Origin of the sequence: Leucobacter sp. 7(1), from assembly GCF_900163635.1 — a bacterium.
In the GTDB taxonomy this organism is placed as follows: domain Bacteria; phylum Actinomycetota; class Actinomycetes; order Actinomycetales; family Microbacteriaceae; genus Leucobacter.
Genome location: NZ_FUID01000022.1, coordinates 1 through 82,184 on the forward strand (window position 1 = coordinate 1; position 82,184 = coordinate 82,184).

Annotated in this window: 66 protein-coding genes, 1 tRNA gene and 1 pseudogene; 23 read left to right on the forward strand and 45 right to left on the reverse strand. The window is 66.6% G+C overall.

Features of this window, described 5'->3' with window-relative positions; all coding sequences use genetic code 11:
* Window positions 1-420: 420 nt before the first annotated feature.
* Complete coding sequence (locus FM113_RS18395) at window positions 421-654, reverse strand: metal-sensitive transcriptional regulator (protein ID WP_254908871.1); 234 nt, start codon at window positions 652-654, stop codon at window positions 421-423.
* A 305-nt stretch (window positions 655-959) separates the two neighbouring features.
* Here FM113_RS18395 and FM113_RS18400 point away from each other — a divergent pair, with 305 nt between their 5' ends.
* From FM113_RS18400 to FM113_RS18405, 4 genes and pseudogenes are all read left to right on the forward strand, one after another.
* Window positions 960-1,148: a hypothetical protein gene (locus tag FM113_RS18400; RefSeq protein ID WP_087011988.1), complete on the forward strand. Its 189-nt coding sequence runs from the start codon at window positions 960-962 to the stop codon at window positions 1,146-1,148.
* A gap of 85 nt (window positions 1,149-1,233) precedes the next feature.
* On the forward strand, window positions 1,234-1,608 hold the full coding sequence (gene trxA, locus FM113_RS04630; protein WP_087011990.1) for a thioredoxin: 375 nt from the start codon (window positions 1,234-1,236) through the stop codon (window positions 1,606-1,608).
* Between the two features lie 584 nt (window positions 1,609-2,192).
* Window positions 2,193-3,605: pseudogene (locus FM113_RS04635) on the forward strand (rhodanese-like domain-containing protein); the annotation flags it as partial.
* 45 nt (window positions 3,606-3,650) lie between these two features.
* Entirely contained in the window at window positions 3,651-3,944 is a 294-nt protein-coding gene (locus tag FM113_RS18405; RefSeq protein WP_254908872.1) for a rhodanese-like domain-containing protein, read from the forward strand.
* A gap of 125 nt (window positions 3,945-4,069) precedes the next feature.
* Here the strand turns inward: FM113_RS18405 and FM113_RS04640 are convergent, their stop codons facing one another.
* Genes FM113_RS04640 through FM113_RS04650 form a run of 3 tightly spaced genes read right to left on the reverse strand, consistent with a single transcriptional unit; the run spans window position 4,070 to window position 7,767 of the window.
* Complete coding sequence (locus FM113_RS04640) at window positions 4,070-5,041, reverse strand: diacylglycerol kinase family protein (protein ID WP_087011992.1); 972 nt, start codon at window positions 5,039-5,041, stop codon at window positions 4,070-4,072.
* A 58-nt stretch (window positions 5,042-5,099) separates the two neighbouring features.
* Complete coding sequence (locus tag FM113_RS04645; RefSeq protein ID WP_176387080.1) at window positions 5,100-5,999, reverse strand: SDR family NAD(P)-dependent oxidoreductase; 900 nt, start codon at window positions 5,997-5,999, stop codon at window positions 5,100-5,102.
* A gap of 4 nt (window positions 6,000-6,003) precedes the next feature.
* Window positions 6,004-7,767, reverse strand: coding sequence for an FAD-binding oxidoreductase (locus tag FM113_RS04650; protein ID WP_087011994.1), 1,764 nt, complete (start codon window positions 7,765-7,767; stop codon window positions 6,004-6,006).
* A 17-nt stretch (window positions 7,768-7,784) separates the two neighbouring features.
* Between FM113_RS04650 and FM113_RS04655 the strand changes: the two genes are divergently transcribed.
* The 3 genes from FM113_RS04655 (at window position 7,785) to FM113_RS04665 (ending at window position 11,231) form a co-directional block, all read left to right on the forward strand.
* Window positions 7,785-8,417 (forward strand): TetR/AcrR family transcriptional regulator, encoded by a 633-nt coding sequence (locus FM113_RS04655; RefSeq protein WP_087011997.1) that lies wholly within the window; start codon window positions 7,785-7,787, stop codon window positions 8,415-8,417.
* Window positions 8,418-8,517: 100 nt separating this feature from the next.
* A complete protein-coding gene (locus tag FM113_RS04660) occupies window positions 8,518-10,152 on the forward strand; it encodes a glycerol-3-phosphate dehydrogenase/oxidase (protein WP_087011998.1) in 1,635 nt (544 codons plus the stop codon).
* A 92-nt stretch (window positions 10,153-10,244) separates the two neighbouring features.
* Window positions 10,245-11,231, forward strand: a complete 987-nt coding sequence (locus tag FM113_RS04665) for a diacylglycerol kinase family protein (protein WP_176387081.1) — start codon at window positions 10,245-10,247, stop codon at window positions 11,229-11,231.
* Here the strand turns inward: FM113_RS04665 and FM113_RS04670 are convergent.
* From FM113_RS04670 to FM113_RS04680, 3 genes are read right to left on the reverse strand one after another with little or no spacing between them, the layout of a single operon-like run.
* Entirely contained in the window at window positions 11,228-12,988 is a 1,761-nt protein-coding gene (locus FM113_RS04670) for an ABC transporter ATP-binding protein (RefSeq protein ID WP_087012002.1), read from the reverse strand. The two genes, FM113_RS04665 and FM113_RS04670, sit on opposite strands and share 4 nt — an antisense overlap.
* Window positions 12,985-15,714, reverse strand: a complete 2,730-nt coding sequence (locus FM113_RS04675; protein ID WP_087012004.1) for an ABC transporter ATP-binding protein/permease — start codon at window positions 15,712-15,714, stop codon at window positions 12,985-12,987. Before FM113_RS04675 ends, FM113_RS04670 begins: the two co-directional genes overlap by 4 nt.
* Window positions 15,714-16,400, reverse strand: coding sequence for a TetR family transcriptional regulator (locus FM113_RS04680; RefSeq protein ID WP_087012006.1), 687 nt, complete (start codon window positions 16,398-16,400; stop codon window positions 15,714-15,716). The genes FM113_RS04675 and FM113_RS04680 overlap by 1 nt, the downstream gene beginning before the upstream one ends.
* Window positions 16,401-16,560: 160 nt before the next feature.
* Between FM113_RS04680 and chrA the strand changes: the two genes are divergently transcribed.
* The gene (gene chrA / locus FM113_RS04685; protein WP_087012008.1) at window positions 16,561-17,790 is read left to right on the forward strand and encodes a chromate efflux transporter; all 1,230 of its coding nucleotides are present in this window, start codon (window positions 16,561-16,563) and stop codon (window positions 17,788-17,790) included.
* Window positions 17,791-17,799: 9 nt separating this feature from the next.
* Here chrA and FM113_RS04690 read toward each other — a convergent pair whose 3' ends face one another.
* Together FM113_RS04690 and FM113_RS04695 are read right to left on the reverse strand one after the other, a co-directional pair.
* Entirely contained in the window at window positions 17,800-18,753 is a 954-nt protein-coding gene (locus FM113_RS04690; protein WP_087012010.1) for an alpha/beta fold hydrolase, read from the reverse strand.
* 216 nt (window positions 18,754-18,969) lie between these two features.
* Window positions 18,970-20,064 carry an Abi family protein gene (locus FM113_RS04695; protein WP_087012012.1) on the reverse strand — a complete coding sequence of 365 codons (1,095 nt, stop codon included), beginning with the start codon at window positions 20,062-20,064 and terminating at the stop codon, window positions 18,970-18,972.
* A gap of 203 nt (window positions 20,065-20,267) precedes the next feature.
* On the opposite strand from FM113_RS04695, the gene FM113_RS04700 reads away from it, so the two are divergent.
* Window positions 20,268-20,813, forward strand: coding sequence for a ClbS/DfsB family four-helix bundle protein (locus tag FM113_RS04700; protein ID WP_087012013.1), 546 nt, complete (start codon window positions 20,268-20,270; stop codon window positions 20,811-20,813).
* Window positions 20,814-20,862: 49 nt separating this feature from the next.
* On the opposite strand, the gene FM113_RS04705 is transcribed toward FM113_RS04700, so the two are convergent.
* The 5 genes from FM113_RS04705 to FM113_RS04725 all read right to left on the reverse strand — a co-directional run bounded on the left by FM113_RS04705 (window position 20,863) and on the right by FM113_RS04725 (window position 25,912).
* A complete protein-coding gene (locus FM113_RS04705; protein ID WP_087012015.1) occupies window positions 20,863-21,288 on the reverse strand; it encodes a hypothetical protein in 426 nt (141 codons plus the stop codon).
* 101 nt (window positions 21,289-21,389) lie between these two features.
* Window positions 21,390-21,464: transfer RNA gene (locus tag FM113_RS04710), tRNA-Gln, on the reverse strand.
* Between the two features lie 129 nt (window positions 21,465-21,593).
* Window positions 21,594-22,544 carry a universal stress protein gene (locus FM113_RS04715; RefSeq protein ID WP_087012017.1) on the reverse strand — a complete coding sequence of 317 codons (951 nt, stop codon included), beginning with the start codon at window positions 22,542-22,544 and terminating at the stop codon, window positions 21,594-21,596.
* Window positions 22,541-24,082 carry an amino acid permease gene (locus FM113_RS04720; protein ID WP_087012019.1) on the reverse strand — a complete coding sequence of 514 codons (1,542 nt, stop codon included), beginning with the start codon at window positions 24,080-24,082 and terminating at the stop codon, window positions 22,541-22,543. Before FM113_RS04720 ends, FM113_RS04715 begins: the two co-directional genes overlap by 4 nt.
* Before the next feature lie 180 nt (window positions 24,083-24,262).
* Complete coding sequence (locus FM113_RS04725; RefSeq protein WP_087012113.1) at window positions 24,263-25,912, reverse strand: aminotransferase class I/II-fold pyridoxal phosphate-dependent enzyme; 1,650 nt, start codon at window positions 25,910-25,912, stop codon at window positions 24,263-24,265.
* Window positions 25,913-26,032: 120 nt separating this feature from the next.
* On the opposite strand from FM113_RS04725, the gene FM113_RS04730 reads away from it, so the two are divergent.
* The gene (locus FM113_RS04730; RefSeq protein WP_087012021.1) at window positions 26,033-26,953 is read left to right on the forward strand and encodes a LysR family transcriptional regulator; all 921 of its coding nucleotides are present in this window, start codon (window positions 26,033-26,035) and stop codon (window positions 26,951-26,953) included.
* 161 nt (window positions 26,954-27,114) lie between these two features.
* Entirely contained in the window at window positions 27,115-27,852 is a 738-nt protein-coding gene (locus FM113_RS04735; RefSeq protein ID WP_087012023.1) for an alpha/beta fold hydrolase, read from the forward strand.
* On the opposite strand, the gene FM113_RS04740 is transcribed toward FM113_RS04735, so the two are convergent.
* The 11 genes from FM113_RS04740 to FM113_RS04790 all read right to left on the reverse strand — a co-directional run bounded on the left by FM113_RS04740 (window position 27,849) and on the right by FM113_RS04790 (window position 40,311).
* Window positions 27,849-28,856, reverse strand: coding sequence for a Ppx/GppA phosphatase family protein (locus FM113_RS04740; RefSeq protein WP_087012025.1), 1,008 nt, complete (start codon window positions 28,854-28,856; stop codon window positions 27,849-27,851). The genes FM113_RS04735 and FM113_RS04740 overlap by 4 nt on opposite strands.
* Before the next feature lie 18 nt (window positions 28,857-28,874).
* Window positions 28,875-29,606 carry a deoxyribose-phosphate aldolase gene (gene deoC / locus FM113_RS04745; protein ID WP_087012027.1) on the reverse strand — a complete coding sequence of 244 codons (732 nt, stop codon included), beginning with the start codon at window positions 29,604-29,606 and terminating at the stop codon, window positions 28,875-28,877.
* Window positions 29,607-29,624: 18 nt separating this feature from the next.
* Window positions 29,625-31,034 carry a glycosyltransferase family 2 protein gene (locus tag FM113_RS04750; RefSeq protein WP_087012029.1) on the reverse strand — a complete coding sequence of 470 codons (1,410 nt, stop codon included), beginning with the start codon at window positions 31,032-31,034 and terminating at the stop codon, window positions 29,625-29,627.
* The gene (gene wecB, locus FM113_RS04755) at window positions 31,031-32,347 is read right to left on the reverse strand and encodes a non-hydrolyzing UDP-N-acetylglucosamine 2-epimerase (RefSeq protein WP_087012031.1); all 1,317 of its coding nucleotides are present in this window, start codon (window positions 32,345-32,347) and stop codon (window positions 31,031-31,033) included. Before wecB ends, FM113_RS04750 begins: the two co-directional genes overlap by 4 nt.
* A gap of 173 nt (window positions 32,348-32,520) precedes the next feature.
* Entirely contained in the window at window positions 32,521-33,414 is an 894-nt protein-coding gene (locus FM113_RS04760) for a DUF3800 domain-containing protein (protein ID WP_087012033.1), read from the reverse strand.
* Window positions 33,415-33,547: 133 nt separating this feature from the next.
* The gene (locus FM113_RS04765) at window positions 33,548-36,154 is read right to left on the reverse strand and encodes an RNA helicase (protein ID WP_087012036.1); all 2,607 of its coding nucleotides are present in this window, start codon (window positions 36,152-36,154) and stop codon (window positions 33,548-33,550) included.
* Complete coding sequence (locus FM113_RS04770) at window positions 36,151-37,584, reverse strand: DUF2130 domain-containing protein (protein ID WP_087012038.1); 1,434 nt, start codon at window positions 37,582-37,584, stop codon at window positions 36,151-36,153. The genes FM113_RS04765 and FM113_RS04770 overlap by 4 nt, the downstream gene beginning before the upstream one ends.
* Window positions 37,585-37,660: 76 nt before the next feature.
* Entirely contained in the window at window positions 37,661-38,665 is a 1,005-nt protein-coding gene (locus FM113_RS04775; RefSeq protein ID WP_087012040.1) for an ABC transporter permease, read from the reverse strand.
* Entirely contained in the window at window positions 38,665-39,633 is a 969-nt protein-coding gene (locus FM113_RS04780) for an ABC transporter ATP-binding protein (RefSeq protein ID WP_087012042.1), read from the reverse strand. The genes FM113_RS04775 and FM113_RS04780 overlap by 1 nt, the downstream gene beginning before the upstream one ends.
* Window positions 39,634-39,679: 46 nt before the next feature.
* Complete coding sequence (locus tag FM113_RS04785) at window positions 39,680-39,892, reverse strand: helix-turn-helix transcriptional regulator (protein WP_087012044.1); 213 nt, start codon at window positions 39,890-39,892, stop codon at window positions 39,680-39,682.
* Between the two features lie 8 nt (window positions 39,893-39,900).
* Window positions 39,901-40,311: a hypothetical protein gene (locus FM113_RS04790; RefSeq protein ID WP_087012046.1), complete on the reverse strand. Its 411-nt coding sequence runs from the start codon at window positions 40,309-40,311 to the stop codon at window positions 39,901-39,903.
* A 250-nt stretch (window positions 40,312-40,561) separates the two neighbouring features.
* Between FM113_RS04790 and FM113_RS04795 the strand changes: the two genes are divergently transcribed.
* From FM113_RS04795 to FM113_RS04805, 3 genes are read left to right on the forward strand one after another with little or no spacing between them, the layout of a single operon-like run.
* Window positions 40,562-41,644 (forward strand): NADH:flavin oxidoreductase/NADH oxidase, encoded by a 1,083-nt coding sequence (locus FM113_RS04795; protein WP_087012048.1) that lies wholly within the window; start codon window positions 40,562-40,564, stop codon window positions 41,642-41,644.
* Window positions 41,645-41,695: 51 nt separating this feature from the next.
* Entirely contained in the window at window positions 41,696-42,967 is a 1,272-nt protein-coding gene (locus FM113_RS04800; protein ID WP_087012050.1) for a winged helix DNA-binding domain-containing protein, read from the forward strand.
* A 12-nt stretch (window positions 42,968-42,979) separates the two neighbouring features.
* Window positions 42,980-44,704 (forward strand): sodium:proton antiporter, encoded by a 1,725-nt coding sequence (locus tag FM113_RS04805; RefSeq protein WP_087012052.1) that lies wholly within the window; start codon window positions 42,980-42,982, stop codon window positions 44,702-44,704.
* A 294-nt stretch (window positions 44,705-44,998) separates the two neighbouring features.
* On the opposite strand, the gene FM113_RS04810 is transcribed toward FM113_RS04805, so the two are convergent.
* Both FM113_RS04810 and FM113_RS04815 read right to left on the reverse strand, forming a co-directional pair.
* Window positions 44,999-45,574, reverse strand: coding sequence for an isochorismatase family protein (locus FM113_RS04810; protein WP_087012054.1), 576 nt, complete (start codon window positions 45,572-45,574; stop codon window positions 44,999-45,001).
* A 41-nt stretch (window positions 45,575-45,615) separates the two neighbouring features.
* Window positions 45,616-46,104 (reverse strand): Lrp/AsnC family transcriptional regulator, encoded by a 489-nt coding sequence (locus tag FM113_RS04815; RefSeq protein ID WP_087012056.1) that lies wholly within the window; start codon window positions 46,102-46,104, stop codon window positions 45,616-45,618.
* Window positions 46,105-46,293: 189 nt separating this feature from the next.
* On the opposite strand from FM113_RS04815, the gene ald reads away from it, so the two are divergent.
* Window positions 46,294-47,421: an alanine dehydrogenase gene (ald, locus tag FM113_RS04820; protein WP_087012058.1), complete on the forward strand. Its 1,128-nt coding sequence runs from the start codon at window positions 46,294-46,296 to the stop codon at window positions 47,419-47,421.
* A 23-nt stretch (window positions 47,422-47,444) separates the two neighbouring features.
* Window positions 47,445-47,900, forward strand: coding sequence for a hypothetical protein (locus tag FM113_RS04825; RefSeq protein WP_087012059.1), 456 nt, complete (start codon window positions 47,445-47,447; stop codon window positions 47,898-47,900).
* A 216-nt stretch (window positions 47,901-48,116) separates the two neighbouring features.
* Here FM113_RS04825 and FM113_RS04830 read toward each other — a convergent pair whose 3' ends face one another.
* Genes FM113_RS04830 through FM113_RS04840 form a run of 3 tightly spaced genes read right to left on the reverse strand, consistent with a single transcriptional unit; the run spans window position 48,117 to window position 54,216 of the window.
* On the reverse strand, window positions 48,117-49,352 hold the full coding sequence (locus FM113_RS04830) for a pyridoxal phosphate-dependent aminotransferase (RefSeq protein WP_087012061.1): 1,236 nt from the start codon (window positions 49,350-49,352) through the stop codon (window positions 48,117-48,119).
* Entirely contained in the window at window positions 49,349-50,548 is a 1,200-nt protein-coding gene (locus tag FM113_RS04835) for a hypothetical protein (RefSeq protein WP_140393285.1), read from the reverse strand. Before FM113_RS04835 ends, FM113_RS04830 begins: the two co-directional genes overlap by 4 nt.
* Window positions 50,545-54,216 carry a bifunctional RecB family nuclease/DEAD/DEAH box helicase gene (locus tag FM113_RS04840; RefSeq protein WP_087012066.1) on the reverse strand — a complete coding sequence of 1,224 codons (3,672 nt, stop codon included), beginning with the start codon at window positions 54,214-54,216 and terminating at the stop codon, window positions 50,545-50,547. Before FM113_RS04840 ends, FM113_RS04835 begins: the two co-directional genes overlap by 4 nt.
* Window positions 54,217-54,536: 320 nt before the next feature.
* Here FM113_RS04840 and FM113_RS04845 point away from each other — a divergent pair, with 320 nt between their 5' ends.
* Window positions 54,537-56,141: a DEAD/DEAH box helicase gene (locus FM113_RS04845; protein WP_087012068.1), complete on the forward strand. Its 1,605-nt coding sequence runs from the start codon at window positions 54,537-54,539 to the stop codon at window positions 56,139-56,141.
* Window positions 56,142-56,240: 99 nt separating this feature from the next.
* Here the strand turns inward: FM113_RS04845 and FM113_RS04850 are convergent, their stop codons facing one another.
* A complete protein-coding gene (locus tag FM113_RS04850; RefSeq protein WP_140393286.1) occupies window positions 56,241-56,492 on the reverse strand; it encodes a hypothetical protein in 252 nt (83 codons plus the stop codon).
* 175 nt (window positions 56,493-56,667) lie between these two features.
* Here FM113_RS04850 and FM113_RS04855 point away from each other — a divergent pair, with 175 nt between their 5' ends.
* Window positions 56,668-57,891, forward strand: coding sequence for an MFS transporter (locus tag FM113_RS04855; RefSeq protein ID WP_087012072.1), 1,224 nt, complete (start codon window positions 56,668-56,670; stop codon window positions 57,889-57,891).
* Window positions 57,892-57,912: 21 nt separating this feature from the next.
* The gene (locus FM113_RS04860) at window positions 57,913-59,061 is read left to right on the forward strand and encodes a DUF4349 domain-containing protein (protein WP_087012074.1); all 1,149 of its coding nucleotides are present in this window, start codon (window positions 57,913-57,915) and stop codon (window positions 59,059-59,061) included.
* A gap of 66 nt (window positions 59,062-59,127) precedes the next feature.
* Here the strand turns inward: FM113_RS04860 and FM113_RS04865 are convergent, their stop codons facing one another.
* Together FM113_RS04865 and FM113_RS04870 are read right to left on the reverse strand one after the other, a co-directional pair.
* A complete protein-coding gene (locus tag FM113_RS04865) occupies window positions 59,128-60,465 on the reverse strand; it encodes an NAD(P)/FAD-dependent oxidoreductase (RefSeq protein ID WP_087012076.1) in 1,338 nt (445 codons plus the stop codon).
* 59 nt (window positions 60,466-60,524) lie between these two features.
* Window positions 60,525-62,045 (reverse strand): APC family permease, encoded by a 1,521-nt coding sequence (locus FM113_RS04870; RefSeq protein WP_087012078.1) that lies wholly within the window; start codon window positions 62,043-62,045, stop codon window positions 60,525-60,527.
* Window positions 62,046-62,456: 411 nt separating this feature from the next.
* Between FM113_RS04870 and FM113_RS04875 the strand changes: the two genes are divergently transcribed.
* Entirely contained in the window at window positions 62,457-63,815 is a 1,359-nt protein-coding gene (locus FM113_RS04875; RefSeq protein WP_087012080.1) for an NAD-dependent succinate-semialdehyde dehydrogenase, read from the forward strand.
* A 56-nt stretch (window positions 63,816-63,871) separates the two neighbouring features.
* Here FM113_RS04875 and FM113_RS04880 read toward each other — a convergent pair whose 3' ends face one another.
* From FM113_RS04880 to FM113_RS04895, 4 genes are all read right to left on the reverse strand, one after another.
* On the reverse strand, window positions 63,872-65,278 hold the full coding sequence (locus tag FM113_RS04880) for a CoA transferase (protein ID WP_217895955.1): 1,407 nt from the start codon (window positions 65,276-65,278) through the stop codon (window positions 63,872-63,874).
* 112 nt (window positions 65,279-65,390) lie between these two features.
* The gene (locus tag FM113_RS04885; protein WP_087012084.1) at window positions 65,391-66,161 is read right to left on the reverse strand and encodes a glucose 1-dehydrogenase; all 771 of its coding nucleotides are present in this window, start codon (window positions 66,159-66,161) and stop codon (window positions 65,391-65,393) included.
* Between the two features lie 42 nt (window positions 66,162-66,203).
* Window positions 66,204-66,770, reverse strand: coding sequence for a TetR/AcrR family transcriptional regulator (locus FM113_RS04890; protein ID WP_087012086.1), 567 nt, complete (start codon window positions 66,768-66,770; stop codon window positions 66,204-66,206).
* Between the two features lie 170 nt (window positions 66,771-66,940).
* Window positions 66,941-68,845 (reverse strand): FAD-dependent monooxygenase, encoded by a 1,905-nt coding sequence (locus tag FM113_RS04895; RefSeq protein ID WP_087012088.1) that lies wholly within the window; start codon window positions 68,843-68,845, stop codon window positions 66,941-66,943.
* A gap of 142 nt (window positions 68,846-68,987) precedes the next feature.
* Here FM113_RS04895 and FM113_RS04900 point away from each other — a divergent pair, with 142 nt between their 5' ends.
* Together FM113_RS04900 and FM113_RS04905 are read left to right on the forward strand one after the other, a co-directional pair.
* Window positions 68,988-69,707, forward strand: coding sequence for an IclR family transcriptional regulator (locus tag FM113_RS04900; protein ID WP_087012090.1), 720 nt, complete (start codon window positions 68,988-68,990; stop codon window positions 69,705-69,707).
* Window positions 69,708-70,037: 330 nt separating this feature from the next.
* Window positions 70,038-71,828, forward strand: coding sequence for a thiamine pyrophosphate-binding protein (locus tag FM113_RS04905; RefSeq protein ID WP_087012092.1), 1,791 nt, complete (start codon window positions 70,038-70,040; stop codon window positions 71,826-71,828).
* Window positions 71,829-71,925: 97 nt separating this feature from the next.
* Here the strand turns inward: FM113_RS04905 and FM113_RS04910 are convergent, their stop codons facing one another.
* From FM113_RS04910 to FM113_RS04945, 8 genes are all read right to left on the reverse strand, one after another.
* Entirely contained in the window at window positions 71,926-72,345 is a 420-nt protein-coding gene (locus tag FM113_RS04910; RefSeq protein ID WP_087012094.1) for a hypothetical protein, read from the reverse strand.
* A 164-nt stretch (window positions 72,346-72,509) separates the two neighbouring features.
* Window positions 72,510-72,971 carry a DUF3237 domain-containing protein gene (locus tag FM113_RS04915; protein WP_087012097.1) on the reverse strand — a complete coding sequence of 154 codons (462 nt, stop codon included), beginning with the start codon at window positions 72,969-72,971 and terminating at the stop codon, window positions 72,510-72,512.
* A complete protein-coding gene (locus tag FM113_RS04920; RefSeq protein WP_087012099.1) occupies window positions 72,968-74,218 on the reverse strand; it encodes a flavin-dependent oxidoreductase in 1,251 nt (416 codons plus the stop codon). Before FM113_RS04920 ends, FM113_RS04915 begins: the two co-directional genes overlap by 4 nt.
* 37 nt (window positions 74,219-74,255) lie before the next feature.
* On the reverse strand, window positions 74,256-75,941 hold the full coding sequence (locus tag FM113_RS04925; RefSeq protein ID WP_087012101.1) for an ABC transporter ATP-binding protein: 1,686 nt from the start codon (window positions 75,939-75,941) through the stop codon (window positions 74,256-74,258).
* A complete protein-coding gene (locus tag FM113_RS04930; protein WP_087012103.1) occupies window positions 75,938-76,804 on the reverse strand; it encodes an ABC transporter permease in 867 nt (288 codons plus the stop codon). The genes FM113_RS04925 and FM113_RS04930 overlap by 4 nt, the downstream gene beginning before the upstream one ends.
* The gene (locus FM113_RS04935) at window positions 76,801-77,757 is read right to left on the reverse strand and encodes an ABC transporter permease (protein ID WP_087012105.1); all 957 of its coding nucleotides are present in this window, start codon (window positions 77,755-77,757) and stop codon (window positions 76,801-76,803) included. The genes FM113_RS04930 and FM113_RS04935 overlap by 4 nt, the downstream gene beginning before the upstream one ends.
* Before the next feature lie 82 nt (window positions 77,758-77,839).
* Window positions 77,840-79,480, reverse strand: coding sequence for an ABC transporter substrate-binding protein (locus FM113_RS04940; RefSeq protein WP_087012107.1), 1,641 nt, complete (start codon window positions 79,478-79,480; stop codon window positions 77,840-77,842).
* Between the two features lie 38 nt (window positions 79,481-79,518).
* The gene (locus tag FM113_RS04945; protein ID WP_087012109.1) at window positions 79,519-81,186 is read right to left on the reverse strand and encodes an amidohydrolase; all 1,668 of its coding nucleotides are present in this window, start codon (window positions 81,184-81,186) and stop codon (window positions 79,519-79,521) included.
* A 164-nt stretch (window positions 81,187-81,350) separates the two neighbouring features.
* Between FM113_RS04945 and FM113_RS04950 the strand changes: the two genes are divergently transcribed.
* The gene (locus FM113_RS04950; protein ID WP_254908870.1) at window positions 81,351-82,058 is read left to right on the forward strand and encodes a TetR/AcrR family transcriptional regulator; all 708 of its coding nucleotides are present in this window, start codon (window positions 81,351-81,353) and stop codon (window positions 82,056-82,058) included.
* The last annotated feature ends 126 nt before the right edge of the window (window positions 82,059-82,184 follow it).

Consider the following 82,184-nt stretch of genomic DNA (forward strand, 5'->3'; position numbering starts at 1 on the left):
ACCGGCCACCAAGCCGGGTGAGGTTCGTACCCGTCATCGAACCACCCGCCGACACTTCCACAGCTCAACCATTGCAAAATGACCCCCCGGACCGAAACCCGATACTCAGCAATTCAGGGCCCGAGGCTCCCATAGGGCCCGGCCGCCCAGAGCTAACGGAAGACTCCGAAACTCACCCATTCTGACAAACACGCAGTGGCCACACTCCGATGAACTCGCTTCCTGAGCGAGTAGCAACGCAGATGGCCAGGGCAGCCGCCGCCCAGCGCACAGACACAAGATGGGCTCCTCTGCCCAGCGCCGATGTCACATCTGTGAACTCTTGCGCGTAGCCAACCACGCACCGACCCGGCCTTTCCGCGCGACCAGATGTGGAACGGCTCAAGACACACTTGGAACCCACGGGAGACCACACACGAGTTACGCCAAAGAAAGGAACAGCTTTTCGAGCTCCTCAGGTTTCGTGGCCCCCTCAGCATCGGGATCCGAGATGCACTCCTGCAACGCCGTCGAAATCACGAGAAAGCCAGCACGGTCAATAGCTTTCGACACCGCCGAGAGCTGCTGCACAACGTCCCGGCAGTGCGCCTCCCCCTCGACCGCCTCGATCACTGCCGCCAACTGGCCATGCGCCCGACGCAGACGATTCGCGATCTTCCGCTTCGCCTCCGGGGATGCACCAAGACCCGGCGCAGCTGATCCCGCGTCAACACCGTCGCTCGCGGAACCAGCAACGGAAGAATCAGTTCCGCCAGCGGACAGAACAATGCGTGATGCAGACATAGGAGTCCTTTCTTCAGGGAGAACTTGACTCACATGATACCCCCTGGGGTATAGTCAAAGCGAACCTCACAAATACCCCCTGGGGTATACGGACAGGTGACATCCCGTTCATCCAACTACGTCCCGGAGTTGCGCGTTACATCAGGGCACCGGGCAATTCGAAGGAGCTCTCCCCCATGTGTCGACCGACAACATGCCGCACCTGTTCCAAGACAACATGGGCCGGCTGCGGTCAGCACGTCGCGATGGTGAAAATGTCAGTGCCGGCCTCGGAATGGTGCAACGGATCACATACCCCGTCAGAGATTGCGGCCGCGAAATCGGCCCGCGGCCCTGGCTTCTTTGCCCGACTCTTCGGCCGCTAGTCACACTGTGCTGGCACTTCACCAGCCGAAAACTGGCACACAAGCCACATCGCCACACTCCAGCTCCCCTCGATAGGACCCCGCAATGGCTACCACCAACCTGACCTTTGAATCCTTCCCCAGCGCAGTTGCCGCGGACGGCATCACTCTTATTGACTTCTGGGCCGCATGGTGTGGGCCGTGCCGCTCCTTTGCTCCAGTGTTCGAACAGGCCTCAGAGCAGCACCCCGATATCACCTTCGGCAAGGTCGACACCGAAGCCGAGCAGCAGCTCGCCGCTGAGTTTCAGATCACCTCGATCCCCACCCTGATGGTGTTCCGTGACGGCATCCTCGTCTACGCGCAGCCGGGGGCGCTCGGTGCCCCGCAGCTTGAGCAGTTGGTACAGGGCGCGCGGGAGCTCGACATGGAGGACGTGCGGAAGCAACTTGATGCCCAACAGGCCGCGCAAGCCGAGTAGCCGGAACTACCCAAGTCCCGATCTGGGCCCACAACTGTCGCCACGCCCAACACGTGCAGCCACTGCTGCAACATCGACCCAAGGTTCAGGCACAGGATCCCTCTGTCAGGCCCGGAGCACGCTCCCAAGCTCACCCCGACCCTGCCCGGCTCACCATCCTACTGATCTCGCTGAGTTCTCCTATCACACCTATCCCACCGATCATCCACTCGAAAGGACCACATCATGTGCGCACGAATCTCCTGTGAAAGCTGCGGCAAGCCGAGCTGGGCTGGCTGCGGCCAGCACGTCGAAGAAGCCCTCGCTGGCGTGGCTATCGCCGACCGCTGCAACTGCGACCGCTAGCCGCATTCGCATTCGCGTTCGCGTTCGCGTATGCACCCAAGCCCCCGTCCCGCGGCTACGCAGCTCGCAGCGGGGCCCCAACCCCAGAGCCCCCTTTGGCCCCGCCACACCACCCGAACTGCACAACCCAATCGCCCATAGCCCCACAGCCCACAGCCCATCACTCACCGCCTCGCCGCTTCACCAATCCGCCTCGCCGCCTCACTAATCCGCCTCACCGCCTCACCACAAGGAGCCCCATGCTGCTCGAACGCATCTACGACGAAGACCTTGCACACGCGAGCTATTTCATCGGCTGCCAGGCGAGGGGCCAGGCGATCGTGGTGGATCCGCGTCGCGACACCGACGTCTACGTCGAGCTCGCTGCCAGGCACAACCTGCGGATCACGGCGGTCGCCGAGACCCACATCCACGCCGACTACCTTTCGGGCACTCGAGAACTCTCCGCGCGCACCGGTGCCACGATGTTCGTGTCGGACGAAGGCGGGCCCGACTGGCGCTACGGCGAGGGCTTTGATTCTGCAGTCCGTATGCGGCACGGACAGCAGATCGCGCTCGGCAACATCACATTGGAGGCGGTGCACACACCGGGGCACACTCCCGAGCATCTCTCGTTCCTCGTGACCGACGGCGCGCAGTCGAGCGAGCCAGGCTTCATGCTGACCGGAGACTTTGTCTTCGTCGGCGATCTTGGCCGGCCCGATCTGCTCGATGAAGCGGCGGGCGGCGTCGACACCCGTTTCGCTGGAGCGGCGGATCTGTTCGCCAGCCTCCGCGATCGCTTCCTCAGCCTTCCCGACTATGTGCAGGTGCTGCCCGCACACGGTGCAGGCTCGGCCTGTGGCAAGGCGCTCGGCTCGATCCCGTCTTCGACAGTTGGCTACGAGCGACACTTCTCCTGGTGGGCAAAGTACCTGCAGGCCAACGATTCTGAGGGCTTCATCGCCGAGCTCCTCAACGGACAACCCGACGCACACGCCTACTTTGGCCGTATGAAAACACAGAACCGCGTCGGCCCGACGGTCCTCGGTGAGTTCCCCATCCTCGCAGAGTTCTCGACGCCGGATCTCGCTGCAGCACTCGAAACAGACTCCGCGATCCTCGTCGATACTCGTCACCACGCTGCGGTCCACTCGGGAACAGTTGCTCGATCGCTCAATATCCCCGGTCCAGACAAGGTCGCGAGCTATGGCGCGTGGGTCGTGAATCCTGAGCAGGAAGCGCGGCCACTTATCTTGCTCGCCGGATCACGCACAGAGGCTGAGGTGTTCCGGGATCACCTTGTGCGTGTCGGAATCGACACCGTGCGCGGCTTTGTCACAACCTTGAAGGGGCTCGACCTTGTCCGCCCGCGCACGGTCACCCTCGAAGAATTCGCCGACACCCGCCGCACTGGAGGTGCCCCCGCTTTCCTGCTCGATGTGCGGAATATGACTGAATACGCGGACGGGCATGTGCCGGGCGCGACTCAGCTCTCCGGAGGACGCCTCCTGTGGCACCTAGACGCGCTGCCTGCTCCCGGCGACGGGACACTCATCACGTACTGCCAGAGTGGCGTTCGGAATAGTGTTGCGGCGAGCGCCCTGCGCCGGGCGGGCTACGATGTCGCCGAGCTGGAAGGCAGCTATCTCGGCTGGGCCGCGGTACCGGGCCATACTCCGGAGCGGGGCCACGAGCCGAACATCACGCAGGGCTCAGTGACAACGCTCGATCCAGCGTCGACAACCGCAATCCTGATCGACGCGCGCACGGCCGAGGAGTACGCGACCGGACACCTCGCCGGATCCCGGCTCCTCGACTTTACGGCCGGAGAATTCCCGATCGCGATCCCACACCTCGACCCACAGGCCGAGATCCTGCTCTACTGCCGCTCCGGCAACCGTTCAGGACAGGCAAGGGAACTCTTGCTCGCTGCAGGCTTCGCGAATGTCACAAACCTGGGATCGCTCGCGGAGGCCGCGGCCGCAACGGGGCTCCCCATTATCGAGTAGGCCGGGGCCAGTCGGCGACAGAACCCACGCGCAGCGGCACTGCACGGCATGGCATGGCATGGCATGGCATGGCATGGCATGGCATGGCATGGCACAGCACAGCACAGCACAGCACAGCACAGCGCCTAGCGAACCCGAAGCGCCTCCGGCTGCACTGTGATCTCGATCCGCGTCACTTCCCCCAGATCGTCGCCGTCGACCTCGAACACACGCGACTCGTCGAGCTCGATCGTGAGTTCGGTGAAACGCGCGTGCGCCGTGCTCGCGCTGCTTTGCGCCGTGTCGCTTCGTGTGAGGAACCGCTTCACTCCGTTATCCCAGACCATGTTGCGCAGGGTATCGGCCCACCCAGCAATTCCGGCCGCACGCAACAGAAGCACATCAAGTTCACCGTCGGCGGGATCTGCATCGGGGAGCAGCGTGATCCCGCCCTGCAACATCCCGCAGTTTCCGACAATCAGTGTGTGCGCTTCCTCAGCCACAGCTTCGCCGCCGTCGCGCGCCACACGCACGCCGATCACCTCGCTCGCCGATACCGCACGTCCCAGCGACTCAACGTATGCGAGCCAGCCCGCGCGGTCTTTGAGGTCGTCGCTGGTCTCAGTGATCATGTGCGCATCGATCCCAAAGCCCGCCATCACGGCGAATGCGTGCCGCTGAGTCTCACCATCGACGAGCACGACCTCGGCCCAGCCAATGTCGAGTGGCTGTGCCACCCCGGTGAGCGCGCGCATGAACGCGGCCGCGGGATCGTTGAGTGGAACGTCGAGGTTTCGTGCCAAGAGGTTCCCCGTGCCAAGTGGAATCACGCCGAGCTCCGCGACGGGCCTCGCCGATGCGGATTTCGCGCTCAGCTCCGCGAGGTGCTCAGCAACCGCGCGCACTGTGCCATCACCGCCCGCAGCACATATCAGGTCGGCTCCCGCGTCGAGGGCGGCCTGGGACGCAGCGCGGCCCGGATCCTCGACGCTGGTCTCATGCCAGGTCACCACGGGCTGAGTACCATCGGCAACACACGCCTCGGCGAGCGCTGCCTCCAGCATCTCTCGTTCGGTCTTCGACGGGTTCCACACGATCCCCACGTGCGCTGCGCTCATTGCGGTGCCTCCCTGTCCCGTGGAGCCCGCGGTGCCGCGACACTCCGTGCCCCGAATCCTATTCCCCGCGCCCCGTGAATTTGTCCATCGAGGAGTACACCCGGAACACGCGCCCGGCCACGATGTCCCAGGCGCGCGTGGGCAGCACGCCGCGGAAGGCCATCGCAAGCTTCACTGTCAAGGGTTTCAGCACCATTGGCGTGCCCGCGAGCATCCCGTTCCAGGCCGCACGCACCGCCTGCGGCGGGGTCATGATCGGGGTCATCAGCGGCCCGCGTGCCCCGGCGAACATCCCGGTCGAGATAAAGCTCGGGCAAAACGTTGTGACGGCGACGTGGCGGTGTCCCTCGCTCTCAAGTTCAAGTCGCAGTGACTCCGCCCACCCGATCATCGCCCACTTCGAGGACGCGTAGACACTCATGCGCGGATTCGCGAGCGTGCCCGCGGCGGACGCGATGTTGAGGATCCGCTTGGGCCGTGACGTGTCCGCGATCATGGCGGGCAGCACCGCGCGCGTGAGCCACATGGGACCGAGGGTGTTGATCCGCATCGTGAGCTCAATGTCACGTTCCGCGTCGTGTTCCCAGAACAGCGCCCCGCGCACAATTCCCGCGTTGTTAATGAGGATGTCCGGATCTCCCAGTTCGCTGCGGGTCTCCGCGACGCCGCGCAGGATCGCCTCGCGGTCGGCCACGTTGACGTCGAAGACGCGAACCCGGGGCGAGGATCCACCCCGCACAGTGGCGGGGGTCTGGGCGAGTTCAGCGGCGAGCACTTCCGCCCGCTCTGTATCAATGTCCCACAGCGCGATCGCGGCGGCCCCCTCACGCGCGGCACGACGCGCGTAGAGTTCGCCCATGCCGCGGGCTGCACCGGTGATCAGCACGGTGGCCCCGCGCATCACGTCCTGCTCGACCCGAGCGGTGCCAGATTGCTGTCGTGTTCGATTGAGCGCCATCGCGTCACGTGTTCCCGTCTCCGAGCAGCTTGCCCGGGTTCATAATGCCTGTGGGGTCTACCTCAGCGCGGGCGGCGCGAAGCACACGAACCCCGACCGATCCAATCTCATCCTCCAGCATCGCTGCGTGTTCCGTGCCGACTGCATGGTGGTGTGTGATCGTGGCGCCCTGCGCGAGGATTGCCGCATTCGCGGCCCGTTTCACGCGGTTGTACTGTGCGATCGGGTCGGTCTCTGCCGCGGCGATGAACGTGAAGTAGAGGGAGGCCCCGTCCCGATACACATGGGACACGTGCCCCTGCACTGCCGCGGGAGACGACGGCGCGGGAGACGACGCCGCCGAGGAAGGCTGTGCAGACCCGGCCTCGCCTCCCCCGACCTCAAGCGCCCCGCGGATCGCCGCCACGACGGCGCGATGCGTCGTGTCAAGCCGGGACCAGGGGGCGGCGGTTTCGAGTGTGTCAACAAATACCCCAACGGTCAGCAACTCGTCCCGCAAGCGCGGTGCCCCGAATCGTCCGTCGTCCCACGCGGCAGCCGGAATCCCCGTTGTGGGGACCCCACCATAGCGTCGCAGGATCTTCGCGGCACGGCCGCGGCGGCCGCGTACCCGCGTGGTCGTCCCTTCCCAGACACCGAGCAACAGCGCCGGGGTGTGGATCCCTCTCATCTCAAGCCAGCGCCGCAACAGCTTCGTGCCGGTGCTCACAGACTGCGCGAGGGTCAGTCCGGTTTCCTCCTCGTCGCTCAACCGGCACACCTCGGGCAGGTCCCCCGGCAAACCAAGCTGTGCGAGTGCGCGCACGGCTTCAGCTCCGGCTGCGAACGACGGGAACGCCCATGACCCGTATGCCTTCTGGGTCGGGCGGGGCCGGACTGCAACTGTGACCTCGGTGATCACGCCGAGTGTGCCCTCGCTTCCGATCACAAGGTGCCGCAGATCGGGGCCGGCGGCCGAAGCTGGGCCGCGGCCACCCAGTGCGAGCGCTCCCGTGGGCGTCTCGATCCGGATCCCGGTGATGAGGTCCGCGATGGCACCGTAGCCGGTGGAGGCCTGACCTGCAGAACGGGTTGCCGCGTAGCCGCCGAGCGTGGCTTGCTGGTGCGACTGCGGCAGATGGCCGAGCGTGAAGCCGCGAGATGCCAGCGCCGCCTCAAGTGCTGGGCCGCGGATACCCGCTTCGAAGGTCGCGGTGCGGTCGGTCTCGTTCAGTCCGCGCAATGCGGCAAGACCTGTGAGGTCGAGAGCGATCACCGCGTGCTGCGACCCCCTGAGCGGAGCAACCCCTCCGACAACACTCGTGCCGCCACCAAAGGGCACGACCGCGACGCGATGGGTGACGCACGCCGCGAGTATCGCGGGGATCACTGCGGTCGACGCGGGTCGCACAACCGCGTCAGGTGCGGCGAGCGGCCGCCCCGCCCGCTGGCGCAGCAGATCTGGAGTGTGTTTGCCCGCCGCGTGGCGGAGTCGATCTTCCGAGCGCTGGGAGACGCTGCCGCCTGATCCCTGGCTGGGGCCTCCGCCCGGGCCATCCGCCCCCGGATTCACGGCAGCGATGAGTGCGGCAAGTGCCTCCGAACTGAGCGTCGGATCTGGCAGTACAGCCTCGGCCGCGGGAACCGGTGCGGTGCCGCCGGGAAGCTCACCCCCGAAACGCTCGCGCAGCACCCGCCGCACCCCCTCAGGCAACCCACCGTCGGGGCCCTGTGGGGCCCACCCCCACCAGGGAGCTTCAGGAACAGTTTCGGTCACATCGGCGGCCATGCGTTACAGTGTGACACATGAACGCACAACGTCACACCCCCTCGGTGACTGAGGTGCGTGATGCCGAGATTCTCGACGCCGTGGCCGATGGGATTCGGCGCTACGGACCCCGGAAACTCACGGCACAGGACGTCGCCGACGCCGCCGGGATGTCTCGCATGACCGTATACCGGGCAATGGGCAGCATGGACAACGCGATCCTCCTCGCGCTCACCCGCGAGTTCACCCGTGCCGTTGCGCGGGTCCAGGCCACGCTCCCAGCTCCGGGCACGACGGTCTCCGGGGCCACCCGACTCGCCCTGTTCCTCGGTGCCGGGGCCCGCGAATTTGTCGCCTCCGAACTCGTCGCGTCGGTGCGCACCCACCAGCCCGAGTTGCTGGAACCCTATCTCAGCGGTCGCCTGGGCCGCAGCCAAGAGGTTGTGCTTGCGGCCATCGCGGAGCTTCGTGACGCGGGGATCGCAGACGGCTCAATCGCCCCGTCGGCGGCGAGTGCCCTAACGCTGCTGTTCCTGCTCCGCGGCGTCGCGCTCGGCGCGCCCCTCCTCCGGGCAGATGGCGCCTTCGAACGCACAAGCACCGAGCTCACTGAACTTGTCGCGGCCGCGCTTGCAAACACAGCTGACGTCCACAGTGCTCAGCTGAACTGAGGGAACTCTTCTGTCTGAGCCCGCCCACAACTGAACACTTCACTCACGCACCACCCACTACGACGGGTCGGCACTGCCGACGGCCCGAGACGGGAGCAGCATGTTTTCCGAACGACCCGGTGACCTCAACGATGCAACACGGGCGGCCGCACTCGCCCACCTTGCCGAGCATGAAGTCGACGTGTTTGTCATCGGCGGTGGCGTCACCGGGGCGGGAGTTGCACTCGATGCCGCCACACGCGGACTCAGCGTGGCACTGTGCGAAGCGCGCGACTTGGCCAGCGGCACAAGCGGCTTCAGTTCAAAGCTTGTGCACGGTGGACTCCGCTACCTCGCCCACGGCGATCTGCCTCTCGCGTGGGAGTCCGCGGTGGAACGGGCGGCGCTGATGCGCAGGATCGCACCCCACCTCGTGCGTCCACGCGCATTCCTCGTGCCCCGCTTCGCCGGTACCGGAGCGGATGAAACCGGTGCACGCACTGCCGGATCCCGCACTGCCGGATCCCGCACTGCCGGATCCCGCACTGCCGATGCCCTCACCGAGACCGGAATACGTCTTGCGGACGTGCTGCGAGCTGCAAGCGGCCTCTCCGCACAGGTGCTCCCCCGGCCGCGCCGCGTGGACGCCCGGGGCGCGCGGCTCCTCGCCCCGACCCTCCGCGAACACGGGCTGCGCGGCGGTCTTGTGTACTGGGACGGAGCGCTCGAGGACGACACCCGGCTCGTCGTAGCCCTCGCCCGCACCGCAGCCCGACACGGCGCCCACATCATCACCGGCTGCCCGGTGCGTCACGCTACCGCCACTGAGGCGTGGCTGGGCTCCGGCGAGCGGGTGCGCGCAAAAGTCGTCATCAACGCGGCAGGTGTGTGGTCCGGGGAGTTCGCGCCCGGTCTTCCACTCACCCCGAGCCGCGGCACACATCTCGTGTTCCGCTCGGCGGTGTTCGGAGATCCCCGGACGGTACTCACGGTACCCGTGCCCGGCCACTTTGGCAGGTACGTGTTTGTGCTCCCCCAATCGAACGGCCTGTGCTATCTGGGCCTCACCGATGACCCTGCCCCGGGTGCCGACGGCTACAACCCCGCCGTCCCGGAAGCCGACATCGACTTCCTCCTCCGCACCGCGAGCGCCGCGCTCGACACCCCACTCACCCGTTCCGATGTGCTGAGCAGTTTCGCAGGCCTTCGGCCGCTGATCGGCGCAGGTGATGACCCCGCCGCGGCCTCGCGCCGGCATCTAGTGCGCGATGAACCGGGCGAACCCATCACCATCACGGGCGGCAAGCTCACTGTGTACCGTCGCATGGCAGAGGATGCCGTCGACGCGGCTGCCCGCCGCCTCGGATTCGGCGCAACACACCGCGCTGCCCGATCCGTCACCGCGCGTGTGCCGCTGCTCGGGGCCCCGGGATCCGGAGACTTCGGCGCGTTCGCCTGGCCGGCACCCGACCCCGGTGGCGCGGTCTCGGCCAGGCTCACCGCTCGCTACGGTGCCGAGCGGTCTCGGATTGCGGCGCTCGCGACGGCGGATCCGCTGCTGGCAGCTGAGGTTGCCCCGGGGTCTGCGGTGACGGGCGCGGAGGTTGTATTCGCGGTGCGGGCCGAGGGTGCGCGGAGCCCGGACGACGTGCTGGAACGGCGCTCGCGCCTCGCGCTCGATCCGGACCTCGCACGCACGGCGCTCCCCGCAGTCACCGCACTCATAGAACGCGTGCGCGCGGCGGGTTTCAGCTGATCGCACCACACCCGCTACGCTGCGAGCACGTCCACACCTCAATGGCCCCAGATCACACCCGCCCCGACCCGCGAAGGAGCACTGAAGCTCACATGACCGAGTCCGCACGTTTTGCTTCCACCCCTCCGGATCCATCGCGCCTTCCCGGGGCGACCTGGATGTCGCGACGGGTACTCCTCCTCGTGAGCCCTGTCTCCGGCGGCGGACGCGGTGAACGTGCCCTCGGTGCCGTGGTCGCGGAGCTTGCCGCGCACGGCATCCGCACCCACGTGCACCGCAGCGAGAGCCTCGCTGACGCTGCCGCGCGAGTGCGGGCGGCGGGCCCCGACGCCCTCGTGCTCGCGCTCGGTGGTGACGGCCTCATCGGAGCGGCCGCGGGTGCCGCTGCGGAGACCGGTGCGCTCCTGCTCCCGCTCGCGGGTGGCCGCGGCAACGACACGGTACGCCGCTTTGGACTCGGCCTGGACCCCGCCGCGACCGTGCGCCGCCTTCCTACGCTTCGGGAACACCGCAGCGATCTTGCGTGGATCACGACCAACGACGGCGTCGCTGCACGCGGCCTCGGCTATCTCGGGGTCTGCGCCACAGGTTTCGACGGCGTCGCAAACGAACTCGGCAACGCCGTGCGGTGGAAGCTCGGGCCGTTCACGTACCTCGTCGGCGGTGTGCGCGCGCTCTTCCAATTCCGCGGCGCACACTACACACTGACTGTCGACGGTCGGGAGCGATCCGGCCGCGGCTGGTTCGTTGCGATCGCCAATCACGGTCAGTACGGCGGCGGGATCCGCATCAGCCCACACTCACGCATCGACGACGGTCAGCTCGACGTTGTGGGCCTGTGGGGCGGATCGGTTGCGCGCGTCGCGGCCGTGCTGCTCTCCGCGTACCGCGGTGTGCACCTCGGCTTCCGCGGCGTCGAGAGTGACTCAGGGCGCGAGTTCCAGCTCTCGGCGGATCAGCCCCTCGGAGTCTACGTCGACGGCGAGCGCGTCGGCACGCTCCCCGCATCGATCACCGTGCGCCCGGCGGTGTTGCGCGTGCTCACAGGGCCGGACGCCCCGGCGGTCGGGCAAGGCTAGAAACCTGGGGGCGGAGAACTCCCGCCGATCTGCCACCCAGCCGACGCGTCCTGCTGCCGCCAGAACTCCGCAAAACGGCCGCCTGCCGCAAGCAGCTCCGCGACTCCGCCATCCTCGACAATTGCACCGTCCTCCACGAACACCACACGATCGGCCTCCCGAATGCTGCTGAGGCGGTGTGCCACGATGACACGGGTGCGCGGGATCGCATCGCCCGTCAGCGCGGCCGTGACCGCGGCCTCGTTTTCGGTGTCGAGGGCGCTTGTCGCCTCGTCAACAAGCAGTATCGGGGCGGGTTTCAGGAGCGCACGGGCGATCGAGACGCGCTGCCGTTCGCCGCCGGAGAGACCGCCGCCGGCCTCACCCACACGCGTCTCCCAGCCATCCGGCAACCGCTCAGCGATCGCGGTGACCCGAGAGAGCTCTCCGGCGGTGCGCAGCGCTTCCGGCTTCGCGTCGGGCTGTCCGACGAGCACGTTCTCACGTACGCTCCCGTCGAATAAGAAGGGGTGCTGAAACACCACACTGACGAGCTCCCGGCGCGCCTCGCGCGTCAGCTCCGAGACGTCTTGACCGTCCACCAGAATCTGGCCGGCGCTCGGCTCATTCACTCCCGCGAGCAGGGCGAGCACTGTGCTCTTGCCCGAGCCCGATGGACCCACGATCGCCGTTGTCGACCCCGGTGCGAGCGTGAGATCAAAGTCGGCGAGCACCGCGGTCGCTGTGCCATAGCCGAAGCTGACGCCGCGGAGCTCGACCTCGGGCGCGGCCTGTGCTGCGGTGCGTGGCAGCGCAGCCGATCCGGCGGGAACTGTGGGTGCCTCGAGCACCTCGCGAATGCGGCGCAGGGCACCGGTCGTGGATTCCACGCCCGGCGAGAGCTCGGCAAGCACCGTGAACGGTTCAAGATAGCGCACGATCACCACGATCACAGCTATCGCCTCGGGGACCGCGAGTCCCCCGCGCATGGTGAGCACAACGACGGTTCCCGCGAGCAGGATCAGCGCGAGCTGGCTCGCAAGCCCAAACACGAGCTGCCCGGGCAACTGCAACAGAAGCAGCCGCACCGTGGCCCCGTGCTGGGCGGCGAGCGCCTCCCCGACGTGGCTCCGCTCAGGCGCGACTCGACGTGCGGACCGCAGTGCGTGCTGCGTGCGTGCGAACTCGATCAGCCGCTCGGTCAGCTCCGCATTGGAGTCCGCGGCCACGCTGTCGGCTTCTCGGCTGAAACGTCCCGACGCCCAGAACGCCAGGAGCAAGATCGGCACCCCCACGAGCGCGGTCACGCCCAGCTGCCAGGCAATGGGCAGGAGGGCCAGCCCGATCGCGAGCGGCAGTAGCACCGCACCGATCAGCGGCGTGACGAGATAGATGATGAGGCCGACAAGATCCGGCCCGGAGGCCGCGACAGCCTGCCGAGCGGTCGCTGTATGACCGCTCGTGAACCAGGTGAGCCGCACATCAGTGAGGTGTTCGGCAACCGTGTCCTGACCGGACTCAAGCACACCGAAGCCCAGATCGAATCCAATTCGCATCGCGGCGGTGTCTACCACCCACCCCGCGATCGTCACGATGGCGAGGCCCGCCAGCCACGGCCAAGCTGTCTTTGGCTCGGCTCCGAACAGGGCCGCGACGAGCGGCACGAGCATGACCACGCCCGCGGCGCGCAGCGCCACGCTCACCACCGTCAGCGTCAGATGGGCAGTAACGCGGCGCCGGCTGCCCGCCGGGAGCAAGGCAATCAGTGTGCGGATCATCGGGTCGCCTCCGGGGTCAGGGGTGCATTGTCTGGGGAGGGGCCGGATCCTGCATCCCACAAGCTGCGGTAGCGGCCCTCCCGCGCGAGCAATTCCAAGTGAGTTCCGGACTCGGCAATGCGGCCGTGATCCAAGACGACGATCTGATCCGCGTGGGTGATTGTGTGGAGTCGGTGGGCGATCACGAGCACAGTGCGGTTCGCGGTGAGCCGCGTGAGCGCCTCCTGCACAAGGTACTCCGATTCAGGATCAGCGAAGGCAGTCGCCTCGTCGAGCACAAGCACAGGAGTGTCTGCAAGCACGGCTCGTGCGATCGTGAGCCGCTGCCGCTCACCCCCGGAGAGCGCAGCATCAGTGCCGAGTATCGTGTCGTAGCCGCGGGGCAGGCGCATGATCCGATCATGAATCTGGGCATCCCGCGCGGCCGCCTCGACCGCTGCGTCGCTCGCACCGGGCCGCGCGAGCGCGATGTTCTCGCGCACCGTGCCACGCACAAGCTGGGTGTCCTGGAACACGAAGCCCACTCGCGCGTACAACTCCTCGGGGGTGAACTCACGCACATCACGGCCGTCGATCCGGATCGCGCCAGTCGTCACGTCATGGAATCGGGCAACAAGCGCGGCGAGCGTCGATTTCCCTGAGCCTGAGGGCCCCACGAGTGCCGTCACCGTGCCTGGGTCTAGCTGCAGCGTGATGTCCTGCAGTACGGGGACCCCGGAACGATAGGCAAAGCCGACGCCGTCGCAGGTCACACCGGCGATGGCTGGAGGAGCGTCCGCGGGTGTGTGTTCGGCATCGCACACCGGGCCCGGTTCGCGAATCACGAGTTCTGTCTCGTCGAGCGTGACCTGGATGCGGCGCGCAGCAAGCAGTCCCTCTCGGAGCCCGGACAGGCCGTAGCCAATGCCCAGCAGGCGAGTACCGAACGTTGTACCCAGCAGAAGGAACGGCAGCAGCGCAATCGGGGACAACCCGCCCGTCGTGACAAGCAGCGTCCCCATCCCGCAGATCAGCAGGAGGAAGGTAGCGGGCCTCGTGACCAGATCAATGAACCCCTTCTGGCCCGAAAGCGGACGCTGCCACCGGTTCAGAAAATCGACGTACTCTCCGAGGCGACCGCGGAAGGTCGAAGCAGCCGCACCCCCAAACACTCGGATCACGGGCTGACCGGCGAGATACGCCCCCGCCTCGACCCCCATCCGCTCCGCCCAGCGACTCGCCTCCGCCACACGCGGCCCCGACTGCACAAGCATGATGGCCATGCCCAAGATGTAGGCACAGACGGGGACCAGCAGCACAAACGCGATCCGCCAGTCCACAACACACAGGTACACAAGCACGCCCACGGGGGCGACCACGGCGTTCACAGCGTCGGGCACCGCGTGAGTGACGAGATAGTGCAAGGCAAGGGTGTCGTCCTGCACTACTCGCTTCACTTGGACCGAGCCCCGGGCATCGAACCAGCCGAGCGGCAGGCGAGACAGCTTCCCGAGGAGCCGCTGCCGCAGCTCCCGAGCAAACCGGGCGTCATTCGCGTGCACCCAGAGGACAAGCGCCGCGGAGAGCAGCACGCCCGCGCCCATCAACGCCACCGCCCAGACCCCCAGCGGCCACAGATCCGCGGGCTGCGCGCCCGTGAGGAGCCGACGTGACAACTCAACGAGCAGCACAAACGGGGCCAGTTGCACAAGCGTGATGAGCGCCTGCGCGGCGCCCGCCGCGATCAGGGTAGGGCGCAGCGGCCGGAGCAGACGGCCCCCAGCTTGAGACCGCCAGACCCCGCGCTGCGGACTCGGTGCGGCGGATGCCGGCTGATCCGGCCTGGCCTGACTCGGCGTTCGCTGATCCGGCAATGATTGATCCGGCGCTGGCTGATCCGGCGCTGGCTGATCCCGCGCTGGCTGATCCGGCGCTGGCTGATCCCGCGCTGGCTGATCCCGCACTGCCCGTCCCGACACGACCGGCTCCCGCGCGGCGGCAGAACGATTCTTCCCGAACGCGCGGCCAAAGTACCAGTAGGCCTGCGCATGGATTTCGGATTTCGGGAAACCAAACTCGTCGCGCAGCCGGACACGCAGATGCTTCAGCGAGCCGGACTCCGGAGCAGTCCAGACGTACCAGTCCGACCAGTCGCGCGCCTCGATGGCCGCCGCGAGTGAGGTATCACCCCGCCGCGGCACCCAACGCACGCGGGCGCGTGGGTGTGCGGCGATCGGGATCAGTCGGTCGTGGGGTGCGTGTTCCTCAAGCACAACTTCGGCCGGGGTTTCGGCGGGGAGCTCCGCCAAGATCGCGTTGATCGCGGGGACCGATGCCGCATCGCCGATGAGCAGATACCCGGCGGGCAGCTCACTCGGGAGGTCGAAGCGCGTAGAGCCGAGGGAGGTCACCTGCACCGTCATCCCGGGTTCGGCACGCTGCGCCCACGCCGACGCCGGGCCGGCGGGCTCGTGCAGCACCATATCGATGGCAAAGGATCCCGAGCGCTCGTCCGGATGCGTCATTGTGTAGCCACGCTGGTGTTCGGTGTCCCCACCGTCGGCATCCGGAAACCAGAACCTGAGGAACGCCGTGGGAGCGATGACCGCGTCCGCGAACAGTGTGGGTGCAACGAGCCAGATCCGGCGAAAGCCGGGCGCGACAAGTTCGGTCGCGGTCACGGTCGCCTCGTGATCCCGCGCCCCATAGGCCCGAGTCATCGCGCCAGTGAATCCTCGCTTGGCCATCAGTGGTCCTCTCCTGCTGCGTGCAGAGCCGCGCGCATCTCGTTCAGCGTCATCCCCGGGGGCGCAGCCGTGACGCACCCGCGGATCGCTGCCCCCAGCCACATGCGCACATATTCCTCGGCATCAATCTCGGGGAGATCCCGGTGGGAGCGTTCCAGTCGCGGGTCCGTGTGGAGCGCTCCGTGCGCCTCGCGCCGGGCATCGTCGAAGCCCTCGTCGCGTGCGCGCTGCGCCTCTTCCGCCGCGGCGAATCCAATCGCCAGCGACGCAACTGCCGCGAACAGCACGACGGCAGCCTCGGGCGCGTAGCCGCGCCGCTCGAGCGCCTCTCCCGCGGCCGCCAACACCCGCCGACCGCCCGCCCCGCGAGGAAACAGCGTCTGCACATACCCCGCAAGCCCGGGATGGGTGAGCAGAAATGCCCGCAGCTGCAGCGTTGACGAGAGCAGGTGCGGGACGACACCCTGCGCGGGGTCATCCTGCAGTTCGAGTTCGCCCAGGATGTCCTCGCCAATGAGTCGTTCGAGACCCCATCGACCGTCCACGTGGCGGTAGAGCGCGGTGGTGGAGACACCAAGCTTCCCGGCAACCGCGCTGAGACTCAGATCCCGCAGCCCGATCTGGCGACCTGCGCGCAATACGTCGCTGAGTTCCACTTGACGTGGCCTGCCGCCGACTCGCTCCACGCGCCACTCCCTGAGTTAGTTATCCCCCAAAACAAAGGGTAGCCTAACCATGATCTGCTGATTGCGCAATCGTGGATTCGCCATCCAGCGCTCGTGCTCGCCCCGTCCGCCCCGTCCGCCCGTTCACCCACAGTTTCCCCGACCCCACTACCGTTGGCACATGCCTCATCAGCCCCCAGCCACACCACCGAACGCCACGTGGGCCGCGGCGTGGGAGGTATTCCGAGTGTTTGGCAAGCTGGGCCTCACCTCATTCGGTGGACCGGTCGCCCACCTTGGGTACTTCCGGACGGAGATCACCGAACGGCGTCGCTGGCTCACGGATGCGCAGCTTGCGAATCTCGTCGCCGTGTGCCAGTTTCTTCCTGGCCCTACGTCCAGTCAGGTGGGTTTCGGCATCGGACTGCACCGAGCCGGGCTCCGGGGAGCACTCGCCGCGTTCCTTGCGTTCACCCTGCCCTCCGCGGTACTCATGTTCACATTTGCGCTCGGTGCGGACCGGTGGCAGAGCCCACTCGGTGCTGGCGTTCTCGCCGGACTCCAGGTGGTGGCGGTGGCGGTCATCGCGCACGCGGTGCTCGGGATGGCCCGCACGCTCACGCCAGACGTGCGCCGCGCGCTCATCGCGATCGCTGCGGGGCTTGCGGCGCTGCTCATCGGCGGCACCCTCGGCCCGGTCGCCGGGATCGCCCTCGGTGCGTTCGGCGGAACAGTCTGGTGCCGCGGCGTGCCCGCCACACGCAGCGCACCACTGCACTTCACAGTGTCACGGCGAACCGGCCTCGCCTGCCTCGCCGTGTTTGCGGTGTTCCTGCTTGGGGGCCCACTCCTGGCACTCGCACTTCCCCACTCAGGGCTTCCGCTGTTCGACACGATGTTCCGCGCCGGGGCGCTCGTTTTTGGCGGCGGACATGTCGTGCTCCCCCTCCTCGAATCGGGGATCGTCGCGACCGGGGATCTGAACGCAGAGACATTTCTCGCCGGCTACGGTGCCGCGCAGGCGGTGCCCGGCCCGCTCTTCACATTCGCGGCCTACCTCGGCGCGCTCTCGGACCTCGGGCCAGGCGGCATTCTTGGTGCCGGCATCGCCCTCTGCGGAATCTTCCTCCCCGGGTTTCTCCTCCTCCTGGGCGTGCTCCCCTTTTGGAAATCATTGCAGGCCCGCGCCTGGGCACCGGCCCTCATGCATGGCGCGAACGCCGGTGTCGTGGGGGTCCTCACGACGGCACTCATCACCCCGGCAATCACGAGCACGATCACTGGGCCGTGGCAGCTCGCCCTCGCACTGGGCTGCTTCGCGCTGCTCACTTGGGCACGGCAGCCGGCCTGGCTGATCGTGTGCGTGGGCGCAGGTGGCGGTCTCCTCGCGGCCCTTTCAGGTCTGGGCTAGCGACAGCGTTTAGCTGCGCGCGGGCAATCCGGCGAGGAACTCGCGCGTGGCCGCTACAACCTCGTCGCTTCGTGTGTGGTGCAGGTAGTGATCTGCGTCAATCTCGCGGGTCACCGCGTAGTCAACAGTCTCAGCCTGCGCCTCGTGCATGGCGTTCCACGTGGGGAAGGATGGGTTATTTGCCTGGTACATCAAAAGGAGGGGAAGATCCCGCGGGAACGTTGTGCCCTTCGCGTTCGCGAAGTTCTCCCCCAGGTGATTCACCTCGTCGAGGTAGGTGGGTGCCATAGTGTTCCGCATCGCCAGCACATCCATGCGCTCACGGTCCTCATCCGAGTATGCGGGATTACCTTCGAGCGGGTTGCCCGACAGCGAGTTCATGGCCCGAAGGAGCCCCAAGCCGCGAAGCGCGGGGGCAACGGAGATAATGCCCGGCACCTGATCCATTCCCGGCTGCTCAGGCACCGAGGTATCGATGCCGACAAATGCGGTCACTTCGTTGGGGTACGTGTTCGCGTACGCGAGCCCGTAGATTCCCGTGATCGAGTGTCCCATCAGAATGTACTCGTCGACGCCGAAGCCCGAGACCGCCTGATGGATCTCGCTCACGATATTCTCCGTGGTGCGCGGCGTATCTGCCTGATCGCTGAACCCATACCCAAACGGCTCAGTCGCGAGAATCCGGTAGTCGTCCTTGAGCCCTTCGATCACCGGCGCAAAGTCCGCGACCGGCGATGCCGTGCCCGCTCCTGGCGTCAGCACGATCGTCTGATCCCCCTCACCAAACACCGCCACATTCATCTGTTTCCCGTCGACCTCAACGAGTTCGCCGTACGGAGTCAGCGCGGCAATCTCGCGCGGAGTCTGCACCGCGTTCACGATCGTGGTGGTCGCGAGCGTTGCGACAAGGAGTCCGGCGACCGTGCCGAGTGCGATGAGGGTGATCTTGAGGGGCTTTTTCACGCGGCGTATGACCTATTCGTTGTGTGGCACGGGGATCTCACCATCGTGGCAGACGTCAGACGAGCGGGCCTGGGAGATGGCCCGGGCCCGCGATACGCGAGCGGCCAGCCGGATACCTCGGTGTCGTGGAGTGCGCCCAAGAGTCTGCACCTTTGCCAGTCTCAGGGAGCCGGAGGCTTCGATGACCGCAACAACATGACCACAGCAGACAAGCTCCTACGCGCCGTAATAATCTTCCGTCGTAGCATGGGTCTGCAGACTATGAAGCGAAACATACCTCTGACTTCTCACGAAGGCCGTCCCTCTTCCACGCCGGATATGAGGAATTGGCGTCGACCGTGAACGATGATCGGGATGATCCGAAGCCGTAAGCAAGAAGACCTGATAGCGCCCTCCATTCCAGCCAAGTTCTTTGGACCGACGAATGATACGCGCGATCTTTCGGTCGTCACGTTCCTCAGATTCTTCAAGCATCTTTGCCGTTGTTTCTGACCATTCCACGTTGTCTCGACGACCTACGATCACAGGGAACTCGGGATGTATCTGTTGGTCTGAGTAAAACGCCATCCGCTTGACCGCTCGAAAACTCCTGCCAGGCTGGCAGATGTAGGCCGAACAATTTCTATATAGCTCCCAGGCCTGCGCAGCTGGCACAACGACAGAATCAATTTCTGAGTGTGGTCGCTGCTCATACACTTGAGTACACCGATCGATGTTTGAAAGCCATTGCCGGAGTTCGGGCGCAATGTATCCGCTGAGTTCCAGAATTCGAGCCTGCTCAAAAGGTACGTCAACGCCGAGCACCGAGTCATGGTGCGCTACTCGATTCCGCAGCTTCCGCACGGCTTCCAATGCCGGACCAATGGTCTTCCTTCGCCCATCACCGTAGGGGAAAGCTTTGTGGAGGCACTCCCGCCAGAGCTCGTCGTAGTCCTTCCCAAACATGCCTGACCAGAAGCCAAAACTCAGGTTCGCAACAATCTGATGCCGGTTGTCCCTACCACTTCCACGGAGCCGATCTCTGATCAACTCAATCTGCTCAGACGCACTGGCGGTCATGGGTGGACGACGCAAGAACCAAGGTATCCCGACACGATCATCGGAAAAATGCGCGCTGAGCGTTCGGTCAACCGCATTCCGAAGCGCAACCTCTAGATGGGAGATCAGCTCAAATAGTGCTGCTGACATTTGCGTGCTCCACGCGTAGAGTTCCAGGGCGTGCACACGGTCATTTCCTGCCTGCGCTAGATACGGAGTGAGTCTTTGCTCAGAGAGTGCCGAATATATCGCGTCGACTCCATGAGCTTCCATGCCGCAATGGTACTATGTGATCAACGCCCCGGCCCCGCCTCTGCTCTAGCAAGCGGACCGGGGCTATGATTTTCGATCTCGCCTTCGACTGTGAGAGCATGCTGGGTTTCTGCGTGCACCGCACTCGGGTGGCAAACTCGGAGGTTTCGCCCCGGTCAGGTGAACGTCACGAACCCGGATACCGCACCTGCTAGCGTGACTTCATGGCGAGACCGACTACCCGCGCGGATCTACTCGATGCCGCGGCCGCAGGATACGCGAAGCTGCGAGCATTGATTGCGGGCATGAGCGCGAGCGAGCAAGCGGCACCCCTCTATTACGGGACGAACTTCACACGGACCGAAGCCCACTGGGCGCGGGATCAGCACCTACGCGATGTGGTCGTCCATCTCATTGAGTGGCACGGACTCCTCACCGAGTGGGTCGCGGCCAACCGCACGGGCTCGGCACAGCCGTTTCTCCCCGCGCCGTACACGTGGCGCACAACGGCCGAGCTGAACGCTGCAATCTGGGAGCGGCATCAACAGACTCCGCTCGACACAGCCCTCCGCATGCTCGATGAGAGCCACCAGAGCGTCATCACTCTCATCTCGGGGTTCACCGACGAGGAACTCTTCACCAAGCAGCACTTCCCGTGGACGGGAACAACGTCCCTGGGTTCCTACTGTGTCTCCGCTACCTCGAGTCACTATGACTGGGCGATCCAGAAGCTCAGACGACACCTTCGGGCCGCTCAGGCGACCGCATAACCCCACCAGGAATCAAGCTCGATTCCCCGGGTGAGACCCCCATGGGAGTTCAAGAACCGCCGTCGGGCGGGGACGTTTGCGGTGGATTGTGCATGAGTTCCACCCGAATACCGGTCTCGTCTTCGATAAACGATGCGTAGTACCGTTCCGAAAACCGCGGGAATGTCTTCGGGTCGCGCACCGAGGTCCACCCCGCCCGCACGGCGATCCCGTGAACCCGTTCGACCGCGGCACGAGATTCCAGCGCAAACGCAAGGTGCTGCCACCCCAGCTGCCCCGAGCGGAGCGGCCCACTCCCAGTGACCGACGCGCGGTACAAAATGATCTCGGTCTCGCCGTCAGCGTTCCACGCAACGCCGCCCTCGAACTCGCGTCCGTCTGAGACGAGCCCGAGCGCTGTGAGTAACGGGTCCCACTGGGCAATAGCGACGTCGAGATCCGCGACGGTCACTCCGATGTGGTCCACAAGTGGCATGACATGATCATTGCAGAGGCGCGGCACCGGCAACAGAGGCGCGGCACAAGCGCAGTGGGAAAACACGAACTCCCCCGGTTCCGAAGAACCGAGGGAGTGATTGGCTGGGATACCAGGACTCGAACCTAGAATGACGGTACCAGAAACCGTTGTGTTGCCAATTACACCATATCCCATGGCTGGAACTTGACTCTTTTCGGAGCCCCGCACCAGGAGTTAACTTTACCCGTTCGGGCCGCGAACACAAAACCGGGCCCCAGCCGAGGGGATCCCGGGCGCGCCTTGCGCCCGGGATCCCCCGGTGGTTATTCCCCCAGTTGCGCGGCAGCCTGCTCCGTATAGCGCTCAGTTGCGCGACGCGGCACCATGACGACCGGCACCGGTGCGTGGCGCAGGATCTTCGTGGCGTGCGAACCCAGCGAGATTCGCGCCAGCGCTCCGAGGCTGCTGGAGCCGACAAGGAGCACTTCGGCGTCTCCCCAGGGGATTGCCCGCAATGCCGAGTGCCAATCCGTGCCGGCGCCAAGCGCGAGCTCCACATTTGCCGGCGGCTGGGCGAACGCGGCGACCTCCGCGAGCAGCCCCTCAGAACGATCGCGAATCACCGCTTCCCACTCCGCAATCACCGCGTCCTCGGCTTGGAAGCCGATCGCCGCACCCAGTAGCCCGCGGGGGCGCGTGTGGAACGAAGCCACCCGGAACGCGGCCCCCGAGTCAGCGGCGATTGCCGCCGCCCCCAGGACAAGCTCACCTGAGGTGTCCGAGCCACTGAACGCCGCGGTCACCCGCGAGAGCCGAGCATCGGGTGCGACGGTGAAGCCGTGCGGCGCAATCGCGACGGGTAGCTCCGCGCTCTGCAGCAGGCCCAGGCTGACGGACCCGAGGGCGATCCCGGGAGCCGCCTCCCGGTCTCGTGCCTCGTCTTCATCACCCGCGGACCCGACAACGAGCCGGACTGCACCGGCATCCTCGCACACGTCGAGCAGACCGCGACGCGCGCTGGCGGCTCGGTGTACGCGGGTGCGCACGGTGATGTCGTCTGGGATCCGTGACTGAGCCTCGACGAGGGAGGCTTCGGCAGCCGCACCCAGGAACCGCTGGTACTCGCCGTCAACCCCACCCGGTCCTCCCGGCCACCCAGCCGAGGTGACGGAGGCGAGCACGAGATCCTGCGCATACGACCGGGCAAGCAGCACGCCGAGTTCGACCGCAGCGCGCGAGCAGTGACTCGGGGCAACCCCGACGACGATACTCATCGGCCGGGCCCAGTGTCGGGGCCGCTGCCGGATCCGCCGCCCGATACGACATCAATCGAACCGGAGTCGTCTGCATCAGCCTCGTCGCTCGCGTAGCGGTAGCGACCCGGGCCTGTCAGCACGATCATCCCCGTCTTGATCTGCTCGCCGAGCACCGAGTTCTTCCGACCGGTGAACCAGTACCAGACGAGCACCAGGGCGGTCCAGATCGCGAACACAATGATCGTGATCGGACGGAGGTCCTTGATGATCCAGAGGCAACCGATGATCGAGAGGATCGGAACGACGGGGTACAGCGGGACGCGGAACTTGCGCTCAAGATCGGGTTCCCGGCGGCGCAGCACCATGACGGCGATCGACACGACAAGGAACGCCGCGAGTGTACCGATCGACGTCATCTCAGCGAGGAAGTTGATCGGGAGGACGCCCGCGAGGATCGCAACGATGATCGACACGATAATTGTGTTTGCGACCGGGGTCATGGTGCGCGGGTTGACCTTCTGGAAGATCTTCGGCGCCATGCCGTCGCGCGACATCGCGAACAGGATTCGGGTCTGGCCGTACAGCACGACGAGGGTCACGCTGAAGATCGAGATCACCGCACCGGCGGCAACAACGGTACCGGGCCAGGTCGCACCAACGATGTTCTGCAGGATCGCGGACAGCCCCGCGCTCTGACCGGCGAACTCACTCTGATCCTGCGCCCCGAGTGCGGTGACCGCGACAAGTACATACACGGCAGTAACAATGATCAGGGCGCTGATGAGCGCGATCGGGAGGTTTCGGCGTGGGTTCTTTGCCTCGTCACCTGCGGTCGCGACGGCGTCGAGACCGACGAATGAGAAGAAGATGATGCCGGCCCCGGTCATGACCCCGGCGAACCCGAAGGGCGCGAAGTTGGCGAAGTGGTCTGCGTTCCAGCCGGTGATACCGACGGCGACGAAGAAGAGCAGCACGGCGATCTTGATGAGCACCATGACCGTGTTTGCGACGACCGACTCGGAGGTGCCGCGGATGAGGAGCAGACAGCAGAGCCCGATCAGGATCACGGCGGGCAGGTTGATGATCCCGCCCTCCTCCGGCGCGTAGAGCAGCGCATGTGGCAGCTCCCAACCGAAGAGGTTCGTGACGAGCTGATTCACATACTGCGACCAACCCACCGCAACCGCCGCGGTCGAGACCCCGTATTCGAGGAGGAGACAGGCCGCAACCCCCATCGCGGGGAGCTCACCCAGGGTGCTGTACGCGTACGAATACGACGATCCGGAGACCGGCACGCTACTCGCAAGCTCTGCGTAACAGAGCACCGAGAGGCCGGCGACGAGGCCCGCGATCACAAATGACCAGAGCACGGCGGGGCCCGCGATCGGCACGGCCTCCGCGAGGATGAAGAAGATGCCCGTACCGATGGTGCCGCCCACACCAATCATGGTGAGTGGGAACAACCCGATGCTTCGTTTCAGCTGCGAGCCGGATTCACCCCCATCTCGGGGTACGGGCTTTACTCGGAACAGCTGCTGACGCAGGGTACTCGGCATGTCAGTCTTTCTCCAGACTTCCTTGTCTCGTGGGCCACACAGGCCCGCTTCTCGGGGATCCCGGCCGGGGCCCGGCCGGGAGATGATCCACAGGGTGTGGATCGCGGCGTGTTCGGTTCCCCCGTCCCCGAACAGCCAGAACGCCCCGGCGCGGATGCGCCGGGGCGAAGATTGATGTGGTTACCCCACGCGGATCACCCGGAAGGTGGATACGTGAGGGTCAAGGGCACCGCGGACGTAGCCCGTCGGGGAACCGGATACGGCCTGCAGAAACTCGACGGCTGCTGCGGTGATCTCTTCCCCGGGCATAATGTTCGGGATCCCGGGCGGGTACGCCGCGAGGGTATCCGCGGACACACGCCCGATCGCCTCGGCGGCGGGCACGATTTCGGTCTCACCGAAGAAGCCATCACGTGGGGTGAGTCGGCGTGCACCGGGCGCGGGCATCGGAGGGAACTCGACGGCACCGGCGGTCGCGGCGCGTTCCGCGTCTGCCGCGGCCGAGGACACCACGTCCTCGAGCGCACGGTGGATCGCGGCGACGTCCGGGGTCTTCCCCGCACCGATGACCGCGACGATCGAGGTGGCCGTGGACATCTCGAAGTACAGGGCGTGATCGGTGATGAGCTGGTTCCGAACCCAGTGCCCACTCAGCCCAGTCGCTGAAACATCAATGGGTACGCGCAGCACGTCGGTGTCGACAATGTCGGGGAACTCGCCAAAGTGATCGCTCACAATATCAAAGCGGGGATCAGCGCGGAGCACCTCACGCAGGTGCTGGGCGGTTTCGACCGAGCGTCCAATGGCGGCCTCTCCGGTGACAAGCGCCGAGCGAGCGATGTCGAGCGAGGCCCGCATGATCGCGCTTGTCGAGGTCGAAGCGGTCATGCCAAACGCGCGTTCGACAAGCGCCTCCAGCCTGTCCGCGAACGGCCCGTGGCCCAGGTGCAACATCGCGGTCTGCGTGAGTGATCCCGCAAGTTTGTGCGTGCTCGAAACCACAAGGTCGGCGCCGAGTCGTGCGGGCGATTCGGGTAGTTCTGGATGGAACCCGAAGTGCGGACCCCAGGCTCCGTCAACAATCAGGGGCGCACCGTGCGCGTGCGCCACATCGGCAAGGCCGCGGACGTCGGATACTGAGCCGAAGTAGCTTGGGGAAATAATGTAGACGGCCGCGGCGGCTCGGCCCTCCTGCTCCGCGAGTGTCAGGGCCGCGTCGAGCGCTTCCGGCGAGACGCCGTGAGCCATACCATTCACTGCGTCGACGGCGGGGAACACGTAGGAGGGCGTGATGCCAGCGAGCAGGACCCCGTCGCTGAAGCTCGAGTGTGCACTGCGCTGCGCGAGGAGGTGTTCGCCCAGGCCGCGCGCCGCGATCGCCGCGGTACGGTTCGCTTGGGATGCGCCGTTAGTGAGGAACCAGGTGCGCTTCGCCCCCCAGGCGTCCGCCGCGAGTTCGAGGGCTTCGTCGAGGGCCGAGTGCGCTTCCAGGTCGATGCCCTCGAGGAGCATGGGCACATCCAGTTGCAGCGCGCGCTCACCCAGGTACTCGGACAGCCGGGCGCTCAGACCCAGGTCGCTGCCACCGTGCCCCGGCACCATGAGCTGGGTCGGGTTACGCGCAATGTAGCGGTCGAGTGCGTCCGCATAGGGGGTGACCGCGTGCCGGCGCAGGCGCTCGTCACCCTGCGCGGTGACATCCTGAACAGTGGCGTCCTGCGCGGTGACATCCTGAACAGTGACGTCCTGCACGGTGGCGTCCTGCACTGTGGTCTGGGGGTCGGTGGCCGCGGGAGCAGCGTCGCGGCGCGCGGAATCGGCAATGAGCATGACACCATCGTGGCGAAGCCGGCGCGGGATCTGAATCCCGTTCTTCCTCAGTATCCACATACAGGGTATGTGGCAAGATGGATAATTCACGCAGCGCATACGATATGGGATAGGTGACGAGTGATTGATCTCCGCCAACTTCAGGCACTCCGGGCCGTGCATCGCACAGGCTCGGTGACCCAGGCGGCCCGCAGTCTTGGCTGGAGCCAGCCGACGGTGGACTACCACCTCCGGAATCTCGACGCGCTCATCGGCGGTGCCCTGCTCGAACGCAGTTCCCGCGGGAGCACGCTCACTCCTGTCGGGCACCTCGTGCTCGACCGCGCACAGGAGATCCTCACGCTCAGCGATCGGGCGCTGCGTGATGCCCGAGAGTTCACACACATGGGCCAAACGCGGCTCCGGTTTGGCACGTTCCCCACCGCTGCCGCGCGGCTCCTCCCCGCCATCGCCGCGCAGCTCAGCGATCTCAGCATCGAGTTAGACGCGGTGCTCGAAGAGGTCGGACCCCTCATCACCCACGTCAATCAGCGCGAGCTCGACGCCGCCCTGCTGTATTCGGTGCCCGGCCACGAACTCACCTTTCGGCCCGACATTGTGACCACCGAGGTGCTGCGGGATCCGCTTCTGCTCGCCCTCCCCGAAGGGCACCCGATCGCGTCACACACCTCGATCAGCCGGGAAACCTTTCTCACCCTGCACAGCGAGCGCTGGCTCCTCGGAACTTCTCTGTACGACCCGATGGACGCCGTCGTTGTCGACACCTTCGCCGCCGCCGGGTACACGCTCGAAGTCGCAATCCGCAGCGATGACTTCCAGGCGATGCTCGGCATGATCGCGGCTCGGATGGTGATCGGCCTGGTGGCGAAGCTCGCGATCGGGTCGGGCCACCCGGGAGTAGTGCTCCGGCCGATCGACGACCCCAACTTCGCCCGGTCGGTGTTGCTCGCGGCACCCACCGAAGGGGCATCCCGGCAACCCTCCGCCGCGGTACGCCAGCTCGCCGTCGCCATCCGAAACGCAGTCGCCGGCCTCGAATAGGCGGACTCGCGCCGCCAGTGCACCCGCCCATTTTTCACGCCAGCAATGACGAGAAATCCGGCTTGTCCTGGTGAACAGCCGGGCCTACGCTTCGGACAGAGGAAGTTCCTCCGCTCCTGACTCCCCAACAACGATGTTCGGGGCACCTGGGAAGGACAACGATGTCACCGACGTATGTACTTATTCACGGTTCCTGGCACACCGGTGCTGACTGGGCCGAGGTTGTCACCGCACTCGCGACCCACGGCATCACGGACGTGCACACCCCCACCGTCGCCGGACACGGCGTTGGTGTGCCGAAAAACGTCACCCACAACGATTGCGTGCAGTCAATCGTCGACTACGTCCTGGAGCACGATCTCCGGGACGTTGTCCTCGTCGGTCACAGCTACGGAGGCACGATCGTGTCGCGACTCTACGAGGAGCTCCCCGACAGGATCCGGCGGCTCGTGTATCTCAACGCGTTTGTGCTCGCCCCCAATGAGTGCCTGAACGACAACACTCCGCCCGTGGACCGAGCCGCGCTCGAATCCTTGGCCCTCGCTTCAGCCGACGACACGATCTCCATGCCGTTTGAGCTGTGGCGGGAGCGCTTCATCGGTGATGCGGATGTTGCGCTCGCCCAGCGCACCCACGCCGGGCTCTCCCCCGAGCCTGCCCAACCCTGGCGAGACAGGCTCCCGCTCGACCGCTTCTATGACACCATCGAGCGGGTCGGACGCAGCTACATCAACTGCACCGAGGACATCTCGATCCCGCAGGGCGAATGGTCTTGGCACCCACGGATGTCCCAGCGCCTGCGGAACCCGCGGCTCGTGCAGTTGCACGGCAGCCACGAGACTCTGTTTACCAATCCCACACTCCTCGCCGCGAAAATCGTCGAGGCCGGACGAGACTAGCGACGGGCCGTCGCACCGTTTCCGTTCGCGGTCAGCGCGCTGCGAAAATCATCCGCGCTGACAGGCTCCGCACCGCGGCCATCGAGCGCATCGATATACCGGAGCACAATCCCCTCACGCAGGGCCCACGGCGAGATCGTGAGCGTCGACACGTCAAACACCTTCATCGCAGTGCGGAGCACGATCGCACCGGCCATGATCTGGTATCCGCGCTCGGGGGTGATCCCCGGCAGGTACTCACGCACGTTCGACGGCATATCTCGAAGCGTGGGCTCCCATTCTCGCAAACCCGCATAGTGCAGGGGCGCGAGGTCACCGTTTTCTGGATCCGGCGGACCACCGATGAGGCGGGCGAGCGAGCGGATCGTTTTTGACGTTCCCACCACACGTTTGGGCTTGGGACGGTCAAGGAACAGCTCCTCGCGGACCCGAGTAAATTCAGTGCGGGCGTGCAGCCGCAAAGCCGAAACCGCTTCCCGCGTGGGCGGATCCTCCGCGAGGTAGTTGATTGTGGTGCGGCCCGCACCGAGCGGCAGCGAGACCTGCACATCCGGGTACTCGTCGGCCCCCTGGGCGATCTCGAACGATCCACCACCGATGTCAAAGAGCAGGACTTCGCCGGCTGACCAGCCGAGCCACCGTCGCACCGCAAGCATCGTGATCCGCGCCTCGTCCTCCCCGGAAAGCACGTGCAGCGAGACCCCGGTCTCCCGTGCGATGCGCGCGAGCACCTCCTCACCGTTCGCGGCTTCGCGGATCGCGCTCGTCGCGGTGCAGATCAGATCGTCCACCCCGATCTCGTGGGCGATCCGCACTGACTCCGCGATTGCGGACGTGATCAGGCGCACGCCTTCCTCAACGATCGCACCGTCGGCGTCGAGGTACCGCATCAGCCGCAGCACGGACCGCTGCGAGTGGTATGGGTTTGGGCTCGCGCCGGGGTGGGCGTCCACCACAAGCAGGTGGACTGTGTTAGATCCGACGTCGATCACTCCGAGGCGCATGGGAACATTCTAGGACTGTCAGTACACCTCTTCAGAACCAGAGCGGGCCGCCCCCGCAGTTCCCCAAGTGTCGAGGATGCCCGCGGTCCCCGAGATTCCAAAACGGGTGGCACCGGCAGCCCACATATCGCGCACCGCAGCCGCGGTCCGGATGCCGCCAGACGCCTTCACTCCGAGCCGTCCCCCAACAGTTTCCGCCATGATCCGTACCGCGTGCACCGTGGCACCGCCGGCCGGATCGAAGCCCGTCGAGGTCTTAACAAAGTCCGCACCGGCGGCCTCCGCCGCCCGGCAGCAAGCAACGATCTGCGCGTCGCTGAGCGCGGCCGTTTCAAGGATGACCTTGAGCACGCGCTCGGGGATCGCCTCACGCACCGCCCGGATCTCAGCTTCAACGCCCCGCCAGTCATCAGAGCGAATCAGCCCCCGGTTCACCACCATGTCAATCTCCCAGGCCCCATCCGCCGCGGCCTGCACAGCCTCGGCGGCTTTCACCTCGGCGGTGTGCACCCCGCTCGGGAACCCCACCACCGTGACGATCCGCACGGGACTACTCCGCAAAGGACCGATCGCGTCCTCCAACAGGGTGGGGCTGATACACACCTGCCCCACACCGAGCGCGCGTGCGGCGATGAGGAATTGCTCAAGTTCCGCTGGTGTTGTGCCCGGGGCCAACAGCGTGTGATCCGCTCGCTCAAGGAAGGCTTCACGCGTGAGCTCGATCGAAGCGTGGGGTGCTGGGGTGTTCATAGACTCTCCGATTCTGGGTCAGGCTGCCGCACCGGACTCCGCCGGGGGCGCGATCGCCTCGCGTTTCGTTTTTGCCCAGCTCTTGCGCCCGAAAACCTGCCGCAAGAGCGCCCGGTACACAACCGGATAAATGAGCCAGGAGTACACAAGATACAGGTGCGCAAGCAGGAGATTCATCAGGAACGGAACGATCCCCCGCCGCCGGCGAGTAAAGAACACCCCGGCGATGCCGGGCCCCGCTGAGAACAGGTAGAACAGCACGATGATAAAAATCGACCACTGTGGACGGTACAACCCGAACCCGAGGAACACCACGCTCAGCACAACCGAGATCCCGACAACCGCCTGCACAATCGGCGTCAACAGGTACCAGAGCTGATCCACCCGTGCAGCGAAGCTGAGGTTCCGGTTGCGGATACTCGGCCAGATGCGATCCAATACCTGCCAGGCCCCCTGCGACCACCGCGTGCGCTGACGGTAGAGCGCTCGAAGCGAGTGCAGACCCTGCTGGTTGATCGCGACCGAGGAGGACTGCGCGCCGCGCCACCCCTCGTGGATCAGGCGAAGCCCGATGTCCTGATCCTCGGTGAGGCGCCCCGCGAGCCAGGGGCCGCTCCGCCCCGCGTCATCCGTCACGGCAACGCTATCAAGCGCTGCGAGCCGATTAAACTGACCGTTCCCGCCCATGTTTGCGGTCCCCCACGCCACACGGCCGAGCTGAAACACGCTGCCAAACACCCCAAACTCGAGATCCTGCGCCCACGTAATAAATCCGTGCCGATTGTAGATCCGGACCTGCGATTGCACGCCACCAACACGATCATCTTCGAAGTGACCCGTGACTTTCCAAGCGTCGCGGTCAAGCCGACCGTCCGCATCAACAATCGTCACAATGACGCGCGTCGGATCCCACCCCGCATAGGTGCCTGCGCCCAGGATCTGCCGGTGCAGGTATCGCCACGCATCGTTTAGCGCCTCAGATTTCCCCTGCTTCGCGTTCGGCGGCGTTCGAGTCAGCACGGTGAGTTCCGGGGCAGACATGCTCGCGAGAATCTCACCAGTGCGGTCGCTCGAACCGTCATTAATGACCAGGATCCGCTTGTGCGCAACCTCAACTTCGAGGAGGCGACCCACGGAATCCGTGATCGTGACCTCCTCGTTGAGCGCCGGAACCATAAACACCCAGAGATACTTGTCCTCGCCGGATTCCGCCCGGGTCCGCTGATCCACCTCGCGGCGCGCGCGACGCACGAGGGCAGCCCGGATGATCAGGGTTGCCAGGGAGATGAAGCTGGCAAGGATGCACACAAGTGCGATCCAGTAGATCGGGATCGACCACACGGGCATCCCGTCGTACAGGTGCACAAGGAAGTACAGAATCTCCCCGAAGCTCGGAAACTCCGCGGCATGGGCGATGCCGCCGGTCACGCCCGGCTTCCCGCGTCAAGCAGCGCAGCGGACCCATCGCCCAGCTCGTCCGGGGCGAGGCCCAGGCGACGGCGAACGGCGTCACGCAGCTCGCAGCCCGTCAGCTCCTCGGGTGTGCCCCCCGCGCGCAGAATGTGGTCGAGCGCCTGCACGATCCGCTCCGAGGCGCGGCCGTCGCCGTAAGGGTTCGGCCGCGCCGCGCGGCGGGCGTGCTCAGCGTCATCTTCAAGCAGGATCGCGGCCTCCGCGACGATACGGTCAGGGTCGGTCCCGACGAGCGTCAACGTGCCCGCGTCCACTCCCTCACTGCGCTCCGTTGTGTCCCGCGCAACAAGCACCGGGGTTCCCAGCGCGGGCGCCTCTTCTTGGACGCCACCGGAATCCGTGATGATGAGTCGGGCCGCACCCATCAGCTGAGCAAATGCGAGATATTCTCTCGGCTCCACGAGCATCACGTTGGGCCGATCCTCAAGCGTGGCGATCAGTGGGCCGCGTGCGACAGGATTGGGGTGCAGAGGCACCACGAATTGCGCGCGCGGATACCGTTCGCTCAAGCGGCGCACTGCGGCCGCGATCCGGTCGAGACCCGCCCCCCAGTTTTCGCGCCGGTGCGCAGTCACGAGCACGATAGGACGATCCGGCGCGACAACCAGATCAGCAAGGCCCGGTCCGAAACCGTTCGCTTCAGCCGCGGCCCACCGCAGCATGTCAATCGACGTGTTTCCCGTGACAAGCACGCGGTCGTAGTCAACACCCTCGCGCACCAGGTTCGCTTTGTTTGCAGAGGTCGGTGCCAGGTGCAACGCGGCGATCCGCGAGATCAGCTGTCGGTTTCCCTCCTCCGGGAACGGGGAGAGCAGGTTCGAGGTGCGCAGACCGGCCTCCACATGGATCACCGGGATCTGCAGGTTAAACGCCGCGAGCGCTGCCGCGGCTGCCGAGCTCGTATCGCCGTGGACGAGGCACGCGACCGCGCCACCCACCTCGCGGCGGCCGTCAGCACGGTACTCGGCCGGAACCGTCTGGCTCGCCCACACACGATCGATGCCGACCATAATCCGAGCAAACATCTCGTTCAGGGTCGGCTTCACGCCGTTCTGGGCGTCCGAGGCACGGAGGTTTGCGTCGAGCCGCAGACCGGAACGGTGGATCAGATCCGCCACAAGCTCCATATGCTGCCCGGTCGCTATCACCACTGGGCGGAACTTCCCCGAGTCCTGCAACGCCCGGATCACCGGGATCATTTTGATCGCCTCCGGCCGTGTGCCGATGACGGTGAGCACGCGCGTGCGCTCTGAGTACGGAATTTCCATGTCTCCCCCTGGCGGCCCCCGACAACACCCTGTTGCCCCGCAAGCCGCCGAGCTGGAGCCCGGGGCTATTCGCTCATTCTAGAGAATGTGGGAGCGTTGGACCAGGATTTGACCTGGACCAGGACTCAGCAGGAGTGGTCCATCCCGTCAGACCATCGATCCGTCACATCACGCTACTTTTGCGACCTCGTCTGTTGGAAGAGTCGTTCCATCTTTCGAGCGGTTTCAGGGTCTGCCACGACCGATCCCGACGCAAGGAGCGGTCGATCCCGCTTGAGCACGTCCCAATTGTGTAGATCGGAGACCGCTCGGCCAGGCAGCAAGTGCAGTTTCGATTCCTTCGTGAAGAGGAGGTTCCGTTGTTCCCACAGAGCTTCCCCCACCCATCGACAGTCGCTATCTGCAAGTAGCTGATATTCGAGCGCCCGGCCAAGAATTGCCGCCACCCAGTCTGCGAATTGAATTGCGGCACTGAGTTGGCTATCGATGTGCATTGGAGGCTCAACTGCCCGGCGCATTTCGGGTTTTCCCACGGCCCGACCGAGGATGTGGGCGTACATGTTTGGCAGACGCCGCGACCGCTGGTCCTCGCTAATCGCATCGATCATGAACATGACGTTCTCATCTTCGCGGTCCGCCGCCCGGCAAATCCGATTGAGCACTTCTTCCATCGCGCGTCGCTCGACAAGGTCCGTGTCGAGACCCACCTGCTTCGGCGTTCCTTTGGGCTTCTCATCCACATAGTAGAACAACCGGCCGCCGAGGCGTGTGAGCTGACGACAGAGATAGCTAAACACACGAATGTTTTGCGGCGCATAACTGGGAGTCTTGGAACGAAATACGCTCGCACCTTTGACCTCCCAGGCTCCGGGATTCTTTGCCCCCTCATACTGTGCAGCGAACAGTCTGCGCTTCTCTCGGGTGAAGATGGAACCGAACTCGCGTACTTGTGAATCGGGGACCACAAATCCGGCGTAGCCTAACCCGGCGCTTGTGTTGAATCGTTCATGGTGCCTAGATACGTATGCGCCCGGCTCACCAATCTCGTCCAAATACGCAAGCAACATGCGCCCAGCCTAAGCGAACGCAAAAACCCACGCATTCGCGTGGGTTTTTGGACTGGCGCGTGGAGATCCTCTTGGTTTCCCTCAACCTCCGCTACCAGCTACAGGCTACCCCACCGGCCGCAGATGATCAACGCTACGCTGTGAACGGCCCGACGCGCTGCACGCGCACCGCGGGTTCGCCATCCGCCTCGGATTCGGCAAGGTCGATGACGCCCTCGATTGCCCAGTCCCGATCGCCCGCTGGGTCAAGCAGTACCTGTCGGAACCGCCACACGCCCTCGGCTCGGGCTTCCGGCCCTCGGTCCAGCTCAAGCAGCGCTGAGGCACGGGCGTCCGCGTCCGTCCGGATCTCGTCGTACTCGGTGAAGTATCCCGCGAGCGCGTCGCGCCAACGCTGCTCACCAAAGCTGTGCGGACCGTCAAGCTCGGCGAGCTCGGCATACCGTTCAAACGCGGCAGCCTGTACGCGGCGGAACAGCGCGTTGCGAAGCATCACCCCAAAGGCGCGCTCGTTAGCAAGCACGGACCGGGCCGGCGGGGCGAGGTCAATGGCCCCGGTACCCGCTGCCTGGCTCGCGTGCGCCGCGACGGCCTCCGGATTCGCGAGTTCCTCCCACTCGTCGATCAAGCTTGAATCGACCTGGCGCACGAGCTCGCCAAGCCACTCAATGAGCTCCTCGAGTTCTGGACTCTTTGCCTGTTCAGGCACGGTGCGCTCGATGGCACGGAACGCATCACTGAGGTAGCGCAGCACGCCGCCCTCTGCACGGCCGAGCTGGTAGAACGAGACGAGATCGCGGAAGCCGAAGGCTCGCTCGATCATGTCGCGCACGATCGACTTGGGTTTGAGCTCGTAGTCCCGCGCCCAGGGTACTTCCTTGACGTACTCACCGAATGCCTCGTCGAGAAGTTCTTTGAGTGGTTGCGGGTGGGTAACGGCTTCAAGGAGCTCCATCCGCTCCTCATACTCAATACCCTCCGCCTTCATCGCGGCGACCGCCTCGCCGCGGGCCTTATGCTCTTGCGCCCGCACGATCGCGCGCGGATCCTCAAGTGTCGCCTCGATGATGGAGATCACATCGAGCGCATAGCTCTCGGATTCCGGGTCCAGCAGCTCGATCGCTGCGAGGGCGAACGGCGAGAGCGGCTGATTCAGTGCGAAGTTCGCCTGCAGTTCGACAGTGAGCCGGAGTAGGCGCTGACCGCGCGCATCTTCGTGTACCTCGACGATGCCGCCGTTGCGCAGCGTGCGATACATCGCGAGCGCGGTGCGGGCGTGCGCAAACTGCCGGGCCCGCGGCTCGTGGCTGTCAAAGATCAGCATCTGCATCGTGTTGAGGGCTTCACCCTCCCATTCCTCGCCGCGGCCGATCACACCGAGGACCATCGAGTGCGTCACTCGCATGCGGCTCACGAGCGGTTCTGGCTGGGAAACAATGAGTTTCTCGAGCGTCTGCTCACTCCACGCGACAAAACCCTGCGGCGCGGACTTCTTCTTGACAGGCTTCGCTTTCTTGCCGCCCTTGCCGTCGGCGGCCTTCGCAGCCGCCTTGGCAACAGCCTTCGCGTTCTCGATCTCGTGTTCCGGGGCGAGCGCCACGACATCGCCCTCGGTGTCGTACCCAGCGCGACCCGCACGACCCGCGATCTGGTGGAACTCGCGTGCGGAGAGCCGGCGCATTTTCTCGCCGTCGAACTTGGTCAGTGCGGTAATCACGACGGTGCGGATGGGCACATTGATGCCGACGCCGAGCGTGTCAGTGCCGCAGATAACCCTGAGCAGGCCGCGCTGTGCGAGCTGCTCGACGAGCCGGCGGTAGCGCGGCAGCATGCCCGCGTGATGCACTCCGATGCCCGAGCGCACGAGCCGCGACAGTGTCGCGCCGAAGCCTGTAGCAAAGCGGAAGTCCCCGATCGCCGCCGCAATCTCGTCGCGGCCCGCACGATCAACGATCTTGATGGACGCGAGGGCCTGCGCCTGTTCCACTGCGTGGGACTGGTTGAAGTGGACGAGATAGGCGGGGGTTTCGCGATCCGCGATGAGCTGCTCCACGACTTCGTGGGCGGGCGCGACCTCGTAGCGGAAGCTCAGTGGCACGGGCCGCTCGACGCCGGTGACAAGCGCGGTATCGCGTCCGGTCGCCTCGCTGAGGTCCGCGGCGAGCTCGGTCACATCACCGAGGGTTGCGGACATGAGCAGGAACTGCGCGTCCTGCATGAGCAGCAGCGGCACCTGCCATGCCCAGCCGCGATCGGCGTCTGCGTAGTAGTGGAACTCATCCATGACGACCTGGGTGATCCCACCGGCCTCGGCGTTGTCCACGTTCTTGTCGCGGATGGCGAGGTTCGCGAGGATTTCAGCGGTGCAGCACAGGATCGGCGCGTCAGGGTTGATCGAGGTATCCCCCGTGATCATGCCGACTCGTTCCGCCCCGAACACACCCACCAGATCGAAGAACTTCTCGCTCACGAGTGCCTTGATCGGGGCCGTGTATACCGTGCGCCTGCCTTCCACCAGGGCGATGAAGTGCGCGCCCATCGCGACAAGCGACTTTCCCGTACCTGTGGGAGTGGCGAGGATCACGTTGCTGCCAAGAGTGATCCCGAGCACCGCTTCCTCCTGAGCCGGGTACAGCCGCAGGCCGCGATCCTCCGACGCCCACTCCTCGAACGCGGCGAACGCTTCGTCGGCGCCGCCGCCGTTCTCGTGTGCGGCGGCGAGCGCCTGCTCCAGGCTCATGTGTTCGGTGTCTCCTTCTCGTGCGGCGGCTCAGCGACCGCGGTGCGCTCCAGCTCCGCGAAGCGTTCCTGCATCGTTGCGTTGTTTCGGGTCAACTTCTTCACCGTCACTCCCTGCGCCTTATCGTTTGCGAGGCGCAGGTTGTTTTCGGATTTGAGGAGCTGTTCCCGCACTTTCTCCATTTCGCGGATCGAGGTGTCAATCCGCTTGATCGCTTCCTTGAACTGGGTCGAGGCGAGTTCGTAGTTGCGTCCGAAGGCGCTCTTGAACGCGTCAAGCTCGTCCTCGAAGTTCGTGATGTCGATGTTCTGCGACTTCACGAGTTCGAGCTCGGCCTTGACCTTCATCGCGTTCATAGCTGCATTCCGCAACAGGGTAATGAGCGGAATGAAGAACTGTGGCCGAACCACGTACATCTTCGGGAAGCGATGCGATACGTCCACAATACCGCCGTTGTAGAGTTCACTCTCCGGCTCGAGCAGTGACACGAGCACCGCGTACTCGCAGCCTTTCTCCCGGCGATCCTTGTCGAGTTCCTTCAGGAAGTCCTCGTTCTTTTGTTTCGTCGCGGTCCCGTCCGCCTCATTTTTCATGTCGAACATGATGGACACGATCTCGATTCCGGCGAGGTCGAAGTCTCGGAAGATGAAGTCGCCCTTGCTCCCGGTACGCACGTCGTTGTCTTTTTCAAAATACGCGTTGGGGAATGCCGTGGCCCGGATCTGGTTGAAGGTGTTCTCGCAGTGTTGCTCGAGCGTCTCCCCGATCATCTTCGTGGAGAGGCGGGCCTTCATATCCCGCAGGCGCTCGATCGCATCATCGCGATCCTTGATTTGCACCTCGTAGCGCTCTTTCAGCGAGCGCTCCGCGAGCTGCTTCTCGAGTTCAGCGCGCTCGAGGTCGTTTTTGTAGCGATCGCGTTCCTGCTGAACTTCACCGACAGCTTCTGTGACCTCGAGTTTGCGCGTGGTCTCGGCGGCAGCGAGTTGCGCGCGGAGTTCCTGCGCCGTGGCTTCCTGCGCAGCCGCAGCCTCCTGCATTTCACGGGTGAGCTTCGCCTCGGCGAGCTCCACCGCGGCGGCTGTGTCTTTGCGGGCCTGCTCCAGCTGGCCCGCAAGCGCGTCGCGCTCCTTCTCCACTCCCCCGAGCGCCTCCGAGACGGCGAGCCGCTGCGCTATCTCTCCCGCGGCGACCTCGGCGCTGAGCCGCTGGATCTCACGATCCTTTTCCGCGGCTGCCCGCTCGAGTGTCGTCGCGGCGGTCGCCTCCGCCAACCGCAGTGCCGCCTGTTTCTCGTGTTCGGCGAGTTCCAGACGCTCGTGCAGTTGCGCCTCGAAATCGCTGTCTCGGACCTGCTTCAGGATGTCGGCGTACCCCGCTTCGTCGACGGTGAACGCCTTTCCGCAGTGCGGACACTTGATCTCGTGCATGCGTGACTCCTTCTGAGCGATCGGTGAGGGTCCCGTAAGTACCCTGGCATACACCGCCGACATTGGGCCACGCAGCTCACGCGCGCCCCGGCACCACCCACCGGAACCGCCGCACTGCGAGCGCAGCGATCCCAGCGGTCACCGCTAGTAGCATGCCCCAGAGCACCGGGACTGGCAGGAACGGTGTCGTGCCAATGAGGTCCGCGTTTGCCGCCTCCACGAACCACGTTGTGGGAAGGGCACGTACCACCCACTGCCAGCCGGGACTCATTCCCGGGATGAACGTCGCGGTCAGCAGCAGCCCGTACGCGATCATGATCACAAGCGGCATCACATTCTCCAGAGATTCCGGGCTGGCGCTCCGTGCGGCGAAGAGCGCGGCGAGCGCTGTCGCGCACAGGATCACGATGAGCGCTGTGACAATGAGCCTGATCGTCGGTACCCCGAGCGGCGAGCCGAGGACCACCGAGGTACCGACGACCACGAGCCCCATCGCGACGCACAGCGCAACGCGCACCGGCATAAACGCGGCGAGCGCCACCCCGGGACTGAGCGGGACTGTGCGCAAAAGTCGGAGCGTGCCCTGGCTGCGGAGCCGCACGAAGGGCACGGATCCGCCAATGAGCAGCACGGACAAGATTCCTACGAGGAGCACCGCGCTCAGGTTACTTCGGAGGAGTTCGGGAACGATGTTGCCCTCCGCGTCGAGCGCGGTGATCTGCCCGAGCGGGATTCCCATGTGTTCCAGGGCTCGCGCGGTACCGCTCCAGGACACACTCGGCGTGGTCAGGAGCTGCAGCACGGCGCTACCCTCACTCAGGTGCACCTCCAGTGTGGCCGACTCGCCGGCTGGGACCACCGCTACTCCCGCGCGCCCCAGCACCGCCGCAGCCTCGGCTCGATCTGCGGACGCACCAGTCACGGTCACCACCGCGGGAGCGCTGCCGCCACTCACCATAAATTGCGCCGCCGCATAGGCAAGAAACATCATCACGAACCAGGTGCACATCAGCATGATCTGGCGGCGATCCCGCAGCAGTGCGAGCGCGTAGGCGCGACTCAGTGCTCTGAACGCGGTCATCAGTGGCCTCCGTGCTGGCGATCGGGAACCTGGGCGGGATCCGCGACGGGATCGGCGGCAGGAGCTGCGGCGATGCTCAGGAAGTAGTCTTCGAGGGTGCCGCGATGCACGTCGATCTCCCGCGGCATCAACCCGGGGATGAACGTGATCCGGCGCACGACGGCGTCTGGATCCGCGGTGACCACGGTGACGCGGAGCCCACGCGGGACTGCCGTGTGATGCACCTCGCCCAACGGTGCGAGCTGTCCCAGAAGGTCAAGATCAATCCCCCGCTCGATCGTGAACCCCACCCGGCTCTCGGCCGCGCGGCTTCGTGCGAGCTCATCAGGGGCACCCTGCGCCACGAGCCGTCCCGCCACGAGGATGCCCACGCGATCGCAGAGCGTTTCGGCCTCGTCCATGTGGTGTGTTGTCAGCAGGACCGTGCGGCCCGTGTTTCTGAGACCCCTCACGATCTCGGCGACCGCGCGCCTGGCTGCCGGATCGAGACCTGCCGAGGGTTCGTCGAGCACGAGGATCTCGGGGTCCCCGATGAGCGCTATTGCGAGCAAGAGTCGGCGCTCCTCACCGCCCGAGAGCGCGTGTACCCGGCGATCGCGGCACTCGTCGAGGCCGGTGCGCGAGATCACCCGGTCCGGGTCGAGCGGGGTGGCGTGGAAGGCGGCAAAGAGCCGGACAGTCTCAGCGACGGTGAGGTGCTCGAACAGGCTCGCCGACTGCGGTTGCACCGCGAGGCGAGGCGTCACCGCGTTCCGCTCGCGCACCGGGTCGTGGCCCAGCACCCGAACCATTCCGAGATCCGGCGTTCGCAGCCCCGCGATGCAGTCGATCGTTGTCGATTTTCCCGCCCCGTTGGGGCCGAGCAGGCCAAACACCTGCCCCGGGGCCACGTCGAAACTCAGCTGGGTGAGCGCTTCCTTCGCCGCGAAGCGCACGGAGAGCTTGTGTACGGTGAGTGCGGACTGCATGGGGACCTCCGGTGTTGTGCGAGGTGGCACCGTTCGGGCGCATTCCTCAGCGAGCAGATTCCTCCGGCAGTTCGGGATCGAACATCGCGTCGATGGGCTGCGCAAACAGGGCCGACAGCTTGAAAGCGAGCGGGAGCGACGGATCGTACTTGCCGGTTTCGAGTGCATTGACGGTCTGCCGAGAGACGCCAAGCCGCTCGGCGAGCGCGCCCTGGGTGAGGCCGCGCTCCTCACGCAGGGTGCGGATCGAGTTCTTCACGCTGGGGCCTAGCGGCGGGCCGTAGCCACCGCGGCCACAACCCAGCCCATCATTCCGGCGACAAAGATGATCCAGCTGGGCAAGGGCACAGTGAGGACGAAGTCGAGGAACCCCACCACTACAGCCGTCAGCATCGCGACCGCAAAGCCCCAGCTCAGTGCCGTGGTCAACGTGCGCGTCTGGTACTCGTCGAGACCCCGGATGAACTGGAGGACTGCGGCAAAGGCAAAGCCGACGGGAACGATTGGCGCGAGCAAGATCAGGATCCGCCAGGGTGACTCGGCCGCTTCCTGGGCCGGCATCGCGACAAACAGGACCACAAGGTAGGCCAGCATGCTGATCCCAAAGCCCCAGAAGTAGCGCCGGAGGTTGCGACGTTCGCTGGGACCGAGCTTTGTGCTGTCAAGTTCACTTGTCATGCCTCCAGTGTGCCGGATCACACAACTGCTTGTCAAGCGACCTTGACAGAGTGTGTGCTGCACCGAGTTCCAGCCCTGCGTGCCGGGCCCTGCACCCGCCCCGCACACACGATGCCCACCCGAAACCCCGTCGAGAACTCGATCACGCACCTCATCCCAGGAATGCGCGAGCATTCTTGCGGTCTCGACGCACCCGGGCGACGCGAGCCGGGCACAGCTGCGTCCCGCCCCGCGCCGGTACACTGGCCACATGGCGAATCCCCTGCTCTTCCGCCCGATCACACTGCGCGACGTCGAGGTCCGCAATCGCCTCTGGGTCTCCCCGATGTGTCAGTACTCGGTGACCGCGCTCGACGGCGTACCCCGTGACTGGCACCTGCAACACCTCGGAGCACTGGCGCGCGGCGGCGCCGGCCTCGTCATGGTCGAGGCCACAGCGGTCGTGCCCGAGGGCCGGATTTCGCCGCGCGACCTGGGCCTCTGGGAGGACGCCCAGGTCCCCTCGTTCGCACGGCTCGCCGAGATCGTGCACGCGCACGGTGCCCGGATTGGCGTCCAGCTGGCCCACGCAGGGCGCAAAGCCTCGACCTACCCATGGCTCCCCGACTTTACGGGCGGCACCCAGCCCGAGGCCGAAGGAGGCTGGCCCACCGTCGGCCCATCCGCCGTTGCTTTTGGGGAACTCGCGGCCCCGCGCGCCCTCGAAACCACGGAACTCGCCGGAATCGTGGCCGCCTTCGTTGCGTCCGCGAATCGGGCCGTAGCGGCCGGGTTCGACGTGCTCGAACTGCACGCCGCACACGGCTACCTATTCCATTCGTTCCTCTCGCCCTTCTCGAACCAGCGCGACGACGCCTATGGCGGCGACCTCGCGGGTCGCGCCCGGCTGCTCCGCGAGACCACACGTGCGGTCCGCGCGGCGCACCCCGCGGTTCCGCTCGTGGTACGTATCTCAGCAACCGAGTGGGTCGAGGGCGGCTTCGACCTAACGGAGGCGCGTCAGCTTGTCGCGTGGCTGGCTGAGGACGGGGCCGACCTCGTCGACGCTTCGTCCGCCGCAAACATCCTCAAGGCCCCGATCCCTGTTGGTCCGGGTTATCAGGTCCCCCTCGCTGCCGCGCTCCGCGAAGGCCCCCTGCCGGTTGGCGCGGTGGGCATGATCACGACCGCCGCACAAGCCGAGACGATCCTCGCGACAGGGCAAGCCGACATCGTTTCGATCGGCCGGCCACTCCTCGCCGACCCGCACCTTCCCCTGCGCTGGGCTCGCGAACTTCGCGCCCCCGCCGCGGAATCCCTGCTCCCCCCGCAGTACCACCGCGCACAGTTCTAGCGACCGGCGGGGCCGGCCAGCAACGTCAGAGGTCCCCGCTACACTCGCCCCATGACTCAGATCCTGCACTCCGCGGACGTACTCGCACTCCGCATGCGCGCCCAGTGGCTTGCACCACAGTGCGCTGGATCCGGGACCCACACCAGCGCGGTCATGACTCCCGGATCCGGCGCAGACCGCATCGCCGCCGTGGCACAGCACATGCTCGCAACGCAGGGGCAGGACTGGCGCTCCGCGCGCTGGGCACTGGGGGTGCGTGCTCCAGGCACTACCGTCACTGACGTGCACGACGCGTTCGCCGCAGGCCAGATCGTGCAATCCTGGCCTATGCGCGGCACGTTGCACGTGGTGCACGCAGCAGACATCGGGTGGATGCAGGGCGTCACGAACCACCGGGTGCTCGCCGGCGCCCCGGCCCGGCGCAAGATGCTCGGGCTCACGGATGCGGCACTCGAACGCCTCATTGACGTGTCACTCGCCGCGCTCCGCGGCGGGGCGACACTTGACCGAGATGCACTGTCCACCGCCTGGACGGAGGCGGGTATCGAATGGCAGACCGGCTGGCGCTACCACGTGATCTGGTGGCTCTGCCAAAACGGGCTCGCCACGTTCGGACCCGTGCGCGAGTCTGGCGAGCCGTTGCTCGTGCGCGCGGATGAATGGATCACCGCGCCGCGCACACTCACCGGCGACGAAGCGCTCGCGACCCTGGCTTCCCGCTACGCACGGGCCCGCGGGCCCGTGCGGGATCGGGACTTCGCCTGGTGGACCGGCCTCACAGTCCGTGAGGCCCGGCGCGGGCTCAGCCTCGCACGGGAAGCAGGGACCCTCGACACGGCGGTCTGCGGCGCGGCCGATGGGCCGGTGGTGTGGCTTGATCCGGCGCAGCTTGATACCGCGCAGATCGATTCGGCGCAGCTCGATCCAGCACAGCTTGAAATCCATCCTGCCTGGCAGCTGCTCCCCGCGTTTGATGAACACCTGCTCGGATACGCGGATCGAGAGGCGCAGCTCGCGCCGGATCACTTCGCGCACATTGTCCCCGGTCGCAACGGGATGTTCCTGGCAACCGCGGTCGAGGCTGGTCGAGTGCGCGGCACCTGGAAGCGAGGCTCGCGAGTGCGCAGCGGTATCGAGGTGACGCCGCTCCCAGGTGAACGCGTCGATGGGGCCGGCCTGACGGCCCCGCTTGCCGCCTGGCATGCGTTCCACGGCACCGAATCACTCCCGCCCACCGTGCACGCTGCAGCTGAAACCCCGGCGCCTCAGGTCACAGCAAGCGAAACTCCGGCAAGCAGAAACCCCCGATCCACCAAGAAGTGAGAACCTAGAACCATGGAAGTTGCCCTGATCGCGGTCATCGCCGTTGTTGTCCTCGTCGGTGCCTCGATCCTGGGTGGCAGGATCGGCATCGCGGCACCGCTCGTGCTCGTCGTCACCGGGATCGGGGTCGGCTATTTGCCGTTCGTGCCGCTCGTCGAAATCGATCCGGAAGTGATTCTGCTGGGCGTGCTCCCACCCCTGCTCTACGCGGCGGCCGTCAATGTGCCGCTCGTTGACTTTCGCCGCAATTTGCGGCCGGTGGTGGGCCTATCCGTCCTGCTTGTCATCATTACCGCGGTCGTGATCGGCGCGGTGCTGCACTTCGCGGTCCCCTCGATCCCACTGCCCGTGGCAATCGCCCTCGGTGCCGTGATCAGCCCCACTGACGCCGTCGCCGCCACCTCAATCGGTAAGCGTCTCGGTATGCCGGATCGCGTTGTTGCGATTCTCGAGGGCGAAAGCCTCGTGAACGACGCCACCTCCCTCGTGCTCCTCAAGACCGCGATTGCCGCCGTCGCCGGGGGCTTCATGTTCTGGGACGCCGCCGGATCCTTTGCGTTTTCCGTCACCGCCGCGATCGTCGTGGGCGGCCTCATTGGCTTCATCACGGTGTGGCTCCGCTCCAAGCTCCGTAACCCGGTCTACGACACGCTCATCTCGTTCGCCGTGCCCTTCGTATCGTTCATCCCGGCCGAGGCGATGCACGCTTCGGGCGTTCTCGCCGTCGTGGTCACCGGCTTGTACACCGGGCATCACGCCTCACGACGATTCAGCGCAACCGCTCGCATGAACGAGCGGCTGAACTGGCGCACCGTGCAGTTCGCCATGGAAAACGGGGTCTTCCTCGTCATGGGACTGCAACTGCACGCCCTCGTCGAACACGTGGGGGAAAGCCCCTTGCGCCTCCCCCACATTGCGCTGATCTCGCTCGGCCTCGTCGCCGTGCTCATCGGCTGCCGCGCGCTGTTCATGATCCCGCTCATCGCCTCCATGCGCGGATCGGTAGATCGCTACGAGCAACGCAGCAACGGTTTCACCCGGCTCGCGCGCCGGGCCCGCGCCGCGGAGTCCCCCGACCCGCGACGCGTGGAGCGCGCCGAACGGCTCGCCGAGCGTACCCGCGCCGACCTGGAACACGAGCGCGCTCAGGGCCTCGGGTGGCGAGACGGCGCGGTGCTGTCATGGAGCGGGATGCGCGGTGTGGTGACCCTCGCGGCGGCGCAATCGATCCCCGTGGGGGTCCCATACCGCGCGCAGATCATCCTGATCGCCTTCGCGGTGGCCGTGATCACGCTGCTGCTGCACGGACTCACGCTCCCGCTTGTCATCAACAAACTCTGGCCCAATGGCTCAAAGTCCGGGGCGAGCGCCGCCGAGCTGAAGGCGCTGAAGGGCGATCTCATGGAGGCCGCGGATTCGGCAATCGATGACGCCCTCGCCAATTCCGAAGAGGGTCAACGCCCCGTGCCCGAGGAGATCGTGAAGCGGGCCCGCGCCAGCGCTCGCAACGGCCTCACCCCGATCACGCTCAGCGGTGCCACCGGCGGGCTCCTGCTGCCCAGCGAGGAGACGCCAGCCCGAGCGTTCATCCGCCTCAGCCGCGTGGCCCTTGAAGCCCAGCGCACGGCGCTCCTCGACGAGCGCGCCCTCGGCCGGTACAGCTCTCCAGCGCTGCGTGCCGCGGAGCTCGCCCTCGACGCGCACGAAACCCGCCTCACCCCACCCGGCGCAGAGTAGCGGACCACTCAGACCCGGGCCCGGGTGCCGGGGTCCGTGTGCCGGGGTCCGGGGTCCGGGGTCCGGGGTCCGGGCTCCGGGCTCCGGCTCCTGGCCCCGTGTGCCGCGGTCCGGGCTCCGGGCCCGTGTTCCGGGCCCGTGGTGCCGCACCCCAACACGCTCCACACGAGCGTTTTTACCCAAACTAAGCGATTTTCCGCGGAAAACGGGTCAGTCTCGGCAAAATCCCTACGGTTGGGTGAGCGATTAACGGGGTATCCGGTCTGCACAGCAGCGGGCCGAGGAACCGGCGGACTAGCGGATCTCGACGCCCGCCGCGGCGAGTTCACGAAGCGCCGCGGCCGAGCTCTCGGGGGCGACCCCCGCGATATGCTCCGAGAGCACCCGCACGACGAGCCCGGCGGCACGCGCGTCAAGCGCCGAAGCCCGCACGCAATAGTCAGTGGCAATCCCCACCACATCGAGTGTGTCAACCCCGTGCTCGACAAGCAGTTCAGCAAGGCTGCGGCCGTCGCCAGTCACACCCTCGAACGCCGAATAGCCGTCGTTCCCCATGCCTTTGCGCAGATGCACATCAATCCGGCCGAGCGGCACCCGGGGATGGTATGCAGCCCCAAACGTGCCCTGCACGCAGTGCACAGGCCAACTCGTCACGAAGTCTGGCTCCGTGCCGGGTGCGGCAAAGTGGCCGCCGTTGACGCTGTCTGCATCGTGCCAATCTCGGGATGCCGCCACGAGCGCGTAGCGATCCGGCATCGCGTCAAGGAACCCATCGAGCCCCGCGGCAACCGCGGCACCACCATCGACTCCGAGTGCTCCGCCCTCCGTGAAGTCATTCTGCACGTCGACGATCAGCAATGCCCGGGTCATGCGCCCTCCAAGCGTGGAACTGGAACGGAACGCTTGCCAGCCTACGCCGAACGCACCGGATTTTGGTGGTGGCTGAACACAATGCTCGTGCGCGTAGCCGATACGGCGGGATGCGCGGAGAGGTGCTCCATCACGAAGTCGCGCACATGATCGGAATCCCGCGCCGCCAAGTGGATGATGAAGTCCTCAACGCCACCGAGGAAGTACAGCTGCATGACCTCCGGGAGGCTCCGGAGTGCATCGCTCATCTCAGAGATGCGCTGCCGCGCGCCGGAGCGCACGGTCACGCTAATGAGTACCTGCAGGCCAAGACCCATCGCACGAGGATCGACGCTCGCGGTGAACCCCGTAATGATCCTGCGCGAGACGAGGCTGCGGACCCGCGCAATGCACGTCGAAGCGGCCACACCGACACGCTCCGCAAGCTCTGCGTTGGTGATTCGACCGTTGGACTGCAACTCTTCGACGATCTTGCGGTCTACGTCGTCTAATTCCAGTTCAGGGTGCAGATTCTTCGATACCTCTGACATCGGCCACCACTCTCGCTCGCAGAATTCCCACTCACACGACTAAATCCGAAGAGAATTCAACTATTTGCTACTGATTACGAATATACTGCACTATTAGTAGGTTCCACCGCATCCTGCGACATCACATTGGGTCGTGGTTGGGTGGTTCCATCTGAACACCATTACCCACCGATTTCTTTGGAGCATGTCATGCGCGTCGGTATTCCCACCGAGATCAAGAACAACGAGAACCGCGTCGCCATCACGCAGGCTGGCGTCGTCGAACTGACCCGCCGCGGGCACGATGTCTTCGTGCAGGCTGGCGCCGGCCTCGGCTCGGCCATCACCGATGCGGAGTACATCGCCGCCGGTGCCACCATCGTCGAGGGGGCAGACCAGGTCTGGGCTGACTCCGACATGATCCTCAAGGTCAAGGAGCCCATCGCTTCTGAGTACGACAAGATGCGCAAGGGTCAGGTGCTCTTCACCTACCTGCACCTCGCAGCTGATCGCACCCTGACCGACGCCGTGCTCGCATCGGGCACCACCGCCATCGCGTACGAGACCGTGCAGCTCGCGAACCGCGGCCTGCCCCTGCTCGCCCCGATGTCCGAGGTCGCTGGTCGACTCTCGGTCCAGGTCGGCGCGTACTCGCTGATGAAGGCAAACGGCGGCCGCGGCGTCCTCCTCGGCGGCGTCACCGCGACCCGCCGCGGCAAGACCGTCGTCATCGGCGGCGGTGCTGCGGGCGAGCAGGCTGCACGCATCGCCTACGGCATGGGTTCCGAGGTCACCATCATCGACATCGCGATCCCCCGCCTGAAGCAGCTGGAAGACGAGTTCAACGGTCGTATCCAGACCCGCACCTCGAACGCCCACAACATCACCGAGGCACTCAAGGACGCTGACCTTGTTATCGGCTCCGTGCTGATCCCGGGCGAGAAGGCACCGAAGCTCGTCACCGACGAGATGGTTGCGCAGATGAAGCCGGGCTCCGTGCTCGTCGACATCGCAATCGACCAGGGCGGCTGCTTCGAGAACTCGCGGCCCACCACGCACGACGATCCCACGTTCTCCGTGCACAACTCGATCTACTACTGCGTGGCGAACATGCCCGGTGCGGTCCCCGAGACCTCCACCGCGGCGCTCACCAACGCTACCCTCCCCTACGTCGTGTCGCTTGCTGACAAGGGCTGGGTTGCCGCACTGAACGCTGACGAGGCACTGGCAAAGGGCCTCAACGCACACGACGGCGTGGTCACTTTCAAGGGTGTCGCTGACGCATTCGACGGCCTGCCGTTCTCGTCCGTCTCGGACGTGCTCGCAGCCAACGCGTAAGCAGAGGGCGTACTCTAGATCCTATGGATCTGAAGTTCAGCTTCGGAGGGGCGTCACCGGATCATCACGATCACGGTGGCGCCCCTTCGGGCGTTTCCCTCCCCCTGTCCGTGAAGCCCGTCTCGCTTGGCCCGGCGAGCAGCTCGCTCGATATCGTGCTGCGCCGCTCTGACGCGAAGCTTGTCGCCGAGGCGATCTCCGGAGACGGGGTCACCTACGCCCGCGCCGAGGTCGACACGGATACCGACGCGGCACCCGAAACGCTCGCGAAGGCCGCCCGCTCGGCGGTGTCCCGCGCGGTTGCGGAGCTCGAGGGCCCCATGTCGGATTCGGTCACCGCGATCGTTGTCGACCTCGGCACGGATTCAGTCGCCCTGATCACCGCACTCGGTATCAACCTGGCAGATCCCGTTGTGGACGCCGCGCTGCAGCGACGTTCCGGGATCGCGATGGGCACGCCCGTCCGCGTCGCCGGCTAGCCCGACTCGCAGGAACGGCCGAAACGGCCGACCGCACGCCGGGCCCGGGGCTCACGCCGAACCCAATCGTGACCGAACCCGAATGCCGCCGAACCCGAATGCCGCCGAACCCGAGCCGTTGTATCTTGCGGGAGGGATTCTCGCCGGAAAACCCATCCCGCAAGATACAACGGCTCGGGGAAGGTGGAGCATCACAGGGCCGAGTGCGGCGTGAGGTTACAGCCCGGCCTGGAACCGGATGATCCGCTCCAGAGCCTCGGCCACGGCGCTTTCACCGGCCGCATACGACAGCCGCACAGCGCGGTCACCCGAAACCGGATCAAAGTCCGCACCGGGGACAACCGCAACATTCGCGCCTTCGAGCAACGCTCGGGCGTAGGCGGAGGAGTCCGCGTAACGCTCAAGCTGCGGCCCCAACTCCGAGTAGTAGTAGAACGCCCCGTCCGAGGGCGCAGCGACACCCCAGTTCAACTCCGGTTCAGCGGCGAGAATCAGCGCGCGGGCGCGCGCGAAGCCCGCAACGACCGCGTCGCGTTCGCCGTATGCCTCGGCGCTGAATGAGCGCATCGCGAGTTCTTGTGCCGGTGCGGGCGGTGACAGCGCGAAGTTCGAAGCCAGCGCTTCCACGGGATCAACCAGGGCCTGCGGCAAGATCGCCCAGCCCAGCCGCCACCCCGTCATTCCCCAGTACTTCGAGAACGAGTTGATGACCACAGCCTCGGGATCGAGCTCTCGCAGGGTGATCCCGCGCGGATCCGCGGCCCCCGGCTCGGGGAAGGTGATGCCGTGATAGATCTCATCGCTGATGATGCGCACCTCGTTCGTGACGCACCAGGCGACGAGCTCGGTGAGCGCCGATCGATCCAACATTGTGCCCGTCGGGTTCGCGGGTGAGGCAAGGATCAGCCCGTTCAGCGGGCCGTGCTTAGCGACCGCAGCCGCCAGCAACTCGGGGGTGGGCTGGTAGCGCGTTTCCGGGCCCGTCGGGATCTCGATGACGTGCACCCCCAGTGCGGTCAGGATGTTCCGGTAGGCGGGGTATCCGGGGCTCGCGAGGGCCACCCGGTCACCCGGGTCGAATGCGGCGAGAAATACGAGCTGGAAGGCCCCCGATGACCCAGTGGTCACGGCGACAGTGGCCGGATCCACCTCCACGTCATACCAGGACCGGTAATGGCCGGCGATCGCCTCGCGCAGCGGGGTGGTGCCGAGCGGGCCTGTGTATCCGGCAGGCTTGAGTGTGCCGGGCGCCGGGCGGGCACTCGGCTCCCCCGCGCACAGTGAGACAACGTCGTGTCCGTCCGCACGGCGGCGAGCGATCTCATCGGTGATGCGCATCACCTCGAAGGCGGGGATCTTCGAACGCTGGGACGCCGCGAGCGGCGCGATGCTGGGAGCCTCCCCGAGCCTGCGGGAAGGCGGAGTCTTGAACGGTCCGCCTGGTGTGATCATGCCTCCACGTTAGCGGGCCGCGGCGCGGCAGCGTCGAGGTGCCGCAGAAAGATGATGAGCCAGGCGAAAATGATGCCAGCGGCGACGAGCTCGAACGCCGCGAGGTTGTAGTACTGCACGGGCCAAAACAGGATCGCGGAGAGCGCGATCCCCATTAGCACGATGTCAGAAAACAGCAGGAAGGCCTTCGAGAAACCATCGAGAATCCAGCGTAGGCCGATCAGCACCCCGCCGAAGACAACCGCCATACCGGTGGCAAACGTGTTGTGAACGATGAGGTTCTTGTCGACCGGGACCAAGCCCACACCGGCGAGGCAGGCCCCAATCGCCACAAACGCCCACCCGATGAGGGCGGTGTTTCGCGTATGGCTCGGAGGGGCGGCACTCGCCCACGCCTCGAGCGCCGGGGACATGAGCGAGGCCAGTGAGGCGAGCAGCATGCCTCCCACAACGAGCGTGAAGTTGAAGATGATCACGCTGATCCCACTGCCCGCACCCAATTCGCTGAAGTGGAGTTGCCACCACTCCGCGTCGCTTGTGGTGAGCATGGCAACAACGATGCCGCCCGTCATAAACACCGAGAACAGCCCCGAGAGTCGCGAGGTCGTCAGGTCACCACCGGACAGCGTGCCCCCATAGCCGGCAACAGCGGCGAGCAGCACCGTGATCATGATGCTTGTGAACGCGTCAACCTCAAGTCCCAGAAACCCGCGGACAAGAATCGAGGTGAGCAGCCCCACCATGAGCACGGTGATTCCCGCGTGCACAAGTGCGATCGCGAGCGCATTAATTACCGCCTGTGTGCGCACCGCCCAGCGCGGCCAGCCCGGAATCGGCGGCAGGGGGGACCGCAGATACTCAGTGACTGCCGAGATCGCCGCGGCCACAGTGGCGAGCACGATCCCGACGCTGCCGGGCGATACGGGGCCCCACAGCTGCACGGTGTCGTGGAACGCAATCAGCCCAGTCACGGCCGCGACAACCGCGGCAATCGCGGCAGCGGCAAAGGCTCGCACCTCCCGCCGGCTCCCCGGCGAATCCGGGACGCTCTCGACCCCGGGATACAGCAGCGCAAACATCGCATCAACGGCGCGACGCAACCGTCCCGGCGGTGTTCGCGTAGCCTGCGGCGTCGGCTGTACCGGCGGTGTTGGTGGGCGCAGCCGATCAGGCTGTGATGCCTCGGGAGGGGTCATGCGCTCAGTGTAGGAGTCGCAGGCTCACCTCCCCGCGCGGCGCGCTCGGTGAGCCGCAGGTAACCCGAGAGCGCGCTGAGTCCCTCGGCGGACTGCGGGAGTCCTTCGCCCAGCCTGTCTGAGGAGATGAGGTGTGCGGCCCATTGCGCGCGGCTGATGGCAACGTTCAAACGATTGCGCATCAGCAGAAACTCGAGACCGCGCGGCACGTCTTCTGCGCTCGACGCGGCGAGCGTCACGATCGCGATCACGGCTTCGAGGCCCTGGAACCTGTCGACGGTGCCGACTCGGATCTCCGCAAGACCCGCCGCGACAAGCGCGTCCGAGACGGTTTCCACTTGCGCGTTGTACGCGGCAACCACGATGATGTCGGCGGGCGTGAGCAAACGTTCCGCTCCGGTGCCGACACGCACAGTGCCAGCGAGCACCTCTTGCGCCAGGCGCACCGCTGCGGCGGCCTCTTCAGTTGAGTGGGTCGCATTGCCCCGGTGCCCGACGGGGTGCCACACGAGCCCTGCGGGGCCGCAACCGGTGACGTGTCGAGTGCCGGCAGCGGGGTGGGCACTCAGCCGCCCCTCATAGGAAAGCTCAGACACGACTCCGGCGAGTTCCGGGTGCATGCGCCGGGTTTCGGCGAGGAAATAGCCGAGTTCGGGTGGAAGGGTGTCGTGATCTCCGATCACCCAGGCCAACGCCGAGGTGTCCACAGGCTCGGGGTGACTGCCCTGGGACACCTGCGGGAGCTGCTGCGGGTCGCCCAGCAGCAGCAGCCGCTCGGCCGAGACCGACGCCGCGATCGTGGGCGCGAGTGAAAACTGTCCGGCCTCGTCGATCACGAGCAGGTCCAGGCTGCGCCTCGGGAACCGCTCCTCGTGGCTGAAATCCCACGCAGTGCCACCCACCACACACCCGCGACCCGCGTTGCCGTGTTCGCGGAGGAACCCGGCCTGTCCGCCAACCCCGAGCACCGTGTACTCGGGTGGCAGCGCGTCGGGATCGAGCCGCCCACCCTGCGGAACCTTCCCCACGACCGCGGGATCCACCCCCGCGGAAATCACGCCGTCAAGCACGTTTTCCACGACTCGGTGTGACTGCGCGACAACGCCGATTCGCCAGCCATCCTCCTCGACGAGGCGCTTCATCACGCGCGACGCGAGATACGTTTTCCCGGTTCCAGGAGGGCCCTGCACGGCAAGCGCGGATCGGTCGAGTCGCCGCACACTCGCGACGACTGCCCCAATCGTGCGCGCCTCGGGGTCGCCGCCAACAGTGGCAAGGGCGAGTGGGGACGCGGGATCCACGAGCGGCCCACCGCCCACGAGCCGCGGGGCATTGCGCCGCAGCAAATCGACCACCGGATCCGCGGGCGCAGCACCCGCAGCAAGACCGTCGGCAAGCGCCTCACCCCACTCCTCAATTGCGCTCCGCTGGCGACCGGCGTTCGGCGGCGGCCCCGGAACGAGCGCAACAGGCAGGGTGTCGTAGGGGGTCGCGTCCCGCGGCAACATCTCCTCAATGACCACGCCGTGCTCGTCGCGCGCAACGATTTTGACGCGCTGCGCGGTGCGCTGACCTGGGAAAGTTCGCGGGTCCGCAAAGGGTGCCGGCGGCGCGTACAAGACGTAGGCTTCCCCGCCCGCCTTCGCGGAACTGCCCGGGGCGAGTTCACCGCCGAGCCGGACATGACGGCGCTCCACGCGCGCCCGTCCCGGCAGATGCCAGTCCTCGAGGATTCTGGTCTGAGCGGGATCCACAACGAGTACATCGCGGGTGTCCGCCCATTCCTCGATGGGGTCGGTGAGCCGCGCAAAGTGTGCCCACCAGAACGACTTCTGCTCGCGTGCGTGGTAATCAATTGCACTGCCCGCGAGAGCCGCGGCGGTGCGCTCGTGCGGATCCGTCGCGGCCTCCGCAAGCTCAGCGAGCCGCGCCCCGAGCACGCTGATCTCGAAGCTCTGCGTGGTGTCGGGCACAAAGGGAGGTGCCGGATCGACACCGTGTTCCGCGGCGAGCCCCTGGAGCCAGTCTCGCAACCGCAGCGTCGAAACGCAGTCGTAGCGGTTGTAGTCGGCGATCGCGTCGAGCCGCTGCTGGCCAGAAGCCCGCAACGCCGGATCTGGGGCGGCGAGCTGGGCGGTGGCGTCCGCGTACTCGGTCACCGACTGCGCCGCGGTCGTGACGCCGTCCTCAGCCCGCAGCTCGGCCCCCATGTAGAGCGGCTCAAGTTTCTTAATCGAATAAGACCGGGATCCAACGAGCACTGCTCGCCGGACGATCGGGTACAAATCGACGAGCACCTGGTCGCGCAGCAGCCCGTCAACTTCGGCCTCACCCACCCCGTGCCGTGCCGCGATGCTGAGCAAGTGCGTGCGCTCGTAGGCCGCGTAGTGGTAGATCCGCATTCCGGGGAACCGTGCGCGGCGCTCCGCGACGAGCTCCAGGAAACGTAGCAACGCGGCCTTTTCCGCCGCGAGATCGTGGGCCCAGAGTGCGGTGAACTGTTCCTCCGCATCGACAAATCCGAAGAGATAGTCGATGCCCCACCGCGCCGTCGCGTCGGTCCCGGGTTCCCGGTAGAGCGGGTCGCCCTCGAAATCGAAGAACAGGTCACCCGGGTTCGGCGCGGGGATCGCGGCCAGCGCCGCCGCATCGATGACCCGCACCGGCGGCGGGCCATCCCCCACAGCCCCGACCTGAGCGGCGGCCTGTGCGCTGAGCCGCGTGAGCACCGCCGGGGCGATCCCGGGAACGTCCAGGTCACCGGCGACGATTCCGGGGAGCGCGTCCGCGATGGCGTCAATTGTCGTGAGCCCCGCCGCCGCGAGCGCCGAGCGTTGCGTGGTGCGCAGGCCCGCGATCAGCAGCGGGTCTCGCGTGCGTTCGATCTCGGGCGCGCACACTTCGCAGCGGCCACAGGCAGTCACGTCCGGATCGCCCCACGCGACCGGATTGGCGCTCGCCCGCAGACCGTCGACACCGACCGCGGTCGCGCGGTCGATCAAGATGCGGTGGAGGCGCCGCCTGCGCGCACGGAACACCGGCGCGATGTCAGAGATCCGGTGCGTGGACCGGGCCCCGTCCCCGAGGATCAAGGTGGCCTGAGGCGCGACCGGCACCCCGATCCGCTCCAGCTGCTCGACGTATGCGGCAAGCTGCATCAGCGCAGACACACGGGCCCGGCGCGCAAGCTTTGTGTCTTCGACCTCGTACTCCCCGGCTTCGGTCATGCGGAGAAAGTCCGCGAAACCCACGAACGCCAGTTCCGGTTCGTCCGCGGTGCCGGGCCGCTGCGCCGGATCGAAAAACGTCGCCTGGAACACCACGCCCGCCTGCGCCGCGAGCGCGGCCTCGGTCTGCGCGCTCACCGCCAGGAGGTCCGCCTCGGACATGGAATCGGGCCGCGGGATCTCGGCAACACCGCCGGGGGTCGCCGGGTCCCACGGACCCAGTTCGTCCCGGTACGCGGCCAGCGTACGTTCTTCGTGCGCGTCGCCTAAGCGGGCCGCTCGGGCAAGCATTGGGTCGTCATCGGGTGGCACGCTGACGTTTCGGCCAAACCGCGCATCCGCACGGCGCAAAAACGCGAACTCACAGGCACTCGCGGCGGTCAGGTCACTCGCGCTCGTGACGATCCGCTCGCCGCCGCTCGGCCGTTTCTGAATGAACACGCGCGCTCCGCTCGTCGGGTGAGATTCCGTGCTGAGAAGACACGAACAATACGCTCACGACGTTAGCGTGTACCACCGACATTCAAGGGATTCTCCACAAACTCGCGAGTGATCAGCCAGCAGACGCTAGAATGGTGCGCACAGGGCGTGTTCATCCCGCCCCGCGTCGCTGACTTTCAGTCGCCCGCCCCCGACGGCAGGCCACCAGAACTTTCGCGGCGAACGACTGCGCGGTCCCGCGCACTCGCCGAAACCGCAGCATCGCGACGCTCTGGCCAGTCCTGGCCCGCCGCGCGCTGCACGTATGCAGAAAGGTCCCCGTGACCGAGACCACCACCCCCACTTTTGAAGCGCTCGGCGTTCCGACCCCGATCGCCGACGCGCTGGCCCGCAACGGCAAGACCGCGCCGTTCCCGATCCAGCGCGATACGCTCCCCGATACCCTCGCCGGCCGCGACGTACTGGGCCGCGGCCGCACAGGCTCCGGCAAGACAATTGCTTTCGGCATCCCGCTCGTCGCGCGCCTCGCCGAGGACGTCGTCGCGAAGCGCCGCCCGAGCCGCCCCCGCGCGATCGTACTGGCCCCGACCCGCGAGCTCGTTACGCAGATCGCAGAGACAATCAAGATGCTCGCCGACCCCGTCGGCGTCAAGGTCACCACGATTTTCGGCGGGATCCCGCAGCGCCGCCAGGAAGTCGCCCTCGAGGGTGGCGTGGACGTCGTCGTCGCGGCCCCGGGCCGCCTGGACGATCTCCTGAAACAGGGCGTCGTCTCGCTCGACGGCGTCGAGGTCACCGTGCTTGACGAGGCCGATCACATGGCCGACATGGGCTTCCTGCCAGTCGTCACGCGCATCCTCAACAAGACCCCGAAGGTCGGCCAGCGGCTGCTCTTCAGCGCTACCCTGGACAACGGGGTCGACAACATCGTGAAGAAGTACCTGCACGACCCGATCTTGCACTCGGTCGACTCTGCCGAGTCACCCGTGCCGCAGCTCACACACCATGTGTTCGAGGTGTCGGGCAAGGGACAGAAAGACGCGCTCATCGAGGCCCTCGCCTCGGGCACGAGCCGCCGCATCTTCTTCACCCGCATGAAGCACCAGGCCAAGCGCCTCGCGAAGTCGCTCACGGCGGCCGGGATCCCCGCAGTCGAGCTGCAGGGCAATCTGTCACAGAACGCGCGCGACCGCAACCTCGCTGAGTTCGTCAGCGGCGACGCGAAGGTCCTCGTGGCCACCGACGTCGCGGCCCGCGGCGTTCACGTCGACGGCGTCGAGCTCGTGGTCCACATCGATCCCCCGGTCGAGCACAAGGCCTACCTGCACCGCTCCGGTCGCACGGCCCGCGCGGGCAACGAGGGCGATGTCGTCACCATCGTGCTTCCCGAGCAGCGTGGCGAAATGCGTCAGATCATGCGCGCCGCGAAAATCAACGTCGCGCCCCGTCAGGTCAACCCGAACGCGGCGAGCGTTGATCCCGAGGTGCTCGCACTGATCGGTGAGGTCGCACCCCGCCAGGAGCCCCGCGAGATCGAGCGCCGCCGCGCCGAGGCGCAGGCCGCGCAGCAGCGTGCCGCGGGTCACAACCCCGCAGGGCAGGGCAGCTCGACCGGAGCAAACGCGAAGCGGAAGCGCTCCCGCGGCGGCCGCGGGCGCAGCGCTGGAGACGGTGCGGCGCAGGGCGGCCAGACTCGTGGCGGCCAGGGCGGTCAAGGCGGCCAGCGCTCCGGCGGCCAGGGCGGTCGTGGAGCGCAGGGTCAGGGCGGCGAAAACCGCCGCGGCCAGGGCAGCGGACGCGGCCAGGGCGCGGGCCAGGGCCAGCAGCGCTCCCGTGCGCAGGGCGACGGGGGCGGCCAGCGCCGCACCGGACGCCGGGCGCAGGGCGGCGGCAGTGTCTACTCCACGAGCTCGCCTGGCGCGTAACTTCACACCGCGGTGAGCGGTGAAACCGCTGAGGGCGGCGGTGCAATGCGCACCGCCGCCCTCAGTGGTTTTCAGCGATTGACCGAACGGCCTGCCGTGCTACGCCTCGTCGAGAACCTCGCGGGTGTCGGGATCGCCGTCCACCTGCTCAGCGAACTCGGTGCGCCGCGCCGTGTCCGGCGATTCCTCCTGCCAGAGTTCTTCGAGATCAGCGGCCAGTTCGGCCTCCTGCTCCTCGAACTCTTCGACTTCCGCCAACGGCGCGGAGTTTGCCGCCGATTCGGCAAGATCCGGCGCAGGATCGACACTGGAATCAGGTGTGGGACCAGGGGAATTCACAACGTGGTTCATGGCCTCACGGTAGCGCTCCCCCACGTCAGTGTCCACGACGACGCCGCGGCGTCCGCTGAGAGCTGACGCGTGATCCCGGGCTCCGCGACGAAATCCGTGCCATGTGCCCCGATCCTCCGCGAAATCACGCCCCTATCGCTAGCGAGGGTAACGATTTCGGTCATATAATCGTCTGATGGGCATTTACGGGCAGCTGAGCAAGAATCCGGGCGTTTTTCGAGTCTTGGGTTCTCAGTTGCTGGCCCGATTCCCCTTCGGGATGCTCTCGATTATTCTGCTGCTGCACATCCAGCAGGCCTACGGTGACTACACCTCCGCTGGGCTTGTGCTCGCCACGCAGAGCATCGGCCAGGCGATCTCCGGCCCGATGAGCAGCAGGCTAATGGGGCGGCTCGGCATGCGTCCGGTGCTCTCGGTCACCTCGGTCGTGTGCTCCATTCTGCTGTTCACCATCGCACTTGTGCATCTGCCGCTCATGATCGTGGCAGGGATCGCCTTGCTCATCGGGCTCTCCACGCCGCCGGTGACTCCGGCGGTGCGCACGATCTACCCGAAGCTCGTCCCGAGTTCGCAGCTCTCGGAGCTCTTCTCTCTTGATGCCGCGGCGCAGGAACTCATCTGGGTGCTCGGCCCCGTGGTCGCGGTGTTCGTGACCTCGCAGTTTGGCACCTCGATGGGCCTCCTCGTCGCCGCCGGCTTCATGCTGCTCGGCGGCGCCTGGTTCATTCTCAGCCCCGCGGTGGGCCGCGTGCAGTTGCTCCGTTCCAAGCGCGGCTTCGGCGCGGTCCTGCGTCATCCCACCGTCGTGATCTCGACCGTGGTCGGGTTCTTCTTTGTGGCCTCCTTCGCGGCGATCGAAGCGGGCGTGGTGGCGGCGTTTGCCGGGCCAGACGGCGGGCACGGCAGCATGGAGTCGGGCATTGTCCTCGCCCTGTTCGCGGGTGGATCGCTCGTGGGCGGATTGCTGATCGGACACCGCGAGATGCGTTCCTCCTCGCTGTTGCTGCGCATCCTTGTCGTGCTCGCAGGAACGCTCGCAAGCCTGGTCAGCCTGAACATGTGGTGGCTCGGAACCGTGCTATTCCTCGGCGGCCTCGGCACGGCCCCGGCGTTCGCCGCGATCTCGAGCATCGTGAGCTCTACAGTGAAGTTCTCGGAGACCGCAGAGGCATTCGGTTGGGTGGGCACCGGGCAACTCGTGGGCGTCGCCACAGGTTCCGCGCTCGCGGGCATCGCCATCGACGTTGCGGGTGCGCACGGGGCCATCGTCGTTTCGGCCGCCCTGCTCCTGATCTGCGCCATTGTTGCCGCCGCCACAATTCGGTGGATCCCGGACCTGCGCGGCCGCTCGATCGAGCCGCCGCCCGAGACGGGCACCGTCACAATCCCGCTGAACTAGCGGGGCCGTCGCCTCTCATCGATGGGTGAGTTTCTGGGGCTTGCCGTGCGCGAAGCCCCAGAAACTCACCCATCGATGCTGCTGTGGGGGCGCAGGATCACGATTCCGGCACACTCAGGGAAGGCCCAGGCGGTCCCCGGCCCGGAGCGACCACCGGCGGACTATGGTGTGGACATGTCCCGTCGAAGACTTCTCGCGCTCACCGCCGCAGCGACGCTCCTCCTGGCACCACTCTCAGCGTGCGCGCGTTCCTCGGAGTCTGCGGTATCCCCACCCCAGATCGGGATCGAGGGGCCGCTCACAGACGCAGCAATGCCCGAGGGCGGGGCGGCCGGCGCTCAACTCGCCGAGAACGGCGCTGGCACCAGGAACATGACCGAGCGTTCCATCATCCGCTCCGGTGACCTTCGCCTCACGGTGGCCGATCTGGAGGAGGCGAGCGACCGGGTCACCGCGGCGGCCCGGGAGCTCGGCGGCAGCATCGACTCCGAGACCCTCTCGCAAGACTCCGCGAACCTCACCGTGCGGGTTCCCGCCGAGCGTCTCGACGAGGCGTTCGACGTCCTGAGTGGGATCGGTGAGGTGCAGTCGCAAAGCCGGTCCGCGGAGGACGTCACCACCGTGCACGTGGACCTGGAGGCGCGCGTCGCTGCGCTCGAGTCCTCGGTGAAGCGCTTGAACGCGCTCATCGCTGACGCGTCGACCACGGCGGATCTGATCGAAGCCGAGACAGCGCTGACAAACCGCCAGCAAGAACTCGACGGCCTCCGGGCTCAGCTCACCGCGCTCGAGGATCAGGTCGAGGAAGCCACAATCTGGGTCACTCTCGCCCCCGAACAGGTGCTGCCCGGCGGCGGCCCCGCCTCGTTCTGGGACGGAGTGGTTTCAGGCTTCCAGTCCCTGGGGACGGTGGGGGCCGGAGCGCTCGTGGTGCTGGGCGTGCTGCTCCCCTGGCTGGTGCTCGGTGCGCTCGTCGCGGGGCTCGTCGTGTGGATCGTACGCGCGATCCGGCGTCGCGGGGCGCGTCGACACCCGGGAGTCGCTGCACCCGCGGCGACGCTATCCTCCACACAGGCACCAACCGCGCAGGCACCGCTCGCCGCGCAGACGCCGTCCGAGCACGCCGCGTCCGATCACGCGCACCCCAGCCCGCCGAGCAACGACAGGTGACCAACGGTCACTGAACGCCGAGCGCTCGGCGGCGACCGCGCCACAGCGGCCGGCGAGCACAGAGCGCTACGCGACGAGCCGATCGATCGGGATCTCCGTCCCGAGGATCCGCTCGGCAGCGCGGTGCCCAGATCCGAGCGCGGCGGTGACCGTTGCAGGATCATCCTCCCAGGTGGCCTCGCCCGCGAGGTGCAGCACACCGCCGAGAGGGGTCGCCAGAACCTCGTGGTCAGCGGGCACAGAACCGACGGTCATATAGGCGTAGGACCCACGCGACCAGGGGTCGTCCTGCCAGTGCGTGACGTGACTCGCGACGGGGGCCGGGATCGCGTCCCCAAATATCTCGCGGAGCGCCCCCATGACAGAGTCAACAACCTGTCCTTCCGGCCAGTCACGGATCACGCGCGCGCACGGCCCCGCGGCGAACGTCAGGAGCGTCGGCTCCCCGTGAGCCGCGGTCACGTCGTACCAGGAGTGCCACCAGGACCCCGCCTCGCCCTGGCGGCGGATCGCCGCGACATTCTCGTCCCAAAACCTCTCGGGGAAGCGCAGGAACACCTTCTCGAAGGCGTTCATCTCGAGGCGATCGAGCGCGCCAGCCACGGGATCGGGCAGTGGCGGATCGATCACGAACGCATCGGATTTCAGAACCCCCACCGGAACGGTCACGACCGCGTGATCCGCCGCATATTCATTCCCACTTGTGCGCACGGTGACGCCGCCGTTCGTCGCCCACGTGACCGCGGACACGGGCGTCTCTCGCCGGATGTCGAGCCCAGCTGCCAACCCAGACGCGAGCCTGTCGTAGCCTTGCGGAAAAACGACCTCGTCGCCCTCAACAGCATCATCGTCGAGACCGTGCGCGTCGAGATCATCGATCCACGCACCGTACTGCTCCTCGGTACGGTGACGCAGGTACTCGCGGACGCGCTCCGCACGATCCGCATGCCACCCCAGCTCGGCGAGCGCCTCCTCCACCGCGTCCGCATAGGAGCAGCCGTGAGCGATACCCGCGATCACGTCGGCCAGGCGTGCGTCGCACGCGGCGACATCGGCAATGAACGATTCCGCGGCCGCATCACTCAACCGCACGGCATCGGGGCCGTAGTAGGCGACGGGTTTGCCGCCCGCCTGAAAACTCCCCATCGTAAACTCGACGTCGGGCATCCCGAGCGCCTGGGTCGCAACGTGAACGGGGCTGTCAGTAATGCCGTGAATCCACGAGGCACCGAGATCGGTGACGCGGCCCGCCACTCGCTCGGAATGGACGCGCCCGCCGACCCGGTCTCGCGCCTCAAACACCACCACCCGCTGCCCGGCGCGCGCGAGCAGCCGGGCAGCGGTGAGCCCCGCGATGCCCGCGCCCACAACGATCGTGTCGAAGCGTTCTGTGTGCTGCGTCATGCGGTGAGTCCTGTTCTCTACGGTACGTATTCTGGAAAGGTGCGTGTTCCGCGTCCGGCCTATTCGTCGGGGACAAGCACCTCGGTGTCTCGGTTCAGGCTCTCACCGCGAAAAAACGGGCGCGAGTTGGGCCGGAGCCACCACAGGCCCATGAACACGAAGCCGAGCAGGATCGCCCCCACACCGATCACAAACGCTCCGCCCACGCCGAGCAGCACAGTCTCGCCGTAGTCGCGGGCCCACATGTCGATCGCGGACTGCACAAAGGCGTAGCCGAGCATGAGGCCGCCAAGCGCCGGGAGAATCCCGCGCATCCAGAGGTTGCGTGCGCTATCTCGGAGCGTGTCACGGAAATACCAGACGCACGCAAATGAAGTGATTGCGTAGTAGAGCGCAACCGCGAGACCCATCGAGGTGAGAGAGTCAGCCAGCATGTCCTCCGACAAGATCGACATCCCGACGTAGTAGATGATCGCCGCGACCCCCATCACTGTGGTCGAGAACCAGGGTGTCTTGAACTTCGGGTGCAGTTCCGCGAACTTCGCGGGCAGGGCGCGGTACACAGCCATCGACAGTGTGCCGCGGGCGGTCGGGAGGATCGTGGTCTGTGTCGAGGAGGCTGCGGAGAGCAGCACGCCAAGAATCAGGAACCAGCCCCACGGGCCGAAGAGCGCGCCACCGAGCACGGTGAACACGTCGTCGAGGTTCTCAGCGTTTGTCAGCCCGAAGCCGGTGTCGCCGAAGCCCGCGAACATCATGACGGCGACTGACACTCCGACATACAGGACGATCAGGATCACGATGCTCGAGAGCGCAGCCCGTCCCGGCGTGGTGCGCGGGTTCTTCGTTTCCTCGTTCAGGGCCAGGCAGGTGTCCCATCCCCAGTAGATAAACAGGGCGAGGAGGACCGCTTGCATGAAGCCGGACCACGACGTGAGTTCTGCGGGATTGAACCAGTTCCAGTCGAACGCCACCGAGTCCGGGTTCAGACCGGAACCCGCGTGCACAAGCGCGAGGACCCCAAAGAGGACCATCGCGAGGATCTGGATGCCCACGAGGATCTTTTGCAGGCGCTCACCGATTTGGACCCCAACTGTGCTGATCAACGTCATGATCGCCATAAACACGACCGAGGTTGCGATCACGATGGCGCGGTTCTCAGCGAACTCGGTGTTGCCGAGCAGCAACCAGAAATACTGTCCGGTAATCTCACCGACGTTTGCGAGCACCATAATCGACGCGACCGCCACAGCCCATCCGCCGATCCATCCGGTCACCGGCCCGAAGGCTTTGGTCCCCCAGACGAAGGTGGTGCCGCAGTCGGGGATCTCTCGGTTGAGCTCCTGGTAGGCAAACGCGGCAAAGACCATCGGGATGCAGGCCACGATGAACACGAGGGGTGCTTGCGCCCCGACCGCGAGGATCACATACCCGAGGGTCGCGGCGAGGGAGTAGAGCGGGGCGGTCGAGGCCAGCCCGATCATCGTGGATCCCACCACGCCCAGGGTGCCTTCGTTGAGGCCCTTGCCCACGTGGATGTGGCCGGTCTCTGTCGCGTTCGACAGCGTGTGCTTCGCCATTGTGCAGTGCTCTTCTCGGTTCCGGCGTCCTCGCCGCGTGCTTCGTTGCGGTGCGCATTCCGTCGCTCAATGCCGATGTCATGCGTACTGACATTGTGCCTCATTTTGCGCCGGATCGGAGACACGCGTCCTGCAGGTTCATCGACACACCCGCGAGCGCGGGGCGAGCCTCACAGCCTCAGCCCCAGCCCGAATGCTCAGCCAACGTTCACCCACGGTGCGACGCGCCGCTCACCAGACCGTCAAGACAACCGATTTCGTCGCGAATCAGTCGCTTTGCCACGAAATCAATGGTCTTGAGCCAGTGAGCATTCGAAAACTCGGAGCGCGCCGAGCTAGTGTGGGGCGCCGCGGTGTGCGAGACTGGGAAGCGTCACTATTTCGACACAGCCACTAAGGAGTGAGTCATTTATGAGCACGTTTGCCGTCATTAACCCGGCTACGGGCGAGACCCTCGCCACCTACCCCGACGCAACCTCGGAGGAGATCGAGGCGTCACTGGCCGCTGCACAGCAGGCCTACACGGATTGGGCACGCAAGACCACGGTCGCCGAGCGCGCGGCACTGGCACAGCGCGCGGCGGAACTGTTCGACGAGCGCAAGGATGAGCTCGGCGCGATCATCAACCGCGAGATGGGCAAGCCCCTCGACCAGTCGATCGGCGAGGCAGAGTTCTCCGGCGCGATCACGGCCGCGTTCGCAAAGAACGCTGAGAACTGGCTCGCTGACGAGCAGCTCGAGGTCGAGGACGGCCTGAAGAGCTTCTTCCGCTACCAGGGCACGGGCGTCATTCTGGGCATCATGCCCTGGAACTACCCGTACTACCAGGTTGCACGTTTTGCCGTACCGAACCTGATCCTCGGCAACACGATCATCCTCAAGCACGCCGCACAGTGCCCCGAGTCGGCACTCGCGCTCGAGCAGCTGTTCCTCGACGCGGGCTTCCCCAAGGGTGCTTACGTCAACGTTTTCGCGACGCACGACCAGATCTCGGACATCATCGCCGACGACCGCATTCAGGGCGTCTCGCTGACCGGCTCGGAGCGCGCTGGCGCAATCGTTGCTGAGCAGGCCGGCCGCGCACTCAAGAAGTGTGTGCTGGAGCTGGGCGGCTCTGACGTCTTCCTGGTACTCGACACCGATGACCTCGACCACGCTGTTGAGCACGCAGTTGGCGGCCGCATGGAGAACACGGGCCAGGCCTGCAACGGCTCCAAGCGCATCGTTGTCATGGACAAGTACTTCGACGAGTTCACCGAGAAGTTCAAGGCCGCAATTGCGGGCCAGTCCTACGAGTCGGGCGACTTCGGCCCGATGTCTTCGGAGGCCGCTACCAAGACCCTCTCCGCACAGGTGCAGGGTGCCGTTGCGCAGGGCGCTGAGATCCTCGTGGGCGACAACAGCCCCGAGGGCAACCTCTACACCCCCTCGGTGCTGACGAACATCACCCCGGCGATGGACGTCTACAGCCAGGAGCTCTTCGGCCCCGTCGCACAGCTCTACAAGGTCTCCAGCGATGAAGAGGCGATCACCCTCGCCAACTCCTCGCCCTACGGCCTGGGCTCCGTCGTGATCTGCGACGATCTGGACCGCGCTGAGCGTGTCGGCAACCAGCTCGACGTGGGCATGGTCTTCATCGGCGGCGCTGGCCTCGAGGGCGCAGACGTGCCCTTCGGTGGCGTTAAGAAGTCGGGCTACGGCCGTGAGCTCGGCAAGGTCGGCATGCTGGAGTTCGCGAACAAGAAGCTGTTCCGCTTCGCCGCGAAGTAACACGTTCTCGCAGCCTTGAGCGCCCGGGGCCCGTTGGGGTCCCGGGCGCTCAGCGTTTAGGCGGCTGCGCCCCAAAACGGGCGGTCGGCCCCCAGTGCTCGCGCAGGGAGCGCGCTCGCGAAACGTACCCCGTCCACCTCGAGGGGTGCTCGGAGCCTGCGGGCCGGGCCCCAGCCAGTGTGTTCCACCCCCGAATCGAGGTCGGCGTCGGTCGTGTCCCGTGCGTGTTCGTGGTTCGGGCTCGGTTCCTGCTCCGTGAGAAGACGGGCGGTACGTGCGAGCGATAGCGCGGCCCGGCACCCAGCGCCCGTACGGCGTTGCTCAGTGAGTCCGCGGATCGCCGCGGCAGCCATGAGGTATCCCGTCGCGTGATCCAGCGCCTGCACAGGCAGCGGGAGCGGGGCGTCGGCCCCGCGAACACGCATTCCCGCCTCTGCGATGCCCGCGCTCATCTGCACGAGACTGTCAAAGCCGCGGCGTCCCGCCCAGGGACCCGAGTGGCCGTAGGCGTCCAGCTGCACTTCGATGAGGCCCGGTCGCGTGGTCTCCCTGACGTCGGAGCCCAAGTCGAGGCGCTCGAGCGCACCTGGTCGGTAGCCGTGCACCAGAATGTCGGCCTCCGCGAGCAGCGCGAGGAGGCGCGCGCGGTGTGTCGGATCACGGAGGTCCAATCGCGCGGACCGCTTCCCGAGCATGACATCGGGGGTGACCCCGGGTTCGTCCCAGTCAACCGGGTCGATGCGCAGCACCTCGGCACCGAGCTGTGCCAAAAATCGCGTGGCGACAGGGCCCGCGAGTACTCGGGTGAGATCGAGCACACGGACACCGTGGAGCGGCCGCAGCGCCGCGACCGCGCCGGGGAGACTGGGTGCCGGATCGCGAGTTCCCGAGGTGCGGGTCCAGCGCACCAGCGGCTCCGTCGCGACGCTCAGCCCGGCCGCGCTACTCTCCCACTCAGCGGTGCTCCGCATCTTCGCCGCGCAGCCACCCGCGGCGACCACGCACGACTCCAGCTCCGCGGCGTCCCAACGCGCCACAGCGGTGCGGACGCGGGCCCGATCCGCCGGCACCCCCAATACCCGCAGCGCCGCATCCCGGTGCGCGGGCACGTTTGTGTGCAAGCGGATCCAGCCGTCCGCGGCCGGGTAATCCCCGGCGACCGCATCCCACGCGGGCGGCACGCGCCACCCAAGCGGACGGAGTGAAGACGCGAACCAGAACCCCGCGCGGCCCCGATCCACGCTCACCCGCGGCGTGGCGTATGGCTGGGCAGTCGCGAGCAACCAATCGCTCACCGCCACGCCGGCGGCACCGATCGCGGCTGTGGCGAGCTCGGTGACGGGAAACACGGCGGGCAACGCACCGGTTCCGGCCACCCCGACGCGCCCGCGCCAGGCGGTGCCCAGCACCTGGGTAAAGATTCGCTCAGCGGCGGACTCGCCCGGTCCTACAGTGTCGGCCACGTTCGCTCCTCGCCGAGGACGATGCCCTCCACACCGCAATCTACACCGCATTCGAGTGCGCGGGCCCGGATCTTTCGGGATCCGGGCCCACAGCGCTGTAGGCGCCCTGAGCCTACTGACCCATCACATACTCGATTGACGGCCCGGCCGTCCAGCCGCCGTCGACAGCAAGCTCGGCGCCCGTGGTGTAGGACGCCGCGTCCGAGAGCAGATAGGTGATTGCGCCGACAAGTTCCTCGGGGCGACCCACGCGCTGCATCGGGTTGTTCGGGAAGGCACCCTCGTCGAGGCTAATCCCCGTGGGTGCCGTCATCGGCGTCAGCACCATGCCCGGATGCACGGAGTTAACGCGGATCTTTTCGCGTCCCAGTTCGACGGCCGCGACCTTACTGAGACCGCGAACGCCCCACTTCGCGGCACCGTACGCCCCCGTGAGCGCGAGCCCGATCAACCCCGCGGCGGAGGAGATGTTCACGATCGATCCACCGCCACGCTTCCGCATTTCCGGCGTCACTGCGCGCATGCCCAGGTAGACCGAACGAAGGTTCACCGCGATGATCCGGTCAAACGTCTCGATCGATTCCTCAACGGCTGGCACGCCGGTCGCAGAGATCCCGGCATTGTTGACGAGGCCGTCGATCCCGCCGAAGTGCTCAACGGTGGCGGCGACCGCGACATCCCAAGCCTCGGGATCGGTGACGTCGAGTGTGACAAACGCCGCGCGGTCACCGAGCTCCGCCGCGAGGGCGACGCCATCCTCAGCGAGGAGGTCCGCGATCATCACGCTCCCGCCGGCCTCAACGATGCCGCGAGCGTAGGCGGCACCGAGGCCGCGTGCGGCGCCGGTGACGAGGACGATCTTGTGTTCGAGAATCTGCTGCATGGTATTCCCTTCCAGCGATGAACCGACGGTGGATCCGCCGGGTCAGGTCCGATCGAGAGGTTCGTCCGCGGCGCGCAATGCAACACGAATCGCTTCCTCAGGCTCGGCACCCGACGAAATAACCGCGGTGAGCGCGGTGATGATGGCGACAACAACCCGGCCGGTCGCGACCCAGGCGGCCGGGTCTGCAGCCTCGCGACCGGACAGCCGTGCAACGTCCGCGTGGATGCGGGTCGCGGTGTCGAAGCTCACGGCCTGCCACACGCGGCGCAGAGCCGGATCGCCGAAGACCACAGGCATCAGCGCTGATGCGCGGAGCCGAAAATCAGTGCGGAGCGCGATGGAAAACGCGGCCGCGACCCCGGCCGCGACCCCGCCCTCATCGGGGCGAGCAGCGAGCGCCTCCGCGAGCACCCGGTTTCCTTCATCAAGGAAGGGGTGCAGGCTCTCCTCCTTTGTCGCGAACATGCGGTAAAAGGTGCGCTCGGAGACACCAGCGGCCTGCGCGAGCTCGCGCACGGTGACCGCCGCCGTCCCCCGCTCGGCGAGGGTGCGTGCGCAGCTCAGCGAGACAGAGAGCGGTGTAGGGCGTCGCGGGTTCGCGGTCATACCCCCAGCTTCCCTCACTTTGGCAGAAACTGCCAGTACGGAATCGACGCTGGGAGCGAACCCCTCCGTTTCCGAAGGAGATTCCGCGGCCGCGGGAAGGCACGCGGCCGCCAAAACGTGTTTGGCCGGGGCCCCACACGGGGTCCCGGCCACACACTGTGCGCCACGCGCTACGGCGTGAGGAAGATCGGTTCGAAGAACCGAGCCACTGCCTCCGGATCGGTGAGCGGCAGCACCGCGGACACGTAGTGGTCCGGGCGCACGATCACCACGGCACCGTCGCGGCTGATCCCGCGCTCCTCGAAGATGTCCTCGCCCGGCTTCGCTGCGTAGATCTTTTCGTAATCCACGAGCTGGAAGGGGCCGGTCAACGGGAGGAACAGCTTCGACGCCTGCATGATGTCGACGCCGTGGTGCTCCTGCTGGTAGACGGCCTTCACGTCGAAGATCGCGTCGAGATCGCCGCCGAGCGGCGTGAAGCGCTGCAGCGGGGAGTCGGTGTTCGACAGCAGCCACTCGGCCCACGCGTTCAGCTGCTCACCCGAGGCGTCCGCAAAGGCGTAGACGCGGAACCGGCCGTCCGCGCGGTGGTGGTGCCCCAGGTGCACGTCGACCGCGTCAGACACGCGCGTCGTCATGACCGACTTGAAGCGCTTGCCGAGCGGGAATCCGGGTGCCAGCGCCTGGTGCTCCGCGGAACCCGTCAGCATCGACTCCGTGTACTCGGTCATGAAACCGGCCGGGAACTCGGCGGTCTGCACGTAGAACTCCTCGAGCTGCCCCGGGGAATCGAATTCCTCGGGCTTTTTCGCCATGAGCGTTGACCACTCCTTATCGAAGTCGATCAGGTTCTTCGCGGTGACGCGGCGCTCATCAGAGTAGGTCTGCAGCAACGACTCCGGGCTGCGCCCCTCGATCACGTAGCCAAGCTTCCAGCCCAGGTTCCAGCCGTCCTGCATGGACACGTTCATGCCCTGTCCGGCCTTGGCGCTGTGCGTGTGACAGGCGTCACCCATCAGGAAGACGCGCTGCTTGCCGTCGGGAGAGGTCTCAGCGTCGTCGAAGCGATCAGTGAGGCGGTGCGCGACCTCGTAGACGCTGTGCCACGCGACATTGCGCACATCGAGCGTGTACGGGTGCATGATCGCATTGGCCTGCGCAATGACATCTTCGAGCGGGGTATCGCGCACCTTGCCACCGTCCTGCTCGTCAACCTCACCGAGATCGACGTAAATGCGGGCGAGATGGTTGCCCTCGCGCGGGATATGCAGGATGCTGCCGGCCTCGGAGTGGATGATGCACTTCTTGCGGATGTCGGGGAAATCGGTGACCGAGAGCACGTCCATCACGCCCCAGGCATGGAAAGCCTGGTCACCACTCAGGGATCCACCGATTGCGCGGCGCACCTTGGACCGCGCACCGTCAGCACCGATCACGTATTTTGTGTGAACCACGACGGTCTCGCCCTGCTCGGCGTTCGCCTCGGCCGCAGCGTTGATGCCCGCACCCGTCTGGCCCGACACCTTGCGGAGCGTCACGGCGACGGGGTATTCACCCTCGCCAACCTCAAGGCTCACGAACTCGTAGCCGTAGTCGATGTCGCCGCGGGCAGGTGCCCGGCGCGCATACTCGGCGAAGTAGTCGATCACGCGAGCCTGATTCACGATCAGGTGCGGGAACTCGGAGATACCCTGCGGATCGTCCGGCGTGACCGAACTGCGGACGATGTTCTTCGGGTTCGCGGGATCCGGCGTCCAGAAGCTCGTCTCCGTGATCTGGTAGGCCTCCTGGATGATCTGCTGGGCAAAGCCGAAGGCCTGGAACGTCTCGACACTGCGGGCCTGAATGCCGTCTGCTTGCCCGAGCACGAGGCGCGAGTCCCGGCGCTCAACCACGCGGGTGACAACGTTCGGGAATTGGGCGAGCTGCGCCGCGGCGACGATGCCAGCGGGGCCCGAACCGACGATCAGGACATCAATCTCGCTGGGCAGGTCGTCCGGGCGGTCGATCCCGACTCCCGCAGCCAACTGGACCCGCGGGTCCGTGGAGACATATCCGTGGTGGTGGAACTGCACTGTTTCTCCTCACTTGCCTAGCGTTCCCGCCAGGCCGTGTTCTATAATTGAACACGAAGTTTGAATATCGCACACTCAGAATAGGGCTAGACGCGCGTTCGCACAACACCAGCGGCACCAGTTTCAGCCAGAATAGAGAGATATGACTGAGAACACCGAGGCGCCCGCCCCGCCAGCCGGCTCTCAGACCCTTGCACGCGGCCTGCGCGCCCTCGAAATCCTGGCCGAGGCCGAGGTCCCGATGACGATCACGGAACTCGCTGAAGGCCTCGGGGTGCACCGCTCCAACGCCTACCGAATCCTGCGCACCTTGGAGCAGCACCGCTTCGTCGCCCGTGATTCGGGTGGTCGGATCCGCCTCGGCCCCAAGCTCACCGTCCTGGCCCGCGGCGTTGCTCCCATGCTCCACACGGCCGCGATGCAACCCGTGTCTGAGCTGGCCTACACACTCGGCATGACCGCGTTTGTCACAATCCTCGACGCCGACGAGGTTGTCACCCTCGTGTCCGTTGAACCCTCAAACGTGTCCGCGACGATCGCCAGAAACCCGGGCGTGCGCCACCCCCTCGACCGTGGCGCGCCTGGCCACGCGATCGAATCGAGCCTCAGCCGCGCCGAGCGCGCGGCAGCGTTCGGGCACGAAGACCTCAGCGAGGCCGCGGCCGCGACGCAGCGCGACGGCTACGCGCTCAGCCGCAACGAGGTCATCGACGGGGTCACCGCCATCGCGGTGCCCCTGCGCCTCGAGGGCGAGGCCCCCGCGGCGATCGCTGTCGTGCACTTCAACCATCCGGACTCCGTCGACACCGTGGTGGCGGCGCTGCGGCACGCTGCGGACCGAATCGCTCAGAACTACCGCTAGGCAAGAGCTCCCCCACCGGCCCGCGCGACACACGCGTCGGAGACTCACGAAAATCACGGAGATTGACGAGCTTCACTGAGATTTTCGCCCGGATCCGGCACACGGGCGCAGGATCTCCGCCACGTTTGTCACCGGTGCCCCGGTCAGGCGCGCCAGCGACGTGCATCCGATCCGGCACCCCCTATGATGGAGAAGTCCAGCTCGGTTGGGAGATACTCCGACCCGGCCGGCTAAGGCGCGCGAAAAAGGGGCGCTGCTGCCGCGGCATTGCTGCCCGGCGAGACATACACGGTTTCAATCCATTCGTCTTTTCGCATAAGGATTTCTGTGATGTCCCCTTCCGCCACACTCACCCACACCCTGGCTACGTCCCTCGCCCGCCACGCTGACCACAGTTTTGGCCTGATGGGGAATGGTAACGCGCACCTCATTGAGAGCCTCGCCGAGGCCGGCGTCTCCTATACGGCAGTGCGCCACGAAGCCGGCACCGTTGCCGCCGCCGACGCCTACTCCCGCGTGAGCGGCAAGCTCGCGATCGCCACCACGACCTACGGTGCGGGCTTCACGAACACGCTCACCGCGCTCGCCGAGGCGGCGCAGGCTCGCACCCCGATGCTCGTTGTCGTGGGCGATGCACCGAGCTCCGGCCCCCGCCCTTGGGATGTCGACCAGGAAATGCTCGCCGCGGCCCTTGGCGTCCGCACACACATGCTCACGGTGACCAACATCGAGCGCACTGTGGAGCGCGCCGTCTCCTACGCGCAGCGATTCCGCCGCCCTGTTGTGCTCGGGATCCCTTACGACCTCGTGACCGCACCCGCCGTCGCCCCAGCCCAGCCTGAGTCCAACGTGCCCGCGGGCGGCATCGATCTGAACGATCCCGCCGTGCTCGCGGCGCTGAGCGCGTCGGTCGCCGACACCGCTGTGCCCGCACCGGCGACCCCGCGCAGTGAGCCCATCGCTGGACTCGCTGCACACCAGCTCGAGGCCGCCGTGCTGGCGCTGCTCGAGGCTGAGCGCCCCCTGATCCTCGCGGGCCGGGGCGCGCACGTCTCGGGTGCCGCCGCCGAACTCGGCCGGGTGGCCGACGCGCTCGGCGCCCTCACTTCGAGCACGGCCCTTGCCCGAGGGATCTTCCCGGAACAGCAGTTTGATCTCGGGATCACCGGCGGCTTTGGCCAGATCCCGGCGATGGAGGTGCTGCACGAAGCCGACGTTGTGCTTGTTGTCGGTGCGAGCCTGAACCAGTTCACCATGCGGTTCGGCGATCTGTTCAGCGCGGGCACCACCGTGATCCGGATCGACAGCGAGCAGGTGTCCCCGCCAAAGTCGAACCATCCGATCACGCATCTGCTGCTACAGGGTGATGCCCGCGCGACGCTCGCTACCATGCTGGGCGCGCTCGAAGCTGCCGAGCCGCACAGCGCCGGTTGGCGCACCCGCGTCGCGGGCCTCGAGGCTGGCGGCGCGCTCCGCGTCCGCGACACGGGCGCCGATGCGAACGCCGAAGGCCTCTGCGCTGACGGCCGCCTCGATCCCCGCGCCGTCGCGGCACGCATTGGCGAGCTCCTGCCTGAGGACCGGCACGTCACCACCGACGGCGGCCACTTCATTGGCTGGGCCAACATGTACTGGCCCGTCGCCTCACCCGAGCGCATGATCATGGTCGGCACCGCCTACCAGACAATCGGTCTCGGCTTCCCGACGGTCGCGGGCGTTGCCGCCGCGGCACCCGGCACGACCGCAGTGCTCAGCACGGGTGACGGCGGTGGGCTGATGGCACTCGCGGACCTGGAGACCGCAATCCGGACCTCGCCGAGCACCGTGATTGTGGTGTGGAACGACGGTGCCTACGGTGCCGAGGTCCACCTCTACGGCGTGATGGGACTCGACGAGGGGCCCATGTTGATCCCCGATGTGGACTTCGCCGGGGTCTCCGCGGCGCTTGGCGCTCAGGGTGTGCAGGTCCGTACGCTCGCGGATCTTGATGCGCTCGGCGCATGGACCGCCGCGGGAGCACAGGGCACGATCGTGCTCGACTGCCGTGTCTCGCGCAGCGTCGTCGCCGAGTACCAGCGCGAGATCCAGCGTGTGAACGGCCTGGACGTCCCCGAGGCGTAAGCAGCGCCGGATCGAGAAGAATCCGGCACGCAACACCGACCGCGGCCCCACACGTCTCAGGGTGCGGGGCCGCGGTCATCTGGTGCCGGATCCGGCGTTAGCGTTCCGAGTTCCAGAGCACGTGCGAGCCATCGGCCTGCGTGGCCTGCCACACGTCGCCACAGCGCTGAATGTCCGTCAGCGGGACGTCCTGCAGGAGCAGGATCGCTGCATACGAGCCGGGCGAAGACTCGGCTGCGCTGCAGTCCGCGCCAAGCGGTTCTCCGGTCCATGAGGCGGCGAGCTTCTTGCCGTGTTCAATGAGCCGGACGCGCTCCGCGCCTGCCGGGAAGTCCGCGGGCAGCGTGCCGTCGTCGATGAGTTTTTGCAGGTCGGCACCAGAGGGGGCCGCCTCCGAGGGGATCCCAGAGTCCCCGGCGTTCACCCCGGCATTCGGCTCCGATGCGGGCGCACAGCCCGCGAGCAGGAGCGCCAGTGCGGCGACCACCCCGGCCTTCGCCAGCCACGTGTTTGTCATGTTGACCCCTTTCGCCGTTCCCCTCGACCCTATCGAGCGGAACTTCGAGGCCGCCGGGGCCACGCGCACCCCGGACGCACATCGATGGGTGAGTTTCTGGGGCTTCGCGAACGTCAAGCCCCAGAAACTCACCCATCGATGCGTGCCCGGCGGACCGGGCGGGGCTAGGCCACGCGGTAGAGCGTGTGGCGCACCTGCTCGGCCTCGCGCACGCCGTCGACCAGGAGCAGCACCCGTTCAAGCTCGGCGAGCGACGCATCGCCTGCCTCAACGGTGACGCCCGCCCGGAAGTAGACCCCGTCCGGGCCGACTCGGCGCAGACCCCTGACGTGCAGGATCAGGCCGTGCCCGCCCGGCGTGACCGCCTCGTACCGGGCGTCGATCTCAATCACCCCGTCGGGGCGCACCCGCTGCCAGTCGGCCCCGCCTGGCAGGATCTCGGCCATGACCGGGGGCAGCGCCCCGCCCGAGTCCAGGATCTGCACCACGCCGCCGAGAATCGGCGTGACGCGGCGTTCGCCCACTCGTGTGGTGCCGTACTCACGCGACGAGCCAAGCTGCACGGTGATCTCCCCGACCGGAATCAGTTCGGGCACGGCCGGCCCCGCGCCGCCGTCAGCGCTCACGACGCCGGCTCCGGCCGAACGCTCAGCGAGGCACGCGCGTTCAGCCCGTCGGGGTCGAAGCCAGCGGCGCGCTTATATGCCGCCGCAATCTCTTCAAGTTCCGCCTGCGGGATCACGTCGGTCACCTCGGCGAAGCCCTCCGGCGCGCGCTCGGAGGCGAGCTGCATCACGCGCTCCGGGCCTGTCTGCCGCGTCATCTCAAGCAGCCGCGCGGTCGCGGGCCGACGCTCCGCCTCGTAGGCGGCGAGCGCCTCCTCGAGCGACGCCTCGGTCGCGATCCGGTGCGCCAGGGTGCGAGCGTCCAGTATCGCCTGCGAGCCACCGTTCGAGCCGTTCGGGTACATCGCGTGGGCGGCGTCGCCAAGCAGGGTCATGCGCCCAAACGTCCACTGCGGGATCGCCTCGCGATCCACCATCGGGTATTCGAGCAGCTCTCCAGCGTCGCGAACGATCGCGGGAATATCGAGCCATTCGGTGGTCCAGCCGTCGAAGAGTTCGGCGACCGGGCCGCGATCAGCCTGCCGGTTCCAGTCCGCGCTCGGCGAGCCCCCGCCGCGGCGCTCCGCGATGAAGTTGATGCGCTGCGTCCCATCCGGGCGCGGTGCTTCAAGCGGGTACGCCACGAACTTCTGGTCCGCATCCCCCATCATGAACATGGTGCGGGCATCGAGCAGTGCGGGAACCGTCGCCGTGCCACGCCACAGGGTGAGTCCGCTCCACACGGGCCCGCCCTCGTCCGGGTAGCGCTGGGCGCGGGCCGTGGAGTGGATGCCGTCGGCGGCCACGATCAGATCGGCGTGGAGCTCCGTTTCGGTCCCGTCCGCGCGCTCACACACGGCCGAGCGCCCGTCCTCCGCGACCCGCTTGAGCCGATGCCCCAGCCGGATCACGTCGCCGAGTCTCTCCTGGACAAGGTCTCGCAGGAGCAGCTGCAGGCGTCCGCGGTGCACGGACAGCTGCGGCCAGCGATAGCCGGCGTGCGTGCCGCGCGGTTCCGACCAGATGAGCTGGCCGCGGCGCGTGTAGTACGCAAGTGTGGCGGGTTCGACGCCGAGCGCGGCGACCCGGTCGAGCACTCCGAGCTCATCGAGTTCTCGTGCGGCGTGCGGGAGCAGATTGAGTCCGACGCCGAGGCCGCGGATCTCCGAGCTGCGCTCGGCGATAATGATGTCCCGGTGGCCGGCATCGGCGAGGCTGAGGGCCGTGACGAGGCCGCCGATTCCGGCACCGATGATGAGGGTTTGCATACGTATTCTCCAGGGGTGAGGGATGGATGGCGGCCGGCTACGCCCAGGCCGGACGCGGCACGGAATCCAGCAGCATGCGCGTGTACTCGTGCTGCGGGTCGCTGAGCAGCACCTCGGTGGGTCCGCTCTCGACGATCTCACCGCGGCGCATGACCAGCGTCTCGTCGCACACTCGCCGCACTACGCCGAGGTCGTGGCTAATGAAAAGGATCGTGAGGCCCTGCTCAGCGCGCACTCGGGCAAGCAGGTCGAGCACCTGTGCCTGCACAGAGACGTCAAGTGCGCTCGTTGCTTCATCCATGACGAGGAGCTCAGGTTCGATCGCGATAGCCCGCGCGATCGCGACGCGCTGGCGCTGACCACCAGACAGCGTGCGAGGCAAGGCCTGCGCGTGCTCCCGGCTCAGGCCCACATCGTCGAGCAGCGCCAGGGCACGGTCCGCGGCCGCCGCACCGGAGACCCGCGTGTGCAGGCGCAGCGCGTCCTCGACGGCTTGCCCCACCGGAATGCGGGGGTCGAGCGACAGGTATGGATCCTGAAACACCATCTGCGCGCTGCGGGCCCGGGCGAGGCGCGCAGCCTTGCCACGCGGCACGTCCGTTCGGGTGACGCCGGCGATGCGCAGCTCCCCCGCGTCGGGCTGTTCGAGTCCGATGATCATGCGTGCCAGAGTGGACTTCCCAGATCCGGATTCCCCTACAACCCCGAGGGCTCCGCCCCGCGGGATCGCGAGCGACGCACCCCGGACCGCATGGACGGCCTCGTGGCCGCGCGAGTGGTACGTCTTCGAAAGCTCGCGCACGAGCACGAGTGGCTCTGCAGAAGCGGGTGCGGCGGGTGCGGCGGGCGCGGCGCCCGCGGTCGGATCCGCAGCCGCGGCAGCACCCGCGGGTGCCGGATACGGCGCTGCTGGATCCGCCGCTGCTAGATCGACCGGTGCTGGATCCGTGACGGTCACGCTCGGCGTCGCGGCGATCAGCCGCTTCGTGTAGTCCGCCGTGGGGTTCGTGAAGATGTCGCGTGCGCTCCCCTCTTCAACGACCTGCCCACCGGCCATCACGACGACGCGATCGCAGATCGAGGCGGCAAGGTTCAGGTCGTGGGTGATGAACAGCATTCCCATGCCGCGTGCTGCCCGCTGTTCGCGCAGCACCTCGATGATTTCGGCCTGAGTGGTCACGTCGAGCGCGGTTGTCGGCTCGTCGCAAATCAGCAGCTTCGGGGCGCTCGTGAGCGCCCCCGCGATCATGACACGCTGCAGCATGCCGCCCGAGAACTCGTGCGGGAACTGGCCCAGATGATCTTCGGGGCGCGGCAACCTGACGGCGCGCAGCAGCTCCGTGGCCGTGGCGCGGGCTTCGGAGCCAGGGACGCCCTGACACAGCCGCAGCGACTCAGTCATGTGGTCACCGATCGTGCGCATGGGGTTGATGCCGGCGCGTGGGTCCTGGAAAATCATGGCGGCGCTCGAACGCCGCACGTCTAGGAGCTCCGCCCGGCCCGCGGTGAGCACATCGTGCCCGTCGCAGACCACGCTGCCGCCGATGATCGCGCCGCCGGGCAGCAGGCCAAGCACGGAGCGCGCCGTCAGCGATTTGCCGGATCCAGATTCCCCGACCAGGCCGACAGTTTCGCCCGCTTCGACGCGCAGTGAGATCCCATCGAGCAGTCGTTTCCCGTTGGGAAGGTCAAGCGTCAGGTTCGTGATGTTGAGCAGTGTCATGCGGACACACCCCCTCCGATTCGTTCCGAGAGTTCTTCGCCGATGATGTTGACGGCAACCACGACGATCACCACGGCGATCGCGGGGACAACGGCCGGCAGGAAGTGACCGCCGGCGATGCCGGGCTGCGCCTCGTTGATCATCGCGCCCCAGTCAGACGCCGGGGCCTGCACGCCGAGCCCGAGGAACGAGAGCCCCGCCAACTCGGCAAGCACGTAGCCAAAGTTCAGCGTCGACTGCGCCCCAACGATCGGGATCACGTTGGGCAGCACCCGGCGCAGCGCGATCCACGCTCCGCCGAAGCCCTGCACGCGGTACGCGGACACGTATGGGCGGTTCCGTTCCGCGGTGACGAGCGAGCGGGTGAGCCTGGCCACATAGGGCGCGTACGCGAGGCTCATCGCGATCACCGGAGCGACGAGGCCCTTCCCAAACAGCGCGACCGCCATAATCGCGATCAACAGCGCGGGAAACGCGAAGATCACGTCGAAGACACGGCTGAGCACGGCGTCGATCCAGCCGCCACGCCAGCCCGCGAGCAGGCCGAGCAGGATCCCGACGATCGTGGAGAACAGCACCACGAGGAGGGGGCCGAGGAGCGCGGTACGCGCACCCCAGATCATCCGGCTGAGGATGTCACGGCCCAGGCCGTCCGTGCCGAGCCAGTGGGCGGCGGTCGGGCCGCCGTTGAAGGCGAGAAAGTCGACCGCATCGGGGTCGTACGGTGCGACAAACGGCGCGAACGCGGCGGCCAGGGTGACCGCGGCGAGCACCACCACGCTGATGGTGAACAGAGTCGTCGAGCGGCGGGCGCGCGGCGCGCGCATCACCCGCACCGCGGTCGTGGGATTGGGAACAGTCATCGCGCATCAGCTCCTGCCGCGGCCCGGGGATCAATGAGGGGTTCGAGCAGATCCACCACCGCGTTGACGACCACAAAGGCGGTCACCACGAGCAGCACGATCATTTGCACAACGGGGAAGTCCAGACGGTCAACGGACTGCACGAGTAGCGAGCCGAGGCCGGAGATCCCGAACGCGGACTCGACGATCGTGCTCGCCACCAGGAGGCCAGCCACGAGCACACCGCTGACCGTCGCGATCGGCCCGATCGCGTTGCGGAAGACATGGCGGCGGATCACCGTGCCGCGCTTCAGGCCGCGACTCGTTGCCACCTCCACGTGTTCCTTGCCGATCTGCTCGACCATGGAGCTTCGCGTCACTTTCCCAATCAGCACGACAAACGAGATCGCGAGCGCGAGCGCCGGGAGGAAGAGGTGCCAGAGCGAATCCCAGAACCCCTCGCCCGTACCGAACGTCGGGAACCAGCCGAGGGTCACCGCGAACACCGCGATCAGCACAATCGCCCCCACGAAGGAGGGGATCGCGCCGAGCACCGTGAGGAAGATCAGGGTGGCCCGGTCCGCGAGCTTGCCGCGGTTCAGCGCGGCAATGACGCCCGCGCCAATCCCGACCACCGCGATCATCGCACCGGCGAGCACCACGAGCCCGAGGGTGACGGGGAGCCTGTCGCCGATCACCGTAGCGACGTCCTGCCGGAACTGGAGGGAACGCCCGAAGTCGCCGCGGAAAATCCCGAACACCCAGTTCAGGTACTGCTCCCACGGGGGAAGGTCGAGTCCGAACTGCTCGGTCACCGCGGCCACCGCTTCGGGGCTGGGCTTCCGCCCGCGCAACAGGAACCGCACCGGGTCACCCGGAACGATGAAGCGCGAGAAGAACACCAGGAGTGAAGCGAGGAACAGCGTGAGCAGGAGCGCACCCAGCTTGGATGCGATGCGCCGCACGTAGGTCATCGTGGGGTCTCCAAATCGTGGTGCTGGCCGGCGGTGAGGCCCGCCGGCCAGCGAGTGTGTAGTGGGTCAAGCGCCAGGGCGCTTAGCGCGCGCCCAGGGTCGCTGCCCAGGGGTAGTAGAGGAAGTTGATCGAGGGCGAGAGTCCAGTGACGCGCTCCCCCAGATACATCGCGTTGGGGGCGGTCACGAGGGGCAGCCACGGGAGCTCCTCGTTGGCGAGCTGCTGGGCCTGGGCCGTGAGCGCGCTACGCGACTTCGGATCCATCGTCGAGACCGCCTCGGTGACAAGCGAGTCGTACTCCGGGTTCTCCCAGTTGCCGTAGTTCGAGAATTCGCCGGTGCGGAGCACCGCGTACATCTCGAGGGGGTCCGGGCTGGAGAGGTACCACTGCGTGTAGAACAGGTCGACACCCTTGCGCGCGTCGGGATCCGAGAACAGGGTCGTGTAGGCAGCGGGGGTGACCGTCTCGATCTTGACGTCGAGCCCGATCGACTTGCCGGCGGCGGCCGTAGCCTGGGACACGATCGCGAAGTCCTGGTTGATCGGCGCGGTGACGAGCTTCACGCTCGCCCCGCTCGCACCGGCCTCCTCGACAAGCGCCTTCGCCGCCTCAACATCGTGCGGATACGCCTCGATCTCCGCAAATGCGCTCTCAGTGACGGCCGGATCGGCGTCTCCCCACACGGACGGCGTGGTGAACACATCGGTCACCTCGCCCACGCCCTTATTCATGGCGTCCAGGATGCCCTGGCGATCGAGGGCCATGAGCAGCGCCTTGCGCACGCGTACATCGCCGAGCGGCCCCTCCATGTCCGACACGATGAGATTCGAGACGGCGGTGTTCATGCCGTAGAGCACGTCACCGCCCGCGTCCTGCAGGTTTTGCGCCGCGTCAATCGGCAGCAGCCAAGTACCGTCAACCTCGCCCGATTTCAGGGCGTTGGTGCGCGCCGTTGCGTCGGTCATGAACACAAAGTCGAAGCGCTCCGATTTGGCCGCCAGCTCAGGATTCCAATAGTCGGCGAAGCGGCTCAGCGAAATCCTCTCCCCGGACTTCCACGAGTCGAACTGCATGGGGCCGGTGCAGTTCACGCCGGTGCTCGAGTTGCCGTAGTCGGCCCCGGCCTCGGCCAGCGTCGCCGCGGACTCGATAACGCCCGCGGAGCCGCCCATGCCCAGGTTGAACTGGGAGTCCGGGATCGTGGTGGTCACGGTCACCTCGCGCTCCCCGGTCTGCTCGATCGAGGCGACGTTCTGGTAGACGCTGAACCAGGAGGAGCCGAGTTCCGGGTCGATGTGGCGCTGCATCGAGGCCACCACGTCGGCGGCGGTCATCACGGTGCCGTCGTGGAACTTCACGCCGTCACGAATCTGGTACACCCAGGTGGTGGGGGTCGGGTTCGCGAAGGACTCCGCGAGGCTCGGCTCCAGGGTGAAGTCGGGGTTCAGGCGCAGCAGCGACTCGCACACGTTCGCGAGCACCTGGTTGTCGGCGTAGTCGAAGGCGTAGGCGTAGTCGAGCGAGAACGGCTCGGCGTAGCTCGCCCAGGTGATCTGCTCGATGTCCCCCGCGGGGGCGGCGGTCTGCTCGGTGATCTCCCAATCGAGCGGGGCGGATCCGGCGCTGGATCCGCCGCCCGAGCAGGCGGTGAGGCTGAGGCCCGCGATTGCGAGGCCCGCGATGAGGGCGACGCCGCGGCGGCGTTTCGGTGTCGTGAACAACGGTGTTCTCCTTTGGTGGGGGGCAGGACGGGGGTGGATTATTCCGGTCGGGCGTAGACGCGCTCCCCGGAGATCCAGGTTTCGCGCACGCGCGCGCGATGCAGCTCATCGGGGGCGAGCGTGAACGGATCGGGCTCGATCACCACAAGGTTCGCGAGATACCCGGACGCGATCGTGCCGGTGTCGTGGTCCCGGTGGTTCACGTAGGCGGTTCCCGAGGTATACGCGGCGAGCGCGGTCTCCAGCTCGAGGCGCTGTGTCTCCCCGCCGAGCGGCCCCTCGGCGATGTCTGGGCCGACGCGGGTCACCCCGATGTGGATCGCCGCGAGCGGGTCGGCCGAGGACACCGGCCAGTCGCTGCCGGCGGCGAGCCGGGCACCGCCCCGCTGCAGATCGCCGAACGGGTACTGCCGCTGCACGGCCCCCTCCTGCAAGAAGGGCAGCGTGAGCGTGTCGAGCTGATCCTCGTGGGTGGCCCAGAGCATCTGCAGGTTCGCGGTCGCGCCTGACTCTGCGAAGCGGGCAGCATCCGCCTCGGTCACGACCTGCAGGTGCGCGAGGTGGTGCCGCGCATCGCTCGGGCCATTGGCGGCGCGGGCGGCGGTGACGGCGTCGAGGGCGTCTGCGACAGCGCGGTCACCGAGCGCGTGGAAATGGACCTGCATCCCGGCGGCGTCGAGGCGCGTGACGGCCTCGGTGAGGATCTCGGGATCGACGAAGGAGATGCCGTGGTTGCAGGTGTCGTGGCCCTGTGCGTCCCGGTAGGGTTCGATCATTGCGGCGGTGTAGTTCTCGGCGACACCGTCCAACATCATCTTTACGGTGCCGAGATCGAATCGCTCGGCGGTGCCGCTCGCGCGGCGTGCGTCGCGGAGCGCGAGCTTTTCCTCGATCTGTTCGAGGCCGCGGTCGCGCTCCCACCACTGAGCCCCCACGACGTGTACCCGCAGGGTGTCCTCGGCGACGGCGCGCTCGTAGGCATCCAGTGTGCCCAGCCCCGGGCCGTCGGCCCCGACCCAGGCGTCTTGCCAGCCGGTGATCCCGAGTGCCATGAGCTCGGCCTGAGCGTGGAGCAGGCCCCGGTAGATCAGCTCCGCGGAGTTGTTGGGCTTCACCGCCGCGAACAGGTCCCCCGCCCCCTCGTGGAAGGTGCCGGCGGGGGTGGCGTCCTCCTCGCGTTCAATCCGACCGTCCGCCGGATCCGGGGTGGAGCTATCGAGGCCCGCGGCACGGATCGCGGCGGTGTTCGCCCACGTACTGTGGTGGTCTCGACTCATCAACAGGACGGGGCGATCCGGCACAACGGCGTCGATGAGCGCACGCGTCGGTGCACCGCCCGGGAAGTGATCCATCGACCAGCCTCCGCCGAGAATCCATGGCTCTTCAGGGTGGGCCGCCGCGTAATCGGCGATCAGACGCACCGCATCGGCTGCGTCCTCGGATCCGGTGAGATCGCACTGGAGCGCTTCGACTCCGCCGCTGATGGGGTGGATGTGCGCGTCTTGGAAACCCGGCGAGAGCAGGGCACCGGCCAGGTCGACGCGAGCGGTCTCGGGGCCCGCCAGTGCCGCGGCCTCGACGTCGGGCAGCACCGCGACGATTGTGCCCTCGCTCACGAGCACAGACATTCCGTGCAGTGGCGCGCCGCGCCCCGTGAACACTGCTCCTCCGGAGAACAGCACCTCGTGTGGAATCTTGCTGGCCATCACGCTCCTCGTTCGACTCTGAATCAAGCTGTTCTGGAGCGTAATCGAGGTGCGTGACATTTGTCAAAGCCTTTGACAAAGTATTTGTCATCGTGATGAACTAAGGCTTCCGCGCGTCACGAAGTCACACTGATGCTCTACGCTGGGCGCTGGAGAGGAGCCCCATGACCGCGCCGTCAGCAGCGACACCCGCCGCATCGCCCACCCGCCGCCGCGGGGGTGCGAGAAAGATCAAGCTCGACACCGAGCTCATTGTCAGCACGGGCCTCGCCGTCGCCGCGGAAACCCGCTCCAACGACTTCTCCGCGAAGGCCCTCGGGCTGCGCCTCGGAGTGGACCCGTCTGCGATTTACCGCCATTTCCGGAGCAAGTCCCACCTCATGGAGGCGCTGCTTGACGAGTTGCACATCCGGGCGATGGACAGCATCACTGCGCCGCCCGAGGACTGGCGAGGGCGCATCCGCCAGCTCGCGCTGGGCACGCTCGTAGAGTACTGCGCGCACCCCTCCATCGCGGCGGAATCGATGGTGCTGACCACGCACGGCCCGGGCGAGCTGCGCGCCATCGAGCTGATCCTCGACGCACTGGATCGCGCGGGACTCGCCCCCGATGACGTCGTACGCCACTACGCGCTGTTTTCTTCCTACCTCCTGTCGACCGCCTCGGGAATCGCCCGCGCACGGATCGAGAGCGGCGACGAGCAGGCGGCAACGGAGGGCTCACCCTGGCTTGACGGCCCCATCCTCGCGGATCCGCGGATGTACCCGCAGATCGCGCGATTCACGGGCCCGCTTGCCGAGCTCGACGACCACGAGACGTACCTGTTGGGGATCGAGACCCTCATCCGCTCCGCCGAACGTGCCACGGCGTAGCCCCCGCGGCCCCGCGGCACGGCGGCCCCGCGAGACACATCGATGGGTGAGTTTCTGGGGCTTCGCCCGCATGAAGCCCCAGAAAGCTCTCTCATATACACATCTGACGCTGCCGACGCAACTCCA

What these genes read in the sequence shown, in the direction of transcription:
- wecB (WP_087012031.1), bottom strand. Translation starts at nt 32,347, where the DNA reads ATGGAAATTCCGTACTCAGAGCGCACGCGCGTGCTCACCGTCATCGGC.
- FM113_RS04640 (WP_087011992.1), bottom strand. Translation starts at nt 5,041, where the DNA reads ATGAGCGCAGCGCACGTGGGGATCGTGTGGAACCCGTCGAAGACCGAA.
- FM113_RS04865 (WP_087012076.1), bottom strand. Translation starts at nt 60,465, where the DNA reads ATGACGCAGCACACAGAACGCTTCGACACGATCGTTGTGGGCGCGGGC.
- FM113_RS04935 (WP_087012105.1), bottom strand. Translation starts at nt 77,757, where the DNA reads ATGACCTACGTGCGGCGCATCGCATCCAAGCTGGGTGCGCTCCTGCTC.
- FM113_RS04890 (WP_087012086.1), bottom strand. Translation starts at nt 66,770, where the DNA reads ATGACCGCGAACCCGCGACGCCCTACACCGCTCTCTGTCTCGCTGAGC.
- FM113_RS04945 (WP_087012109.1), bottom strand. Translation starts at nt 81,186, where the DNA reads ATGGCCAGCAAGATTCCACACGAGGTGCTGTTCTCCGGAGGAGCAGTG.
- FM113_RS04815 (WP_087012056.1), bottom strand. Translation starts at nt 46,104, where the DNA reads ATGTCAGAGGTATCGAAGAATCTGCACCCTGAACTGGAATTAGACGAC.
- FM113_RS04760 (WP_087012033.1), bottom strand. Translation starts at nt 33,414, where the DNA reads ATGTTGCTTGCGTATTTGGACGAGATTGGTGAGCCGGGCGCATACGTA.
- FM113_RS04885 (WP_087012084.1), bottom strand. Translation starts at nt 66,161, where the DNA reads ATGCAGCAGATTCTCGAACACAAGATCGTCCTCGTCACCGGCGCCGCA.
- FM113_RS04780 (WP_087012042.1), bottom strand. Translation starts at nt 39,633, where the DNA reads ATGCAGTCCGCACTCACCGTACACAAGCTCTCCGTGCGCTTCGCGGCG.
- FM113_RS04665 (WP_176387081.1), top strand. Translation starts at nt 10,245, where the DNA reads ATGACCGAGTCCGCACGTTTTGCTTCCACCCCTCCGGATCCATCGCGC.
- FM113_RS04835 (WP_140393285.1), bottom strand. Translation starts at nt 50,548, where the DNA reads ATGACCCCTCCCGAGGCATCACAGCCTGATCGGCTGCGCCCACCAACA.
- FM113_RS18400 (WP_087011988.1), top strand. Translation starts at nt 960, where the DNA reads ATGTGTCGACCGACAACATGCCGCACCTGTTCCAAGACAACATGGGCC.
- FM113_RS04900 (WP_087012090.1), top strand. Translation starts at nt 68,988, where the DNA reads ATGACTGAGAACACCGAGGCGCCCGCCCCGCCAGCCGGCTCTCAGACC.
- FM113_RS04795 (WP_087012048.1), top strand. Translation starts at nt 40,562, where the DNA reads ATGGCGAATCCCCTGCTCTTCCGCCCGATCACACTGCGCGACGTCGAG.
- FM113_RS04875 (WP_087012080.1), top strand. Translation starts at nt 62,457, where the DNA reads ATGAGCACGTTTGCCGTCATTAACCCGGCTACGGGCGAGACCCTCGCC.
- FM113_RS04705 (WP_087012015.1), bottom strand. Translation starts at nt 21,288, where the DNA reads ATGCCACTTGTGGACCACATCGGAGTGACCGTCGCGGATCTCGACGTC.
- FM113_RS04655 (WP_087011997.1), top strand. Translation starts at nt 7,785, where the DNA reads ATGAACGCACAACGTCACACCCCCTCGGTGACTGAGGTGCGTGATGCC.
- FM113_RS04645 (WP_176387080.1), bottom strand. Translation starts at nt 5,999, where the DNA reads ATGGCGCTCAATCGAACACGACAGCAATCTGGCACCGCTCGGGTCGAG.
- FM113_RS04910 (WP_087012094.1), bottom strand. Translation starts at nt 72,345, where the DNA reads ATGACAAACACGTGGCTGGCGAAGGCCGGGGTGGTCGCCGCACTGGCG.
- FM113_RS04800 (WP_087012050.1), top strand. Translation starts at nt 41,696, where the DNA reads ATGACTCAGATCCTGCACTCCGCGGACGTACTCGCACTCCGCATGCGC.
- FM113_RS04650 (WP_087011994.1), bottom strand. Translation starts at nt 7,767, where the DNA reads ATGGCCGCCGATGTGACCGAAACTGTTCCTGAAGCTCCCTGGTGGGGG.
- deoC (WP_087012027.1), bottom strand. Translation starts at nt 29,606, where the DNA reads ATGAACACCCCAGCACCCCACGCTTCGATCGAGCTCACGCGTGAAGCC.
- FM113_RS04825 (WP_087012059.1), top strand. Translation starts at nt 47,445, where the DNA reads ATGGATCTGAAGTTCAGCTTCGGAGGGGCGTCACCGGATCATCACGAT.
- FM113_RS04675 (WP_087012004.1), bottom strand. Translation starts at nt 15,714, where the DNA reads ATGGCCAAGCGAGGATTCACTGGCGCGATGACTCGGGCCTATGGGGCG.
- FM113_RS04660 (WP_087011998.1), top strand. Translation starts at nt 8,518, where the DNA reads ATGTTTTCCGAACGACCCGGTGACCTCAACGATGCAACACGGGCGGCC.
- trxA (WP_087011990.1), top strand. Translation starts at nt 1,234, where the DNA reads ATGGCTACCACCAACCTGACCTTTGAATCCTTCCCCAGCGCAGTTGCC.
- FM113_RS04720 (WP_087012019.1), bottom strand. Translation starts at nt 24,082, where the DNA reads ATGCCGAGTACCCTGCGTCAGCAGCTGTTCCGAGTAAAGCCCGTACCC.
- FM113_RS04810 (WP_087012054.1), bottom strand. Translation starts at nt 45,574, where the DNA reads ATGACCCGGGCATTGCTGATCGTCGACGTGCAGAATGACTTCACGGAG.
- FM113_RS04775 (WP_087012040.1), bottom strand. Translation starts at nt 38,665, where the DNA reads ATGACCGCGTTCAGAGCACTGAGTCGCGCCTACGCGCTCGCACTGCTG.
- FM113_RS04765 (WP_087012036.1), bottom strand. Translation starts at nt 36,154, where the DNA reads ATGAGCCTGGAGCAGGCGCTCGCCGCCGCACACGAGAACGGCGGCGGC.
- FM113_RS04715 (WP_087012017.1), bottom strand. Translation starts at nt 22,544, where the DNA reads ATGAGTATCGTCGTCGGGGTTGCCCCGAGTCACTGCTCGCGCGCTGCG.
- FM113_RS04695 (WP_087012012.1), bottom strand. Translation starts at nt 20,064, where the DNA reads ATGGAAGCTCATGGAGTCGACGCGATATATTCGGCACTCTCTGAGCAA.
- FM113_RS04920 (WP_087012099.1), bottom strand. Translation starts at nt 74,218, where the DNA reads ATGCAAACCCTCATCATCGGTGCCGGAATCGGCGGCCTCGTCACGGCC.
- FM113_RS04850 (WP_140393286.1), bottom strand. Translation starts at nt 56,492, where the DNA reads ATGAACCACGTTGTGAATTCCCCTGGTCCCACACCTGATTCCAGTGTC.
- FM113_RS04790 (WP_087012046.1), bottom strand. Translation starts at nt 40,311, where the DNA reads ATGACAAGTGAACTTGACAGCACAAAGCTCGGTCCCAGCGAACGTCGC.
- FM113_RS04950 (WP_254908870.1), top strand. Translation starts at nt 81,351, where the DNA reads ATGACCGCGCCGTCAGCAGCGACACCCGCCGCATCGCCCACCCGCCGC.
- FM113_RS04700 (WP_087012013.1), top strand. Translation starts at nt 20,268, where the DNA reads ATGGCGAGACCGACTACCCGCGCGGATCTACTCGATGCCGCGGCCGCA.
- chrA (WP_087012008.1), top strand. Translation starts at nt 16,561, where the DNA reads ATGCCTCATCAGCCCCCAGCCACACCACCGAACGCCACGTGGGCCGCG.
- ald (WP_087012058.1), top strand. Translation starts at nt 46,294, where the DNA reads ATGCGCGTCGGTATTCCCACCGAGATCAAGAACAACGAGAACCGCGTC.
- FM113_RS04855 (WP_087012072.1), top strand. Translation starts at nt 56,668, where the DNA reads ATGGGCATTTACGGGCAGCTGAGCAAGAATCCGGGCGTTTTTCGAGTC.
- FM113_RS04830 (WP_087012061.1), bottom strand. Translation starts at nt 49,352, where the DNA reads ATGATCACACCAGGCGGACCGTTCAAGACTCCGCCTTCCCGCAGGCTC.
- FM113_RS04930 (WP_087012103.1), bottom strand. Translation starts at nt 76,804, where the DNA reads ATGACTGTTCCCAATCCCACGACCGCGGTGCGGGTGATGCGCGCGCCG.
- FM113_RS04905 (WP_087012092.1), top strand. Translation starts at nt 70,038, where the DNA reads ATGTCCCCTTCCGCCACACTCACCCACACCCTGGCTACGTCCCTCGCC.
- FM113_RS04740 (WP_087012025.1), bottom strand. Translation starts at nt 28,856, where the DNA reads ATGCGCCTCGGAGTGATCGACGTCGGATCTAACACAGTCCACCTGCTT.
- FM113_RS04860 (WP_087012074.1), top strand. Translation starts at nt 57,913, where the DNA reads ATGGGTGAGTTTCTGGGGCTTGCCGTGCGCGAAGCCCCAGAAACTCAC.
- FM113_RS04725 (WP_087012113.1), bottom strand. Translation starts at nt 25,912, where the DNA reads ATGCTCATTGCCGATTCCGCGCGCCGCGACGCTGCTCCCGCGGCCACC.
- FM113_RS04805 (WP_087012052.1), top strand. Translation starts at nt 42,980, where the DNA reads ATGGAAGTTGCCCTGATCGCGGTCATCGCCGTTGTTGTCCTCGTCGGT.
- FM113_RS04735 (WP_087012023.1), top strand. Translation starts at nt 27,115, where the DNA reads ATGTCACCGACGTATGTACTTATTCACGGTTCCTGGCACACCGGTGCT.
- FM113_RS04925 (WP_087012101.1), bottom strand. Translation starts at nt 75,941, where the DNA reads ATGACACTGCTCAACATCACGAACCTGACGCTTGACCTTCCCAACGGG.
- FM113_RS04770 (WP_087012038.1), bottom strand. Translation starts at nt 37,584, where the DNA reads ATGCACGAGATCAAGTGTCCGCACTGCGGAAAGGCGTTCACCGTCGAC.
- FM113_RS04870 (WP_087012078.1), bottom strand. Translation starts at nt 62,045, where the DNA reads ATGGCGAAGCACACGCTGTCGAACGCGACAGAGACCGGCCACATCCAC.
- FM113_RS04670 (WP_087012002.1), bottom strand. Translation starts at nt 12,988, where the DNA reads ATGATCCGCACACTGATTGCCTTGCTCCCGGCGGGCAGCCGGCGCCGC.